Genomic DNA, 100,963 nt, shown 5'->3' on the forward strand with positions numbered 1-100,963 from the left:
GGGTCCTGCCCTGCCCGCCGGAGCAAACCCGCGACCAGCGCATCGGCAAAGGCGCGATGGGCGGGGATGGTGTAAAGGGTCGGCCCCGTCCGTTCAGCCACCGGCCAGGATCGCCTCGGTCTTCGGAATCGCGCCAGGGGTGCCAACGTCGAACCACAGGCCCTGATGGACCTGACCAAATGCCCGACCCGCAGCGATCGCACGGTCCCAGAACAGGTTCGTAGAAAACGGTCCCTCGGGCCAATCCGCGATGACGCGCGGGTGGAGGATCTGAATGCCCGTAAAAGCGAAGGGTGCGACCCGCCCCGGCTTGCGTCGTCCGGTGATCCGGCCGTCCGCTGCGAGATGGAAGTCGCCCGGCCCGCCGTGATTGTGAGCGCGGGCGAGCGGCACCATCAGCAGCAGCGCATCCATCGTCGCATCGTCCCAGCGCGACGCAAGCAGGCGGATCGCGTCGACCGGTCCGTCAATCCAGAGATTGTCGCTGTTGACCACCAGAACCGGCGCATCGCCGAGCAGGGTACGTGCCTGAACCAGCCCGCCGCCCGTCTCCATCAACCGGCGACGCTCGTCCGAAATCACGACCTCGATATCGGGGTAACGATCGGTGACATGCGCCTGCAGCGTATCGGCAAGATAGTGGACATTGACGACCGCGCGGGCGATCCCGGCACGCTGCAGTCGATCGAAGACATGGTCGATCAGCGCCTTGCCGGCTACTTCGACGAGCGGCTTGGGGCGCGTCGCGGTCAACGGGCGCATCCGCTTGCCGAGCCCGGCCGCCATCACCATCGCCGTCTCGGGCACCGTCCCGCGCGGGATCGGACGGATCATGCGCTGACCGCTCATGCCGCCAACACCAGTGGGTCGCCGCGGTGTGAGGGCGGCACATTGGCGTCGAACCAGGCCGCGACCGGCGCCATCACCGGCTGGGCCAGGTCACGCTCGAGATAGGTCCAGACCCGGGGACACAAGGTCGGGTAGCGCGGCTTGCCGTCGCGCTTCCATAGCCGCGTGAAAATGCCGAGGATCTTGGCGTTCCGCTGCGCGCCGAGCACGTGATAGGCGTTTAGGAAATCGTCACCAACGCCCGTCGCTTCGCGGTAGCGCGCGAGCATCGCTGCCTCGACCATAGGATCGACGTCGCGCCGTGCGTCCTGCAACAGCGACACGAGGTCATAGGCCGGGTGCCCGGCGAGCGCATCCTGGAAGTCGAGCAGGCCGAGCGCTCCGTCCGGCGCGAGCAGCATCAGGTTCTCCGCATGATAATCGCGCAGGACGGTGACGGGGGCGGTCGCGATCCCGTGATCGAACACCGCATCCCATGCCGCATCCCAGCCCGCCCGGTCCGGGACGATCCCGATGGCTGGGCAATACCAGTCGACGAACAGCGCGGCCTCGCGCGCCAGGACGGCACGGTCATAGGGTGCGAACGGTCCGGCCGGGTGCGCGTGAAGACGCCCGAGCAGGTCGATCGCGGGCGCATAAAGCGCCATGCCCTTGTCGGACGATGCGTCGATCGCCTCGCGCAACCGATCATCTCCAAAATCCTCGATCAGCACGAGCCCCTGCGTCAGGTCGCTCGCGAGGATCGCGGGTGCCCGGAACGTCCGCCCGACCAGCCACTGTGCGACCGCGATGAACGGGCGCGGGTCTTCATGTGGCGGCGGCGCGTCCATCAGGATCGCGTGGCGCGGCCCTGTGACGACGCGGAAATAGCGACGGAACGAGGCATCCCCCGCAACCGGCAGGAGCGTCGCCCCCGTCCAGCCCTGCGCGTCGAGAAATGCGGCGGCGCCCGCCGGGGGTGTCATATCGGCCATCGCCGCGTCCAACCCTCCGGCACTCCGGCTGTCAAGCCGCGCGTGCCGTCCGGTTCGATCGTGAGGTCGAGCCGAAGCGCGTCCGGCCAATAGTCCGGCCCCGCACGCTCTGGCCATTCGACGATCAGAACTGAATCATAGCGCGCGTCGTCAAGCGCGAGCTCGACGATCTCGTCCGGATCGTCGATCCGGTACAGATCGACGTGGAGCACGGGCAGACGCACCTCGGGGGGTGCATAGGGCTGGACGATCGCGAAACTCGGCGATGGCGCCTCGCCGACCAGACCGAGCGCCGCCAGCAGCCCGCGTGCCAGGCTCGTCTTCCCCGCGCCGAGCGTCCCCGTCAGCGCAATCACGTCACCCGCCTTGACGTGCGCTGCCAATTTCGCGCCGAACGCCTCGGTCGCGGCGGGATCCTCTAACCGCAGAGCCGTCATGCGACCGAACCCGGGCAGCGTGCGTGTCTCTTCAAAGCGATGATCATCTCCGCGGCAGTTCGACCGTGATCAGCGTGCCGTTTCCGGGTTCGGATACGAGATCGATCGTGCCGTTATGCGCCTCGACGAACTGCTTGGCGAGCGGCAGCCCGAGCCCGAGCGCACGATCGCCGATCGTCTTGGATTCGGCGAACCGGTCGAACGCATGCGCGACACCCTCCGCGCTCATCCCCGCGCCGTCATCCGACACGACGATCCGTGCATGCGTCGCATTGCCGTCGGCGTGCAGGAGGATCCGTCCCCCCTCCGGCGTACCGGCCACCGCGTGACGCAGCAGATGCTCGACGATCTCGCGCAGTCGCTTGGGATCGCCGCAGATGCGCCCTGTCGAGCGCCCGATTTCGATCGCGAAGTCGAGCTTGCGGCGCCGCGCAGTGGCCTGGATCGAGCCCGCCGCGGCGCGGGCGACCACCGCCAGCTCGACATCGGTGCGCACCATCTCGGTGCTCTCGCTCTCGGTCCGGGTCAGGTCGAGCACGTCGTCGACCAGCAGCCCGAGCCGCTCGACCGATTCGAGAATGGCCTCGAGATACCCCCCGGCCTGTTCGCTCATCGGCCCGGCATAGCCACCGTGCAGCATCTCGGCGAAACCACTGATCGACGTCAGCGGCGTCTTCAGTTCATAGCTCATGTTCGCGACGAACGCCGTCTTCACCTTGTCCGCCGCCTCGAGCGCGTTCGCGCGTTCGCGCAAGGCCTGCTCCGCACGCCGGCTGTCGGTGATGTCGAGCATCGTGAACAGCGCGTTGCCGTCGGGCAGCGGGACGCCCGCGAATTCGAAATGCCGGCCGTCGGCAAAGGCGACGCGCCCCCCACGCTGCTGCCGTCCGGCAGTCGCCGATCGCACGAGATCGGGGATCAGCGCCGACCGGTTCGGCGTCATCAATTTGCCCGCCGCCGCATCCGCAAAGACGTCGACACGCGGATGGCCCGCAAGGAATTCCTCCTCAAGGCCCCACAGCACCCTGAACCGGTTGTTCCACAATTGCAGCCGCCCATCGGCCGCGAACACGCCAAGCGCCTCGAACAGGTTGTCAAAGGTGGCGGTACGGACGCGGAGCAGCGTGTCGCGTGCGCTGGCGAGCTGGACATGCTCGGTGCGATCCTCGAAGATCAGCAACAGCCCGCCATCGGGCAAGGGCTGGGCGACGACGCGCAAATGCGTCCCGCCGCGCAGGTGCCAGATCTCCTCGCTCGCGCCGCCGTTCGGCATGGTCCCGGTCTGCATGAACCATGCGCGACGCTCGGCCTTCCAGGCCGGAAAGTCGCGGACCTCGGGGAGCCGGTCCGCTTCGCGCATCCGTTCGAGGACGCGGTCGAATTCGGGACGGTCGGCGAGCCACTCCGCCCGCATCGCGAACATGCGCCGGAACGGTTGGTTGCAGAAGACCAGGCCGCGGTCGCCACCGAACTGCGCGACTCCCGCCGACAGCCGGTCGAGCATCGCCCGCTGCGCCTCGGCAAAGCGCTTGGCACCAGAGCGCGCCTGCTCGAGATCCTCGATGTCGATTGCAAAGCCCGCCACCCCGCCGGTCGGCAGCGGCACGTCGTAGATCTGAAGCGACCGACGGGCACCATCGATCGTCGCGGGCAGGACCTGCTGGTGCGGCCGCCCCTGCTCGCGCGCCGCGGCGGCACCCGCCAGCGGCCCGCCGCGCCCCGATCCTTCGACGAGTTCGAGGCCGCGCGCGACCACGTCCTGCGCATCCTGGCCCTCGACCGCCGCGACATAGGCGGAATTGACCATCGACAGCCTGAGATCGCGCGCCCGGTACCACATCGGCAGCGGCGCCGCTTCGATCAGCCCGGTCAGCGCCTCATAGGCGGCACCAAGCCGCGCCGTCTCGGTGCCGAGGCGCTTGATCTCGGATTCGCTGTCCGTTGCATCGAACGCCCAGATCAGGATGCTGCCGGTTGCCCCCATCGCGCCGGGTGCGCGTGCGCCGCGTAACGTGATGGCCCGCGTCGAACCGACGGGGCGGACGGCACGGACGAAGGGCCGGCCCGAACGCTGTGCAGCGGTCACATCGGCGGTCAGCGCGGCAGCATCCTCGGGTGAAAGCCCGGATTCCTCACCCGCCAGATCCATCAGATAGCGTGGCGCCGGAATACCCAGCCAGTCCGCCATGCGCTGCGGCATTTCCACTCGTCCATCCGAGCGGACGACCGTCGCGACGGCCGGCGACCCATCGAGCAACGCGCGCATCGTCGCATTCTCGGCGAGGGTCGTCGCGACACCGGCGCGCGCGCGCAATCCCAGGAACAGCAGCAGCCCGCCGAGCCCGAGCAGCAGCAGCGTCGCAACGCCGGCCAGAACGGTCGCCCATGTTCCGGGGACCGTCATGTCCCGGAGACACTCTTCGCAACGGGATCGGGAAACACGGTAACCGCCATGGCTCCGTCTACGCCAACAGCGCCCCTCGGGGGAAGACGGCGATCGGGAAATCGCATGCGGCTGATCGGGTGCCTCACCTGCACGCTTGGCGGCTCCGGCGCGTCAGCCCGAGGCGCTGGAAACCCAATCCCTCCAGACTGTTGCAAGGATGAAACACATTGTTAAAAAACGATCCGATTCGTCTCAATCGGGTGGATCGGGCCGCGCCGCGCGGCCTAACGGCGGCGCATCGACGAAGGTCAGCGGCTTTGCCCCTTCGTCGGAATGTTTCAGTCGAGAGTATTAAATGACCCCAGCCTATCGTCGCAGCCTGCTCGCCACGAGCCTCCTCGTTGCGGTTTCCACGCTCCCCGCTGCCGCACAAACCGCGCCGGCGACGCCTGCGGCCACGCCCGAGGCAGCCGTTCAAGCAGAGGCTTTGGAGCCGGCAACCCCGACCCAGACCGCGACGGACCAGAACCCGCAGGGTGCTGCAGAAGCGCCGGCAGGCGAGATCGTCGTGACCGGCTCGCGCATCGCATCGCCGTCGGCCACCGCCGCCTCGCCGCTCCAGAGCGTCGGCATCGAACAGATCCAGCAGGCCGGTGCGATCAACGTGCAGGACGTCCTGCTCCAGAATCCGGCCTTCGGCACGCCGGGCGTCAGCCGCACCAACTCGAGCTTCGCGACGCAGGGCGCGGGCGTAGCGACGGTCAATCTGCGCAACCTCGGCGACGACCGCACGCTGGTCCTTGTTAACGGCCGTCGCTTCGTCGCGGGCCTGCCCGGCAGCAGCGCAGTCGATCTCAACGTCATCCCGACCCAGTTCCTCGAGCGCGTCGACGTCCTGACCGGCGGCGCGTCCGCGGTCTATGGCTCGGACGCCGTCGCGGGCGTCGTCAACATGATCTACAAGACGAAGTTCGAGGGCATCCAGCTCGACGGCCAGATGGGCATTTCGCAATATGGCGATGGCGCCGACCGCCAGGTCAACGCGCTGGTCGGCAAGAACTTCGCCGATGGCCGTGGCAACATCATGCTGTTCGGCGGCTATTCGAAGCAGGGCACCGTCCTGAAGAAGGATCGCTTCACCGAGGCGGGTTCGAGCGCGATTGATCGGTCGAGCGCGTCCTTGACCCCGAACGATCCCGAGGTCCTGCTGTCGGGCTTCGCGCCACAGGGGCGGTACATCACCGGGGCCGGCGACAACCGTCGCGGCTTTAGCTACAATCCCGACGGTTCGCTCTTCGAATGTTCGAGTGCAGCATGCCCCGACGCGCCGGGGTTTAATCGGTCGGACTTCCGTTATCTTGCGGTGCCGGTCGAGCGTTACACCGCTGCGGGTCGTGCGAACTTCGAGGTTTCGCCAGCGCTCAACCTGTTCATCGAGGGCAACTACGCCAAGACGAAGGTCAAGACGGTCATCGAGGCGTTCCCGCTGAGCTCCGACCTCGTCGATATTCCCAATGACGGCCAGATCGCGATCGAGAGCATCGTTGGTGGTGTTCAGTACCGCAATCCGTTCGTGCCGGATGCGATCTTCAACGCTGCCACCGACACGAACGGCGATGGTCTTCGCGACATCAGCTTCGATCGTCGCCTCAACGACTTCGGTCCGCGCACGAGCTCGTCGAGCCGAGAGCTGTTCCGGTTTGCGGGCGGCGCCAACGGCAAGTTCCTCGAGGACCGCTTCAACTACGAGGTTTATGGCATCTACGGCCAGACGGTCGAGAATCAGACCGGCAACGGCCAGTATAACAGCCTGAACTTCACGCAGGCGCTCAACGCCTATCGTGATCCGACGAGCGGCCAGATCGTCTGCGCCGATCCCGCCGCACGCGCAGCCGGCTGCATTCCCGCGAACATCTACGGCGCGGGCGCACTGACTCCGGCCGCCTCGTACCTAGCCGTGCCGACGACGTTGTCGACGAAGGTCACGCAGACGGTTGGTGGTGCGAACGTCTCGGGCAAGCTGTTCTCGCTGTTTGGCGCGGATCCGGTCGGCGTCAGCATCGGCACCGAATATCGTCGCGAGACGAGCAGCAACGTGTTCGATCTGCTCACGCAGCAGGGCCTGAACGGCAACAATGCGCTCCCGTCGACGCGCGGCAGCTTCGACCTGATCGAGGGTTTCGCCGAGACGATCGTGCCGTTGCTCCAGGACCGCCCGTTCTTCCATTCGCTGTCGGTGCGCGGTGCGATCCGCGTGTCGAACTATTCGACGATCGGCACGACCTACAGCTACAATTACGGCGGTGAATGGGCGCCGATCGAGGACGTCCGCTTCCGCGTGATGCAGGCGCGTTCGGTTCGCGCCCCCAACATCAACGAGCTGTTCCAGCCCAATCAGCAGGATTTCCCGAACGGCCTGGTCGATCCTTGTGCAGGCGTGACCGCGGCTGCGACCGGCACATTGGCCGTAAACTGCCGCGCGGCGCCAGGCGTTGCCGCAAATATCGCGCAGAACGGTCAGTTCACGATCGGGCAGGCGGATCGTCAGGGCATCACCAGCTTTGCTGGCGGCAATCCTGACCTGCAGGAGGAGAAGGGTGATTCGTTCACCGCCGGCGTCGTCCTCAACCCCCGGTCGATCGACGCGCTGCGCAACCTGGTCGTGACGGTCGATTACTTCAACATCCGGATCAAGGGCGCGATCACCACCACGCCGCTGCAGTTCATCCTCAACCAGTGCTACAACGCCGAGAATTCGGACTTTTGTAATCTGGTGGTCCGCCGCGCCGCCGCACAGGGTGCGAACAGCGCCGGTTCGCTCGACGAGGTCAACAGTAGCCCGCTCAACAGCGGCGGCATCAAGACGTCGGGTATCGACACGACCGTCGCCTACCGCCAGAATCTCGAGAGCCTCGGCCTTGGCGGGACGCTTGGCATGAAGGTGTCCTACACGCATCTGATCAGCGGCTTCACGGTGCCGCTGCCGGGTTCGGAGCGCGACTATTTCGCCGGGGAGATCGGCGCGTCGCGGGATCGCTTCACGACGAACGCGTCGTATGACATCGACGGCGTCGGCCTGACGATGACGGGCACATGGATCAGCCAGGCCAGCCTCGACGATCAGCTGACGGGCGCGCGCCCGGGCAGCAACCGCGACTTCCGCGTGAGGCCGCAATTCTATCTCGACTCGCAGCTCCGCTTCCAGGCTGGCGAAGGCTTCGAATTCTATGTCGGAGGGTCCAACCTGCTCAACAACAAGCCGCCGTTCATCGCCGATATCGGTGCATCGGCAGGCCAGGATACCGATGCCGGCACCTATGATCCGCTTGGCCGCCGCTATTACGCCGGTGTCCGCGTCAGCTTCTGACCGAATCACCGTCGACATAACGATAAGGGGAGCCGGCAACGGCTCCCCTTTTTTTTGTCCGCGCGGCACGGACAAAAAAAAGGCGCGGGCAGCGGGAGGATATCCCGATGCCCGCGCCCATTACGCATTAAGGACGGCGGTCACGCCGCCATGAACATCTCCGGCGGCAACGCCATCAGCGACTCCGCGCCACCCTCGATCTTGCGACGCAGCGCGCCCGCGTCGGGCAGGATCCGCTCGGCATAGAAGCGCGCGGTGATCAGCTTCGCGTCGAGGAACGCCGCCTCGCCCTCACCGGCCGCCTTCAGCTTGGTGGCGGCGACCGCCATCCGCAGCCACATGGCGCCGACCGCGACGATCCCCATCAGATGCATGTAGCTGACCGCACCGGCGCCGACATTCTCAGGGTTCTTCATGCCGTTCGCCATGAACCACATCGTCGCCGCCTGAAGCTGGCCGTTCGCCTTTTCGAGCGCTTCAGCAAAGCCCGCGGTAGCTGCGTCGCCCTTCGCGGCAGCGACGTCGTCCGCGACCAGCTTGAAGAATGCCTGGATCCCGCGACCGCCGTTTTGCGCCAGCTTGCGGCCGACCAGATCCATCGCCTGCACGCCGTTGGTGCCTTCGTAGATCATCGCGATCCGCGCATCGCGGACATATTGCTCCATGCCCCATTCGGCGATGTAGCCATGACCGCCATAGACCTGCTGCGCGTTGGTCGCGATCTCATAGCCCTTGTCGGTGCCATAGCCCTTGATGACCGGGGTCAACAGGCTGATCATGTCGCCCGCCAGCTGGCGCTCTTCCTCGGTCGCGGCGTTATGCTCGAGATCGCCCTGGAGCGCGGTCCAAAGGATCAGCGCGCGCAACCCCTCGGTCATCGCCTTGCCTTCCATCAGCATGCGGCGAACGTCAGGATGGACGAACAGCGAGTCCGCCTTTTCCTGCGGCTCCTTCGGCCCGGTCAGCGCGCGGCCCTGGCGACGGTCCTGCGCATATTGCACCGCATTCTGGTACGCGACCTCGGCCACGCCCAGCCCCTGAAGGCCGACGCCCAGACGCGCCGCGTTCATCATGATGAACATCGCGGCGAGGCCCTTCATCTCCTCGCCGACCAGCCAGCCGGTCGCCGAGTCGTAGTTCATCACGCAGGTCGAGTTGGCGTGGATCCCCATCTTGTGCTCGATCGAGCCGCAGGTGACGCCGTTGCGATCGCCGAGCGAACCGTCTTCGTTGACGAGGACCTTCGGCACCACGAATAGCGAGATGCCCTTCGAACTGTCGGGCGCGCCCGGCGTCTTGGCGAGGACGAGGTGGATGATGTTCTCGGTCAGGTCATGCTCACCGCTCGAGATGAAGATCTTCGTGCCGGTGATCGCATAGGAGCCGTCCGCCTGCGGCTCGGCCTTGGTGCGGATCAGGCCCAGATCGGTGCCGCACTGCGGCTCGGTCAGGTTCATCGTCCCGCCCCATTCGCCCGACACCATCTTCGGCACGTACATCGCCTTCTGCGCGTCCGATCCCTTGGCGACCAGCGCGGCGATCGCGCCATGCGTCAGACCGGGATACATCGCGAACGCCATGTTCGACGAGATCATGTATTCCTGGAACGCGGTCGAGACGACGTGCGGCATCCCCTGCCCGCCATATTCGGGCTGGTTGCCAAGCGTCGCCCAGCCGCTCTCGACATATTGCTTGTACGCCTCCTTGAAGCCGTCGGGCGTCGTGACCGATCCGTCCTCGTGGCGGGTGCAGCCCTGCTGATCACCCGACAGGTTGAGCGGGAACAGGACTTCGGCGACGAATTTTCCGCCCTCTTCCAGCACCGCGTCGACGACGTCGGGGGAAGCCGCGTCGAAGCCCGGCAGGTTGCTGTAGCGGTCGAGGCCGACGACCTGTTCGAGGACGAAGCGCGTGTCGCGGACGGGGGGCGTATATTGGGGCATGGTCTATCCTTGCTGGTCGTTGGCGCGGCCGACTTCGAGAAGGGCCACGAAATTGGTAAGTTCGTCGATGGCGGCGTCGATATCCCGCTTCTGCGCGGTCAGCAGCGCGATCCGCGACTGGCTGCGTTCGATCACGACCTGACGCTGCGCACGACGCCCGTCGCCGACGTCGTAGAGGTCGATCATCTCGCGGATCTCGCCCAGACTGAAGCCCACACGCTTGCCGCGCAGGATCCATGCGAGCCGTGCACGGTCACGGTGCGAGTAGATACGCTGGGTGCCCCGTCGCTCGGGTGCGATCAGCCCTTCGTCTTCGTAGAAGCGAAGCGCGCGCGCGGTCACGTCAAACTCGCTCGACAGATCCGATATCGTGAAATGGTCGCGATCATGCCGCGGTTCGATCACCGCATAGGATTCGGGAGATGCCCGTTCTGCCGGGGATGCTCTGGTCGCCATGCCGAAACATTTAGCTCTCGTTTACGTCAACGTCAATCTCGGCATAGAAATTTGCCCGCCTTCGAACGCAGCGTGGCCGCCTCGGACCGCGACTCGCTCAACCGATCGACCGTCACCGCGGCAAGCGAGGCGCGTCCCGCACACAGCGCTTCGCACGCTTCGGGCATGTCGGCGGGGAAGGTGATGCGATCCCCGTCGAACCGCGCATCGAATGCGCATTTGCCGAACGTCATCTGCAGCCGCTCGCCGGAGCGCTCGACTGTCCCCGATGCAGCGCAGCTCTGAGCTTCGCCATAATCGACGCTGACGCCGATCCGGCTGACCCGCTCGGTCCCAATGATGCAGATCCGGTCGGTATCGCGCGCCCAGGAGCCCTGAAGCGCGGCACCGGGATCACCAACGATACCCGCGCTCCGCGCCGCCGCCTCGAGCCGCGAACCGGGCGTGCTCTCGGTATTGGTGATGCTCGTCGACGCACCGTCGCATCCGGCCAGCAGCGACAGCAGGAGCATGAGCCCACCACGCCTGTGGCTCATTCGGCGGTCACCAGGCCATCACCCTCTATACGCCGGAAAAAACAGGTACGTTCGCCGGTGTGGCAGGCCGGACCCGCAGCATCGGCGATCACCCATATCGCGTCCTGGTCGCAGTCGATCCGGAGTTCGGCGACGCGCAGCACATTGCCCGACGTTTCCCCCTTTCGCCACAAGGCCTGCCGGCTCCGCGACCAGAAATGCGCTTCTCCGGTCGCCTGGGTCTGCGCCAGCGCGTCGGCATTCATGTGCGCCACCATCAAGACATCGCCCGACACGCGGTCGGTGACGACCGCCGTCAGCAAGCCGGAGGAATCGAACTTCGGATCGAGCGTCAGGCCCGTGTCGCGGCTGTGTGTCATGCCCGGGGACATACCAGAAAGCGGGCGCGAAGCGACGCGAGAGATCAAACCCATTGCGCAATGTTATTACAAGGAGGCGACAAACGCGTGAACCGCGACTATAGGGCATGCTCCGCACGACGTGAGACCCGGCATGCTGACCACAAACCCTTATGATGACGACAAACTCCGTGAAGAATGCGGGGTGTTTGGCGTCTCGGCCACCGACGGCGCGGCGGCGCTTGTCGCCCTGGGCCTCCATGCGCTGCAACATCGCGGGCAGGAAGCCGCCGGCATAACGACGTTCGATGGCGCGCATTTCCATACGCACCGCGCGATGGGGCATGTCGCCGGGAACTTCGATCGCGACGACGTGATTCGCGCGCTGCCCGGCACGGTGGCCTGCGGGCATGTCCGCTATTCGACGACTGGCGAGACCGCGCTCCGCAACGTCCAGCCGCTGTACGCCGAGCTGTCGACGGGCGGTTTCGCGATCGCGCATAACGGTAATATCTCGAACGCGATGCGGCTGCGTCGTGAACTCGTCCGTCGCGGCTCGATCTTCCAGTCGACCAGCGATACCGAGACGATCATCCACCTTGTCGCAACATCGAATTATCGCACGCTGCTCGACCGCTTCATCGATGCGCTAAAGCAGGTCGAGGGTGCCTATTCGCTCATCGTGATGACGCCCGAGGGCATGATCGCCTGCCGCGATCCACTGGGCATCAGGCCGCTCGTCATGGGCAAGCTTGGCGACGCGGTGATCTTTGCGTCCGAAACGGTCGCGCTCGACGTCGTCGGCGCGACCTTCGTCCGCGCGGTCGAGCCGGGCGAACTCGTGATCGTCCAGGGGTCCGAGATCCGCTCGATCCGCCCGTTCGCGCCGATGGCGGCGCGGCCGTGCATCTTCGAATGGGTCTATTTCTCGCGCCCCGATTCGATCGTCGACGATCATTCGGTCTATTCGGTGCGGAAAGCGATCGGCGCGCAGCTCGCTATCGAATCGCCGGTCGATGCCGATCTCGTCATCCCGGTCCCCGATTCGGGCACCCCCGCGGCGATCGGCTATGCGCAGCAGTCGGGGATTCCGTTCGAGCTCGGCATCATCCGCTCGCATTATGTCGGTCGCACCTTCATCTCGCCGGGCGACAAGGTCCGGCATCTCGGCGTGAAGCTGAAGCACAATGCCAACCGCGCGCTGATCAAGGGCAAGCGCGTCATCCTCGTCGATGATTCGATCGTCCGAGGCACGACCTCGCTCAAGATCGTGCAGATGATGCGCGAGGCGGGCGCGGCCGAAGTCCATATGCGCATCGCGAGCCCGCCGACCCGCCACTCCTGCTTCTACGGAGTCGACACGCCGGAGCGGGCCAAGCTGCTCGCAGCCAAGCTCGATCTGGGCGGCATGACGGGCTTCATCCACGCCGACAGCCTCAACTTCATCTCGATCGACGGGCTGTACAAGGCGCTCGGCGAGGCCAAGCGCGCGGATATTCGTCCGAAATATTGCGATGCCTGCTTTACCGGCGATTACCCGACCACGCTGACTGATCACGACGAAGGTGCCGAGGTCGATCAGTTCGCGATGCTCGCCGAACGCGTTATCTGACAAGTCCTGGAGCTAGAATGACCGACAAGCCTCTCGAAGGCCGGCTTGCGCTGGTCACCGGTGCAAGCCGCGGCATCGGCGCCGCTACCGCGATCGCGCTCGCTGCAAAGGGGGCGCACGTGGTTCTGACCGCGCGCACGCCGGGCGGCCTCGAAGAGGTCGAGACGGCGATCCATGACGCCGGCGGCTCTGCGACGATCGCGCCGCTCGACCTGGCCGAGAGCGAGGCGATCGGCCGGCTCGCAAGTGCGATCGGTGATCGCTGGGATGCGCTCGACATCCTCGTGTTGAATGCGGGCATGCTGGGATCGCTGTCGTCGGTCCCGGCGATCGATCCGAAGGAAATGGCGCAGGTCCTGACGCTTAACGTCAGCGCGCAGGCGGCGCTGATCGCTGCGTTCGATCCGATGCTGAAAAAGGCGAAGTCGGCGCGCGTGATCGGTGTCACGTCGAGCGTCGGCCGCAAGCCGCGCGCTTATTGGGGGCTGTACGGTGCCTCCAAGGCGGCGTTCGAGACGCTGCTCGGCGCTTACGGGGACGAGATGGCCGAGATCAGCGGCATACGCACCGCTATCGTCGATCCCGGCGCGACCCGCACCAAGATGCGCGCACGCGCCTATCCGGGCGAGGATCCGAACTCGGTCAAGGATCCGCAGGTCGTCGCTGCCCGTATCGTCGCGCTGGCTGTCGACGGGTTCGAACCCGGCCATTTTGAGCGCGTCGCCTAAATCCCTCCCCTTGCGGGGGGGACGATCAGCGTCGCTTCACCAGCGTCACCTGTGCGACGTCGATACCGCCACCGCGGAACCCGCCCTCGCAATACATCAGGTAATAGCGCCATAGCGCGACGAACTTCGCGTCAAGCCTTGCCGGCAGACGCCCTTGCGCGACGGCGGCGTCGAACGCGACCCGCCAACGCCGGCATGTCTCTGCATAGTGCAGCCCGAAGCTGCGTTGATCCTCCCACGTCAACCCGCGCGCCTCCGCCAGAGCGCGGAACCGCGGCTCGGACAGCAGCATGCCGCCGGGAAACACGTAGCGCTGGATGAAGTCGACGCTCGTCGAATAGGCTCCGAAGATTGCATCGTCGATCGTGATATATTGAAGCGCGGCGCGGCCGCCGGGTTTCAGCGCCCGCGCGACCGCGTCGAGATAGGCCGGCCAATAGGCCTCGCCCACCGCCTCGACCATTTCGATACTGGCCACCGCGTCATAAGTGCCGACGACGTCGCGGTAATCGGTCAGCGAGACCGTCACTCCGGTCAGCCCCGCCTCGGCCATGCGCGCGTCGACCTGTCGCTTCTGCTCGGTCGACAGGGTGAGGCCGTGCACGTCGACACCGGACTGCGCGGCAAGGGTCGCGAAGGACCCCCAGCCGCAGCCGATTTCGAGGATCCGGTCACCGGGCTGCGTACCCGTCCTGTCGAAAATCGCCTGGAGCTTCGTCGTCTGGGCGTGCTCGAGCGGTTCGGCCTCGCTGATCGGCTCGGCGAACAGCGCGCTCGAATAGGTCAGGCTGGGATCGAGCCACGTCTCGTAGAAGTCGTTGCCGAGATCATAGTGCGCGGCGATATTACGCCGTGATCCCGTGCGGTGATTGCGTCGCATCCAGTGCCAAGCGCGGGCCGAGAGTCGCGCAACCCCACCCGATCGCGCCGTCCGGCCCAGGGAGATACGGTTGCGCATGAACAGGTCGAACAGCGGGACCGGATCGGGACTGGACCAGTCGCCCGCGGTCCAGCCTTCATACCAGCCGACCGATCCGGCCGTCGCCAACCGCACCAGCGCCCGCCAGCGATGGACGGTGACGATCGGCATCGGGCCGAGTGCACGCCCTCCCAGCAAACGGCGGGTGCCGTCGGGCAAGCTTGCCTCGATACCGCCGCTCTCGAGTCCTGCATCGATCCGGTCGAGCAGGCGGTGAAATATCGGCGCGGTCAGGCGTGCGGCACTGGTTGCGCGCCCTGTAGCGGCGTCGTCAAAGGCATAAGCGGCGGTCATCGCGGCGCTCCATGCAACAGCGTCGCCACCTAGGAAAGAGGCGCGTGCCAAAAGGCGTCAGCGCGCGTGCCGCCCGGCCTCGAGCGCGCGCTCGCGTGCCTCGCGGTGACCGATGATCTTGGCGGGATAGTCGCGCGGCCGGCACCCGGACTCGTCCGGGTCATGGATCGCGTCGCCCGTAACCTTGGCGAGTTCCGGCACCCATTGGCGGATATAGTCGCCCGCATCGAATTTTTCCGACTGCGACAGCGGCGCCATGATCCGGCCGAACATGTTCGAATCGACCCCCGTGCCCGCGACCCATTGCCAGTTGACCGAGTTGTTGCCGTAATCCGCATCGACCAGGCAGTCCCAGAACCAGCGTTCGCCCTCGCGCCAGTCGAGCAGCAGATGTTTGACGAGGAAGCTCGCCGTGATCATCCGGACGCGATTGTGCATCCAGCCCGTCGCCCAGAGCTGCCGCATCCCTGCATCGACGATCGGATAGCCCGTCCGACCGGTCTGCCAGGCTTTCAGATCGGACGCCGCCGCCTTGCCGGTGCGCCATGGCAGCGCATCGAACGCCGGCCTTCCGTTGCGGCGGGCATAATCGGGGAGCGCCAGCACCACGCCTTGCGTGAAATCCCGCCACGCCACTTCCTTGCGGAACGTCGTGACGCCGTCGCCATGCGCTGACACGGCATGCCAGACCTGGCGGGGACTGATCTCGCCGAAATGAAGATGCGGCGACAGCCGGGACGTCCCTTCGGTCGAGGGGATGTTGCGGTCGTGGTCGTAATCGTCGGCGACGTCCGCGAACCGCGCCACCGCCTTCCGTGCGGCATCCTCGCCGGGGCGCCAGTCGGAAAAGCCATCCGACCAGTCGGGCTTGGTCGGCAACAGCTTCCAGCTGTCCAGTGCGTTCGATTCGGGCCACGTCTCCGGCGCATCGATCTTGCGCGGCATCGCCACCGGTTCCGGTGGCGGCATCATCTGCGACAGTGCTTTCCAGAACGACGAATAAACGCGAAACTGCCCGCCTGCTCCGGTCGTCACGCTCTCGACCCGGGCCAGCTGGTTGCCATCGTGGAGGCAGATTGCATCGCCGAGCGCATCCTCGGCCTTGCGCCACCACGGCTCGTACTGGCGCGTCGCGAACACCCGCTCCGCGCCCGTTTCCGTCATCAGCGACCGCAGCGTCGAGACCGCATCGCCGCGCCGCAGAACGAGGCGGGAGCCCTTCTTGTTGAGCGACTTGGCGAACGCCTCGAGACTGTGATGGAGCCACCAGCGCTGGGCACCACCGATCGCCCAGTCGCCGGGCGCGTCGTCATCGAGGATATAGACGGGGATCACCGGCCCTTCCTGCGTGGCGGCGACAAGCGCCGGGTGATCATGCAGGCGAAGGTCCTGGCGAAGCCAGAGAAGTACGGGTGTTGTCATCGCCTGCTGCTACACTTTGGAGGCCGTTGCGGTTCCCTTGGCATCCTCGAATGCCGCACCAAGTGTCATGATCGCAGTGACATGGCGCTCGGCAATGGCGAGCGCGTCGTCGCCATAGCCGCCGCCGACGGTGCTCGCCAGCGGGATGCCGCGCTCGATCGCCAGCCGCGCGATCAGGCGTTCGCGTCGTACCAGTCCGTCGAGCGTCAGCGACAGCCGGCCGAGCCGGTCTCCTGCAAAGGGATCCACCCCCGCCTGATACAGGATCAGGTCGGCGCCAAAGGAATCGAGCAGCGGGACCAGCGTCTCTTCCAGCGTCGCCAGATACTGGGCATCGTCGACGCCGTCAGGCAGCGGTACGTCGAGCGTCGACTGCGCTTTTCGAACCGGAAAGTTCTTGTCCGCATGAATCGAATAGGTGGCGATCCCCGGCCGGCCCGCGAGCAGGGCGGCGGTGCCATCGCCCTGATGGACGTCGCAATCGACCACCAGGACCCGCTCGACGCTGCCCTCCTCGACCAGGCGGACCGCGGCGACGGCGAGATCGTTGAACACGCAGTAGCCCGCGCCCGTATCGGCAAGCGCATGATGACTGCCGCCGGCGGTATTGGCGGCAAAGCCGTGGCGCAGTGCGAGGACTGCTGCGACCCAGGTGCCGTCGGGAACGATCGCGGCGCGGCGGGCAACGGCGGCGCTGACCGGAAAACCGATCCTGCGTTCCTTCAAGGGCGGCACGCGGGCTTCAAGAACCTCGGCGACATAGCCCGGCTCATGGACCGCCTCGAGCCATTCGCGCGGCGTCGCGCGCGGCTCGTGCCAGGCCACCGCGCTGCCATGCGCGCGCAGCAGATCGCGGATGAGCCCATTCTTGTTCCAGCGATAGGTCGACCGGGCGGGCGCCGGGGTCACATAATCGGGATGGTGGACGACATGGATCATCGCGACCGACCGCACGATTGATCCGCGCCGATCGTCGACGGCGCGGACAAACCCCGCCACTTCACCAAGGTCCGCCTCATCCCCCTGCTCCTATAATACCCGACCACCATGTCCTTCGCTCAACGCGGGGTCCTTTCGGAGGATGCATGATCGCGTGGCGCGGCTCGACCGTCTTCGGGCTTGCAGACGGTCAGGAAACACCCGAATGGGCAGGGATGTCCGATCCGACCACCCTGCCCTATCGTCCCTGCGCGGGCATCATGCTGATCAACGGAGCGGGCCGGGTGTTCGTGGGCCGCCGCAGCGACTCGACGCTCGACGCGTGGCAGATGCCGCAGGGCGGGATCGACCCCGGCGAGGACCCTGAGACCGCGGCCCTTCGCGAACTGGGCGAGGAAACCGGCGTTTCACCCGACAAGGTCACGCTTATCGCGCAGGCCCCGGGCGAGTTCGTCTACGATCTTCCCCCCGAACTTCTCGGCAAGGTCTGGAAGGGCCGGTGGCGCGGCCAGCGGCAGCGCTGGTTCCTCTACCGCTTCCACGGCGATGACGGGGATATCGCGATCGACACCGAGCATGCGGAATTCGATGCCTGGCGCTGGATCGACCCCGCCGAACTTCCGGCAGTGATCGTCCCGTTCAAGAAGCGCCTCTACGAGGAGGTACTTGCCGCCTTCGCGCCACATCTCGGCGCAAGCGGACCGCGCTGAACCGTTCCCAACGCGGCGTGGTGACGCTACGGAACCCTGTGTGCCGATCCAGCCCCTCCTCCTGTCGCGATTTTGACCCGATTATGCGCTGTTTCCGTCTCCCGCTTTTCGCCGGCCTCCTGGTGACGGCATTGGCCCCCGCGGCCGCCATCGCCCAGACCGTGATGATCCCGGAAAATATCCGCGCGATGCTCGATGCTGCACTCGATGCGGGTAACGAGAGCGATGTCTCGACAATCGTCAAATATGCCCGCGCGGCCGACCCGCTCAGCGGCGACGCGGTTCTGGCAATCGCGGAAAAGTGGAAGGCCGATCGCGCCGCCCAACGCACACAGGTCATCCGTCAGGCCAGCTTCCTCGACCTCTGGAGCGGCCGCGCCGAAGTCGGCGGCTATCTCACGACCGGCAATTCGGACACGGCCGGCGGTACTGCGGTTGTCGACCTGACCCGCGAAGGCCTGCGCTGGCGGCAGAAATTCCACGCCCAGGCGGATTACCAGGAAAATCAGAATGTCGCCGTGCGAGAGCATTATCTCGCCTCCTACGAACCCAACTACAAGATCGACGACCGCGCCTATATCTATGGCGCGGCGCAGTATGAAGGGGATCGGTTCCTCGGCTATAATAACCGCTATTCGGTCTCGGTCGGCGGCGGGTACAGCGTGCTCAAATCGGCACGGACCAAGCTCGATCTCGAATTGGGGCCGGCATATCGGAACACCGAGTTCACCGACGACACGAACCAGAGCGCGATCGCCGGACGCGGGACGCTGAACTTCAGCTGGCGGATCACCAACGGCCTGTCGGTCACCCAGGTCGCATCCGCCTATGTCCAGCGGTTCAACAGCACGCTCGGTGGAACCACGTCGCTGACCGCGAAACTGATCGGCCCACTATCGGCTTCCCTGTCCTATGCCGTTCAATATGAAAGCGAACCGCCGGCGGGATCGATGACGACCGACACGACCAGCCGCGCCGCGCTGGTTTACAGCTTCTGACGGTTCCCCCCCGCGCCGCGCGAGGCTAGGGTCGGGGGATGAGAGGACTTTCGCACGACGAAACAGGCGCGGTCGCCAGGCTTGATGCGGCCGCGATGCTGCAGCAGGTGGAGCGCTGGGCCACGGTCAACAGCGGCACGCGCAACCTTGAGGGGCTGGCGACGATGGCGGGGCTGCTCGCCGACGCGTTTTCGTGTCTTCCCGGCGATATCACACTCGTCGAGCCCGAACCGGCCGATAGCGTAGCGACCGATGGCACAGTAAACCCGCTGGACCACGGCCGGCATCTCCATCTTCGCGTTCGCCCGGATGCCGCGATGCGCATGCTGTTCACCGGTCACATGGACACGGTCTATCCGCGCGACCACATGTTCCAGACGTTGCGGCATCTGCCGGATGGCACGATCAACGGACCGGGCGTTGCCGATATGAAGGGCGGGCTGGCCGTGATGCTGGCCGCGCTCAAGACGATCGAGGCCAGCCCGCTGGGTCGGCGGATCGGGTATGACGTGGTGATCAATTCGGACGAGGAAACCGGCTCCTTCTCGTCCGCCGCCTTGCTCGCACGCGCGGCGCAAGGGAAGATTGCAGCGCTGACCTACGAGCCGGCGCTTGCTGACGGCACGCTGGCCGGCGCACGCGGTGGCACGGGCAATTTTTCGATCACTGTCCGCGGCCGGAGCGCACACGCCGGCCGCAATCCCGAAGAGGGCCGCAACGCGCTGGTCGCCGCCGCCGACATCGCGGTCCGGCTGTCAAAGGTCCGCAGGCCCGGCTTGTCGGTCAATCCCGCAAGGATCGATGGCGGCGGTCCCAACAACGTCGTTCCCGACGTCGCCGTCCTTCGCATCAACTTCCGCCCGGCGACGCGCGAGGACATCACCCAGGCCCGCGCGCATGTCGACGCCGTCGTTGCGGAGGTTTCGGCCCAGCATGACGTCCGGATTGCAGTCCATGGCGGGTTCAATCGTCCGCCCAAGCCGATCGATACGGGGGCCGCGGACTTGTTCGCGCTGGTCAAGGCGAGCGGCGGGGACCTTGGCCTGGACATCGCCTGGAAAGCGACCGGGGGCGTCTGCGACGGCAACAACATCGCGGCCGCCGGCGTGCCGGTCGTCGACACCATGGGGGTCCGCGGCGGCGCGATCCATTCGCCGGACGAATTCATGATCCCCGAGAGTCTGACCGAGCGCGCGGCGCTGTCCGCGGTCACCATCCTGCGAATCTGCGAGAACGGCTTATGAGGACGCATCTGTGAGTTTCCGGATCCGCGCGGCGGTCGATAGCGACCTCCAGCCCTTGTACGAGATGGCCAAGCTGACCGGCGGGGGCTTTACCAACCTGCCCCCCGATCGCCGCGCGCTGCGCGCCAAGCTCGAACGCAGCCACGCCGCTTTCGCACGGACCGCGCCCGCCGAAGACGGCGTGGTCAGCGACGAACTGTTCGTCCTCGTTCTCGAGAATTGCTTGACGGGGGAGGTCCGCGGCACATGCCAGCTGTTCACGCATGTCGGTCAGAGCTGGCCCTTCTACAGCTACCGGATCGGCACGCTGACGCAGCACAGCCGCGAGCTCTCGCGAACCTTCCGCGCCGACATGCTGAGCCTCGCCACCGATCTAGAGGGGTCGAGCGAGGTCGGCGGGTTGTTCCTGCATCCGGGCGAGCGGGCCGGCGGGCTGGGCCTGTTGCTGGCGCGCAGCCGCTATCTTTTCATCAAGGCGCATCGCGCGCGGTTTGCCGACCGAATTCTCGCCGAGCTTCGCGGGATCATCGACGAGGCGGGTGGTTCGCCGTTCTGGGACGGTCTGGCGGGGCGGTTCTTCGGGATGAATTTCCAGGACGCCGATCAGTTCAATGCGATCAACGGGCATCAGTTCATTGCCGACCTTATGCCCAAGCATCCGATCTACACCGCGATGCTGTCCGAGACCGCGCGTGCCGCGATCGGCCTGCCGCACCCCTCCGGCCGGGCGGCGATGCGGATGCTCGAGAATGAGGGGTTCGCATTCGAGAATTATGTCGACATCTTCGACGGCGGGCCGACGATGACTGCCCGCACCGACAAGGTGCGGTCGATCGCGGATGCGCGCACGGCCCAGGTCGTGACGATCGCCGATACCCCGCCCGCCAGCGACGTCACGACCGAGGCGCTGGTCGCGACGGGCACGCTCGCGGACTTCCGGTGTGCGTTCGGCGATATCCGCCCGGTGGCCGATGGCATCGCTCTCTCGCAAGGCTGTGCAGCGGCGCTGGACGTTAGCGAAGGCGCATCCGTCCTTCACGTGGCGCGCCTCTGATGCGCGGCGCCAACCTGGTCGAGATCAACTTCGACGGCCTGATCGGTCCCAGTCACAATTACGCAGGACTGAGCCCCGGCAACCTGGCCGCGACCCGCAATGCGGGCGCTATAGCACGGCCTCGCGCCGCCGCGCTGCAGGGGATTGCGAAGATGCGCGCGAACCTCGACCTCGGGCTGGTGCAGGGGATCCTCCTCCCCCACCCCCGCCCCAATCATCGCTGGCTCGATTCGCTCGCGACCCGGTATGCGGATGCACCCAGGCATCTGCAGGCGCAGGCGATGTCGGCCTCGGCGATGTGGGCGGCCAATGCCGCGACCGTATCGCCCGGCCCTGATACCGCGGACGGGCGCTGCCACCTGAGCGTCGCGAACCTCGGCGCGATGCCGCACCGCAGCCACGAATGGCCAGCAACGCTCGCGCAGCTGCGTATCGCCTTCGCCGACCCGGCCTTCGCGGTGCACCCGCCCGTCCCGCTGCCGTTCGGCGACGAGGGCGCGGCCAACCATATGCGGCTGTGCGAAACCCACGGCGCACCGGGCATCGAAATCTTCGTCTATGGCGAAGCCGGCGGCCCGTTTCCCGCGCGCCAGCACCGCGAGGCCAGCGAGGCGATCGCGCGCCGGCACGGGCTTGACCCCGCGCGGACCCTGTTCGTGCGCCAGTCGGATGCGGCGATCGCGGCAGGCGCGTTCCACAACGACGTGGTCGCCGTCGCCAACGAGACCGTGCTGTTCGCGCATGAACAGGCTTTCGCCGACGCCAACCGCTTCTATGAGGATCTGCGGCGGCTGATGCCCGCGGTCGAGATCGTCGAGGTGCCCAGCGCCCGCGTCAGCCTCGAAGATGCAATCAGCTCCTATCTGTTCAACGCGCAGCTCGTCTCGCGCGCCGCGGGCATGACATTGATCCTGCCCGAGGAAGCGCGGAGCAACGCACCGGTCTGGCGCTGGCTGAGCGAGCATGTCGCGGGCAATGGACCGATCCGCGCACTCGAAATCGTCGACGTCCGCGAATCGATGGCCAATGGCGGCGGCCCCGCCTGCCTGCGCCTGCGGGTCGTCGCCGACCCCCGGACGGTCGATCCAAGCTTCCTTGTCGATCACGCCAGCCTCGACCGTATCGCCGGCCTCGTCACCGAGCACTGGCCCGAGACGATCGACGCGAATGCGATCGGCGACGCGGCGCTCGTCGCCCGGATCGAGGCCGCGCATCGTGCCTTGCTCGAGGCCCTCGATCTTGTCGGGTTAATTGACAATTAACCAACTCCGACCCTGCGCAAACGGCGCAATTGCGCGCTTGGCACGAGCGTTGCTAGGTTGCCGGAATGTGGAAACGTTTCTGCCGCCTGTTCGTGATCAAGACCAAGTTCGAGGCGTATCTCGTCATCTACGGGCTCGGTCTCGGGGCGGTCGAACGTGGCAGCCATTATCTGGAGCAGTATCCGGGTTATGGCGGCTGGCTGCTCGCGGCGGCCTGTTCGACCGCGGTATTCATGGCGGGCGGGAGGCTGATCGACTCGGTCGACCAGTCGCTCGACTGATCGCGCTTTTGCGGCCAACAGTATAAGTTCGTCGCACACCGCGGCCGCGGGCCTATCTGGGAACGTAATGACCGGGCTCACACATCTGCAACGCCTCGAAGCCGAGAGCATCCACATCCTGCGCGAAGTCGTCGCCGAGGCCGAGCGCCCGGTGATGCTCTATTCGGTCGGCAAGGATTCCGCCGTGATGCTGCATCTGGCGAAGAAGGCGTTCTTCCCCGCGCGCCCGCCCTTCCCGCTGCTGCATGTCGACACGACGTGGAAATTCCGCGCGATGTACGATTTGCGCGATCGTGCGGCAGCGGAAGCCGGGATGGAGCTGATCGTGCACACCAATCCCGAGGCGAAAGCGCTCGGGATCAACCCGTTCGATCATGGCAGCCGCCACACCGACATGTGGAAGACCGACGGGCTGAAGCAGGCGCTGACCGCGGGCGGCTATGATGCGGCGTTTGGCGGCGCGCGGCGCGACGAGGAGAAGAGCCGCGCCAAGGAGCGCATCTTCAGCTTCCGCTCGGCAAGCCACGGCTGGGACCCGAAGGCGCAGCGCCCCGAACTCTGGCGCCTGTACAATACGCGGATCGCCAAGGGGGAAAGCATCCGCGTCTTCCCGCTGTCCAACTGGACCGAACTCGACATCTGGCAATATATCCTCGCCGAAGGGATCGAGATCGTCCCGCTCTACTTCGCCGCACCGCGGCCGACCGTCGAGCGCGACGGGATGCTGCTGATGGTCGATGACGAGCGGTTCCGCTTCCGTGAGGGGGAAGTCGCTGTCGATCGGTCGATCCGCTTCCGCACGCTCGGCTGCTACCCGCTGACCGGCGCGGTCGAAAGCGAGGCGGCGACGCTGCCCGACGTCATCCAGGAAATGCTGCTGACGACGACCAGCGAGCGTCAGGGCCGCGCGATCGATCATGATCAGGCGGCGAGCATGGAGAAGAAGAAGCGCGAGGGGTATTTCTGATGTCCGCCTATACGCCCGAGGCGCTGATCGCGTCGGATATCGACGCCTATCTCGATACGCATGCGAACAAGTCGATGCTGCGTTTCATCACCTGCGGCTCGGTCGATGACGGCAAGTCGACGCTGATCGGCCGGCTGCTCTATGATTCCAAGACGATCTTCGAGGACCAGCTCGCAGCGCTCGAGGCGGACAGCCGCCGGGTCGGCACGCAGGGGCAAAATATCGACTTCGCGCTGCTGGTCGACGGTCTTGCCGCAGAGCGGGAACAAGGCATCACGATCGACGTCGCCTATCGCTTTTTCTCGACCGAAAAGCGCAAGTTCATCGTCGCGGACACGCCGGGGCACGAGCAATATACGCGCAACATGGTCACCGGCGCGTCGACTGCAGACCTGGCCGTCATCCTGATCGATGCGCGCAAGGGCGTGCTGACCCAGACCCGCCGTCACAGCTATCTGGCGCACCTTGTCGGCATCCGCGAGATCGTGCTCGCGGTGAACAAGATGGATCTGGTCGGCCATGACGAGGCGCGGTTCGACGCGATCGTCGCGGACTATCGCGCCTTTGCCGCGTCGATCGGTATCGACCGCTTCACCGCGATCCCGCTGTCGGGGCTGACCGGCGAGAATGTCGCGACCCAAGCGGCGACGATGCCCTGGTACACCGGTCTGCCGCTGCTCGCGCATCTCGAGACCGTGCCGATCGACGTCGACGCGCGCCAGGCGCAGCCGTTCAGGCTGCCCGTGCAATGGGTGAATCGCCCCGATCTCGACTTCCGCGGCTTTGCCGGCATGATCGCCAGCGGCACCGTGCGCCCCGGCGACAGCGTCCGCGTCGTCCCGTCGGGAAAGACGACGACCGTCGCGCGGATCGTCGCGCTCGGCGGTGATCTGGCCGAGGCGGTCGCCGGCCAGTCCGTGACGATCGTGCTCGCCGACGAGGTCGATTGCTCGCGCGGCGACGTGATTGCCGCCGCCGATGCGCCGCCCGAGGCCGCCGACCAGTTCCTCGCGACCATCGTCTGGATGTCCGACACGCCGCTCGTACCGGGCCGCGGCTATCAGCTGAAGCTCGGCACCCAGGTCGTCGGCGCGACGGTCCAGCCGCCGCGTCACGTCGTCGACGTGAACACGCAGGCCGAATTGTCCGCCTCGACGCTCGCACTTAACGATATCGGGGTCGCGGAGGTCTATGCCGACCGGGCGATCGTGTTCGAGCCTTATGCCGACGGTGCCGATCTCGGCGGCTTCATCCTAATCGACCGCGCGACCAACGCGACCGTCGCGGCGGGAATGATCGGATCGGCGCTCCGCCGTGCGCAGAACGTCCACTGGCAATCGATCGACGTCACGCGCGAGGCGCATGCCGCGCAAAAGGGTCAGTCGCCCAGGATTCTCTGGTTCACCGGCCTGTCGGGCTCGGGCAAGTCGACGATCGCGAACCTGGTCGAGAAGAAGCTGTTCGCGCTCGGCCGGCACAGCTTCCTGCTCGACGGCGACAATATCCGTCACGGGCTCAACCGCGACCTCGACTTTACCGAGGCCGGCCGGATCGAGAATATCCGCCGGATCGGCGAGGTCGCACGGCTGATGGCGGATGCCGGGCTGATCGTGCTGACCGCGTTTATCTCGCCGTTCCGCGCGGAGCGGGACATGGTGCGTTCGATGGTCGCCCCGGGCGAGTTCGTCGAAATCTTCGTCGACACGCCGCTTACGTCTGCCGAGGCGCGCGACGTCAAGGGGCTCTACGCCAAGGCACGCGCCGGCGAGATCGCCGACTTCACTGGTATATCTAGCCCGTATGAGGCGCCGCAGCGTCCTGATATCCGGATCGATACGACCCGAGAGAGCCCGGAGGCCGCAGCCGAGCGCATCGTCGAACATGTCATCGGCGTCTGGAGCTACGACCTGTGACGACCGACATGACCGATGCCGGACTCGCGCGCTCGGTAGCGCTCGAGGCAGGCGCGCTCCTGCAGGAGATCCGGGCGCGAGAGACGATCGCGGGTGCGGCAATGGGGGCTGCGGGCGACCGCGAGGCCAATATGCTGATCATCGACCGGCTGCGCGCCGAACGCCCGGACGATTTCATCCTGTCCGAAGAATCGCTCGACGATCGCAGCCGCTGTGCAGCGCAGCGCGTCTGGATCGTCGACCCGCTCGACGGCACGCGCGAATATGCCGAGGGCCTGGATGATTGGGCGGTGCATATTGGCCTCGCGATCGATGGCGTCCCGCGCGTTGGAGCGGTTGCGGTGCCTGCGCGCGGCGCGATCTTCGCGACCGACGATCCGGCACGGCCCTGGGCGCCCGCAGGCGAACCGCTGCGGATCGTCGTCAGCCGCTCGCGTGCGCCGGACATCGCACGTCGCGTCGGTGTCGCGATGGGGGCGACGCTGGTGCCGATGGGATCGGCGGGAGCCAAGGCGATGGCGGTCGTCGATGGACGGGCCGACGCTTATCTGCATGACGGCGGCCAGTATGAGTGGGACAATTGCGCCCCGGCCGCGGTGGCGATCGCCGCGGGACTGCACGCGTCGCGGATCGACGGCAGCCCGCTGGTCTACAACTGTGTCGATCCGCTGCTCCCCGATCTGCTGATCTGCCGTCCCGAACTCGCCGCGTCGATCCTCGCGGCCCTGGCCGCAGCGCGCGACTAGTCGGCCTTGGACTTCACGTGGAGATAGCGGCTCGAAAAGTCCGCGACCTCGCGCAATGCGGTCCAGCTGGGAATGCTGATCCATCGCCTGGTGCGGACGATCAGCCCTTCGCTTTCGAGCAGCTTGATCGTCCGGTTGACATGGACCGCGGTCAGCCCGAGCGCATCACCGATCTGTTCCTGCGACATCGGCAGGTCATAGCCCCTGCCCCCGTCGAGACCCTGCGCCTCGAGCCGTGCGGCGAACTCGCACAGGAAATGCGCCAGCCGGGTCCGGGCGTCGCGCCGCCCGACGTTCAGCGCCCATTCGCGGAAGATCGATCCCTCGACCAGCGTATTGACGAACAGCGCGTGACCGATCGCAGGATGCGACAAGGCCAGGCTCTGTAGCGCCGCGCGCGGGATGATCGCCACCTCGGCGCGCGTCAGCGTCTGGACGTTATGATCCGCGAGGTCGAGAAACAGATGCTGGAGATCAAGCGGCTCGCCGGGAATGTGCAGCGACACGATCTGCCGCAACCCGTCGCCGGTGACCTTCTGGCGAAACGCATAGCCCGAAACCAGCACCGAGCAATGCTGGAGACTGTCGCCCTCGCGGACGAGATAGGCGGATGCATCGAACGTGCGGACATGGTGCGGCAGGGCCCGGATCGCCTCGCGATCACGTCGGTCGAGCGTCGCATGGGTTTCGAGCTTCCGCATCATCAGCGCGAGGGGCGATGTTGCAGTCTTTGCGGGGGTCGGGGACGATGGAGCGATGGCCAACGCAGTTCTCCAGTCGGTGTGACGGGAGCGCGCGCATCTCTCTGTCGTTGGCGGTCAGGAACGGACCAACGATGGTAGCGCTATAGCAGGCTGGCGCGCCACGACCAGCACTGTCAATCAGGGGTTGGTGAGAGGGCCTGGCGCTCAGCGCGGATGCAGGCGGGCCAGCGCAATCCCTGCAAGGTTGTGGGACCGACCGACATGGCGGATCTTCACCGTCTCGAACGTCGCGGCGAGCGTCTGAAAGGCGTCGCGGTGCGCGCGAAGCTCTGCCGATCGGCAGCGCGCGGTACCACGCGCCTGCCCCACCACCAGCGCGGAGTCTCCACGCAGATCGAGCGAGGACGCGCCGAGGTCGCGGGCGACTCGCAGCGCATGGATCGCCGCCAGCCACTCTGCGTCGCTGTTGGTGCCGTGACCGCAATCGTCCAGGATATGGGTCACGCCGCGAACGACTACCCCGATCTCGATGCGCCCCGGATTCGGACGACAGCCGCCGTCGAAGAATAGCTTAAGCGGAACGCTGGACATCGTCGTCACGCTCCGGGGAGGTCCGACCCGCCCAGGCGAGCGCGCCGCCGACGACCAGCAGGATCATGCCTGCCTTGCCGGACCCTCGACGCAGCGCACCGAGCCCGCCGACCGCGAGCAGAACCGACGGCATCGGCGCACGCGCGGCCCGCGATGCGGCCGCGGTCTGCGCGGTACGCACGCCACGGCGCGGTTCTGCTATCTCGGGTGTGTCTGATGGAGGGGGGGCCGTCACCGTCGCATCGGCGACGGCGGCACCGCGCGCACCGGCCGGACGTTCGGGCCCGGTGGTCGTATCGCGGGTGGTGCGATGCTCGAGTTCGGCGTTGAGCTCGGCCCCGAGGAGGAAGACATAGGCGGACAGCCACAGCCAGGTCAGCAGCACGACCACCGCGCTCAGCGAGCCGTAGGTCGCGCCGTAATTCCCGAAATTGGCGACGTAGAAACCGAAGCCGACCGTCGCAGCGAGCCAGATCAGCGTCGCTGCGAGTGAACCCGGGGTCAGCCACGCCCATTTGGCATGCGCGCGGTTCGGCCCGTACCGATACAGGCACGCCGCTGCTGTAACGGCGAGCATTGCCAGCACTGCATAGCTGGTAAGCCGCAGCAGCGTCAGGACGAAATCGGGAGCCCCCGGTATCATGCTGTCGAGCAATGCGAAGGCCGCGGTAGACAGTGCGGCGGTCAGCGCCAGAACCACCGCGCCCGCGGTGATCGAGAATGCGAGGATGTACAGCGCGAAGAACCCGCGAGTCTCGCGTTCTTCATAGGCGATGTTGAGCGCGGTGACGATCGACGATGCCCCCTTCGATGCACCATAGAGCGCGAGCGCGAGCGCGAGGATCAGTCCGAACCCCTTCTTGCCCTCCGACGTGCCGACCACGGTGGCGAGCTGGTCGCCGATGACCTTGGCGGCGTCCGCCGGCAGCACCTGGAACAGGCCGCGAATATTGGCGACGACGGTCGCCGTGTCCGCGACCAGGCCGTAGATCAGCACGATCGAGGCGAGCAGCGGCACGATCGCCGCGAATGCGTAAAAGGCGGTGCCCGCGGCGATCAGGCCGATATTATCGTCGCTCGCTTCGGCCCAGCTGCGTTTCAGCACCGACCACCAGGTGGCCATCGACATCGACCACGGGCTCGTCACGTCGACGGGCGCGTCGCCGTTTGCCACTGCATTGCTCACTCAAAGATCCCCTTGGCCGCCCATCGCGCCGTCCCGACCCCATGCAAACGCCGCGGCCGCGATTTCGTGCCGCGGCCGGAACAGGTCAGAGATCGCGCAACGCCCGGGCTGGTCTGGCGCTGAGGATCGGCCACGCCCCGATCAGCCCAATCGCCATCGTCAGCCCCGCGCCCGCCACCAGCGTCGCGACCACCGCCGGATAGCTCGGCAGCCATGCGAACGCGAAGACCTGCGTAACGACATACCACGCCCCCCCCAGCCCCAGCAGCAGCGCCACCGCGGACAGGATCACCGTCAGAAACGCATATTCGAGTGCCTGGACGCCGAGCACCTGGAGACGCGTCGCGCCGAGCGTGCGGAGGATCACGCCGTCATAGGTCCGCGCTTCGCGCGCCGCGGCGATCGCCCCGATCAGCACAGCGATACCGGCAAGGATCGCAACCGACGCCGCCGCGGTGATCGCGGTCGCCATCTGCCCCACGATCGTCCGCAACTGTCCCAGCACGTCGCGGACCTCGATCACCGAAACAGACGGAAACCGCGGCAGCAGCGCACGCATCACCGCGCCCTCCTCGCCACGGTCGAGATCGATCGTCGCCGCCAGATTATGCGGCGCGTCGGCGATCGCGTTGGGGGAAAAGACCATGACGAAGTTGAAGCCGAGCGTATCCCAGCTGATCCGCCGGAACGACGCGATCCGCGCGCTCCGCTCGACACCCAGCAGGCTGTACTGGATCGGATCGCCAATCTTCAGAGCGAGCGCCTTGGCCAGCCGCTCGTCGATCGACACCAGCGGCGGCCCGGCATAGCCGCGCGGCCACCAGCGTCCCGCGGTGATCGTGCTGCCGTCCGGCAGCGTCTCGGCATAGGTCAGGCCGCGTTCGCCACGCAGCGCCCAGGCGCCTTCGGGCAAGGTCTTGAGATCGGCGACACGCGTCGTCGCATAGCCCGTGATCGTCCCGCGCATCGCGGGCACGGTGGTCACGACCGGCTTGCGCGCAGCCTCGGCGACCGTGCGGCGGAATTCCGCTTCGCGCTGCGGCGGAACGTCGAGCGCGAACAAGGCGGGCGCGCGCTGCGGAACGGTCCGCGCGATATTCGCGTCGATGCTCGTCCGGATCGCAGCAAGCAGGACGAACAGCGTCAGCCCGAGGCCGAGGGCGACCACCAGCGTGCCGGTGCGAGCGCCAGGACGGTGCAGTGCTGCAACCGCAAGCCTGAGCAGCGGCTGGCGCGCCCGCGGCAATCGCGCAGCCGCGATCCGGATGACCCAGCCGAACCCGGCAAGGAGGAGCAGCACGGCCGCGACCGCCGCAAGGAACCCCGCGCTGAGCCCAGGCTGTTCCGCGGTCAGCAGTGCGAGCGCAACGAGCGCAAGCCCGCCACCGGCGACCCAGGGCAGCGTCCGGTGCAACGGTACGCGCCGCTGGCCGGCATTGCCACGCAACAGCACGACCGCCGGCACGCTTCCGGCTTCGACCAGTGCTGGCGCGGTAAACGCCAGCGCGATCACCATGCCATAGGCGGCGGCGAGCAGCAGCGGCACGGGCTGCACTGCAAAGCTCGGCGCGACCGGCAGCACGTCGCCCGCGAGCGCGACGATCAACGGCACCGCCGCGGCGCCGGCGATCAAACCGGCTAGAATGCCGATCCCGGCGACAACGACGATCTGGATCAGGTATACCCGGGCGATCATCCCGGACGTCGCACCAAGCACCTTGAGCGCGGCGATGCTCTGCCGCCGTGCGGCGAGATAGGACGAGACCCCATTCCCGACCCCGATACCGGCGATGACGAGCGCGGAGAGTCCGACGAGCAACAGGAACTGGCCCATCCGCTGGACGAAGCGCTCGGCACCGGGCGCGGCGCGATCGCGGGTCTTGCTTTCCCAGCCCGCGGACGGGAATGCCGCCTTGATCCGATCGACCGCGCGCGTGGGCGCGAGTCCCGACCGGAGGCGGACGCGATATTTGGTCTCGTACAGGCTGCCCGGCTGGATCAGGCCGGTCCGCGCAATCCCGGGGAGCGAAACGATCGCGACGGGCCCCAGCGTGAAGCCTTCGCCCAGCCGGTCAGGCTCCTCGGCGAGGACATGGTCGACCACGAACTCGGCCGTACCCAGCCGGATCCGGGCGCCGCGGCCGACGCCTAGCCGGTCGGCGAGCGCGGGCGCGATCCAGATCCCCGAGTCACGGGGCGGCTCCGCTGTGCCACCATCGGCGAACCGGACGGTGCCGTACAACGGATAGGCGCGGTCGACGCCCTTCAGTTCGATCGGGACGCTGGCCGAACCGCGAACCGCCGTCGCCTGCATGCGCACCGTCTCCGATACGGTGCCGAGCGCGGCCATCGCGCGGCGCTCTTCGGGTGTCGCAGCGCGTTGCGACGTGGCGAATTCGACGTCGCCACCCAGGATCGTGCTGCCGCGACTTGCCAGCTCGCCGTCGATCGCGCGGGTCAGGCTGCCGATCGCCGCCAGCGCGCCGACCCCCAGGAACAGACAGGCCAGCAGCAGTCGCAGGCCGCGGAATCGCAGATTGAGCTCGCGCCTGGCCAGACGCCAGGCGAGCCGCCAGTCGGTCATGCCCCCGCGCCCGTCACGGACCGCAACTGGTCGTGGACGATGCGCCCGTCACCGAGTTCGACGACCCGATCGCACCGCGCCGCGAGGACCGGATCATGCGTGATGATGATCAGCGTCGCGCCCGTCGCCGCACGTCGATCGAACAGCAGGTCCATCACCGCCGCACCCGTCGCGGCATCGAGGTTGCCCGTCGGCTCGTCCGCGAAGACGAGATCCGGCCGCGGTCCCAGCGCGCGGGCGATCGCGACACGCTGCTGCTCCCCGCCCGACAGCTGGGTCGGATAATGCCCGGTCCGGTGGCCGAGCCCGACCGCCTCCAGCTCGTCGGCGGCGCGTGCGAACGCATCGGCCATGCCGGCAAGCTCCATCGGGACGGCGACGTTTTCCAGCGCCGTCATCGTCGGCAACAGATGAAATGCTTGGAGCACGATGCCGATACGACCGCGCCGCGCGCGCGCCAGCGCATCCTCGTCGAGCGCGCCGAAATCGAGTCCCGCAACCTCGACCTGCCCGCCGCTCGCCTGTTCGAGCCCGGACAGCACCGCCATCAGCGACGATTTGCCCGACCCCGAAGGCCCGAGCAGTGCCACGCTGCTGCCCCGCGCAATGTCGAGATCGATGCCCTTGAGGATCGCGGTCGCCGCACTCGCGCTGCCGAGCGTCAGCGTGACATTGCGGGCCGATATCACCATATCGTCGGAGGTTGATCGGGACATGGAGCACTTTACGTTGGAGCGATACAGGCCTTCATATGTGGCAGTCGCCGCGGTTCTCCAAGCGCTGGTCCTCGCGGGGTGCGATCGGGCGGCGGATAGCCCGGCCCCTGTGGCGGCCACCCGCGGCGCGGGCAACGACACGGCGGTCGATGGTACGGCGGTCGCGATGCCTCCCGCGCCGGCCGGTCGCGAGCGCCTGATCCTGGCCTTTGGCGACAGTCTGTACGCGGGGTACGGCGTCGCGCGCGGTCACAGCCTGCCCGACGTTTTGCAGGCGACGCTCCGCCGCAAGGACGTCAACGCGACGATCGTCAATGCCGGCGTCTCGGGCGACACCAGCGCGGCCGGGCGCCAGCGGTTCGCCTTCGCGCTGGACAGCCTTCCCCGCAAACCCGATCTCATCCTGCTCGGACTGGGCGGCAACGACGTGCTGCGTCAGATCCCGCCCGCCGAGACCCGCGCCAACCTGACCGCGATGATGGACGAGGCGCGCCGCCGCAAGATCCCGGTCGTGCTGACGGGCATGCGGGCGCCTCCCAATCTCGGCCCCGAATATCAGGCGGCGTTCGACACGATCTGGCCCGATCTTGCCAAGACCTATGGTGCGGGACTCTATCCGTTCATTCTCGATGGCGTGATCGGCGACACCGCGCTGATGCAGCGCGACCATGTCCACCCGAACATACGCGGCATCGATCGGATCGCCGATCGATTTACGCCGATCATTCTGGGACAGCTCGATAAAGGCTGATACGGACCAATCGGCCTGTTGACGACCGGACGAACCGCATGGTTGAGCATGGGGTCACGAGCGGCCGTAACGGGCAGCCGAGATGGGCAGCCGACAGGGGCCGCCGACAAGGGCGAATGCAGGGGCGGAACGATGCATCGAAGTGGGTTGATCGCGCGGCTCGAACGCCATCTTGCGCTGACCGAAGAGGAACGCGCCGCGATCTCGCGCGCCGAGCAACGTGAGATCCGGCTCAAGCCCGGCGAGATCCTGATGGCGGAGGGCGGGACGAGCCATGCACTGTTCGTCGTCCATTATGGCTGGCTGCATTCGGCGGCGAGGCTCGCGGCCGGCGGCCGCCAGATCCTGCGCTTCCACTATGCCGGCGACCTGATCGGCACGTCCAGCATCGCCTGGTCGCAGGCCTCGGCGACGCTGACCGCGGTGTCGGACTGTACCGTCACCGAACTACCCAAGGCCGATCTGGGCCAGATCTTTCGCCAGCAGCCGCGGCTCGCCGGGCTGCTTTATGCCATCGCCGCGGCAGAGAATGTCGCGATGAGCGATCGGCTTACCTCGATCGGCCGAAAGGGCGCGGCGGAGCGGCTGACCACGCTCCTGCTCGATATCCTGGCGCGTCTGCGGGTCACCGCGGGTGGCGTGATCGATTCGTTCGACCTGCCCCTGACGCAGAGCGATATTGGGGATGCGCTCGGCTTGACCAAGGTGCACGTCAACCGGACGATCCGCGCGCTGGAGCGTGACGGCGTGATCGAGCGCAACGGTCGACGGGTCCGGATCCTCGACCCGGAGCTTCAAATGCGGCGGACGGGCTTTGTCGACCGCTACGGCGAGATCGAGACGGCATGGCTGCCGCCCGCGCCGTAACCACGGCGCCAGTCCGTTTGGCGGTCAGTTCGGCTCGACGACGAAGAGCGTCACGCCCTCATATTTGATGTCGTGCGGGTTGAATACGGCGTCGGGCCGGAACCCCTCGTCGATCACGACGATATCCTTCAGCCCGGCGAGCTTGAACGTGCCGAGCTTGATCTCCTTGGGCGGCTGTCCGTCGCGCTGCAGCGTGACCGCGTCGACGAACACGTCATCATGCCGCGTGAACAGGATATGCGGCGCGAGTTTGACATGCATCCGGTTGTAGACCGCGGTCACGCACTGGCGCAGCGCGATCGCTTGCAGCAGCAGCGCGTTGGCGTTGCTGGGGACGGAACCGGGTGTCGAAGAAGCAGGCATATGGTGCATCGCAGCATTGTTTAATGGTGTCGCGGCGTTCGCACGAACGCCGGCGGGGTGACAAGCGTAAACCGACGCTGCGGCGGGCTCAAGCCGCCGCGTCGACGCTGTCGGTGTGGACGTCGAAGCCCACCAGCCGCGCTGGCCCGAACGTCGTCGTGAGCGCGGCATCGGTCGCATCGCGGCCGCGCGCCATCAGGGTCCGGCCGATCCGCGGCTGGTTGTGTCGCGCGTCGAACGTATGCCAGCGCCCGCCGAGATAGACGTCGAACCAGGCCGAGAAATCCATCGGTGCGTCGACCGGGGGAATGCCGATATCGCCGAGATAGCCGGTGCAATAGCGCGCCGGAATGTTCATGCAGCGGCACAGCGTGATCGCGAGATGCGCGAAATCGCGGCACACGCCCTGCTGTTCCTGATGCGCATCCCAGGCGGTCTTGGTCGCCCGCGCATGATGATAGCCGAACTCGATATGGTCGTGCGTGAACTGCACGATCGCCTGCACGCGTGCCCAGCCTGAGGGCACATGCCCGAACAGCGACCAGGCAGTTTCGGACAGCCGGTCGGTCTCGCAATAGCGGCTGCCAAGCAGGAAGACGAGGATCTCGTCCGGCAGGTCCTCGACGGCATGCTGGATGGCATCCGGATCGGCCGGGTCGGGCTGCCCGTCATCCTCGATCGTGAAGTCGCACGACAGCGTCAGGCCGCCGGCGGGGACGGTCATCCGCGTGCAGACATTCCCGAACGCGTCGAGATAATCGTAGATCGGGACGTCGGGGCTCGCGACGATCCGGTGCGGGGTGACCAGATCGCGGTTGCGCGACGGGTGAAGGCTCAGCATCGCCATCAGCGGCGTCGGAACATCGGCCTCAAAGCGAATATCATAGCCGGCGCGGATCAGCATGCGGTCGTCTTTCTCATGCCCGGACCGGCTGCGGCGCGAGCGGGGTTGTGGCTGTAGGGGCGGCGCTCGGCTCGTCGACCGCGATGTCGACCGAAACGGTCATGTCGAGGAAACTGCCGGGGAACCCCGCCCAACTTCCCGAGATCGGCACGGCCTGATAGATATCGCGGGCGATCGCGACGCGGATCAGCCCGCGACTGCCGATGATGCCGTTGGTCGGATCGAACTCGACCCAACCCGATCCCGGCAGATAGATGCGGACCCAGGCATGCGTGTTGCCGCCCCCCGTCCGCTGCTCGCGGCTCGATGGATTATAGACATAGCCCGACACGAACCGCGCCGCGAAGCCGAGCGCGCGCGCCGCTTCGATCATCAGCATCGCATAATCGCGGCAGGTACCCTTGCGCCGGGCAAGCGTCTCGATCGGCGACTGCGTCCCCTTTTCGGGGCGCGGCACATAGGTGAAGTCGCGCCGGATCGCCGCGGTCATGTCGGACAGCATCGCCAGCGTATCGGTCCGCCCCGAGGGATCGAGGAACCGCCGCGCCCAGCGATCGATCTCGCGGTGCGGATCGTGATGCTGGCGCTCGATCGACCGCAACAGGTCGGGCATGTCCTCGGACGAATAGGTGAACGGATAGGAGCGTGCGTACTGCTCGATATCGACCGTCGCGAGTTCGGCGGGGCTGTGATCAAGCCGCACCCGGCTGTCGAACACGAGTTCGCGCGCACGGCGATCGAACGTCGCGATCGCCACCGAATTGCCGAACACGTCGTGCAGCCACCGCACCTCCGACGGTTCGGGGGTTATGGTCAGCTCGGCCGAAATCAGCTGCTGGTCATGGCTTTCGCGCGGACGGACCATGATACGGTGCTCGCCAAATGCTACCGGTTGCCGGTAAGTGTATCTCGTCACGTGAGAAAGTGTGAGAAATGGCATTCAGGATCCGTATCGCATGACCAACCGGACCGAGGGACCGCTGATCGCGGCAGGAGACAGGCCTCCGACCGTTATCGTCAACCCGAAAGGCGCATCATCGTTCCTCCTGATCGGCGATCATGCTGGAAACTCAGTGCCCGTGTCGCTCGGGTCGCTCGGTCTCGACGATGCCGAGCTGGGGCGGCACATCGGCTGGGACATCGGCGTCGGCGAGGTCGGGCGCCTGCTCGCAAACCGGCTCGACGCAGTCTTCATCCATCAGACCTATTCTCGGCTGGTCGTCGACTGCAACCGGAGCGAGACGCAACCCGATGCGATCGCCGAGACCAGCGACGGCACGCCGATCCCCGGCAATCGCGACCTGAGCGAGGCGGATCGAGCCGCGCGATATGCCGTGATCCATGCGCCCTATCATGCGGCGATCGCGGCCGAGATCGCACGCCGGGATGCCGCCGGACAACCGACGATCCTGGTTGCGCTGCACAGCTTCACCCCGGCGATGCGCGGCGCGGACGGGGCGGGATTGCGGCCCTGGCATATCGGAATCCTGCACGATGGCGGCGACACGCGCTTCGCCCTCGCGATGCTCGAGGTCCTGGCGGGCGAGCCCGACCTCGTGGTGGGTGACAACGAGCCCTATCGGATGGACTTAATCGATTATACGATCCCGCGGCACGCCTATCCGGCACGGCGCCTCTATGCGGAGATCGAGATCCGCCAGGACCTGATCGGCGCGCACGATGGCTGTGCCGCTTGGTCCGAACGGGTCGCGTCCGCTCTGACATCCGCCAGCGCGCGCGTCCGTTCCGCATGACACCAAACTTCCCGGGGATCGACCACCGCCTGTCTCGCGTTTGACGACCCGGGTCCGGTGACTCCGGCCGCATGGCCGGTCGTGTGCCGGACCCGAGTTGGTGTTCCTGCGAGTATAAAATTCGATGCCCTCGAGTCCGAACAACGTCCCCGGGAACGACTGTCAGCACGTATCGGGACATCCCGGCGAAGGCGACTATCGCGAAGTGTTCACCGCGATCGATATCGGCTTCGGGCTGGTCGATCTGATCTTCGACGGCGATCGCGTGGTCGATTGTCGGTTCCTGGAAACGAACGCGCAATTTCTCCGGCAGACGGGCTTGCGCGACCCGGTCGGACAGACCTGGCACGCGCTGCAGCCCGCACTGGATGGCGACTGGATGGGGACGTTCGGCGAGATCGCCCGGACCGGGCACGCAACCCGGTTCGAGACGCGCGTGGCGCAGCGCGATCGGCGCTATGATGCACAGGTCGCGCGGATTGGCGAGCCGGGCTCGGTCAGGATCGCCGTGCTGCTCAGCGACGTGACCGAGCGGCACAGGACAGAGACGCTCGCCCGCGAGGCCGAGGAACGGTTGCAGCTGGCGCTTTCGGCCGGGGGCGGGATCGGTACCTGGGACTGGGACATCGCCCGGGATCGCGTCACCGCCGATGCCCGGTTCGCTCTGCTGTACGGGGTGGATCCGGCAGCCGCGGCGGCGGGCGCACCGATCACGACGTTCTTTCAAGGCATTCATCCGGACGACCGCGCTCGCACCGAGCAGGCCATCGAGGCGGCCGTCCGATCGGGCGGACCCTTCGAAGCCGAATATCGCCTGCTCGAGCGCGACGGGACGATCCGCTGGGTAATCGCGCAGGGCCGCTGCGAGCGCGCGGCCGACGGGACTGCGCTACGTTTTCCCGGGATCAGCTTTGAAATCACCGCCCGCAAGCTCGCCGACGTGCGGCAAACCGCGTTGCTGGCACTCGGCGACGCGATCCGCGATCTGACGGCCCCTGCGGCAATCGCCTATGCAGCGGCCGAAATCCTCGGCCACGCTCTGCAGGTCAGCCGGGTCGGCTATGGCGTGATCGACGCCCTAGCCGAGACGATCACCGTCGAGCGGGACTGGAATGCGCCGGGGACACGCACCCTGGCGGGCATGCTGCAGTTCCGCGACTATGGGTCCTATATCGAGGATCTGAAGGCAGGGCGCACGGTCGTGATCGCCGATGTCGAGCGCGACCCGCGCACCGCTGCGGGTGCTGCCGGCCTGAAGGCGATCAGCGCATGGTCGTTCGTCAACATGCCGTTGCTCGAACAGGATGCCTTCGTCGCGCTGCTCTATGCCAATCACGATCAGCCGCGAGTCTGGGCGGACGAGGAACTCCAGCTTATGCGCGAGGTCGCGGACCGGGTTCGTGCGGCGACCGAGCGGCTGCGTGCGGAAGCAGCACTCCGCGAGAGTGAAGAACAGTTCCGCGTCTTCGCGCAAGCGGTGCCCAGCCTGATCTGGGCGGCGCGTCCCGATGGCGAGATCTACTGGGTCAACCAGCAGGTCTATGATTATGCCGGTATTTCGCCCGGCGCTCTAACTGGATCCGGCACCTGGCTGTCACTGGTTCACGCCGACGATCGCGAGGCCACTGCGACGACGTGGCAGGCCGCACGCGATACGGGCACTACCTATGCCGCCGAGTTCCGGTTGCGTAGTGCTGATGGCGGCTACCGATGGTTTCTTGCTCGCGCGGAGCCGGTACGGACCATCGTCGGCCAGATCACGCGCTGGGTCGGCACCAATACGGACATCGACGATGGCCGCCGGCATGCCGCCGAACTGCTCGCCTGGACCGAAACGCTCGAGGATCAGGTCGCCGCGCGCACCCGCGAGTTGATGGATGTCGAGGCCGCACTGCGCCAGAGCCAGAAGATGGAAGCCGTGGGCCAGCTGACCGGCGGGCTGGCGCACGACTTCAACAATCTGCTGACCGGAATCATGGGCAGCCTCGAGCTGCTCGGCATCCGCATCGCACAGGGACGGCTGGGCGATGTCGAACGCTACTCGCTTGCCGCACAGGGTGCCGCCAAGCGTGCCGCGGCGCTGACCCACCGTCTGCTGGCCTTTTCGCGGCGGCAGACGCTCGATCCCCGGCCGACCGACGTCAATCGGTTGATCGGCGGGCTGGAGGAGCTCGTGCGCCGGACAGTCGGGCCCGACGTCGCCGTCGAGGTGGTCGCCTCCGCCGGGCTGTGGTCGACGCTCGTCGATCCCAACCAGCTCGAAAACGCGATCCTCAACCTGTGCATAAACGCGCGCGATGCGATGCCCACGGGCGGACGGCTGACGATCGAGACGGCCAATCGCTGGATCGACGCGCGGATGGGTCGCGACCGCGATCTCGATCCCGGTCAATATGTCTCGCTCTGTGTGTCCGACAACGGCACCGGCATGCCGCCCGAGGTCGTCGCCAAGGCCTTTGATCCGTTCTTCACGACCAAGCCTTTGGGTCTGGGCACGGGGCTCGGCCTGTCGATGATCTACGGCTTTGCGCGCCAGTCGGGCGGACAGGTCCGGATCTATTCGGAGGTCGGCGAAGGCAGCAATATCTGCATCTATCTGCCACGGCATTTCGGTCCGTCGGACGAGGACGAACCGCAGCCCGATTTTGCCGAGGTCCCGCGCGCTATCCGTGGCGAGACCGTCCTGATCGTCGACGACGAGCCCACCGTTCGCATGCTGGTCGTAGAGGTGCTCGAGGAACTGGGCTATGCCGCGATCGAGGCCGCGGACGGGCCAGCCGGCCTGAAGATCCTCCAGTCCGACACGCGCATCGACCTGCTGGTCACGGATGTCGGCTTGCCGGGGGGGATGAACGGGCGGCAGATGGCGGATGCCGCGCGCGTAGGCCGTCCGGACCTCAAGATCCTCTTCATCACCGGCTATGCCGAAAATGCGGTGGTCGGCAACGGCCATCTCGATCCGGGCATGCACGTGATGACGAAACCCTTTGCGATCGACGCGCTGGCCGGTCGTATCCGCGATCTCATCCGCCTGCCCTAGTCCACATGCCAGCCACCCCTGCCTGGGTTGTGCCAGTCCATGACGGAAAGTTCATTTAAGGGGTTTAACGCCGTTTCGGCCACAGCTAGAGGATCTGCTCAAAGGGGAAGCTAAGGCGATGATGCGGAAGGCAAGTTTACTTTCCGTCTGGGCGTGCCTGTCGGCGCTTGGCGCCTGCAACCGGCACCAGTCGACGCTGGCTCCGTTCGGCGAACAGGCCGATCAGGTGCTGTCGATCACCATCGTGCTGGTCGTCGGCGCGGTCGTGCTTGCACTGGGTCTTGCGCTGCTGATGCGGCATGCGATCCGCGCGCCCGAGGGGCGGTTGACGCACAAGGGCGGGATGAAGATGGTCCTGTGGCTTGGCGGGATCGGCCCGTCGATCCTGTTGCTCGCGCTGCTGCTCTACGCGTTGCCCGCGATGCGCCCCCGACCGGTCGCCGATGCCGACCTGCGGATCGGCGTCGATGGCGAGCAGTTCTGGTGGCGCGTACGCTATGCTCCTCCCGGCGGCGCGGTCGTCGAAGCGGCGAACGAACTCCGCCTCCCCGTCGGCCGCACCGTCGAGCTGTCGCTGCGCAGCCCCGACGTCATCCACAGCTTCTGGGTGCCGGGGCTCGCGGGCAAGATGGACATGATCCCCGGCCGCACCAATCGCCTCGTCGTTCGCGCGACCAAGGCGGGAACATATCGCGGCGTCTGCGCCGAATTCTGCGGGCTGGGGCATGCGCTGATGGCATTCGACGTCATCGCGATGGAGCCCGCTGCATTCGAACGCTGGCTCACCGCGCAGGCGCGTCCGGCTACGGTCACCGCATCGCCCGGTGCGAGGCTGTTCGCCAGCTATGGCTGCAGCGGCTGCCACAGCGTTCGCGGTGTGGGCCCGGCGGCGAAGATCGGCCCCGACCTGACGCATTTCGGTTCGCGCCCGACGCTCGCGGCGGGGATCCTGCCGATGACCCATGCCAATATCGCGCGGTTCGTGCGTCAGCCCGGCAAGACCAAGCCCGGCGTCCGCATGCCCGCCTTCCCGCAGATGTCGGCCGCCGAAGCCGATCAGATCGCCAGCTATCTTCAGGGGCTGAAATGACGACCGACAGTCCGGCCTATGTCGCCCCCGACCAGAACGATCCCGCGGTCCGCAAGGGCCAGGAGGATCGCCTGCGCGAGGTGTGGAAGCCGCCCTCGGGCTGGTTCTTCCGCTGGACCGACGTCAACAACAACCGGATCGGCGTCTGGTACACGCTGACCGCGTTCGGCTTCATGCTGTTCGCGGGCGTGCTCGCGCTGATCATGCGCACGCAGCTGGCGGTGCCGAACAACGATCTCGTCACCGCGAACACGTTCAATCAGCTGTTCACGCTGCACGGCTCGATGATGATGTTCCTGTTCGCGGTGCCGATGTTCGAGGCGGTCTCGATTATTCTGCTGCCACAGCTGCTCGGCGCGCGTGATCTGCCGTTTCCGCGACTGTCGGGCTTTGGCTATTGGAGCTTCCTGATCGGCGGCGTGTTCGTCTCCGGATCGATCTTCTTCGATGCCGCGCCCGATGGCGGCTGGTTCATGTATCCGCCGCTGACGACGCGGACCGATCTTAGCGGGCTCGGCGCGGACATCTGGATGCTGGGCCTCAGCTTCATCGAGGTGTCGTCGGTCGCAGCCGCCGTCGAACTGATCGTCGGCGTGCTCAAATGCCGCCCGCCCGGCATGCGGCTCAACCTCATGCCGCTTTACGCTTGGTACATCCTGGTCGTCGCGGTGATGATCCTGTTCGCGTTCCCGCCGCTGATCGCGGGCGACGTGCTGTTCGAGATGGAGCGGCTACTCAACTGGCCGTTCTTCAACGCGGACAAGGGCGGCGATCCGTTGCTGTGGCAGCACCTGTTCTGGATCTTCGGCCACCCCGAAGTCTATATCGTCTTCCTGCCGTCGATCGCGCTGTTCGCGATGCTGATCCCGACCTTCGCGCAGCGGCATCTGCTGGGGTATCCGTGGATCGTGCTGGCGGCGGTCGGCACCGCGTTCCTCAGCTTCGGGCTGTGGGTCCACCACATGTTCACGACCGGGCTGCCCAAGATCAGCCTCGCCTTCTTCGCGGCAGCGTCCGAGGCGGTTGCGATCCCGACCGGCGTCCAGATATTCGTGTTCATCGCGACTCTGTGGGCGGGCAACGTCAAGAAATCGACGCCCTTGCTTTACGCGAGCGGCAGCCTTGCGGTGTTCGTGATCGGCGGTCTGACCGGCGTGATGGTCGCGGTCGCGCCTTTCGACTGGCAGGCACACGACACCTATTTCATCGTCGCGCATCTCCATTACGTGCTGATCGGCGGGACGCTGCTGCCGCTGTTCGCCGGGCTCTATTATTACTGGCCACTGGTGACCGGCAAGAAGCTGTCGGACAGGCTCGGGCGAACCGCGTTCTGGATCATGTTCGTCGGCATGAACCTGACCTTCTTCCCGATGCATCTGTCGGGCCTGCTTGGAATGCCGCGCCGCGTGTTTACCTACCCCGAGGAACTCGGCATCGGCGGGCTCAACCTCGCCTCGACCGCGGGCTCCTACATGTTCGCACTCGGCGTGCTGATCGTGTGTATCGACCTCGCGCTCTCGCCGCGCCGCCCGAAGGCGCCGCGCAATCCGTGGAATGCGGGCACGCTCGAATGGCTGGCGCTGCCCGATGACGAGGACTGGGGCATCCGCTCGGTCCCGCTGATCGAGAGCCGCTATCCGATCTGGGACCAGAAGAACTTCGTCCAGAAGGTCGACGAGGGCCGCTTTTTCCTGCCCGACGCGGAGGAGATGCGGCGCGAGTCGATCATCACCACCGTGCTCGATGCGCGGCCGTTGCAGGTCATCCGCCTCGGCACGCCCAGCGTGAAGCCGATGATGACCGCGGTCGCACTGGCAGGCGTCTTCATCCTGACGACCTATCACCTCTATCTGCTGTCAGCGCTCAGCGGCGTCGCGACGCTCGCCTGCGTGCTGTGGTGGCTGTGGACCGGTACCGCCGAGATTCCCGAAAAGCCGACCAAGCATATCGGCCACGGGATCGAGGTGCCGCTCTATACGTCGGGGCCATCGGCGCCGGGCTGGTGGGCGATGTTCATCACGATGATGGCGGATGCGACCGCGTTTTCGGGCCTGGTCTTCGGCTATTTCTTCTTCTGGACGATCCATAGCAATTTCCCGCCCACGGGCGCGGGGCTGGACGGACCGGGCGTATTCTGGCCGATGGTCGCGCTGGCGCTGACGTTGACCGGCTGGGCGGCGACCGTCGGCGCGCGCGAGGTGCATCGTCGCGGCAACGTCGCCGTGGGCCGCCTATTGCTGGTCCTCGGCATCGTCGCAACGCTGTCGAGCCTGTTCGCCGGGCTCGCCGGGCCGTGGTATTCGGGGATGGACCCTGAACTGCATGTCTATCCGGCGATCGTCTGGACGCTCGCGATCTGGACCGCAGTGCACGCCGCGATCGGCGTGATCATGCAGGCCTATACGCTCGCGCGCAGCCTCGCAGGCAAGATGACGCCGGTCTATGACGCCGACCTGCGCAACATCACCGTCTACCACCATTTCCTCGCACTGACGGGGATCGTGACGTTCTGCACGATCGGCCTGTTCCCGGGGGTCGCATGACAACACCCAAGGACAATCGGAAACACTGGGCGCGCGACCTGAAGGTCACGCTTTGGACGCTGATCGTCCCGCCGACGATCTGGGCCGTGCATTTCCTGTTCTGCTATCTGTGGGTCGCGGTGACGTGCGCCAAGTCCCCCACGCCGGCGACGGCGCTGACGGGCTTTCCCGTGGCGACCCTGATCGCGACGATCGTCGCGCTGCTTGGTATCCTCGCCGCGGGCTATATCGCGCGTGTCCAGTCGCAGACGCCCGGTGACGCCCCGCCGCATGACGAGGGGACCGCGATCGACCGGCTGCGCTTCCTTGCGCTGTCGACCCGGCTTCTCGCTGGCCTGAGCTTCGTCGCGGTGATCTTCACCGCGCTGCCCGTGATCGTCTTCGGCGATTGCCGATGAGGCGCGCGAGCCTCGCGCTCGGCGTCGCGCTGGTGCCGATCGGCTGGGCGTTCGCCGCCGCGCCGCTCGGCATGGTCGGCCACATGACCGGCCACATGATCGCGGTCGCGGTCGCGGCCCCCTTCCTCGCTTATGGTATCGCGGGCAGCCGTTTCGATCCCGCCGAGCGCTGGCCGGCGATCGTCACTCCGCTGGCCATGTCGCTGGTCGAGCTGGTCGTCGTGTGGCTCTGGCACCTCCCCGCGCTCCGGCTGCGCGGCGACATGCAGCCGGTTGCGCTGCTGCTCGAACAGGCGAGCTTCCTCGCCGCCGGCCTGCTGCTCTGGAGCGCGGTGCTCGGCACACGCACCGGCGGCGCGACCGACCGGCGTGTGTCGGGCGTCGCGGCGATGCTGCTGACGTCGATGCACATGACCCTCCTCGGCGCACTCGTTGGCCTCGCCCCCCGGCAGCTTTACGCGATGATGGCGATGCACCCGGCCGCGCACGGCCTCGACGCGCTCGAGGATCAGCAGCTCGGCGGCGTCGTCATGCTGATGGTCGGCGCGGCAAGCTATTTCCTCGGCGGGCTCGCGATGCTCGGCGGGGTATTGAAGACACGGAGCGCGACGGCATGACGATCCGCATTACCTGGGCGCGCGCGATCGCCGCGATCGTCGCGCTGGCGCTTGCCGGGCTGTTGTTCGCCTGGTCGGGCGTGTTCAACATCGCCGCCTCGTCGGGTCATTGGAAGATCACCGACTGGTTCCTTCACTGGACGATGCGCAATTCAGTGCGCACGCACGCCGCCTTTACCGCGCCGGACGATCCCAAGGCGAATGAAGGCCTCGTCAGCGCGGCGGGCCTGTTCCGGGCAAGCTGCGCCTCGTGCCACGGCGCGCCCGGCGTGCGTCCGTTGCCGGTGATGCAGGCGGCGACGCCCCCCGCCCCCGATCTCGCAGTGAATGCGCGCGAATGGACTGACAAGCAGATCTTCTGGATCCTCAAGCACGGCGTCAAATATACCGGCATGCCCGGCTGGGCGGCCAAGGATCGCGACGACGAGGTTCGTCGCATGGTCGCGTTCGTCCGCCTGTTGCCGGAGATGTCGCCTGCGACCTACCGCGCACTGACCGAAGTACCTGGCAGCGGCACCGCCGGTCCTGACGCAGCACGCATCGCCGTCTGCGCCGGCTGTCATGGCACAGACGGCCGCGGCCGTGGCCAGTCCGACATGCCCGTGCTCGGCGGCCAGAGCCCCGTCTATCTGCGTGCCGCACTCCAGGCCTATGCGACTGGCAAGCGCCAGAGCGCGGTCATGGCCAACGCCGCCGCAACGCTGGCGCCCGGAGAGATGACGCGGCTCGCGCGGCATTTCGCGGCCATGCCGGGTCTCGGCACGACCACAGCGTCGGGCAGCGTGAATGCCGCGCGGATCGTCCGCGAGGGCCTGCCTGCCAAGCAGCTTCCCGCCTGTGCCAGCTGCCATGCACCGGGCAAGCCCTATCCGGTACTTGCCGGGCAGAGCGCCAGCTACATTGCGCAGCGTCTGCGCAACTGGCGGGGCGACGAGACGGTGGTAGACGCGCGCAAGTCGCAGGCGACGATGCCGGTCATCGCGCGCCGCATCCCCGAGGACATGATCGACCCGATCGCCGCGTATCTCGCCGGTAAATAAGCTGCGTCCCGCCGCACGCGGGACGCAGCCCGGATCAATCGCTCACCGCGACGAAGACCGGTCCGTCCACGAAAAGGTCGGCTGCGCGCTCGCCGGTCGCGAGCCGCGTTTCACCCCACCATGCCGCAGGAACCGCCGCCCCCGACTGATCGAGCAGTTCCGCCGCGCAGCGTAGCGCGACCGCAACCCGCAATGTCTGCTCACTGGCGCGGCGCTCGAAGGCGAGGACATGCGCGGCGCGCGATCCGGTCACGTCGAGAGGAAAATAGTCGCCCTGGGCGAAGATCTCGGGTGCGTCCGCCCGGGTCGCGAGCAGGCGGGCGATCAGCGCGAGCTTTGCAGGCGCATCGTGCCCGAGCAGCCGCGCGCGGCAGGCATAATCCACCGGCCGGCGGTTATCAGGATCGACCAGGCTGAGATCCGCCAGCTCGGTGCCCTGATACAGATCGGCGACCCCCGGCACGGTGTAGCGCAGCGCCGTCTGAACGAGCGCATTCGCCTGCGCCGCCGCCGCGGTCGCTTCGACCAGTTCATGTAGATCGCGCAGGAACGCCGTGGAACGGCTCGGATCGAGCAACGCGCGAACGAGCGCGTGACACCGCTCCTCATAGGCCGCGTCCGGCGCCTCCCAGGACGACCGCAGCTTGGCTTCGCGCAACGACTTTTCCTGCCACCCGACGATGCGCTCAGCATAGGCGGCAAGCCCTGCGCGGTCATCGATCTGGAGCCCCTCGGGCCACGCCCCGAACAGCGTCTGCAGCAGCATATAGGCATCGCCTGGATCCACCGCGTCGTCGATAGCAGCCGCCGCTGCGACCCAGCCCGTCACGGTCTCACGCCAGCGCACCGGGATCTCGCTCAGCACGGCGAGCCGGGCACGCACGTCCTCGCCACGCTTGTGATCATGCGTCGCCGACGCCAGCATCGCACGCGGCCAACAGGCGGCACGCTCCGCCATCGCGGCATGAAACGCCTCGATGGGCAACGTGAAGGCCGCGGGGTCGAACCCGACGTCGTTGCGCGACAGCAACCGGCCATAGCGGTAGAAGGCGGTGTCCTCGACGGCCTTGGCCACGATCGGTGCCGAGAGTTGCTGGAACCGCCTCACCGCGGCCGCTGCGAGATCCGGATCGCCCGGCCCTTCACCGGCGAGCCAGTCTAGGATCAGGTCGACGACCGGTCCTTCGCCGGGTGCCAGATGCGTCGCGACCCGCTCGCGCACGATCGTCCGGATCGCGGCATCGGCGGCGGGTGCCGCGATGCCGGTGCCATAGGTGCGATAGACCGGGAAGACCCAGAGCATGCGCTCGACCGCCCGTCGGATCATCCCCGCCGTCAGCCCGTCGCCTTGCGGCGTCGACCGTGCCAGCGCGACGAACGCCGCGACGCAACGGCCAAGCTGCCCCTCGAACTGCCAGGACAGCATGTCCTGACGCGCGCGCAGATCCTCGGGCTCGAACGCGGCCGACCGCCCGCTGATATCTGCCCAGAGCTCGGCGAGCGGTGCGGCGCCGTCCTCGTCATGCAACAGCGCGGTGATCTGCGCCATGAAGTCATAGCCACTGGTGCCGTCGATCCCCCAATCGGTGGCGAGCGGTTCGCCCTCTGCGAGGATCTTCTCGACGACGATATAGGCCGGATCCGCGCCAGCTGGCGTGATCGCATCGAAGTGCGCGCGCAGCGTTCGGCAATAGCCTGCGGGGTCGGTCAGTCCGTCGACATGATCGACCCGAACACCGTCGATCAGCCCCTCGGCATAGAGGTCGAGGTACAGCCGGTGGCTCGCCTCGAACACTACAGGATCTTCCGCGCGCAGTCCGGCGAGATCGTTGATCGTGAAGAATCGCCGCCAGTTGAGATCGTCGTTTGCGGTGCGCCACGATGCCAGCCGGTAATGCTGCCGATCAAGCAACGCGATCAGGTCGTCGCTCGCCGCGGTCGCGTGATCTTCAGGACGAAGCGGCAGACGGTGCTCGCCATAGGCGACGAGCATCGGCACATCGTCGACCAATTCGACGCTGAGCGCGCCCTGCGCGATCGCCACCGACACCGGATCGCCCAGGATCGGGAGCAGGACAGGTTCGCGCCAGTCGATATCGAAGAACTGCGCATAATAGCTCGACGCACCGTTCGCGAGGACGTCGTTCCACCAGCCATTCTCGCCGCCTGCCACACCCATGTGATTGGGAACAATGTCGACGATCATACACATGCCGTGCGCCTTCAACCGGTCGACGAGCCGGCGAAACCCCGCCTCGCCACCCAGTTCGGGATTGATCCGGGTCGGATCGACGACGTCATAGCCGTGCGTCGATCCGGACCGAGCCGTCGCGATCGGCGATGCGTAGAGATGGCTGATCCCGAGCGCGGCGAGATAAGGCACCTGCGCCTCGGCGTCCGCGAAGGTGAAGTCCTTGTGGAACTGCATCCGGTAGGTCGCACGCGGCGTCATGATGCGCGCGCCGTTTCGATCAGGGCGATGCGTGCGGCAGTGTCGGGGCGCGCGAGCAGCGCGTCGGTGGTGTCTGGCATGCGTCTCCGCCAATTGGGGTGTTCATCGGTCGTGCCGGGAAGATTGGGCTGCTCGACGAGACCGACGAGGTCCTCGAGCGGGAAGATCGCCAGCCCGCAAGGCGTCCGTGCGACATGCGCCAGCGCGGCGTCGACGACCGGAGCCGTGTCGCTCGGGTCGGGCTGTGGCCCCGGCGCACCGAGCGCGGTCCACAGACGGGACCGGTCTTCGGCGCGGGCGGCATGGTCGGCCGCCTCGTCGGCGGCCTCGCTGGTCCGGCCAAGGGCCCAGTTCCAGGCGATATCACGACCCTGCCACCAGCCCGCGATCGTCGCCAGATCATGCGTCCCGCTCATCGCGACCGCTTCGACCGACCAGGAGTCGGGGGGAATGAAATCACCGTCGCCGTCGCGCTCGAACCAGAGCACGCGCATCCCCAGCATCGCCCGCGTGTCCATCGCCTCGCGAAACCCGTCAGGCACGGTCCCCAGATCCTCGCCGATGACGATCGCGCGCGCGCGGTGCGATTCCAGCGCGATGATCCGCATCATGTCGGCAAACGGCATGTCGAGATATGCTCCGTCCGCCGCCGACGCGCCGTCGGGCACGACCCATAGCCGCCGCAGGCCAAATGCGTGATCGATGCGAAGCCCGCCGGCATGCGCCAAGCCCGCGCGGATCGTCGCGATGAACGGGGCGAAGCCATTTGCCACAAGCGCCCGTGGGTCGAAGCCGGTGATGCCCCAGGCCTGCCCGTCGGGCCCCAGCGGGTCGGGTGGCGCACCGATCGACAGACCGTTCAGCAGATCACCCCGCCGCCGCCACGCATGACTGCCGCCCGGATCCATGCCGACCGCGAGATCCGCGACCAGACCGACCGCCATGCCGCCATCACGTGCCGTGCGCTGCGCCCGTTCAAGCCCGGTATCCGCCAGCCACTGAAGGAAGACATAGAAGTCGCACGTATCGCGCTGCTCCGTCATGAACGCGGCGACCGCGGCGCCATCGGGATCCTGATAGGCGGCGGGCCAGTCCTGCCATCCCCGGGCGCCCGACTGCACAAGAAAATGCGCGTGAAGCGCATCGAACGCGGCGTGGAAACGCAGATCACTGCCGCCCCTTGCCGCGAACGCCTCGACCTCGGCCCGTACGGTGTCCGGCAACGTGTCAAATTGTCGACGCAACTGGACGAGGCGATCCGGGATCGCGCCAGCCCAGTCGATCAACGCGGGCGGCGCCCCTGCGTCCGCCGGAGTCTCGCCCGCAATCATGGACGGATCGGCGAGCATGACGTTGAGGAACTGGCGGCTCGACGGGGCATAGGGGCTGAAGCGGGTCGCATCCGCCGGGAACAGCGCATGTGTCGGGCTGATCGCCACAGCATCGGCACCGCACTCCGCGAACGCGCGCACCGTGTCCGCAAGCGTGCCGAAGTCGCCGAACTCGGTGCCCCGGCCGTCGCGCAGGGCGGGAATCTGCACCGCCGGGCCCCAGAGGCGCCCACCTGCCTCGACGTCCGCGATCGTGACGCAGCGCGGTGGCGCGATCGCGAGCCGGATGTCCCGGCCGTCGATGGTGAGCATGTGGTATCCCGGCTCCGTGATGCCCGGCAGCTGCCCGTCGACGATCGTCACGGCACGCGGCGACCCGTCCTCCAACGTCAGGATGGCAGGTCCGTCGCCTGCTCCCACCGACACCCGCGCACCGATATCTGCCGAGACGAACGACGGAGGTTCGGCACGCGCCGCGCGTGCGGTAGCCAGGCTCGCGCGTATCGCTGCGTCGCTGTCGGCTGGAAGCCCGAGCGCGCTCAGGATCGCTCGCAACGCCTCGTCGGCCACCGTCTGCGCACGCCCGCCGGCATCCTGCCACCGGGGCTGCAGACCAGCGGCGGCGGCAAGGTCGTGGAGCAGGCTCATGCCGCCAGCCACACGGCGACGCTAGCGCGCCACCCCGCATCGCCCTGCGCGAACAGCGTCTCGCCGGAGGCCTCGGGAAACGCGACCGGATCCTCGCCGAGATTGAGCGCGATCGTGAGCACCGCGCCGTCGCCCAGCGTCCAGCGCGCGACGACCGCTGCCGGCCCGATTGCCTCGGCGCCCATTGCGCGCGTGCCGGACAGGCGCGGTATGATCGCGCGCTGCCGGACTGTGATCAGCGTATGATAAAGATCGCGCCACGCATCGGCGTCGGGACCGGGTGCAGCAACCGACGCCTCGAAGGTCGCGCGCGCATTCGGATCGGGGATCGCGGCGCGGGCGGATTCGTCGGCGAACGCGGCAAACTTCGCGAATTCCCGGCGCCGGCCATCGCGCACCGCATCGGCCAGCTCGTCATGGAAGTCGGTGAAGAACAGGAACGGCGTCTCGCTCCCCGTCTCGTCCCCCATGAACAGCAGCGGGATCTGCGGGCAGAGCAGCAGCAGCACTGCCGCCGCACGCAACCGCGCGTGATCGGTGAGCCGCGTCAGCCGCTCGCCAAGCGCCCGGTTGCCGATCTGGTCGTGGTTCTGGAGAAACGACACGAACGCGGTCGGTGAAAGGTGCGCGCTCGGCGTGCCGCGCGTCCGGCCGTCATGATTGGCCGACCCCTCCCCCTGATAGATGAACCCTTCGCCCAGGCACCGCGCGAGACGCTCCGCCGGCCAGTCGGCGAAGTCGGCGTAATAGGCGCTGGTCTCGCCCGTCAGCATCACGTGAAGGACATTGTGGAAGTCGTCGTTCCACTGCGCGTCATAGCCGCCCGGCCGCAGCCGATCGGCGTCGTTGCGCTCGTTCTCGAGGACGAGATGGACCGGCCGGTCGGTCACCGTCGCGCGGATCTCAGCCGCCATCGCATCGAGGAACCGGTCATTGTCGATCGCATGGACGGCATCGAACCGCAGACCGTCGATCCGGTAGTCGGTCAGCCACATCAGGGCGTTGTCGATGAAGTAGCGCGCAACGGGCTCGACATCGACCGCCACCGCCCCGCCCCAAGGCGTATCGACGTCCTTGTGAAAGAACGATCCGGCATAGGCGCCGAGATAATTCCCGTCGGGTCCGAAGTGATTATAGACGACATCGAGCAGCACCGCGACGCCCAGCGCGTGTGCGGCATCGACCATCGCCCTAAGTTCGTCGGGCGTGCCGTAGCTCTCGGCGACCGCATAGGGCAGGACTCCGTCATACCCCCAGTTGCGCGTGCCGCCGAACGCCGCGACCGGCATCAGCTCGATCGCGGTCACGCCGAGCGCGGCGATCTCGGGCAGGCGTGCGGTGACCCCGGCGAAACCACCCATGGTGCCGGCATGGACCTCCATGATCACCAGCTCCTCCCAGCGCCGCCCACGCCAGTCGGTCGATCGCCAGCGATACGCCGCGGGATCGACGGTGACGCTCCAGCCGTGCACACCACCCGATTGCTGGCGCGAGGCCGGATCGGGGACGACCAGCTCCTCGCCGATCCGGAAGCGATAGCGCACACCTGCCCCAACATCGGCGGGCGCGGTGAACCATCCGTCGGCCTGCCCGTCCATCGACGTCGCCGCGGCGCCGTCGATCTCCAGCGTCACCCGGTCGGCATCGGGCGCCCAGAGCCGGAACGCTGTGCCGCCGCTCGCCGGCGTCGCGCCCCACGCGCTCATGCCGGATCCATCGTCCAGGACAGCAGCGCCGCACCCTGCGGTGCGAGGTCATAGCTGTCGGTGATCGGCATCGGCAGCTGGTCGGGCTTGGCGCTGTCGATCAGGACCATACGCTCGACCTCGGACGGCGGTGGCATGGTGAAGGTCAGCGGACCCTCCGACGCGTTCAGCAGCAGTGACACGACCTGGATCCTGCCATCCTCACACAGCGCCGCACGACGCATCGTCAGCGCACGGCCATTGGTGTTTTCCCAGTCCTCAGGCGACAGCTGGACACCGCGCTCGTCCCACCATTCGATGTCCTTCAGACCCTCCGCCGGGGTATCCTCGCCGTAGAGGAAATTGCCCGCGCGCAGCATCGGATAGTCGCGTCGCAACGCGGCCAGCCGCGCGGTGAAGTCGATCAGCGCTTCGCCCTCTGGGGTCTTCGCCTGCGTCCAGTCGAGCCAGCTGATCTCGTTATCTTGGCAATAGGCATTGTTGTTGCCGCCCTGCGTCCGCCCGAACTCGTCGCCCGCGACGAGCATCGGCGTGCCGAGCGAGGCGAACAGCGTCGTTAGCATCGACCGCGCGACCCGCTTGCGAGTCTCCGCGATCACGGGATCGTCGGTCGGCCCCTCGACACCCCAGTTGCGCGAACAGTTATTTGAATGGCCGTCGCGATTGTCCTCGCCATTCGCCTCGTTGTGCCGTTCCTCATAGGCCGTCGTGTCGGCGAGCGTGTAGCCGTCATGCGCGCCGAGCAGATTGACGCTGGCCCAGGGGCGCCGCGCACGGCGATCAAACAGATCCGCCGATCCGGTCAGCCGCGCCGCCAGATCCGCCCGCTGCGCATGGTCACCGCGCCAAAACTTGCGGACGGTATCGCGGTACTTGTCGTTCCATTCGGCAAAGCCCGGGGGGAAATTGCCGAGCTGATAGCCGCCCGGACCGATATCCCAAGGCTCGGTGATCAGCTTCAGCTGGCCCAGCACCGGATCCTGCCGCAGCACGTCGAAGAACCCGGCGCCCGGATCGAAGCCGGTGTCCGTCCGCCCCAGCGTCAGCCCGAGATCGAAACGGAACCCGTCGATCCCGAAGCTCGTCGCCCAGTAGCGCAGCGAATCCGCCACCATCTGGATCACCCGCGCCTTGGTCAGGTTCAGCGTGTTCCCGGTCCCCGTGTCGTTGATCGAGAAGCGCGGCTGATCCTTGACCAGCCGGTAGTAACTCGCATTGTCGAGCCCGCGCCACGACAGCGTCGGCCCCTGCTCCGACCCCTCACACGTGTGATTGTAGACGACGTCGAGGATAACCTCGATCCCCGCCGCATGGAGACGGCGGATCGACCGGCGCAGTTCGTTGTGGCTGTCGGTCGCAAAGAAGGAGCGTTCGGGCGTGAAGAAGTTGAGGGTGTTGTACCCCCAGTAATTCCGCAGCCCCTTTTCCTGCAGGAACCGGTCCTGTGTATAGCTGTGGATCGGCAGCAGCTCGAGCGCGGTCACGCCGAGCCGCTTGAGATGATCGATGACCTTGGGATTGCCGAGCGCGGCGAAGGTTCCGCGTTCGGAGGGCTGCACCTCGTCGAACAGCTTGGTCAGGCCCTTGACGTGCGCCTCGTAGATGATCGTCTCGGACCAGGGCGTGTTCGGGCGGACGTCGCGCGACCAGTCGAAATGGCTGTCGGTCACGACACCCTTGGGCATGGTCAACGCATTGTCGCGCCGATCGAAGCTCAGATCCTCGCGCGCTGACTTGACCTGATAGCCGTACATCGCGTCGGTCCAGCGCAACTCGCCCGTCATCGCCTTGGCATAGGGATCGAGCAGCAGCTTGTTAGGATTGAACCGGTGGCCCTCTTCGGGTGCATACCGGCCATAGGCGCGATAGCCATAGGACAGCCCCGGCTGCGCATCGGGGAGATAGCCGTGCCACACCTCGTCGGTCCATTCGGGCAGGACGTAGCGCTTCAGTTCACGGCGGCCGCTGTCGTCATAGACGCACAGCTCGATCTTCTCGGCATTGGCCGAATAGACCGCGAAATTGACCCCGAGCCCGTCGAACGTGGCGCCGAGCGGATAGGCCGAACCGGCCTCGAGCGTATCAGGCAGAAGATGCAAAGCGAGCCCCCAGATTGACGCCAACCTCCACCATTCTAGCAGCGCGGCGGCGTGTCAGGGCGAAAACCCGCCTGCTCTCGGCAATGTTCCCGGTTCGGTTTCTTTTCCCTGCCGACGAGAAATTACCGGCGGTCTCGTGCAAAGCGGGTGACCCCGATCGGCGTCACCCGGTGCGTCGCCGCCGCTATCCAAGCTGCTCGAGTTTCGCTTCCGGTGCTGCGGCCGAGGCGCGGAACCGCGCGACGCTCGCCTCCTCGAACGACTTGGCAACGACCGTCGATACCGTCTTGAAGTCCGCGGTGGCATGCTCCGGCGTCAGCGTCAGGACGATGTACCCCTTGCGATCCTGGTCGCAGAAGCGGACCTCGTCATTGGCGTCGGCGATCAGCGTCCCGATCCCCGGGATCAGCGAGCCATAGGACGGGCTGGTAATTGCGGTCGCACCGAATTCGACTGCGACGAGCCGCCCCGATGCGTCGTGCAGATCGTTCGCCCAGCCGGCATGGCTATCGCCCGACAGCACGACCGGTCGCGACCCCGACCGCTTGAACGCGGCATAAAGCCGCTCCCGTGCTGCGGGATAGCCGTCCCAGCTGTCGAAGTTGAACGGCAGACCCGCGCGATAGGATGCCATGCTCGCCATCAGCGCGGTGCGCCATTTCTCTGGGAGCCGCGCCATCATCGCGGCGAAGCGATCGGGGCCAAGCTGCCTCTCGAGATCCGGGCCGGCCACGCGCGCCATCACCACCTGGTTGCCGAGTACCTGCCACGGCTTGCCCGCCGTGACCGACGCCGCCATCGTCCGCTCGATCCAGGCGAGCTGCGGTGCGCCCAGCATTTCGCGACCCGGCTGCGCGCGCTCCGCCATCATCGGGGCATATTCGGCAGGCGCAATCGCCTCGCCCTTCGCCGCGACCTGCCTGCTCCGCGCGAGCAGCCGCGTCTCGACCATCACCAGCGTCGCGAGATCCCCGAACTCGAAACTGCGGTTGATCGCTTCCCACGGCTCGCCGGGCCTCGGGTCGCGGATCGGCATCCATTCGAAATAGGCCTGCATCGACGCGGCCTTGCGCGCCTTCCAGTCGCCCTCGGTCGCCGGGTCATGGTTCTCGGCGCCGCCGATCCAGTCATCATTGGCGACCTCGTGATCGTCCCACACGCAGATGAACGCCGCCCGGGCATGCGCCGCCTGCATGTCGGCGTCGCGCTTCACCTGCGCGTGACGCATCCGGTAATCAGCGAGCGTCACGATCTCATGCGTGGGCTCGACCAGCCGGCCGATCTTCTTGCCGATGTCGCCGCCATAACCGTCGATGGCATATTCATAGATGTAGTCGCCGAGATGCAGCACCGCGTCGAGCCGGTCGAGTTTGGCGATCGAAGCATAGGCGTTGAAGAACCCGCCGGGGTAGAGCTGGCACGACACCACGCCCATGACGACATCCGCCACCGCGCCGCGGGGCAGCGTGCGGACCCGGCCGACGGGTGAGCGCGTACCCGCCGCGGTTTCGAACCAGTAGCGATACTCGGTTCCGGGGTTCAGCCCCGTCACCGCGACCTTGGCGGTGAAGTCGCGCGCGGCACGCGCCGCGATACGGCCCGAACGGAGGGGCGTATCGCCCTCGCGCAGTGCGACATGCCAGGTCAGCGCGATATCGCCGGCCTGTTGCGGATCCTGCGGGGTCGCGCGGGTCCACAGGATCGCGCCGTCCGGGGAGGGATCGCCGCTCGCCACGCCGTGGTCGAAGCGCGCTGCCCCCGCGCTGCCGTTCGTGCGCGCCGCGGTGGCGAGGCCGGGAAGCGCGAGCGCGGAGCCGGAGCCGAAGAGCGTGAGGGCGTCGCGGCGATTGATCGTCATAACAGTGCCTTTTGCGGTGATGCCGCCTGCTAGGGGCGCTCGGCGTCAGTCACGTTGCGGCAGCGTTACGCCGCGATGACAGGCCGTCACGCGCGGGTCATGCATTCGACGCGGAACCGTAACGACCCCGCCCTAGGTGCTCGCTCACTGACAATCGGGGGACTTCATGACGACCATTTCTACGCGCCTGGCTCTGGCCGCGCTTGCTGCATCCTGTTCGACGGGTGCGCTTGCCCAGGCGATCGTCGCACCCGATCCGGCGACCGGCCCGGCCGCCCGCGCCGACGTGACGGGCGGCGACGACATCGTCGTGACCGCGCAGAAGCGCGAACAGCGGATCGAGGACGTGCCGCTGACCGTCACCGCGCTCACCGGCGCGAAGATGGCGGATATCGGCGTCAACTCGCTGTCCGAAGTCGCCGCCTATATTCCCGGCCTGCAGATCCAGGAGCAGAGCGCGAACAACCCCGGCTTCGTGATCCGCGGCATCACCTCGGACAATGGCTCGTCGCAGCAGGGTGCGCGCGTGACGCTCTACTATAACGGCGTCGACATCAGCCGCTCGCGCGGCGCCTATCAGGACCTCTATGATCTCGAGCGGATCGAGGTCGTGAAGGGCCCGCAGGCGACGCTGTTCGGCACCGCCGCCGCGGTCGGTGCGATCAACCTCATCTCCGCCAAGCCGCAGCCCGGGACCTCGGGTGCGATCACCGGCTCCTATGGCAATTACAACCGCACGCAGGTGTCGGGCTTCCTGAACGCCGGCAACGACATGTTGTCGGGGCGGCTGGCCTTCGCCTATAAATATCGCGACGGCTATGTCCGCAACATCGCGGGCGATGCGAACATCCCCAACCAGAACCAGGGCAAGGTCGATCAGGACGATCTGAACGGGCAGGACCAGCGCGGCATACGCGGCTCGTTGCGCTTCCAGCCGAACGACGCGGTCACCGCCGATCTCGTCCTGACCTATGATGGTCAGCGCAATCCCGGCACCGCGTTCAAGAGCCGCGCGCATGCCCCGACCGGCGGCCAGACCGGCGATTACGGCAATGCCGAGCTCTCGGGTTCGCCGTTCAGCGCGACGGCGCTCGGTGCGCGCAAGCTCGGGCTCGACCGCAACGTCTATGACGCCAACCTGACGGTGTCGGTCGATCTGTCGCCCGGCATCACCTTCACCACCGTCAACGGCTATCGCCGCTTCGATGCGCTCGAGATCTTCGACGCGGATGGCGGCCCGGCCTGGTATCTCGAATTCGCCGAGGATGCGAAGGGCGACCAGTGGAGCCATGAGAGCCGCTTCGCGTTCGACGGCCCGAAATATCGCGCGTCGTTCGGGTGGAACGCCTTCTTCGAGAACGGGTCGCAGCGCGTCCCCTTCTCGACCGAGGAGGGCACCTATATCGCCTGCTCGATCGCTGCGGCCTATCAGCCGTTCCGCACCGCGCTGAACGGCGCGGGGATCCCGACCGGCCCGGGCTGTGTCGCCGCCAACGGGACGATCCCGGCAGCGACCCGCGCCACCGCGATTCTCACCGGCGGCCGCTCGACGCAGATCCCGTACTCATCCGAGTTCACCAATTACGGCAACAACGACACCTATTCGGTATTCGCCGACGCGACCTATATCCCGATCCCGGCGCTCGAGCTGACCGCCGGCGCACGCATCCAGATCGAGGATCGTCAGTCGGGCTATTCGTCGATCCAGCCAAATTCGCAGATCCTCGCTGCGCTGGGCGTCCGCACCAGCCTGCTCGGCACCGCAAACACCAATGGCGTGAAGTTCGAGGCGGACCAGAGCTTCGCCGCGATCCTCCCGCGGTTCAATGCGCTGTTGAAGCTCGACGACGATGTCAGCCTCTACGGCACGATCAGCAAGGGCCGGCGCTCGCCGGTCGTCCAGTTGGCCGCACTCAACGCCGTCAACGGCGTACGCCCCAATCTTCAGATCGTGCCTGAGGAAAATGTCTGGAACTACGAAGGCGGTATCAAGGGGCGCGTCGGACCCTTCACCGGCGCAGCATCGGTCTTCTATCAGACCTATGACGGGTTCCAGGTCTCGGTGAACGAGGTCAATCCCGCCAATGGTGCGGTCGTCGCGGTCACGCGCAGCGCGGGCTCGGCAAAGAATGTCGGCGTCGAGCTCGAGGGCAATCTGGCGCTTGGCCAGTATCTGTCGGTGTTCGGGACCTTCGCCTATCTCGACGGCGGGATCGCGGACCAGCCTGCAGGCACCTTTGCCGGCAACCGCTTCCGCCTCCAGCCGAGCACCACGGCATCGGGCGGCGCGACGCTCCGCCTCCCCCTCGGCGGCGCGGTCTTCTATGCGACGCCCAGCGCCAACTACCGGTCGAAGGTGTTCTTCGAACTGCCCAACAGCGCCGCAATCAGCCAGCGCGGCTATACGCTGGTCAACCTGCGTGCGGGTATCGAGCTCGCGGACGGGCGCTACCGCGTCGGCGGCTTTGCGCGCAACCTGACCAACAAACGCTACCTGATCGACGCGGGCAACACGGGCGGCGGGTTCGGCATCCCCACCTATATCGCCGGCGAACCGCGCTTCTACGGCGTGGAGCTCGGCGCCAAGTTCTAAGCAGCCCTGTCCCACCCTGTCGTTCCGGCACGCGCCGGGACGGCGGGGACCATTCGCAAAGACCAGTCGGGCGGCTGCAAGTTGGCGCGCCCGGCACTCGTCCGCCGGCTCCTATCCCGGCCCGGTGCGTTGACGCGCATTCCCCATCGCACGAGGTTCTCACGATGCGCGCCATCCCCATCGATACGGCCGTTTCCGCATGAGCGGTCCGCAGCTCTTCACGCAGTTCAAGGTCGGCAAGCTCGATCTCGCCAACCGGATCGTCATCGCGCCGATGTGCCAATATTCGGCGGTCGACGGCTGCATGACCGACTGGCACCTGATCCATCTCGGGCATCTTGCGCTGTCGGGCGCGGCCCTGATGATGCTCGAAGCCGCCGCGGTGACGCCCGAGGGGCGGATCACCTACGGCGATGTCGGGCTGTATGACGATGCGAGCGAGGCGGCGATCGCGCGGACACTCGAGAGCGTGCGCCGCTGGTCGGACATGCCGATCGGCATCCAGCTGTCGCATGCCGGACGCAAGGCGTCGTGCGAAGTCCCATGGAAGGGCGGCGGGCAGATCGCGCCGGGCGCCGACAAGGGATGGCAGACCGAAGCCCCCTCCCCGGCCGGTTTCCTGCCCGACGATACGCCGCCGACGGCGCTCGATCTCGAGGGGCTGGCGCGACTGCGCGACGCGTTTGCCGCCGCGGCGACGCGCGCGGCACGGCTCGGGATCGATGCGATCCAGCTGCACGCCGCGCACGGCTATCTGCTCCACCAGTTCCTCTCGCCCTTGGCCAACCATCGCGACGACGATTATGGCGGCAGCCTCGAAAACCGGATGCGCTTCCCGCTCGAAGTCTATGACGCGGTCCGCGCCGCTTTCCCGGCGGATCGCCCGGTGACGATGCGCGTATCGGGCACCGACTGGGTCGAGGGTGGCTGGGACGGCGAACAAACCGTCGCCTTCGCAAAGGCGCTCGAGGCTCGCGGGTGCGACGCGATCCACGTCTCGAGCGGGGGCCTCAGCCCGGACCAGCAGATCCCGGTCGGGCCAAGCTATCAGGTCCCGCTGGCGCGTCAGGTCAAGCAGGCGGTCGGGATCCCCGTCGTCGCGGTCGGGCTGATCACCGACTATGAACAGGCCGAGGCGATCATCGGGACCGGTGACGCCGATCTCGTCGCGCTCGCCCGGACCCTTCTCTACGATCCACGCTGGCCGTGGCACGCCGCCGCACATCTCGGCGGCCATGTGAAGGCGCCCAACCAGTATCTCCGCTCACAGCCACGCCAGTACAAGGACCTGTTCCAGGCCTGACGCGAGCCGCGACCCTCGCGGGTCGCGGCAATGTCTCCAGCGCGGTCAGCCGTTGTCGCGGAAACCGGGATACAGGCTCATCCCGCCGTCGACGGTCAGCGTCGATCCGATGATATAGTCCGCGGCATCGGACACCAGGAACAGCGCCGCACGCGCGACATCGTCGGGTTCGCCGATCCGTCCATAGGGGATGAGTTCAAGCAGCGCGTCGGCGGCATCGCCCTTGGTCGCATCGGCGTTGATGTCGGTCGCGATCGCGCCGGGCGCCAGCGCATTGACCCGGATCCGCTCCTGCGCGACCTCCTGTGCCAGCGTGCGCATCAGCATCCCGCTGCCGCCCTTCGACGCTGCATAGTTAGCATGCCCCGCCCAGGGGATCGTCTCGTGCACCGAACTCATGAACAGGATCTTGCCGATCGCCCGGCCAAAGCCGCGATCACCCTGCGCGCGGAAGCGGCGTACCGCCTCGCGCGAAACGAGGAACTGACCGGTCAGGTTGACGTCGATGACGCGGCTCCAGTCCGCGAGCGTCATGTCCGCATAGCCCGCGTCCTTCTGCATGCCGGCATTGGCGAACACGACATCGACGCCGCCGAACCGCGACACGGTCTCGTCGAACAGCCGAAGGACGGCATCCTCGTCCGCGGTATCGGCCTGGCAGGAGAATGCCTCGCCCCCGCCTGCAACGATCCGCGCGACCACGTCGTCCGCCGCCTCGCGATTGCTGTTGTAATTGACCGCGACGCGCGCGCCGGCCTGCGCGAAGAGCAGAGCGGCGGCGCGTCCGAGGCCGGAGCTTGCGCCGGTGACGATAGCGGTCTGTCCGGAGAGATCGATGTGCATGGGGCTCGCTTTCGCTAGACTGTCAGGAGTTGCGTCCCCAACGCCCGCCCTGCCAAAGCTATCCGTCTGCCCCCACGGGGCGGCTAGTCGTCCAGCGTGTCCGCCGTCCGGAGCGCGCGGACATAGGCCTGCGCAGCCTGTTGCTCGGCCGCGCTCTTGAACGCGTCACGCGGGTCGGGCGCATCGCCGAGCGTCGCCAGCACGGCCCACAGCGCAAACCGCCGGCCGGTCTCGCGCTCGGTCCCGAACGCGATCCGGACGCGCTCGAGACCGTCATCGATCGCGATCGTATCCAGCGTATCGAGATCGGTCGTGCCGAAATAATGGGTGAGCATCGCGTCGAGATCCATGACGCAGCGCTGCCCGAGCCGTGCGATCGTGGCAAGCCATGTCGAACGGTCGGCCCCCTCCGTGCGAAAGAGTTGCGCAACGCTCCACCCCGACCTAGATGCCGGTCGCACACGCCCCTCCGCCATTGCGGCGGCGCGGATGCGGTGCGGAAGAGTGTCCGAGTGGTTTAAGGAACTGGTCTTGAAAACCAGCGTAGGGGTAACTCTACCGTGGGTTCGAATCCCACCTCTTCCGCCAATGCTACGTTTCATCTTGCCTCACACGGGTACCTAACGACGCCCAAGTCCGGTTTCCGGCGTGTTCGCATCCCCGGAGACCCCAATCGGCTCATAAACGGCTTAATCAAATCGGAGCCACTTTCGGGGCACCGCGTGATCCCGAAGGTCCAGAATGGGGTGAGAAGCAGACATTCTTACAGACGGCGCCTGAAGGTCGTCTGTAGCTATACCCTGGTCTCGGAATGACTTGATTTCGGGTTCGATCAGGAGCTTCATGTACATCCGAATGCTTTGAGGTAATGCGGGGCTTCAGACAAATGAAGCGGTGGTTGCTCTTCATCCTGGGTGTGGCCGTCAGCGTCCCGGCGCAGGCGCAGCTTGCGGCACCGGTGAAGAATGGCGACTCGACCATCGTCGTCACGGGCAACCGAAGCCGCGAGTCGAAGGTGGAGTTGAGCGAGTGGCGAATGGCGGAAACGCCGCACGTCGTCGTTTTCAGTCAGGGCGACGAAACGGCATTGCGACGCACCGCGCACAATCTCGAAAAGCTCCACTTCCTGCTCTCGGTCCTGCATGGCCGGGTGGATCAGCCTGACGAGACGATCAAGATCGCCGTGACGATGATCGGCGATGTCGCATCGTTCGAACGGCTTCGACTGACCGACCTGCGCTGGCAATATGGTCCCTTCCCGCAGGCGTTCGAAAAGACGATCTTCTATGATCCGCGTGATGAAGGGTCGGTGCTCGCAACGACCGAGGAGGGCGTAAACCTGGTTCTTCAGCCCTCCGTCGGCCGCAAGACGAGCCGCAATTGCACGCGCGGGCGGGACAGAAACCCTCCAATCGTTGATTACTACATAAGCCCCAGGGTGACAGCGACCGGACAGCCGACGTACGACGTGAACCAGATTCTCGAACAGCTTCCAGTGAACGAGATCGCCTTTTGCCAATGGGCCGAATCCCGCGTCTATGCAGCCTTTGCCCAGAACTACCTGATGACCTATTTTCCGGCAGCGTATCCGCGCTGGTATCTTCAGGGGTTCGGAGAATTGTTCGCGACGATGGAAGCCGGCGACGACTTCGTCGAATATGGCCACCTTCCGCCTGGCTACGCGAAGGTCATGCATCATTACGGTCTGTATCCGGTCACGCACATCCTCGATGGGCGCTATCTCTCGGGCAAGGGTCGGGCCTGGACGCCCTATCACGCATGGCGGCTGGTCCACCTTCTGTATTTCTCCGAGGAGTGGAAGCCGCGGCTTCACGGCTATCTGAACGCCCTGGCACGGGGTGACGACTTGCAGACCGCCGCGAGCGCCCTTGGCGATCCGAGCCAGTTCCAAAGCGCCGTGACCGCCTACCGAGGCCGCAAATTACAGGCTGAGAAGATGGCCTTCCCGGCCGATCGCGCGCCGGAACCCAGCATCCGACGTCTGACCCGGGCGGAGGCCGGGCTGATCCGTGGCCGGCTTGAACTCGGCGCGCGGATCGAGGTGCCCGACGCTGGCCCCGATCGCGAGAAGGCGCTCGCGCGACGTTCCGCGTGGATCGACCGGCTTCGCGACAACGCGACACGCTTCCCCGCCCTGACCGAAAACCATCTGCTCCTGGCCGAGGCCGAATGCCGCACCGGCAATCCCGAAGCCTGTCTTGATGCCGCCGAACGGGCGATTGCACAGTCACCGACGGAAACACGCGCGCTGGTGTGGAAAGGCACGGCGCTGACGCAGCTGGCTGTGCGCGCTCCCGCCGTCGAACGTCGGCAGCGGCTTGCAGACGCGAGACGTTTCATCGTCAGGGCCAACCGCCTGGACCCGGAGAGCAGCCTCGCGCTGATCGCGTATCACGACAGCTTTGCAACGGCGGGCCAGCAGGCCCCGGATGTCGCGGTGGAGGGGCTGTACAAGATCGTTCAGTCTGCGCCCGCCGCGCCCGGTCCGAGACTGAAACTCGGTGAGGAGCTGATCGCCCGCGACCTTCGGGGTGAAGCGCGCAAAATGCTGCTGCCGGTCGCCAAAGGGCCGTTCTCAACGCCCGAACAACCCGCCGCCGCCGCTTTGCTGTCGCCAGCGGGAGCGACGGAGCCGGGGCGTTAGCGGCTGCTAAAATCTGGCGTTCGCAGACCGTAGCGCATTTCGAAAAATCGCCGGGGTCCCGATCCGGACCTCGGCGATCACATCAGTCGGTCGCGTTACAGCCGCAGCGAGACACCCGCCACGAGCTGCCGGCCGAGCAGGTCATACCCCATCACGGTATTGCCGCGCAGCAGACCGATCCGCGAACGGCTGTCCGGAATGAGCGGCGGATCGCGGTCGAAGATATTGTTGGCGGCCAGCCGGAACGTCATCTGCTTGTTGATGTCGAAGCTGAGCGCGACGTCGATCCAGTTGTACGAACCGACACCCGGATATTGATCGCGCCGGGCGCTCGCGTCCTGGGCGGGGATGCCGGTGTCCTCGGGCGCATAGATGTCGAGCGGCATCGCGCCGCGGTGGCGCCAGTTGACCGACAGGCTGGTCGTGCTGTCAGGCGCGGTCCAGGTGGTGCGGAGCTGGTGCTTCCAGCGCGGCATGCTCTCGCCGCAGAGATTGCCGAAATACCCCACGCAGTCGCGCGGTTCGATCGTCGGCGACGATTGCGAGCCGACGCGGGTCATCAGCGTCCCGTTGAAGCTCATGTCGAGCCGGCCGACGCCGCCCAGGCCGACATTATACTGCCCCTGGAAATCCCAGCCATGCGACTGCGACTTGTAGCCATTGGCCGAGCCGCGGGCCACCCAACCTGTCGACGGACTGGTCGCAGGCGAGCTCGAGAGCGTGCCGGTGCCAGGATTGCGGACGATGCCGCGGCAGAAGTATTCGTTCCCGGTCGCGAGACACTCGCCGATGATGTTCTGCGGCTGGAGAAAGTCGAGCTGGTCCTTCAGATCGATCAGCCAGCGGTCAATCGACACCGTCAGGCCGGGTATGAAGCGTGGGCGCAGCACGACGCCGAACGTCTTGGTAAAAGCGCTTTCGGGCGTCAGATTGAACCCGCCCTCGCGCACGGTGCACCGATCGTCAGGGCAGATCAGCGAGGCACTGCCATAGAGATTGTCGGCAAGGCCGGTGTTACGGCATTGCTGCAACGTCGCGGACGGCGCCAGTCGCGCGCCGTTGGGGTTCGACGGATCGATCCGCGGTGCGCAGGGATCGGCATAGAAGCCTTGGTTCCAGAAGATGTTGGCGGCCCCCTGCGCGGTGCTGACACCCGGTGCGGCCTGGGACTTGTTGTACGAGGCGCGCAGCGTGATGTCCGCCACCGGCGACCAGAGCCCCTCGACCTTCCAGGTATCGAACTTGCCGGCGAGCCGGTTGTACTGCGACACGCGGTAGCCGGCGTTGACCTGCAACAGCTCGGCGAAGCGGCGATGTTCGATCAGCGGTGCCTGCACCTCGGCATTCGCTTCGAGGATGCTTTGCGTGAAGCGCTGGTTCTCGCCGCCATTGTTCTGCTGGAAGATCTCGTTGACGATGGTGCGTTCCATTTCCTCGCGATATTCCGCGCCCAGCGCGATCGCGATGCCCTGGTCCGCGAGTGGCGAGGTAATGCCGTATCGGCCCAGATCGCCGCTGACGGTGCCGACGAACTGCAACAGGCGCGGAATGCGCGTGCTGATCCCGCCGGTCGCGCCACCGTAGAGATACTGGTTGAGCGCCGCATCCTGGTTGAACGGCGCGAACGCGTTGAAGGGCACGCAGGACGGATCGGTCCCGTTGACGACCGCACGACAGGTCGGCGTGCCGTTGACCCGAACGACGTCGAGCGAACGATTGATGTTCTCGAAGCGCGCGAACGGCACGTCGATGGTGTCGAGGCGCGCGCGCGAGATCATGCCCGCGACATCGTACGACCACACGTCGTCAAAGCCGCGCCCGCGCAGCCCTGCGACGATACGATAGCCCTCATTGGTGAAGCGCTGCCGCACCAGTGGCAGCCCGTCGAAGCGATAGCGGACGTCGATCGGCGCATATTGTCCGGCAACACCGGCGTTGGCGCCGCACAGATCCTGTGCCTGCGAGGACGACAGGAACGCGTTGTCGCAATTCACGCGGAACGGGTCCGAGCCGTACGCACCGAAGTTGAAGGTGCGGTTGAGCTGGGTGTTGTAGGATTTGTCGCGGTAGAACAGCCCGTTGCCGTACAACTCGATGTCGTCGGTGATCTTGGCAGTCAGGAAACCGCCAAGGTTGACGCGGTTGAACGCGCGCTGGACCGCCCAATTGTCATAGGGGTTGGCAGACGAGCCCTGCGGCCCGCTGTTGATCGGGATGAAGGTCCCGTTGCCGTTGGGATTGTTGACCAGGATCTGCCCGGCGCGCGGCCCCGACTGCGGAATGATCGTACCGGCGGGCGTGAAGCTTGCACGCGAACAACCGAGCGGCGAGGTGTTGGTCGGCTGGACCGCCTCGCAGACCGAATAGGAGCGATCGACCAGCTCGATCGGATTGGACTGGCGGTAGTTGATGAACCCGGTGAGGTTCACCCGGTCGTTAAACAAATTGGTACCCGCCGCCAGGCTGACATCCGAACGACCACCGTCATTGGTCAATCCGCGCTTGGCGGCGAAACCCGCGCGACCTGCCGCCTCGGTGACCGCGTTGCTGCCATTGTCGTGATTGTAGAAGCTGTAGTTCGCGTCGAGCCGGATGCCTTCGAAATTCTTCTTCAGCACGAAGTTGACGACGCCCGACACCGCGTCGGATCCGTAAACGGACGAGGCACCGCCGGTGAGCACGTCGATTCGCTCGACCAGCGCGTTGGGGATGATGCCGACGTCGACCGTGTTGGCCAGTCCCATGCGGAGGCCGTCGATCAGCGTCAGCGTGCGCTCATAGCCCAGGCTGCGTAGCTTGATGCGCTGACGACCTTCGGAATCGCTGAAATTCTGTTCCGAGTTCACCTGCACCTGCGGCAGGCGGTTCAGCACCTCCTCGATCGTCGTCGCGCCCTGTGCCGCGATTTCCGCGGCGGTCGTCGTCACGATCGGTGCGGCGGACCGGTTGTTCGGCCGCGCGATGCGCGTGCCGGTCACGACGATATCCGACGCTTCCCGCCGATCGCCGGTGCGTTCGGCATCTGCGGCGAGCTTGGCGGAGGCGACGGGATCGCCGATCGCCGTCTGGCTTTCCTGCGCAGCATCGCCCGCGCCTGTATCCGACGCCTGGGCCGGCATCGCAAACAACGCCGCGACGCAACATGTCGTAGTCAGAAACCCTTTGAACAGCACCATTCTATCACCCCCCATGTTGCCGATCGGGTCACATGGATGGTGATGCATCGTATCGATTGCTGCCGACCCTGTTCGGAAGCGTTCGATGAACAACAGGACGCGCTTTCATCGGGATCTGTCGCCCCGTGACCTTGCTGACCTTGTTCGGCATTACCATCCGGACCCTCGGACAGGCACATGCTGTCACGTCCCAAATATCAAAACAATACCAATAATTTCAGAAATGACACGCGGTATGGATTTTGTGTCGTAACGGTCTCAATCGGTATCAATGACAGGACTTTGCGTTCCTCAGACCGCACCATTCCGCTTCCGTTGCGAGTCCGTCCGCCATGGAATAGTATCCGCTGGGGTCATTGCTATCGGTCGTCGGTCAACGCGCCAAAAGCGCAAGCAAAGCGGAGAAACTTGCTTGTGACGCGACGCTCTAGACCCGGCGTGACGTGCTCTCGCCTTCCATCCACTCGCGACCGGCGAAGATCACGTCCGAGACCGGTACAAAGCGGAGCGGCGACGACAGGACAAGAAGCGACCCGATAAAAGAGATTTGCGAGTGACGATCGCGATCAATCGGTTAGACCCTGCCGCACAAGGGGAGATCTCTACACCATGAAGCACCGCGCACTGACCGCCATCGCACTCTGCCTCGTCGCCACCGAACTGTCCGCACAGACCACGCCGCCACCAGCCACCAAGCCCGTCGAACGGACCCAGGCGCCCGAGAATCAGGCGACGGCGCCCACCCCCGCGACGACCCGCGCCGACCCCAATCCGTCGCCCCAGCCCGTCGCCGCAGCCCCGGTCACTGCCGCCGTGCCCGCCAATGCGTCGGCTGCCACATCGAAATCGTCCGCCAAGCCGCCGGTCTGGGACGTCATGCAGCCGCGCGGACTGAAGACGCGCGAGGTCGCCCTGCATGTCGACGAGGGCAGCTGGATGAACGTCGACGTCTCGCCCGACGGCCAGCTGATCGCCTTCGATCTGCTCGGCGACCTCTACACCATGCCGATCACGGGCGGCACGCCGCGACGCATCGCCGAGGGGCTGGCGTTCGAGCATCAGCCGCGCTTCTCACCCGACGGCCGCCGCATCGCCTTCACGTCGGACCGCGGCGGTGGCGACAATATCTGGGTGATGAACGTCGACGGCAGCGACAAGCGCCAGGTGACGAACGAGGATTTCCGCCTGCTCAACCAGCCGAGCTGGAGCCCGGACGGCCGGTTCATCGCCGCGAAGAAGCATTTCACGACCGGCCGCTCGCTCGGCACGGGCGAGATCTGGCTCTATCACGTCTCGGGCGGCGGCGGCGTCCAGCTGGTCAAACGCGCGAGCGAGGTTCTGCAGAAGGAACTGGGCGAGCCGATCTACGCGCCCGATGGCAAGAGCATCTTCTACACGCGCAACATCTCGCCCGGCCCGATCTTCGAATATGCGCAGAATTCGCGCACCGACCTGTTCGACATCGAACGCTATGACGTCGACAGCGGGGAGGTCAGCACCGCGGTCTCCGGGGTCGGCGGCTCGGTCCGGCCGACCCCGTCGCGTGACGGCAAGCGGATCGCCTTTGTCCGGCGCGAGAACAACGTCACCAAATTATGGGTGAAGGACTTCGCGACCGGGGTCGAACGGATGATCTATGGTCCGCTCGACCGCGACGTGCAGGAGACATGGGCGGTGACGGGCGTCTATCCCGACATGGCCTGGACGCCGGGCGACACGGCGATCGTCTTCTGGGCGGGGGGCAAGCTGCGCCGGGTGGCCCCCGACGGCTCGGGCGCGGCGGTCATCCCGTTCCGCATCGACGATACGCGCGTCATCGTCGATGCGGTCCATCCGCAGGTCGCGGTCGCACCCGACCGGTTCGCGACGAAGATGCCGCGCTGGGCCAGTGTGTCGCCCGATGGCCGCACCGTCGTGTTCGAGACGCTCGGCAAGCTCTGGACCAAGCCCGTTGCGGGCGGCACCGCGACCCGGCTGACGCGCGGCGCGGACGAATTCGAACTGTTCCCAAGCTGGTCGCGCGACGGTCGTCAGATCGTGTTCGTCGGCTGGACGGATGCCGGACTCGGCCAGATCCGGACGATCGCGGCAGGCGGCGGCTCGCCCCGCACCGTCACGACCGTCGCCGGCCATTATCGCCGCCCGCGCTTTTCACCCGACGCGCGCTCGATCGTGTTCGAACAGGGCCCCGGCGGCGGGCTGACCGCGGCGCGGGGCAATCCCGACGCCGGGGCCTACCGCGTCGCCGCCAGCGGCGGTGCGCCGGTGCGGATCGCCAAGGAGGCGAGCGGCCCGCAATTCGGGGCGGCGAACGACCGCGTCTTCCTGATGGCGACCGAGAAGGACAAGCGCCAGCTGATCAGCACCGACCTCAACGGACAGGACCGCCGCGTCCATGCCTCGGGCGAGCTGGTCAATGACTATCAGATCTCACCACAGGGCGATTACGTCGCCTTCCGTCAGAATTACGAGGCGTTCGTGATGCCGCTGATGCCGGGACGCCAGGCGGTCGAGACCGATGCCAAGGGCGGCCCCCTGCCCGTCACCCGCGTCAGTGGCGACGGTGCGGACTTCATCAACTGGTCGAACGACGGCCGGCAGATCCACTGGAGCGCGGGCCCGACGCTCTACACGGCCGAGACCGCGGCGCTGTTCCGCGCGGTGCCGACGCCGAAGGGTGAGGACGCGCCGAAGTTCGTCGCGCCGCGCACCGGCACCTCGCTGTCGATGGACATCGCCGCCGCCAAGCCTGACGCGACGGTGGCGCTGACCGGCGCACGCGTCGTGACGATGGCGAAGGCCGATGGCGGGATCATCGACGATGCGACGATCCTGATCCGCGGCGACCGCATCGTCGCGGTCGGGCCACGAGCCACGGTCGCCATTCCCGCAGGCGCGAAGACCGTCGATCTGGCGGGCAAGACGGTCATCCCCGGGCTGGTCGACGCGCATGCGCATGGTCCGCAGGGTGAGGACGAGATCGTCCCCCAGCAGAACTGGTCGGCGATGGCGAACCTCGCGCTCGGCACCACGACGATCCACGATCCGTCGTCGCGCTCCGCCGAAATCTTCCCGGCGGCCGAGATGCAGCAGGCCGGCATGCTGCTCGCACCGCGCACCTTCTCGACCGGCGAGATCGTCTATGGCGCCAAGGCGCCCGACGTCTATGCGCAGATCGACACCTATGAGGACGCGCTCGCCGTCGTCCGCCGCCTCAAGGCGCAGGGCGCACGCAGCGTGAAGAACTATAACCAGCCACGCCGCGAGCAGCGCCAGATGGTCGTGGCGGCAGCGCAGGCGGAAGGCATGGAGGTCGTGCCCGAGGGCGGCTCGCTCTTCACGCTCGACATGAGCCTGGTGCAGGACGGCAATTCCACGGTCGAGCACAATGTTCCGCTCGAGCATTTCTACGCAGATGTGGTCGATCTCTGGTCACAGACGACGGTCGGCTACACGCCGACGCTCGTGGTTGCCTATGGCGGGCCGGCGGGCGATCCCTATTGGCGCGCGCACAGCGACGTGTGGCGGCATCCGCTGCTCGCCCGCCATGCGCCGCCGGCACTGCTCGCGGCGCAGAATGCGCGGCGCGAGATCGCGCCCGAGGAGGATTATGTCGATGGCGCGACCGCACGCGAGGCGCGCAAGCTCGCGGTCAAGGGCGTACCCGTGGCGATCGGCGCGCACGGCCAGCAGCCGGGGCTTGGCGCGCATTGGGAGCTGTGGAGCTTCGTCCGGGGCGGGTTCAGCCCAATCGAGGCGCTGCGTGCGGGTACGATCGAATCGGCACGATCGCTGGGATACGCCAAGGACGTCGGCTCGCTCGAACCCGGCAAGCTCGCCGATCTGGTCGTGCTGACCGCCGACCCGACAAGCGACATCCGCAACAGCGACAAGGTCGCGCAGGTGATGCTCGGCGGCCGCCTTTATGATGCGGCGACGCTGAACGAGACGATCACCGGCACGCGCAAGCGCCAGGCCTATTGGTGGGAGGGCGGCAGCGCGGGCGCCGATACGGGCGCACGCATCACCGTCGGCCACGGACACGGGGATGTCGACTGACATCCCCAATCGGAACCGGCGCTGAGGTCGACAGCGATTAGTAGATGTCGCGGCGGTACAGCCCGGCCTCGCTCATCGCCTCGACCCGGTCGTCGCCGAGGATGATCCGAAGTTCGGCATCGACCGCGCCGGCCATTCCGACGAGACTGCCGCAGACATAGATCGCCGCCCCGCGGTTCGCCCAGTCGAGCATCCGGTCGGCCTGTTCCGCGACCAGCGCCTGGACATAACGTTCGCATCCGGCATCGCGCGAGAAGGCTCGGTCGATCCGCTCGAGTGTACCCACAATGTGCAGCGCTTCGAGCTCGGCCGCGAGGGGACGATCGGATGCGCTGCTGCGTTCGCCATAGAGCAGCCAGGCGGGCGCGCCGCCGGTCCGCGCCCGCTCGCGAAGATGCGCCATCAGCCCGGCGAGGCCGGTGCCGTTGCCGATCAGCACGAGCGGGGTCGCCGGATCCATCGGTGTCGCAAACCCCGGATTGGCACGAAGCCGTATGGCGATAGGATCACCGATCGACGCCACTTCCGTCAGCCACCCCGAGCCGATGCCGAGCCCGCCATCGGCTGCGGGACATTGCCGCACAAGCAGTTCGACGCGGCCCGACTCTGGTAGCGACGCGACCGAATATTCGCGATGCGCAAGCGGCGGTAGCGCCAACGGATCCCGCCCCCCGGCCTCGAACGTCGCCGGATCGGGCAGCGTCGCCCTGGCGAGTGCGACCGCGACCCGGCCGTCGTCGACGATCCCGCAATCGGCTAGGAACCGCGCGACGCGGGCCGGATCGTGACGCGGCTCGATCTCGGCGATCGCGCCCGGTGCCCAGCGCGTGCCCGCGGGAATGCCGAGTTCGACCCGGTACATCGGCGCGCCCGGGCTGTCGGGATTGAGCCATGTTCGTGCGACCAGCGGCCAGGCGGCATAGTCCGCCGGCTGCCAGTCAGCCTGCGCCGGATCCGCGCCGATCGCGTGAAGCTGTTGCTGCCACTGGCGTTCGCCGTCCGCATCGGCCGCATCGAGCTCGATCCGGTCGAACAGGCGCTGCGCCCCACTGGCATGCAGCCATGCGTCGACGCGCTGACCAAAGGCGCAATAGTCGGGATATTCGCGGTCGCCCAGCGCCAGCACCGCGTAGCGGACCCCGTCGAGATCGGCCGGCGCGGCCATGACGCGGCGCTCGAACGCCCGCGCGGTGTCCGGCGCATCGCCCTCGCCATAGGTCGCCACGACGAACAGGACGGTGCCGGCATCGCGCAGATCGGCCGGCGACACCGTCGCCAGCGGTCGGATCGCAGCACCCGGGAACGCCGCAGCGCTGAGGCGTGCGAGACGCTCGGCGGTGCCGGTCTGCGACGCGTGGACGACCAGCACGCCGGGTCGGTCCGCCCCCCCGTTGTCGGCCGAGGCCGTTACCACGACCGCCGCGAGCGCCCGCTTGGTCCGCCGTCGGCCCAGATACAGCAGCAGGCCGGTGACCGTGAACAGCGGCATCGTCAGGCTCGTCAGGAACAGCGCGATCCGCCCGGGCAGACCGAAGAATGCCCCCGTGTGGAGCGGATAGATACTGGTCGCGATCGTCTCGCCGACGCCGCGCTCGGCGTAGCGCTCCGCCTTGGTCAGCGCGCCGCTGCGCGCGTCGAAGCGGAGCTCGTCGGTCATACGGTCGAACCGCGCGCCGATCGGCACCATCCGCATCGTCACGGGCGCCGGGCCCTGCGGGACCGTTATCGTCACCCGGTCGAAACGCGAACCCTCGCTACGCCGGAACCCCGCCCAGGCCGGGGCGATCGGTCGCGACTCTTCCGTCACCTCACCCCGGTCGCCGCGACGGCCACCCGGCGCGCGCCCCTCGCGCCCGCCACGTTCGGGCCGCTCGGTCGTACCGGTCAGCATGTACCGCGCGCCCCGCTGATACCAGTCATAGGACCACCAGAGGCCGGTCGCCGCACTCAGCAGGTAGAAGACGAGCACCCAGCCGCCGATCACCGCATGAAGCGCGCGGTACAGGTTGCGTCCGGTCTTGCGCAGGTCGAGCACGAACCAGGCGCGCCAGTCGAGCGGGTGGCGCGGCCAGCGCAGATACAGCCCCGACACCGCAAAGAAGACGAGCGCCAGCGCGGACAGGCCGGTCAGCTGACTGCCGATGCCGTTGCGTCCGCCCGGCAGCGCGAGCCAGCGATGCAGGTTCTCGATCGTGCGGAACACCCCCGCGCCGGTGGCGGTGCCGAGCAACCGGCCGGTTCGCGGGTCGATATAGCTGCGCTCGCCACCGCGCTGGCCCTTCTTCGCGGCGAAGCGCACCTGCGCCGCGAGGGTTGGATCGCGCGCGATCGTCAGATCCTGCACCCGCTTGCCCCCGCGCTGCGCGGATGCGGCCCGGACCAGAGCATCAGGTGACAGCCTTGCCACATCGCCCGCCCCACTTGGCAGCGGTGCGAGGGTCACCACGCCCGGGCTGAGCGCCGCCATGATCTCGTCCTCGAACGCCATCGCGGCGCCGGTCACGCCCATCAGTGCGAGCACGAAACCCGCGGTAATCCCCAGAAACCAGTGCATCTGGAACAGCACGCGGCGCAGCGTCATTGCGCGCAGTCTCGAACGATCATCATCTGTCTTCAGCCCCCCAAATCACAGATGCCGCACTATCACGTATTGCTATTGGTTCTCAAGTGCAGCTTTGAGCGGGTGTTGGCGGACGGTTGTCGTCACGCATCGACGCTTGCCCGGAGGTCGCGGATCGGCAAGCATGGACCAAAGGGGAGAGACACATGAAGACCGCGATACTGGTCGCGCTGGCTGCGGCGACCACAATTCCGGCCGACGCACAAACGGCGCCACCAGCTGTGACCTATATCCAGGCCGGCACACTGCTCGATCGTCCGGGCCAGGCGCCGCGCGGCGCGACCACGATCATCGTCCGCGACGGCAAGATCGTCGCGCTACGCGACGGGTTCGTGGCGCCGGAGGCGGGCGCGACACTCGTCGACCTGCGCACCGCGTTCGTCATGCCGGGCATGGTCGACATGCACGTCCATCTCTGGGGCATCGGCGGCGACCCGATGCGCGCGCGGCTCGAGGCGATGACCCGCGACCGGTTCGATGACGAGATGACAGCGGTCGCCAATGCACGGCAGACGCTCGCCGCAGGTTTCACCTCGGTCCGCGATCTTGGCGGCGATCCGCGCGGCATCCGTGCTTTGCGTGACGCGATCGACGCGGGCGCGATCGAAGGGCCGAGCATCACCAATGCCGGCGAGATGATCTCCGTCACCGGCGGGCACGGCGATGGCGGCAACGGCCTCGCCGAGGAATTCGCCGATATGGTCCATGGTCGCGAGGTCAATGTCTGCAACGGGCCCGACGACTGCCGCCGCGCGGTCCGGGCGCAGGTTGCGCTCGGTGCGCGTGTCATCAAGTTCGCGGCGACCGGCGGCGTGCTGTCGAACGTCAGCGGCGGCCTTGGCCGGGCGATGACCCCGGACGAAATGCGCGCGATCATCGACACTGCGCACATGCTCGGCCGCAAGGTCGCGGCGCACAGCCACGCGACCGAAGGAACCCGCGCCGCGCTCGAGGCGGGGGTCGATTCGATCGAACACGGCACGTTTCTCGACGACGAGACGATCCGTCTCTTCAAGACCAGGGGCGCCTATCTGGTGCCGACCGAGATCGCACCGGTCGCGGCACTCGCCCAGGCACGCGGCGGCGCCCTGCCCCCGGCCACCATCGTCAAGGCGGAGTCCGCCGCCGCAGCCATGGCCGCCAGCCATCGCCGTGCCTATGCGGCCGGCGTCAAGGTCGCCTTCGGAACGGATACCGGCGTGTCGAAGCACGGCGACAATGCGACCGAATTCGCGCTGCTCGTGCAAAACGGCCTTACCCCGGCACAAGCCATCGCCGCAGCGACGAGCGGCGCGGCGGATCTGCTTGGGCGGGACGATATTGGCACGCTCGCGCCCGGCAAGACCGCGGACATCATCGCGGTGCGGGGGTCCCCGCTCGACGACGTGAACCGGCTCACGCATGTCGATTTCGTCATGCACCGCGGAGTCGTGGCGAAGGCGGTCGCGGCGAAGTGATCGTCACGCGGCGGCGGCCCTTGTGCATCGAGCGCACCGCCGCCGCAGCGGCTCAGGCGGTCAGTTGACGACGCCGGATCTCGCCGAGCAGCGCTTCGGCGGCGGGGTCGCCGACCTCGCCCTCCGTCGCGCGATAGGCCGCGATCACATCCGCATCCGACGCATCGGCCAGCAGCCCACGGACCTCGGCGTCGAACGCATCGACCTCACCCGCTGCAGCATCGGCGGCGTCGTCGCTGCTGATCGCCGGTGCGTCGGCAGGCGACGGTTCATGCGCCATGATCGCGTCCTGCTTGAACACGTCAAAGGCGTCTGCGGCCTCGTCACGCTCGACAAAGGCGATCTTGAGCGAGGTGAGCAGATCGAGCTGCGATGCGATATTTTCCATATGCTCACGGTAGGCACAGGCCCGCGAATGGCAAGCGCGATCGCGTCTCAACGGGACAAGTCCGTCGCTCGCTGGCCACGGCGCGCCGCTCGTCCCGAAGCGGGGCAGCCTATTGTACGATCAATCTCGTCCGCGTCTCTTGACGATCGGGCAATGGCCTATACGATAGCGGTAACATGAGTGGAGAGGGAAATTGATGTCGCATATCGCCGCGCCGGTCCTGTCGGCGTTGCCTGCGGACTGGCGCAACGCGCTGCTGCTTGGCCGGGTTGATCTCGGCGAAGGTCCCACGCCGATATTGGTCAGCCGCGGTGAAGTCTTCGACATGTCCCGCGTCGCACCGACCGTGTCCGCGCTCGTCGCGGGCGGCACGTTCGACACGGCAGCCGGCCAGTCGCTGGGCACGCTCGAATCGCTCGACCTGTCCGCGGCGGTCGATGCCCCTGCGCGCCTGCTGAGCCCGATCGACCTGCAATGCGTCAAGGCCGCCGGCGTGACGTTCGCGGTGTCCGCGATCGAGCGCGTCATCGAGGAGCGTGCGCGGGGCGATGCCTCCAAGGCCGTTGAAGTGCGTGGCCGGCTCGAAGCCCGGATCGGCGGCAGCGTCCGTTCGGTCGTGCCGGGCTCCGCCGAGGCGGCGGCGCTCAAGGCGGCGCTGATCGAGGACGGGATGTGGTCGCAATATCTCGAGGTCGCGATCGGCCCCGATGCGGAGATCTTCACCAAGAGCCCGACGCTCTCGACCGTCGGCTGGGGTGGCCCGATCGGGATCCGGTCCGATTCGACGTGGAACAACCCCGAACCCGAAGTCGTGCTGCTAGTCGATGCAGACGGCGCGATCGTCGGCGCGACGCTCGGCAACGACGTCAACCTGCGCGATTTCGAGGGCCGCTCCGCACTGCTGCTGAGCAAGGCCAAGGATAATAACGCCTCCTGCTCGATCGGGCCGTTCATCCGCCTGTTCGACGAAGGCTTCTCGCTCGACGACGTCCGCGCGAGCGACGTGACGCTCAAGATCGAGGGCGAGGACGGCTATGTGCTCGACGGGCATAGCTCGATGCGCGAGATCAGCCGCGACCCGACCGATCTCGTCACGCAGGCGATGAGCGAGCATCATTATCCGGACGGCTTCGTCCTGTTCCTCGGCACGCTGTTCGCGCCCACCAAGGACCGCGACGAGCCCGGCCGCGGCTTCACGCACAAGATGGGCGACGTCGTCACCATCTCGAACCCGAAGCTCGGCGCTTTGGTGAACCGTGTCACCACCTCGCGCGATGCGCCCGCATGGACGCTGGGCATCGGCGGCCTGATGGCCAATCTCGCGCATCGCAAACTTCTCGACGCATGACCTACGATCAGACGGAGACTCCCGTGTTGCAGCAGACCAGCGCCGGTGAAGGCCGCGCCATCTATCCCAGTCTTGCCGGCAAGCGGGTCCTCGTGACCGGCGGAGGCTCGGGCATCGGCGCGGGTCTGGTCGAGGCGTTTGTCACCCAGGGTGCGCGCGTCGCGTTCGTCGACGTCGCCGACGAACCCAGCCAGGCGCTGCTCGAACGCCTCGCGGTCGATGCGGCCCATGTGCCGATCTATCATCGCTGCGACCTGACCGACATCGATCAGCTTAAGGACGTTTTCGGTAAGCTCGAGCAGGCGCTCGGCGGGATCGACATCCTGATTAACAATGCGGGCAATGACGACCGGCACGGCGTCGACGAGGTCACGCCCGCTTATTGGGACGAGCGGCTGAACGTCAATCTTCGGCACCAGTTCTTTGCAGCCCAGGCCGTCGTCCCTGCGATGAAGCGCGCCGGCGGCGGCACGATCCTCAACTTCGGTTCGATCAGCTGGCATCTCGCGCTGCCCGACCTGGTCCTGTACCAGACGTGCAAGGCAGCGATCGAGGGCCTGACGCGCGGCCTCGCACGCGACCTCGGCCGCGACGGCATCCGCGTCAACACGATCGTCCCGGGCAATGTCCAGACGCCGCGCCAGGAGAAATGGTACACGCCCGAGGGGGAGGCGGAGATCGTCGCCGCCCAGTGCCTCGACGGCCGGATCCAGCCGATCGACGTCGCAGCACTCGTGCTGTTCCTCGCGTCGGACGATGCGCGGATGTGCACCGGGCACGATTATTTCATCGATGCGGGCTGGCGCTGAACCATGGATAGCGAAGCCCGTCTGCTCGCCTCGGTCGGCGCCGAGCTTGGTGAAGGCCCGGTCTGGTCGGCGCGCGACAAGGCGCTGTGGTTCGTCGATATCAAGGCGCCCTGCGTCTATCGATATGATCCCGCGTCGCATGCGCTCGATCGCTTCGACGCGCCATCGCATGTCGGCTGGATCCTTCCCGCACAGGACGGCCTGTGGGTCGCCGGGCTCGCCAAGGGCCTCCACCGCTTCGATCCGCGCGACGGCAGCTTCACGCTGATGAACGGCATCGAGGCGGACCTGCCCGACAACCGCCTCAACGACGCCGCGGTCGATCCCGCCGGCAGGATCTGGTTCGGGTCGATGGACAACAAGGAAGTCCACCCGACCGGGCATATCTATCAGTGGCACCGCGGCGCCGTCAGCAGGACCACCGTGTCGCCCGTCGTGATCACCAACGGCCCCGCTATCTCGCCCGACGGGCGCACCGCCTATCTGGTTGATACGCTGGGCCTGTCGATCGCCGCGCACCCGATCGGTCTCGACGGCACGATCGGCGCGGGTCGCCCCTTCCTCAAGTTCGACGCGTGCAAGGGCTATCCCGACGGTGCGATCTGCGATGCCGGCGGTGGCGTGTGGGTCGGCTTTTACGGCGGCTGGGCGGCGCGACGGTTCGCGCCCGATGGCACGATGACCGACGAAGTGCGCTTTCCCGTCTCGAACGTCACCAAGATCGCGCTGGGCGGCGACGATGGTCGCACCGCCTTTGCGACGACCGCGCGACAGGGACTGTCGGCAGAGCGCCTCGCCTCGCAACCGCTCGCGGGCGACATCTTCACGTTCCGGACCGACATTGGCGGCATTCCCGTCATGCCGGTCAGCTTGGACCTTTAATCTCTAGACCTTGAACGCGCCAACAGAGCGTGCACCATCAGGAAGGACGTCACTAATGAACGGCACGGCTACAGCCAGGGCCACGGGCTCACCCACCGATGCGGGGGGCGTCAACAGCGCGCTGATCGCCCTCATCGTCGCGGTGGCGACGATCGGGGGCTTCATGTTCGGATATGATTCGGGCGTGATCAACGGCACGCAAAAGGGGATCGAGGCGGCGTTCGACCTCGGCAGACTGGGCATCGGCATCAATGTCGGCGCGATCCTAGTCGGATCGTCGGTCGGCGCATTCGCGGCGGGCCGGCTGTCCGACGTGATCGGCCGTCGCAACACGATGATGCTGGCCGCAATCCTGTTCATCGTCAGTGCGCTCGCAGCGGGGGCGGCGAATTCGTCGCTGCTGTTCATCATCGCGCGGATCATCGGCGGGTTCGGGGTCGGCGCCGCCAGCGTCACCTCGCCGGTCTATATCTCCGAAGTCGCACCGGCCAATATCCGCGGACGACTGACCAGCATCCAGCAGGTGATGATCATCTCGGGCCTGACCGGCGCGTTCGTCGCCAATTTCGCGCTCGCCCGCTTCGCCGGCGGCTCGACCGCCGAGTTCTGGCTCGGGTATCAGGCCTGGCGCTGGATGTTCTGGCTCCAGGTGATCCCCGCGACGATCTATTTCGTCGCGCTGTTCTTCATCCCGGAAAGCCCGCGTTACCTCGTCGTGAAGGGGCATGACGCCCGCGCCGAAGTGGTGCTGACCCGCCTGTTCGGCGCGGCCGAGGCCCGCCGCAAGGTGGCCGAGATCCGCTCTTCGCTCGCGGTCGATCATCACAAGCCGCGGCTGTCCGATCTGGTCGACAAGACCACCGGCAAGATCCGTCCGATCCTCTGGGCGGGTATCGGTCTGGCGGTGTTCCAGCAGCTCGTCGGCATCAACGTCGTGTTCTATTACGGCGCGACGCTTTGGGAAGCGGTCGGCTTCACCGAGGACAATGCGCTCCAGATCAACATCCTGTCGGGCGTCCTGTCGATCGGTGCCTGCCTCCTGACGATCGCGTTGATCGACCGGATCGGGCGCAAGCCGCTGCTGCTGGTCGGGTCGGCCGGCATGACGGTCACGCTCGGTATCGTTGCCTGGGCCTTCTCGAATGCCGTGCCCGCCGCCTCGGGCGTCGGCGTCACGCTGCCCGGCAATACCGGGCTGATCGCCCTGGTCGCCGCCAATCTCTACGTGATCTTCTTCAACGTCAGTTGGGGGCCGGTGATGTGGGTGATGCTGGGCGAGATGTTCCCGACGCAGATCCGCGGCTCGGCGCTTGCCGTCGCGGGGTTCGCGCAGTGGATCGCCAATGCGCTGATCTCGGTCAGCTTCCCGTCGCTCGTCCTCTCGCCGGGGCTGGCCTTCACCTATCTCGGCTATGCGATCGCCGCGCTCGTCTCGTTCTTCTTCGTCCGCGCCGCGGTCACCGAGACCCGGGGTCGCGAACTCGAAGACATGACCGGCTGAGCCGGACCATGAAAAAGGGCGGGCGGGAGGTGTTCCTCCCGCCCGCCCCATTTCGGCCTGTTGATGGCGCGCTCGGCGCCTAGTGATTGTGCCGCGGCGTCTTCGCGGCAATCCCGCGATACTTCACCGCGAAGTCCAGCACCCCGCCCTGCGCCAGCTGCCCCGTCTTTTCACGGTACAGTTCCTCCCAGGGCGAGTTGCTCGGCGGGATCGGCGGCGCGGGCTCGGTCTTGCGACGGGCGATCTCGTCTGCATCCACCAGCGCGTCGCAGGTCCCCGCGACCAGATCGATCCGGATCATATCGCCGTCGCGCAGCCAGGCGAGTCCGCCACCGACCGCGCTTTCGGGCGACACGTTGAGGATCGACGGGCTGTCCGACGTGCCCGACTGGCGTCCGTCGCCCAACGTCGGCAACGTCAGGATCCCCTGCTGGATCAGGGCGTCTGGCGGCTGCATGTTGACCACCTCGGCCGATCCGGGCCAGCCTATCGGACCGGATCCGCGGATCACCAGGATGCACCGCTCGTCGATCCCCAGCGCGGGGTCGTTGATGCGGTGGTGATAATCGTCCGACCCGTCGAACACGACCGCGCGGGCCTCGAACCGGTTCTCGGCGCCTGGCGTCGACAGATAACGCGCGCGGAAGGAGTCGGAGATCACCGACGTCTTCATGATCGCATGATCGAACAGATTGCCCTTGAGCACCAGGAACCCGGCATGCTCCATCAACGGGGCGTCGAGGGTGCGGATCATCTCCCGGTCCCGCGTCACCCGCCCCGTCAGATTGTCGCCCAGGCTCTGCCCCGTGATCGTCAGGCAGCTCGTGTCGAGCAGTTCCGACTCCGCCAGTTCGTGCATCACCGCAGGCACCCCGCCCGCGCGGTGAAAGCGCTCGCCGAGATACTTGCCCGCCGGCTGCATGTTGACGATCAGCGGCACGTCATAGCCGTGCGTCGACCAGTCGCTCATGTCGAGCGCGACCCCCGCATGCTGCGCCATCGCCATGATGTGCGGCTGCGCATTGCTCGATCCGCCGATCGCGCTGACGACGCGGATCGCGTTCAGAAAGGCTTCGCGCGTCAGGATCTTCGACGGGCGAAGATCCTCATACGCCATGTCGACGATCCGGCGTCCGGTCTCGAACGCCATCTGGCCGCGTTCGCGGTACGGCGCGGGGATCGCGGCGCATCCGGTCAGCGACATGCCGAGCGCCTCGGCGACGGCATTCATCGTCGAGGCCGTCCCCATCGTGTTGCAATGTCCGGCGGATGGCGCGCTGTCGGTGGCGCGGGCCAAGAACTCCTCCTCGTCGATCTCGCCCGCGGCCAGCTTGCGCCGGCTGCGCCAGATCACCGTGCCCGAGCCGACCAGCTCGCCGTCATGCCATCCGTCGAGCATCGGCCCGCCCGACAGGACGATCGCGGGAATGTCGACGGTCGACACCGCCATGATCCCCGCGGGGGTCGTCTTGTCGCATCCGGTGGTCAGCACGACCGCGTCGATCGGATAGCCGTACAGCGTCTCGACCAGCGTCATATAGGCGAGGTTACGATCGAGCGCGGCGGTCGGGCGACGGCAATTTTCGAAGATCGGGATCGTCGGAAATTCCATCGGGATCCCGCCCGCCGCAATGATGCCGTCGCGCGTTCGCTTGGCGAGCTCGACATGGATGCGGTTGCAGGGCGACAGGTCGCTGCCGGTCTGCGCAATCCCGATGATCGGCTTGCCACAGCGCAGCTCGGCGGGCGTGAGCCCGTAGTTCATGAAGCGTTCGAGATAGAGCGCCGTCATGTCCGAGCGGGCGGGGTCGGCGAACCAGTCGCGCGAACGAAACGGCCGAGCCGGTACGCGATCCAAAGCTTCTCTCCTCCAAGTCAATCCGATAGCGCTACCTTTACCTGCCGAACAGTCAAGCTCGGCGCGACACTTGGCGACGAAACAGCCGCCGCACCGGGATCGCCGTACGACGATTTGAGGTTCGCGCCGATTGTAACACGCGTGCAACATGGCGGATTGACGCTCGATCGTGAAGCTGTTGAAACCGGTACATAATCGTGCGGGTCGGGAGAGCCGGAATGCGACAGGTCACAGGCATGTATGCCATATCGCCACGATCGCCGTCGGGCGAGCCGTGTGTCGGACGCTCCATCCTAGGGCCACGCCGGTCGGCCGGCATCCTGGTGAACCTCGTCCGGTGACACCGCGGCAGATCGATCTCGTCCGCGACAGCTTCGTCCATATCCTGTTCGCGGCGGACGAAGCCTCGACGATCTTCTACGACCGAGTGTTCGCGCTCGCCCCGGAATCCCGCGCGCTGTTCACGAACGACCGCATTGTCCAGGGCAGGCTCTTCATGCAGACGCTCGCCAAGATCGTCACCGGGCTGACCGCGTTCGAGGCGATGCGTCCTGAACTGAGGGCGCTGGGCCGACGCCATGTCGCGTATGGCGCCAAGGATCATCACTACGCCATCATCGGCGACTCGTTGCGCCATGTCGTCGCGCATTTCGCCGGCGCGGACTTCGATCCTGATACCGACCGGGCCTGGCAGGACGCCTATGATCTGGTCGCGCGGGTGATGATCGAAGCGAGCCACGAGCACCACGTCTAGCGGGTCCGGACGGGCCGCGAAGCACGCGCCGCCGGCATCACCCCAAGCGGTCCGGGGGCACCGGCGCATAGCGCGGCACGACGAGGTGGATGACGGCGAGCGCGACGAGATAGGCGCAGGCCGCGACGATGAAGATCGGTTGATAGCTGCCGACGGTCTCGAGGATGCGACCCGCGAACTTCGCCATCAGCATGCCTCCGATCGCGCCCGAAAGGCCCCCCAGCCCCACCACCGACCCCGTCGCCCAGCGCGGCAGCAGGTCGCCCGGCAGGGCGTAGAGATTCGCCGAGAACCCCTGGTGCCCGGCACAGGCCACGCCGATCATCAGCACCGCCCACCACATGCTCGGTACCTGGGTTGCGAACGCGATCGGCACCGCACACAGGGCGCAGGCGAACATCGCGGTCTTGCGCGCGCGATTGACGCTGTAGCCGCGCCCGATCAGCCGCGACGAGAACCAGCCGCCCGCCACCGACCCGACATCGGCGAGCAGATAGACCGCGATCAGCGGCGGACCGAAGGCGAGCATCGTCACGCCATATTGCCGGTTGAAGAAGTCCGGCAGCCAGAACAGGAACGTCCACCACACCGGGTCGATGAGGAATCGCCCGAGGATATAGGCCCAGGTCTGGCGTTGCCGCAGCAGCGTCCGCCACGCGACGGGCCGACCGGGTTCGACCGGCTCGCTCTCGATATAGGCGAGCTCCTCGGCCGTGACCCGGGGATGCTCGCGGGGGCGGCGGTAGAAGCCGAGCCAGACGATCAGCCATATGAGCGTGAGCAGCCCGGTCAGGATGAACGCCCAGCGCCAGCCCATCGTCACCGCGATGATCGGCACCAGCAACGGCGTGAGGATCGCGCCGACGTTCGACCCTGCGTTGAAGATGCCGATCGCAAGCGCCCGCTCGCGCCGCGGAAACCATTCGTTGGTCGCGGCGATCGCGGCGGGGAAGGTCCCGGCCTCGCCGAGCGCGAGCGGAATCCGCGCGAGGATCATCCCGCTGGTCGAGGTGAAGAAGACGTGGCCGACATGGCCAAGCGTCCACAGCGCCACCGCGAGCGCATACCCGATCCGCGCGCCGAGCCGGTCGATCAGCCGGCCGAAGACGAGATAGCTCAGCCCGTACGCCGCCTGAAACCAGATGGCGAGATCAGCATAGCCCGTCTCGCTCCAGCCATAGCGTTGCTGCAGATCAGGCTTGAGCGTCGGCAGGACGAGCCGGTCGACATAGCTCAGCACCACCGCCGCGAACAGCAGCGCGCAGACGACCCACCGGACCCGGCCCCGCGGTTTCTCGACCTCGGCGGGGCTCGATCCGTCGGCGCTCACCAGTTGCACAGCGTGCCGTCTTCCAGCCGCGCGACCAGATCATAGGCGCGTCGATAGTCATGGGTTTCGGCCAGCGCCTCGTCGATGTCGACGCCGAGGCCCGGCGCCTCCCCCGGATGCATCATGCCTGCATCGAAGCGATAGGCATGCGGAAAGACCGCGTCGGTCTCGTCCGTGTGCGGCATATGCTCCTGGATCCCAAAATTGGGGACGGAGAGCCCGAAGTGCAGCGCCGCCGCCATCGCCACGGGAGAAAGGTCGGTCGCGCCGTGGCACCCGGTCCGGATATGATAGAGGTCGGCGAGCGCGGCGATCCGGCGCAGATGCGTGATACCGCCCGCATGCACGACGGTGGCGCGGATATAGTCGATCAGCTGGTGCTCGATCAGGTCCTTGGCGTCCCAAATCGAATTGAACACCTCGCCCACCGCGATCGGCGTCGTCGTGTGATGCCGGATCAGCTTGAACGCCTCCTGGTTCTCGGCAGGCGTCGGGTCCTCCATCCAGAACAGGTTATAGGGTTCGAGCGCCTTGCCGAGACGCGCCGCCTCGATCGGGGTGAGCCGGTGATGGATATCGTGGAGCAGGTGGACGTCCCAGCCCATCGCCTCGCGCGCCGCCTTGAACAGCTCGGGGACGACGCGGAGGTATTTCTCGGTCGACCACACGCTCTCGCTCGGCAGATCCGCATCGGCGGGTTCGTAGCGTGCGCCGTGCTTGGCGACGCCATAGGTCGAGGCGAGCCCGGGCACGCCGCATTGCAGCCGGATCGCCTTGTAGCCCTTGGCCTGTTCCGCCTTCGCGACCGCGATCGTGTCGTCGATCGTCGTGCCATTGGCGTGCGCATAGACCATGCACGCGTCGCGCGCGGCGCCGCCGAGCAGCTGATAGACGGGCATTCCCGCCAGCTTGCCCTTGATGTCCCACAGAGCCGTGTCGACCGCGGCGATCGCCGCCATCGTCACCGGGCCACGCCGCCAATAGGCGCCCTTGTAGAGAAACTGCCAGACGTCCTCGATCCGATGCGCGTCGCGACCGATCAGGCAGGGCACGACATGATCGCTGAGATAGCTCGCGACGCTGAGTTCGCGACCGTTGAGCGTCGCGTCGCCGAGCCCGGTGGTGCCGTCGTCGCACTCGATCTTGAGGGTGACGAAATTGCGCCCGGGGCATGTCACGATGACGCGGGCATTGACGATCCTGGGCATGACGATCCTTCAGGCGATTTCGAGAGTAACGGTCTTGAGGCGCGTCGAGTCGGCACCAACGGAAATGTCGAACAGACCCGGCTCGACCACCTCGCGCATCGTGATGTCGAAGAACCGGAACGCGTCCGGGCCGAGCGTGAACTGGACCGTCCGGCGCTCGCCGGGGGCCAGCGTCACGCGTTCGAAGCCCTTGAGCTCGAGGATTGGCCGCGCGACGGACGATACCTGATCGCGCACATAGAGCTGGACGACCTCGTCGCCCGCGCGCGCACCGACATTGGTGATGTCGACCGAGACGGTGACACTAGCCGCGATCCCGATCTTCGCCGACGACAGGCGCGGCGCACCGATCTCGAACTTGGTGTAGCTGAGCCCGAAGCCGAACGGGAACAGCGGCGCGGTCGTGTCGAACAGATAGCCGCGACGCGCCGAAGGCTTGGCGTCGTAGAAGACCGGCAGCTGCCCCGTCGACCGCGCGACCGTCACCGGAAGCTTCGCACCTGGGTTGATGTCCCCGAACAGCGCCTCCGCGATCGCGGTGCCCCCCTCCTGCCCGACATACCAGCATTCGAGCACCGCATTGGCCTGCGCCGTCACGCTCGGCCAGGATGGCGGGCGCCCGTTGATCGCGACCACGATGACGGGCTTCCCCGTCGCCTTCATCGCCGCGAACAGCGCATTCTGCTCGCCGAGCAGGTCGAGACTGGTGCGATCGCCGAGATGCGTCTTGGCATAGCCCTCCCGGCTCGTCTGTTCGGTGTCGCCGACCGCGAGCAGGATAACGTCCGCGGTGCTGGCGACGGTTACCGCCTCGGCGATTAGGTCTCGGTTGCGCGCAGGATCGGCCAGCAGCACTTCGTTGGCGGAGCGGTCCTCGCTCTGCGTGATGAAGACGCCCTGCGCGTGCACGACGTCGGCCTTGCCCTTCAACCGCGCACGAACCCCCTCGAGCAGCGAAACGGTCGCCTTGGGGATCGACGAATAGCCACCGAGCCGCGCGACGGCCGCGTTCGGACCGATGACCGCGACGCGCTTGTGCGCCCCCGGGCTGAGCGGCAGGACACCGTCGTTGACGAGCAGCGCGATCGACCGCCGCGCCGCCTCGAGCGCCAGCGCGCGCGCCTCCGCATTGCCGGTCATCCGCGCCGCCGCTTGCGGATCGACGATCGCCTGTTCGAACATCCCCGACCGCATCTTCAGCGTCAGCATCCGCCGGCACGCGGCATCGACCGCCTCGATCGCTACCCGACCGCCGCGGACCTGATCGGCGAGCGAGCGATAGGCCTCGCCGTCCGGCAGGTCCGAATCGACCCCTGCCGCCAGTGCGAGGCGCGCCGCTTCGGCCTTGTCCGCGGCGATGTGATGCAGCGATGCGAGTTCGCCGATCGCCGCATAGTCACTGACGATCGCGCCGTCGAAGCCCCATTCGCCGCGCAGCACGTCGTTCAGCAGCCAGCGATTGGCATGGCTCGGGACACCGTCGATCTCGTTATACGACGGCATCACCGCGCCGATCCCGGTCCGCGCGACGACCGCGCGAAACGGCGGGAAGAAATTCTCGCGCAGTTCGCGTTCGGCGATTGGCGCGGGGGCGACATTCTCGCCGCTTTCGGGCTGGCCGTGCCCGGTCATGTGCTTGAGCGTCGCGAACACCTTGCCGGGTGCCAGCGTCTTGCCCTCGCCCTGCAGGCCGATCACCGAGGCGACGCCCATTTCCCCGCACAGATAGGGATCTTCGCCGAACGTCTCCTCGATCCGGCCCCAGCGCGGGTCGCGGGCGATGTCGACGACCGGCGACAGCGCAAGGACGGTGCCGTGCGCCCGCACCTCGCGCGCGATCACCGCGTTGACCCGGCGGACGAGGTCGCGATCGAACGATCCCGCCAGCGCGATCGCCTGCGGGAAGCTGGTCGCTTCCGGCGCCATGAAACCGTGCAGCGCCTCCTCGTGGAACAGGATCGGAATGCCCAGCCGCGTGCGGGTCGTCGCCCAGCGCTGCGCCGCGTTGACGAACGCGATCGTATCCGCCGGAGCGCGCCATCGCCCGGTAACGGCGGCCCCTGTATTGGCCGCGGTGGCAGCCCCGCCCCGGTCGGACGGCCGCGCGATCTGGCCGATGCCATTGGGATAGGCCGTATCGGCGCGCGCCGGGTCGAAGCGCAGCGCGTCGTCCATCACCTGCCGCTTCGTCGTCGACAGCGTGATCAGCTGCGCCACCTTCTCGTCGAGCGTCATCCGCGCCATGAGATCGCGGACCCGCAGGTCGACGGGCGCGCGGGGATCGCGGTAGACGGGCGACTCCTTCGCGGCGCCGGCCAGTCCGGGGGCCAGACCGGACGTCAAAGTTGCGAGCGATGCCGAACCCAGCCAGCGGAGCATGCCGCGGCGACTGGTCGCGATTGTCCTGAAACTCGTGCCGGTCACCCATCGTCTCCTGTCTTCAAACGCGGCATTGCTGTCGATGCCGTCATCGTGATAGCGATAACATGTTCGACAAGCAGACCCGTTGTCAATGCGGGAGGCTGTGCCGGGAGAGGAAAGAATGATGCGAGTGCGTTGGCTTTGCGTGGCGGTCGCGGTTGCGATGGCGAGTACGACCGGGGCGCAGGCAGAGGACGGCTACGACCTCTGGATGCGCTACCGCCCCCTGGCGAAAGAGGCGGCGACGGCGCTCGACCGGGATGCCGAATCGGTCGAAGTACGCGGCCAGTCGGCGACGTTGCGCGCCGCCGCGGACGAGCTTCGCCGCGGTCTCGCGGGGCTGACCGGGCACGCTTTTGCCATGGGTCCGAGCCCGCATCCGATCCTGCTGGCGACCTCGGCGGACGGAGACGTCGGCCGCCTCGGCCTGCCGCTGAACGACCTCGGCGACGAAGGCTACATCGTGCGGCAGGTGCGTCTCGGCGGCCGCGACGTCACGCTGGTGACGGGGCGTACCGACCGCGGCGTGCTCTACGGCAGCTTCGCGCTGCTGCGCCACATCCAGACCGGCGGGCGGATCGACCGGATCGCGCTCGCCTCGGCACCGCGAGTGAAGCTGCGCGTGCTGAACCACTGGGACAATCTCGATGGCGTGGTCGAGCGCGGCTATGCGGGCCAGTCGCTCTGGGACTGGTGGACGCTCCCCGACTTCAAGGATCCCCGCTACACCGACTATGCGCGCGCCAATGCGTCGATCGGCATCAACGGCACGGTCCTCAACAACGTCAACGCCAAGCCCGACAGCCTGTCTGCCAGCTATATCGCCAAGGCCGCCGCACTCGCCGATGTCTTCCGCCCCTATGGCATCAAGGTCTATCTGTCGGCCCGGTTCTCCGCGCCGATCGAGCTTGGCAAGCTGAAGACGGCAGACCCGCTCGACCCCCAGGTCGCGGCCTGGTGGAAGGCGAAGAGCGACGAAATCTATCGCGCCATTCCCGATTTCGGCGGCTTCCTCGTCAAGGCCAATAGCGAGGGGCAGCCTGGGCCGCGCGATTATCACCGCAGCCATGCGGAAGGCGCGAACATGCTCGCAGCGGCCGTCGCACCGCATGGCGGCATCGTGATGTGGCGGGCGTTCGTCTATGCCGACACCGACCCTGACGACCGCGCGAAACAGGCCTATACCGAGTTCAAGCCGCTCGACGGCAAGTTCGCCGCAAACGTCATCGTCCAGGTCAAGAACGGCGCGATCGACTTCCAGCCGCGCGAGCCGTTCCATCCGCTGTTCGGGGCAATGCCCAGGACACCGCTGATGCTGGAGTTCCAGATCACGAAGGAATATCTCGGCTTTGCGACGCATCTCGCCTATCTTGGGCCGCTCTTCGCCGAGACGCTGGGCAGCGAGACCTTCGCCGGCGGCAAGCGTGCGACGGTCGCCCAGATCGTCGAGGGCGGCGTCAATCGCCACGCGCTGACCGGCATGGCGGGAGTCGCCAATATCGGCCGCGACCGCGACTGGGCCGGATCGACGTTCAATCAGGCGAACTGGTTCGCGTTCGGGCGGATGGCCTGGGATCCGACGATCGGTGCACAGCCGGTTGCGCGCGAATGGGCGGCGATGACCTTCGGGCCGAACCCCACGATCGTCGCACCGGTGACGGACATGATGATGGGCTCGCGCGAGGCGGTGGTCGACTATATGACGCCGCTCGGCCTCGCGCACGTCATGGCCACGGGCCATCATTATGGCCCCGGCCCGTGGGTCGCCGACTTGAAGCGTCCGGAATGGAATCCGGTCTATTATCACCGCGCGGACAAGGCCGGGATCGGGTTCGACCGGACGCGCACCGGCAGCAACGCCGTCGCGCAATATGCGCCAGAGCTTGCCCGCAGTCTCGCCGATCCCGCAACGACGCCAGAACGTGACCTGCTGTGGTTCCATCACGTGTCATGGGACCGGCCGATGGCATCGGGACGCAGCCTCTGGGCCGAGATAGTCCATGATTATGACCGCGGCGTCGGCTATGTCGCGGACATGCGCCAGCGCTGGGACGGACTGCGCGGCCAGGTCGATGCCGAACGCTGGGCCAAGACCGCGACCTATCTGGGCATCCAGGAGCGCGAGGCGCGGTGGTGGCGCGACGCCAGCCTCGCCTATTGGATGTCGGTGAACGGCCGGTCGCTGCCGGCCGGCGCCGCTGCCCCCGCGCATGATCTCGACTGGTACAAGACGCAGCGCCCCGCCTTTGCCCCGGGCAATCCGCAATGAGCGGCCTTCGCAACCGAATGGAGAGCGCGATGACGGTAGGATCTTCGGTCGCTAGGCCGACGGCGTGGCTGTTGGCAGCATTGCTCGCGACCGGCGCGGATGCCCAGCGCGCCGCGCCGGCTCAGCGGTGGACCGGGAGCTGGGGCTCTGCGCAGATGATCGCGACCGGCGACAATGCGCTGCCGGCCGATCGGGCCGGCGCGATCACGCTCCGACAGGTCGTCCGTCTGTCGGCTGGCGGCACGCAGGTCCGCGTGCGGCTGTCCAACGCGTTCGGCACGCAGCCGCTCCGGATCGGCGCGGCGCATATTGCCCGGCCGACCGCTCTCGGCGCCGCGCGTATCGCGGGCGGCACGACGCTTCGCTTTGCCGGACAGGTGACCGCGGTCATCCCGGCGGGTGGGGAGATCTACTCGGATCCGGTCACGCTCGCGCTCGCACCCGGGGCCGACCTCGCCGTCAGCCTCTATCTGCCCGATCCCGCCACGCCCCAGACCGGGCATCCCGGTGCGCGGGCCACCAGCTTCACGGTCGCGGGCAATCACGTCGCCGACCCGCTTCTCGCAGGCGCGACCGCGACGCCACACTGGTATGCGCTCGCCGATGTCGAGGTGGCGGGGCCCCGCATCGCCCAGGTCACCGGCGCGGCACGCCCGACGACGATCGTCACGATCGGCGATTCGATCACCGATGGCTATGGCGTCGCCCCGGAACGCAACACCCGCTGGCCCGACATCCTCGCCGAACGGCTGCGCGCGGCACCGGCGACACGCCCGCTCGGCGTCGTCAATGCCGGCATCGGCGGCAACCGGATATTGCTCGACGGGCTCGGTCCCAACCTTGTCGCCCGGTTCGACCGCGACGTGATCGCGCGCAGCGGCGTCGGCTGGGCGATCCTGCTCGAAGGGGTGAACGATCTCGGCGTCTTGACGCGCGACGCTCCGGCATCGCCCGAAGACCATGCGGCGCTCGTCGCGCAACTGACCGCCGGCTTCCGCCAGCTGGCCGACCGCGCGCATGCACATGGTATCAAGATCATCGGCGGCACGGTGATGCCGTTCGGCGGCAATGACTATTATCACCCGGACGCCGCGCTCGAGGCCGATCGCCAGGCGGTCAACAGCTTCATCCGCAACTCGGGCGTCTTCGATGCGGTGATCGACTTCGACCGGGTGATGCGCGATCCGCGCCGTCCCGACCGTCTCGCGCCGGCGTTCGACTCAGGCGATCATCTTCACCCGTCCGAAGCGGGCTATCGGGCGATGGGTGCCGCGGTGCCGCTCGCGCTGTTCACCACGCCGCAGCGCTGAGCACGCGCCCGGCATGACGGTCGCGCCGGTCCCCCGCCTGTGCCGCCGGACCGGGTGATCAGTTCGCCCGTTCCTGCGGTTGGTCCGAACCTGCCTGAACAGGCCCCGCCCCGCTTTCCAATGACGGGGCAGGTCTCTCCCTGTCTCAAGTATTAAATAATCATATTTAAGTTATTTTATCGGCTATGGCTTTACTGCCACTGTGTCTAAAATACGCGACACAGAATACAGATTACCGTTGACAGTATTCGTGCCCATGGTAGCCCTATCACACACCGCCAATAAGAGCGGTTTCGGAAGGGCTGCGGTCATGCCGCAAAGGGGGAGAGAATGATGAGGGGTTCGTCCATACTCAATGCACTCGTGCGTTCGAGTTCGATTGCCACAGTTGCCGTTTGCCTGCTGAATCCGGCACAGGCCTTCGCGCAAATGGCGCCAGGCACCGAGACAGGGTCGCCTGCGACTGCCGCGCAGCCAGCGCTTCCAGCGACATCCACCGTGCAAGACGCAGGGCAGACCGCGAGCCAGGATCCGCAATCGGCCCCCGGGGACGAGATCGTCATCACCGGCATTCGCGCCAGCCTTGGTCGCGCTATCGACATCAAGCGCAACTCGGCAGGCGTCGTCGACGCCATCTCGGCCGAGGATATCGGCAAGTTCCCCGACACCAACCTCGCGGAATCGCTGCAGCGCGTCACCGGCGTCTCGATCAGCCGCGCCAATGGCGAAGGCTCGCAGGTTGCCGTCCGCGGCTTCAGCGGCGGCTTCAACCTCGTCACCCTGAACGGCCGCCAGCTTCCGGCGACCAGCATCGACACGAGCACCGGCAACGCGTTTGCGACCGGTACGGGTCGTTCGTTCGATTTCCAGAACCTCGCATCCGAGGGTGTCGCCACGCTCGAGGTCTACAAGACCGGCCGCGCCAACATCCCGTCGGGCGGCATCGGTGCGGCGATCAACGTCGTCACCCGCCGACCGCTGTCGTCGAACGAGAGCGGCCTTTCGGGGTCGATCGGTGCCAAGGGGCTGTATGACAGCTCGGTCGAGAAGGCTGAGGGCGATCTGAGCAAGATCACGCCAGAGCTGTCCGGCCTCATCAACTACAAGAACCCGAACGAAACCTTCGGCGTCAATGTGTTCGGCAGCTATCAGCTGCGCGAATCCGCTTCGGTTCAGTCCAACCCCAATTACTGGAACATCGTGCCGCTGGCCGATTTCCTCAACACGGCGGGCGCCTATATCCGGCCGACGACGGTGATCACCAATCGCCCGACGACCGAATATGTCCAGATACCGAACGACAGCCGGTACCAGTTCTCCGAGAACCGCCGCGAGCGTCTGAACGGCCAGGCCAACATCCAGTTCAAGCCGTCCGACCGGTTCGAAATCTCGATCGACGGCATGTATGCCCGCAACAAGCTGAGCGAAGAGCGCAGCGAGCAGACCAACTGGTTCCAGCGCCCGTTCACCGAAGTCACCTTCGACGACAACAAGCAGATGCAGAGCGCCGTGATCCTCGCCGAGTCGATCCAGGCGGACAAGGGTTACGAGCAGCAGCGGTTCGCGACCAAGACCGAGCTCTATTCGGTCGGTGGCAATGTGAAGTGGGACTTCACCGACAATCTGCGGCTGACGCTCGACGCCAACCACGCCAAGTCGAAGACCAATCCGGACAACGCGAACGGAACCTCGGCGACGACGATCTCGATCGGTGCGCCGGTACGCTCCTCGCACAAGGTCGACTTCACCACCGGCTTCCCGCAGCAGTCCGAAACGATCAACGACTGCACGGCAACCAACGGTGGTCGCGGCGGCAACTGCAACAACACGCTCGACATCGCGGATCTGGGCAGCCAGGTCGCGCGGAAGATCACGTCGACCCAGGAAGCCCGGATCAACCAGTTCGGCGGCGACGTCGCCTGGGACCTGGGCGGGGGCAGCAAGTTCAACGTCGGCGGCAACTATATCGACGCGAACATGCGCTCGACCACGGTCAACACGATCCAGACGCTCGGCGACTGGGGCATCACGGATACCGGCCGCGTCGCGGAACTCGCCGGCGATCTCGTCGACACCTTCTGCCTGACCTGCAAGTTCGACAAATATGATCCGAAGTCGACAGGCTCGTCACTGGTCGCCTTCCGCGCCAACGCGGTCGATCTACTCAACGTTTTCGAGCCTTATTATGCCGGTCGCGGCAACGCAGTTTCGCCGAGCCCGTCCTCGGACGATACCGTCGGTGAGAAGACCTGGGCGGCCTATGGCCAGATCACTTGGGCAGGCGAACTCGGCGGACGTCGCGCCAATGCGCTGATCGGCGCCCGCTATGAAAAGACGCGGGTCAAGTCGATCGGTATCCAGTCGGTGCCGAGCGGCATTCGCTGGTCGCAGGACAATGACTTCGCGGTCGATGGCGGGCCGCCCAGCGGCGCCGTCACGGTCAAAGCGAGCTACGACAATGTGTTGCCATCGCTCGATTTCAACATCGAACCGATCGACAACGTCATGGCGCGCGCCTCGTTCAGCCGCACGCTCGCCCGTCCCGACTATGGCAATCTGTTCGCCTCCGTCAGCGCCGGGGCACCGAACCGCCCGACCGCGCTCGGCGCAGCCCCTGCGGGCGCAACGCGCCAGGATCCGGCGCTGTTACCGCTGGTTTCGGACAATTTCGACGTGTCGCTCGAATGGTATTACAAGCCGACGAGCTTCGTGTCGGTCGGCTTCTTCAACAAGGACGTCCGCAACTTCATCGGCAACCAGGTCACCAGCGGCAATCTGTTCGGGCTGCGTGACCCGGGTTCGGGCGCTGCCGGTTCGCGCTCGGGTACCGCGCTGGCCTATCTCCAGGCCAACGGCCTCCCGCTCAGCGATATCAACCTGTTCTCCTACACCGCGTTGCTGACGCAGAACAACGGCAACCAGGCGGCCGCATCCGCCGCGTTCCAGAACAACATCGATCCCGCGACGGGTGGCCTGAGGACGCAGTTCGTCGTCGATCTGGCCAATGCGGTCGATATCGTCGCCGATCCCAACGATCCCCTGTTCGAGTTCGCGATCAGCGGACCGGTCAACAACCGCGAGGGCAACATCCACGGGTTCGAGGTCGCCTGGACCAACTTCTTCGGTCAGACCGGCTTCGGCTTTGCGGTGTCGTACACCAAGGTCAATGGCGACGTGAACGTCGATCCCTATGCCGATCCCAACGTCAACATCTTCGCACTGACCGGCCTCGGCGACAGCGCGAACCTGACCGGCATCTATGACAAGAACGGGCTTTCGGCGCGTGTCTCGTACAACTGGCGCGACAAATATCTGTCGGGCACCAACCAGGGCGGCAACCGCAACCCGCTCTTCACCGCAGCCTTCGGGACGCTCGACGCGAGCATCAGCTACGACATCGCGCAGAGCTTCTCGATCTCGCTCGAGGCGGTCAATCTGACGAGCGAACCGTTCCGCCAATATGCCCGTACCGAGACCAATCTGGTCTATGTGCAGGAACTGAAGCCGCGCTTCTATCTGGGCGCGCGCTACCGCTTCTGAGCACAGGCCGGCGTGCGCCTCGGCGCGCGCCGGACACCGCATCGGGCAATGGAGGGGCCGCAGCACCGTGCCGCGGCCTTTTCCTGTTGTCCGACGCCGCCTGGCTGATAGACCCGGACAAAAAGGGACCGGAGCGGATGAACCCCGTACAGATCAACAATATCGATCATGCCGACCTGCGCGTCAGCCCGCGCGCCGGCGCCGCATTCAATGACGCGGCCAATCAGGCGCTGGTCTTCCCCGCCGAATTCGAGGAACTGCAACGCGAATTCGCGATCGTGTTTCGCCGCCGCGACGAAGGTCTTCAGGCCTATGCGCTGTTCGGGCTCGACCGCGACGAGAATCTCTTCCTCACCGACGACCGCTGGACCAGCCGCTACGTCCCCGCCAGCCACCGACGCGGTCCGTTCTCGATCGGCATGACCCGGTCCGCACCGGACGATGTCGGCGGGGCGATGCTGCAGGTCGATCTCGACGATCCGCGCGTCGGTGACCCGGCGGGTCTGCCGCTGTTCCTCGAGCATGGCGGCAACACGCCCTATCTCGATCATGTCACCGGTGTATTACGGCTGCTGTACGAGGGGATGGAATCCGCGCCCGCCGCCTATGCCGCGCTCGACGCCGCCGGGCTGCTCGCGCCGGTCACGCTCACGATCGATGTCAGCGACGAACGCCGCTACACCGTACCCGACGTGCTCGTCGTCGACCTCGAGCAGCTCGCGGCGCTCAGCGGCCCGCCGCTCGAACAATTGCACCGCTCGGGTATCCTGCGGCTCGCCATTCTTGCCGCGTCATCGCTCGGCAATATTCAGCAGCTGATTGCACACAAGCAACAGCGGCTCGCGGCAGTCGGTTGACCCCGGTGCCCGCCATCACCCGCCGGACACGCGTGATCGAAGGGGCGGACGCGCGGACCCTGCCCGTCGCCGATCTTATCGCGGAGGGCCGCCCGACGATCCTGCGAGGGCTCGCGCGCGACGTGCCGCTCGTCGCCGCGGCGCGTCAGGGCCCCGCGGCCGCGGTCGCCTGGCTCAAGCGGTTCGATGGCGGCCAGCCGGTGACGGCCTATATCGGCGACGCCGCGATCGGCGGCCGCTTCGGATACACGGCCGACTGCACCGCGCTCAACTTCACCCGCGAGCGCGGATCGCTGTCCGCCTATCTCGATCAGCTTCTCGCCCGCATCGACGATGCCGCAGCGCCCAGCATCTATATCGGCTCGACCGACATCGATCAGTATCTCCCCGGCCTCCGGGGCCAGGCGGTGCTCCCCTTCGGCGACCCCGAACTCATCGCGCATCCGCCGCTGGTCAGTATCTGGATCGGCAACCGGACGACCGCCTCGGCGCATCACGACATGTCGAACAACATTGCGGTCACGTTGGTCGGGCGGCGGCGCTTCACGCTCTTCCCGCCCGAGCAGGTAGCCAACCTCTATCCGGGGCCGCTCGAACCGACGCCCGCGGGCCAGGTCGTCTCGATGGTCAATTTCGATGCGCCCGACTTCACCCGCCATCCCGGCTTTGCCGATGCGCTGGCGGTGGCCGAAGTCGCGGAGATGGAGCCCGGCGACGCGCTCATCTACCCGGCCTTGTGGTGGCACCAGGTCGAGGCGCTCGATCCGTTCAACGCGATGATCAACTATTGGTGGAACCCGACGCCGCGCTTCATGGACACGCCGCAGAACACGTTGCTGCACGGCCTGCTCAGCCTGCGCGACCGGCCCGAGCATGAGAAGCGCGGGTGGCAGGCGTTGTTCGACTATTATGTCTTCGGCGATGCGGCCCGCGCCGGCGCGCATCTCCCGGCAGACGCACGGGGCGCACTCGCGCCGCTGGATGCGATGGCCGCGCGAAGGCTGCGCGCCACGCTGTTGCAACGGCTCAATCGATGAAGGGATATGCGATGGATACCCCGCCGAAAACCCGCGTGATCATCGCCGGCGGCGGCACCGCCGGCTGGCTCGCCGCGGCGCTGCTGACGCGACAGCTCGGCGCGCTGATCGACGTCACGCTGATCGAGTCGGACGAGATCGGCACCGTCGGCGTCGGCGAAGCGACCATCCCCACGGTCCAGGCCTTTCACGCACTGCTCGGCCTCGACGAGCGCGCGTTCATGGCCGCCACCGGCGCAACCTTCAAACTCGGCATCGCGTTCGAAGGCTGGGCGCGCCCGGACGATCGCTATGTCCATTCGTTCGGCGATGTCGGGCGGTCCACCTGGATGGGCGACTTCCAGCATTTCTGGCTCGAAGCGCGCGCCAACGGTCTGGCCGGCGACTTTGGCGACTATTGCCTCGAACTCCAGGCCGCAGAGGCGCGCCGCTTTACCATCGGTCAGCAGGGTCCGCAGCTCAACTATGCCTATCATTTCGACGCGGGCCGCTATGCCCGCTTCCTGCGCGAGCGCTGCGAGACCGCGGGGCTGACCCGGATCGAGGGACGGATCGCCGGGATCGATCGCTCGGCCGAGACCGGCCATATCGATGCGGTCGTCCTCGCCGACGGATCGCGCGTCGCAGGCGATCTGTTTCTCGACTGCAGCGGGTTTCGCGGGCTGCTGATCGGCGATGCGCTCGGTGTCGGCTATGAAGACTGGAGCCACTGGCTCCCCGCCAACCGCGCACTCGCGGTGCAGACGACGTCGGTCGAGCCCGCCCGGCCCTATACCCGTGCGATCGCGCACGATGCCGGCTGGCAGTGGCGGATCCCGCTGCAGCACCGCGTCGGCAACGGTATCGTCTATTCGAGCGAGTACCTCTCCGATGATGCGGCCCAGGACCGTCTGCTGGCGTCGGTCCAGGGTCGCCCGCTGACCGACCCGCGTCTGCTGCGCTTCACGACCGGGCGCCGCCTGTGCGCGTGGGAGGGCAATTGCATCGCGCTGAGCCTCGCCGGCGGGTTCGTCGAACCGCTCGAATCGACCAGCATCCATCTCGTCATGACCGCGCTCACCCGGCTGCTCCGCGCCTTCCCCTTCGACGGGATCAGCCCTGCGGTCGTTGCGCAGTTCAACGCGCAGACGCGGCGCGAGATCGAAGGCGTCCGCGATTTCGTCATCCTCCACTATCATTTGAACCAGCGCAGCGAACCGTTCTGGAAGGCCTGTGCCGCAATGCCGATCCCCGACACGCTGGCGGAACGCATCGCGCTGTTCGCCGACGCCGCACAGGCCTATCAGTCGCCGGACGACCTGTTCCGCGTCAGTTCCTGGACCCAGGTCATGCTGGGCCAGCGGCTCGAGCCGCGCGACTGGCATCGCCTCGCGCGGATGATGCCGCCTGAACGGCTCGGATCGTCGCTCGCGGAGCTGAAGGCGGGGATCGCACAACAGGTCGAACGGCTGCCCACGCATCAGGCGTTCGTCGATCGCTATTGTGCCCAGGACGCGCCCGGAGTGGCGGCATGAGCCTGAGCAAATCCTGACCCGACGCGTCGCCTCAGCTCAGAGATTGGCCTGTTCGTCGGTCGGCAGCTCCGCGTCCGGGCCATAATAAAGCACGGCGCATTCGGCCTTAAGACATCCACCTTCGATGACGATGTCGTCGCGATAGGCGTCGTTGATGAAGGCGAGCGTGTCGACGTGCTTCGCCTCGAAATACATCGGATGCACGTCGTCGCGGCCGGCGCCATAGACGACGCGCCCGACTTTCGACCAGATCGACGCCATCGTGCACATCCCGCAGGGTTGCAGCGTCGAGTAGAGCGTCGCCCCGCGCAGTTCGAGTTCGCCCGTATCCTCGCAGGCGCGCCGGATCGCCATCATCTCGGCGTGCGCGGTCGCGTCCGGAAGCTCATGCGTCTGGTTGCGTTCGCCCGCGATCATCTTGCCGTCGAGCACGATCACGCAGCCCAGCGGTGAGGTCGACGGATCCGATCCCTTCGACCGTGCGATCGCGATCGCCTCGCGCATCCAGCGTTCATCATCCTGCATCATGGCGTCACCTCCCGGAATCACCGTGTAACGCACGGAAGCAGGTCTTGTTCGCCCGGTCCGGCAGAGCGAGCCCTAAATCGGCGATCGGCCTTTGCCGCCGGGTCAAATTCTTCGAAACGGCTGGGCGAAATCCGCCGATGCGCGTTGTCATCACGCGTTGCAGGACGGCCGATAGCCCGTCGTGCAGGACCTTTCGCATCCCGAGGAGCCATTGATGCCGACCACTCTCAAAGCCAAGTTCGACACGCGCCGCGAAGCCGAGATGACGGTGGAACGTCTCGTCCAGGAAATGCAGGTCGAGCGGACCGACATCTTCATCACGACCGACGGCGCAGACAACAGCGCTGGCGACGAAAGCGCGGGCGCCGACACTGCAGGCGATAATCCCACGCCCGCGTCGCGCGCCGATGCCGCGCTCGAGGGCAAGATCATCGTTTCGGTCGATATCGCGGACGCCGGGCGCGCAAGCGACATCAAGGCCGCATTCGCCGAGTTCGACGCCTCCGAGGTGGCAGAGCGTTAAACGCCGTGAGGGCGGGGCGGACGACAAGGTGTCCGCCCGCCCCTGCGACCGTCTTTACTCCCTCCCCGACACCATGGAATCCGACATGACCGACACCACCGCCATCATGGCCCGCCAGCGCGAGATCGCGTCCGAACATCTGCTGTTCAAACTGATGGAATATGTCGAGGCACAGCACCCGGGGCTGCTCGACTTCATGGAAGCCAGCCTCGACCATCTCGGCGACCCGGCGACCGACGAAACCAAGGATGATGCCGGCGTGCGTCAGATCGCCGCGCGCATGATCACCGGCGCGCGCAAACAGGGCGTCGACGCGGGCTGAATAGTCCGGCGACAGGCTGACGGCGGAGCGGCGAAACGCCGCCCCGCCCCACCGCTAGCAGGCGTCCTGTCCGCCAAGCACGTCGAGCGCCATGACGTGCGCAAGGTGCGACAGACCCTGCGGCAGGTTGCCTAGAAACATGCCCGTCTTCGGATCGGCCATTTCCGTCATGATCCCGACACCGCGATTAAGCGCCTCGGAAATGCCCGCAAGCGCCGCCTCCGCCCGATCACGCTGGCCGAGTAGCGCACGGGCCTCGATCATCCAGAAGGTGCACGCCAGGAAACAGCCTTCCTCGGCCAACACGTCGCTGTAGCGATAGTGATAGGGCCCTGCCCCGAGTTCGCGGTCGATCGCGTCGAGCGTCTTTTCCAGCCGCTCGCGCCCGTCGAAGCCGAACCGCACCGCCAGCGCGAGCGACGCGTCGAGCTTGTCGCTGCCGGGGTAGAAGACGAACGCCTGCTTGGTCTCGGACCAGCATTCGTCCTCGATCCACTGCGCGATCCGGTCGCGTTCGCGCGACCAGCGATCGCGGCACGTGGTCGGCAACTGCCCCTGGTCCGCCAGTTCGACCGCACGCGCCAGCGCCTGCCAGCAACTGATCTTCGACATGGTGTAATGCTGCGACTCCTCGAGCTCCCAGATGCCGGCATCCTTCTGCCGCCACGCGTCCGCGCACCGGTCCGCCAGGTGCGACAGCAGCTCGGCGCTCGACGCATCGAGGATATTGCCGCAGCTGACGAAGCGGGCGGCGGTCTCGAATATGTCGCCATAGACGCCGTGCTGGTTCTGGTCGGTCGCAGTGTTGCCGACCTGCACGGGTTTCGACCGCCGATATCCCGGCACGTCGATTTCGCTCAGATCGGGGACCAGCGCGCCGTCGAGTGTGTAGCAGACGCGCGGCCCGTGTTCGGCCAGCCGCTTCAACAGCCAGGTGAACGCCGCCTTGGCCTCCATCTGCGCCCCCGCGGCGAGAAACGCCTTGATCGTATAGCCGGCGTCGCGGATCCAGGCGTAGCGATAGTCGTAATTCTTCTTGCCGCCGATCCCTTCGGGTACCGAGGTGGTCGCGGCGGCCGCGATCGCACCGGTCGGTGAATAGAGCAGCAGCTTCAGCGCGAGGACGCTGCGGATGAACGCGGGGCGCCGTTCGCCGTCATAGTCGATCCGGTGCGACCATTGCCGCCATTCCGCGTCAGAAATATCGATCCGCTCGTCGATGTCGGCGATCGTCGGCACGACCAGCGGCTCGTCCTCACCCGCGACGATCGCGACGACCTCGCGCTGGCCCTGCGCGACCGTCAGCACGCCCGTCACCGCCTCGTCAGCGCGCTCCACGACGACGCCATCGCTGTGCAGGAACAGCCCCAGCACGCGGTCGACATGGAAGACCGGATATTCGCCGATCTTCGACTGATAGGGGCTCGCCCCGCTGGCCCTGCGTCCCGGGCGCATCTCGATGCTGAACCGGACCGCTCCGTCGAGCCCGTCGATCCGCCGTGCAAGTTCGGTCCAGGGCAACCGGCCCGCGGTACCGCTGTTCATCGACTCGGTCAGGCGCGCGCGGCCGCCGTCCGTGATGAAGAGCGTCTCGAGCACGTTGCTGCCGGGCAGATAGCGGCGCTCGACGGTGAACGGCTCGGTCGGGGTGATGCTGAACCGTCCCCCCTCCTCCGGATCGAGCAGCCGGTCGAACAGCGGCTGCGAATCGAGATTGGGCACGCACCACCAGTCGATCGACCCGTCCGCCCCCGACAGCGCGACCGACCGCCCGTCGCCGAGCGCGCCATAATCCTCCAGCCGCAGATAGCCGTCCTCACGCACCCCCTCGCGTACATCGCTGCGCGCGGGTCGGGTGGTGGCGCGCAGCACGTCGCTGGCCAATGCGGCAAGGGTCTTGGCCATGGAAGTGTCTGTCCGATCGCGTCTTTGCCCCCCACCAGGCCGGGTATTCGGCGCTGGGGAAGCCGTGGTCGGACATGAACGTCGCGGCGTGCGCCAATATCCCGCCCCGACGCTATTTTCCTGGCAGCAGCCCGCAACGCGCCGACCGGGTCCGCCCGCCGCTCAGAGCGGGGACACGTCCGGCATGAAGATATAGCCGTTGCCACGTACCGTCCGGATCAGTTCGGTGCGATCGTGCCGCTGCACCTTGCGCCGCAGCCGGCTGA

General features: G+C 66.7%; 75 protein-coding genes and 1 tRNA gene (1 of these 76 running past the window's edge). 40 read left to right on the forward strand and 36 right to left on the reverse strand.

Features of this window, described 5'->3' with window-relative positions; translation table 11 throughout:
* The 5 genes in view from addB to sphst_RS16435 are tightly spaced (at most 43 nt apart) and all read right to left on the reverse strand, a layout consistent with a single transcriptional unit that may run on beyond the window.
* A protein-coding gene (gene addB, locus sphst_RS16415; RefSeq protein ID WP_107045838.1) for a double-strand break repair protein AddB crosses the window boundary here: on the reverse strand, positions 1 to 101 show its 5' end (the start). 2,842 nt of this gene lie to the left of the window's left edge; 101 of the gene's 2,943 nt are visible here — the first part of the coding sequence; the start codon lies at positions 99 to 101; its stop codon lies off the left edge, out of view.
* Positions 94 to 849 carry a nucleotidyltransferase family protein gene (locus tag sphst_RS16420; RefSeq protein ID WP_031439047.1) on the reverse strand — a complete coding sequence of 252 codons (756 nt, stop codon included), beginning with the start codon at positions 847 to 849 and terminating at the stop codon, positions 94 to 96. Before sphst_RS16420 ends, addB begins: the two co-directional genes overlap by 8 nt.
* Complete coding sequence (locus sphst_RS16425) at positions 846 to 1,814, reverse strand: aminoglycoside phosphotransferase family protein (RefSeq protein WP_199849021.1); 969 nt, start codon at positions 1,812 to 1,814, stop codon at positions 846 to 848. The genes sphst_RS16420 and sphst_RS16425 overlap by 4 nt, the downstream gene beginning before the upstream one ends.
* Complete coding sequence (gene tsaE, locus sphst_RS16430) at positions 1,811 to 2,260, reverse strand: tRNA (adenosine(37)-N6)-threonylcarbamoyltransferase complex ATPase subunit type 1 TsaE (RefSeq protein WP_107045840.1); 450 nt, start codon at positions 2,258 to 2,260, stop codon at positions 1,811 to 1,813. The genes sphst_RS16425 and tsaE overlap by 4 nt, the downstream gene beginning before the upstream one ends.
* 43 nt (positions 2,261 to 2,303) lie before the next feature.
* Positions 2,304 to 4,664, reverse strand: a complete 2,361-nt coding sequence (locus tag sphst_RS16435) for a PAS domain-containing sensor histidine kinase (RefSeq protein WP_107045841.1) — start codon at positions 4,662 to 4,664, stop codon at positions 2,304 to 2,306.
* Between the two features lie 337 nt (positions 4,665 to 5,001).
* Between sphst_RS16435 and sphst_RS16440 the strand changes: the two genes are divergently transcribed.
* Positions 5,002 to 8,013: a TonB-dependent receptor plug domain-containing protein gene (locus tag sphst_RS16440; protein WP_051916702.1), complete on the forward strand. Its 3,012-nt coding sequence runs from the start codon at positions 5,002 to 5,004 to the stop codon at positions 8,011 to 8,013.
* Positions 8,014 to 8,153: 140 nt separating this feature from the next.
* Here the strand turns inward: sphst_RS16440 and sphst_RS16445 are convergent, their stop codons facing one another.
* The 4 genes from sphst_RS16445 to hisI are packed head-to-tail and all read right to left on the reverse strand — an operon-like array spanning position 8,154 to position 11,307.
* Positions 8,154 to 9,956, reverse strand: coding sequence for an acyl-CoA dehydrogenase C-terminal domain-containing protein (locus sphst_RS16445; protein WP_107045842.1), 1,803 nt, complete (start codon positions 9,954 to 9,956; stop codon positions 8,154 to 8,156).
* A 3-nt stretch (positions 9,957 to 9,959) separates the two neighbouring features.
* The gene (locus tag sphst_RS16450) at positions 9,960 to 10,412 is read right to left on the reverse strand and encodes a MerR family transcriptional regulator (protein ID WP_031396539.1); all 453 of its coding nucleotides are present in this window, start codon (positions 10,410 to 10,412) and stop codon (positions 9,960 to 9,962) included.
* Between the two features lie 32 nt (positions 10,413 to 10,444).
* Positions 10,445 to 10,924 carry a hypothetical protein gene (locus sphst_RS16455; RefSeq protein ID WP_031396540.1) on the reverse strand — a complete coding sequence of 160 codons (480 nt, stop codon included), beginning with the start codon at positions 10,922 to 10,924 and terminating at the stop codon, positions 10,445 to 10,447.
* Positions 10,925 to 10,944: 20 nt separating this feature from the next.
* A complete protein-coding gene (gene hisI / locus sphst_RS16460) occupies positions 10,945 to 11,307 on the reverse strand; it encodes a phosphoribosyl-AMP cyclohydrolase (RefSeq protein ID WP_031396541.1) in 363 nt (120 codons plus the stop codon).
* 133 nt (positions 11,308 to 11,440) lie between these two features.
* Here hisI and purF point away from each other — a divergent pair, with 133 nt between their 5' ends.
* Together purF and sphst_RS16470 are read left to right on the forward strand one after the other, a co-directional pair.
* Positions 11,441 to 12,898 (forward strand): amidophosphoribosyltransferase, encoded by a 1,458-nt coding sequence (gene purF, locus sphst_RS16465; RefSeq protein ID WP_037527979.1) that lies wholly within the window; start codon positions 11,441 to 11,443, stop codon positions 12,896 to 12,898.
* A gap of 17 nt (positions 12,899 to 12,915) precedes the next feature.
* The gene (locus tag sphst_RS16470) at positions 12,916 to 13,626 is read left to right on the forward strand and encodes an SDR family NAD(P)-dependent oxidoreductase (protein ID WP_031396542.1); all 711 of its coding nucleotides are present in this window, start codon (positions 12,916 to 12,918) and stop codon (positions 13,624 to 13,626) included.
* A 25-nt stretch (positions 13,627 to 13,651) separates the two neighbouring features.
* Here the strand turns inward: sphst_RS16470 and sphst_RS16475 are convergent, their stop codons facing one another.
* From sphst_RS16475 to sphst_RS16485, 3 genes are read right to left on the reverse strand one after another with little or no spacing between them, the layout of a single operon-like run.
* A complete protein-coding gene (locus sphst_RS16475; RefSeq protein WP_081877810.1) occupies positions 13,652 to 14,899 on the reverse strand; it encodes an SAM-dependent methyltransferase in 1,248 nt (415 codons plus the stop codon).
* Positions 14,900 to 14,956: 57 nt separating this feature from the next.
* Complete coding sequence (locus sphst_RS16480; RefSeq protein ID WP_107045843.1) at positions 14,957 to 16,321, reverse strand: cryptochrome/photolyase family protein; 1,365 nt, start codon at positions 16,319 to 16,321, stop codon at positions 14,957 to 14,959.
* A gap of 9 nt (positions 16,322 to 16,330) precedes the next feature.
* Positions 16,331 to 17,260: a histone deacetylase family protein gene (locus sphst_RS16485; protein ID WP_031396546.1), complete on the reverse strand. Its 930-nt coding sequence runs from the start codon at positions 17,258 to 17,260 to the stop codon at positions 16,331 to 16,333.
* A 215-nt stretch (positions 17,261 to 17,475) separates the two neighbouring features.
* Here sphst_RS16485 and sphst_RS16490 point away from each other — a divergent pair, with 215 nt between their 5' ends.
* The 9 genes from sphst_RS16490 (at position 17,476) to sphst_RS16530 (ending at position 26,435) form a co-directional block, all read left to right on the forward strand.
* Complete coding sequence (locus tag sphst_RS16490; protein ID WP_031396547.1) at positions 17,476 to 17,970, forward strand: RNA pyrophosphohydrolase; 495 nt, start codon at positions 17,476 to 17,478, stop codon at positions 17,968 to 17,970.
* Positions 17,971 to 18,092: 122 nt separating this feature from the next.
* Positions 18,093 to 18,968 carry a DUF481 domain-containing protein gene (locus sphst_RS16495; RefSeq protein WP_234387715.1) on the forward strand — a complete coding sequence of 292 codons (876 nt, stop codon included), beginning with the start codon at positions 18,093 to 18,095 and terminating at the stop codon, positions 18,966 to 18,968.
* Positions 18,969 to 19,006: 38 nt separating this feature from the next.
* Positions 19,007 to 20,212, forward strand: a complete 1,206-nt coding sequence (locus tag sphst_RS16500; RefSeq protein WP_107045844.1) for a hydrolase — start codon at positions 19,007 to 19,009, stop codon at positions 20,210 to 20,212.
* 10 nt (positions 20,213 to 20,222) lie between these two features.
* Complete coding sequence (locus sphst_RS16505; protein ID WP_107045845.1) at positions 20,223 to 21,266, forward strand: arginine N-succinyltransferase; 1,044 nt, start codon at positions 20,223 to 20,225, stop codon at positions 21,264 to 21,266.
* A complete protein-coding gene (locus sphst_RS16510; RefSeq protein ID WP_107045846.1) occupies positions 21,266 to 22,528 on the forward strand; it encodes an N-succinylarginine dihydrolase in 1,263 nt (420 codons plus the stop codon). Before sphst_RS16505 ends, sphst_RS16510 begins: the two co-directional genes overlap by 1 nt.
* 65 nt (positions 22,529 to 22,593) lie before the next feature.
* Positions 22,594 to 22,809, forward strand: coding sequence for a hypothetical protein (locus sphst_RS16515; protein WP_031396555.1), 216 nt, complete (start codon positions 22,594 to 22,596; stop codon positions 22,807 to 22,809).
* A 22-nt stretch (positions 22,810 to 22,831) separates the two neighbouring features.
* Complete coding sequence (gene cysD / locus sphst_RS16520; protein WP_199849022.1) at positions 22,832 to 23,776, forward strand: sulfate adenylyltransferase subunit CysD; 945 nt, start codon at positions 22,832 to 22,834, stop codon at positions 23,774 to 23,776.
* On the forward strand, positions 23,776 to 25,689 hold the full coding sequence (cysN, locus tag sphst_RS16525) for a sulfate adenylyltransferase subunit CysN (RefSeq protein WP_031396557.1): 1,914 nt from the start codon (positions 23,776 to 23,778) through the stop codon (positions 25,687 to 25,689). The genes cysD and cysN overlap by 1 nt, the downstream gene beginning before the upstream one ends.
* 8 nt (positions 25,690 to 25,697) lie before the next feature.
* Positions 25,698 to 26,435 (forward strand): 3'(2'),5'-bisphosphate nucleotidase CysQ, encoded by a 738-nt coding sequence (locus sphst_RS16530; protein WP_031396558.1) that lies wholly within the window; start codon positions 25,698 to 25,700, stop codon positions 26,433 to 26,435.
* Here the strand turns inward: sphst_RS16530 and sphst_RS16535 are convergent.
* The 5 genes from sphst_RS16535 to sphst_RS16555 form a co-directional block, all read right to left on the reverse strand.
* A complete protein-coding gene (locus tag sphst_RS16535; protein WP_234387716.1) occupies positions 26,432 to 27,136 on the reverse strand; it encodes a Crp/Fnr family transcriptional regulator in 705 nt (234 codons plus the stop codon). The two genes, sphst_RS16530 and sphst_RS16535, sit on opposite strands and share 4 nt — an antisense overlap.
* A gap of 207 nt (positions 27,137 to 27,343) precedes the next feature.
* Positions 27,344 to 27,730: a ribonuclease HI family protein gene (locus tag sphst_RS16540; protein ID WP_107045936.1), complete on the reverse strand. Its 387-nt coding sequence runs from the start codon at positions 27,728 to 27,730 to the stop codon at positions 27,344 to 27,346.
* Positions 27,711 to 28,916, reverse strand: a complete 1,206-nt coding sequence (locus tag sphst_RS16545; protein WP_234387717.1) for a YihY/virulence factor BrkB family protein — start codon at positions 28,914 to 28,916, stop codon at positions 27,711 to 27,713. The genes sphst_RS16540 and sphst_RS16545 overlap by 20 nt, the downstream gene beginning before the upstream one ends.
* Before the next feature lie 85 nt (positions 28,917 to 29,001).
* Positions 29,002 to 31,500 (reverse strand): ABC transporter permease, encoded by a 2,499-nt coding sequence (locus sphst_RS16550; RefSeq protein WP_107045847.1) that lies wholly within the window; start codon positions 31,498 to 31,500, stop codon positions 29,002 to 29,004.
* Complete coding sequence (locus tag sphst_RS16555) at positions 31,497 to 32,216, reverse strand: ABC transporter ATP-binding protein (RefSeq protein ID WP_031395207.1); 720 nt, start codon at positions 32,214 to 32,216, stop codon at positions 31,497 to 31,499. Before sphst_RS16555 ends, sphst_RS16550 begins: the two co-directional genes overlap by 4 nt.
* Positions 32,217 to 32,325: 109 nt before the next feature.
* Here sphst_RS16555 and sphst_RS16560 point away from each other — a divergent pair, with 109 nt between their 5' ends.
* Both sphst_RS16560 and sphst_RS16565 read left to right on the forward strand, forming a co-directional pair.
* On the forward strand, positions 32,326 to 32,967 hold the full coding sequence (locus tag sphst_RS16560; protein WP_234387718.1) for an arylesterase: 642 nt from the start codon (positions 32,326 to 32,328) through the stop codon (positions 32,965 to 32,967).
* Between the two features lie 132 nt (positions 32,968 to 33,099).
* Positions 33,100 to 33,834, forward strand: coding sequence for a Crp/Fnr family transcriptional regulator (locus sphst_RS16565; protein ID WP_031395205.1), 735 nt, complete (start codon positions 33,100 to 33,102; stop codon positions 33,832 to 33,834).
* Between the two features lie 24 nt (positions 33,835 to 33,858).
* Here sphst_RS16565 and sphst_RS16570 read toward each other — a convergent pair whose 3' ends face one another.
* The 3 genes from sphst_RS16570 to sphst_RS16580 all read right to left on the reverse strand — a co-directional run bounded on the left by sphst_RS16570 (position 33,859) and on the right by sphst_RS16580 (position 36,041).
* Complete coding sequence (locus tag sphst_RS16570) at positions 33,859 to 34,197, reverse strand: hypothetical protein (RefSeq protein ID WP_042467360.1); 339 nt, start codon at positions 34,195 to 34,197, stop codon at positions 33,859 to 33,861.
* 88 nt (positions 34,198 to 34,285) lie between these two features.
* Complete coding sequence (locus sphst_RS16575) at positions 34,286 to 35,101, reverse strand: transglutaminase-like domain-containing protein (protein ID WP_031395203.1); 816 nt, start codon at positions 35,099 to 35,101, stop codon at positions 34,286 to 34,288.
* Between the two features lie 13 nt (positions 35,102 to 35,114).
* Positions 35,115 to 36,041 (reverse strand): transglutaminase family protein, encoded by a 927-nt coding sequence (locus sphst_RS16580; protein WP_056675681.1) that lies wholly within the window; start codon positions 36,039 to 36,041, stop codon positions 35,115 to 35,117.
* Between the two features lie 16 nt (positions 36,042 to 36,057).
* Between sphst_RS16580 and sphst_RS16585 the strand changes: the two genes are divergently transcribed.
* From sphst_RS16585 to sphst_RS16615, 7 genes are all read left to right on the forward strand, one after another.
* A complete protein-coding gene (locus sphst_RS16585) occupies positions 36,058 to 36,855 on the forward strand; it encodes an N-formylglutamate amidohydrolase (RefSeq protein WP_031395610.1) in 798 nt (265 codons plus the stop codon).
* A 124-nt stretch (positions 36,856 to 36,979) separates the two neighbouring features.
* Entirely contained in the window at positions 36,980 to 39,895 is a 2,916-nt protein-coding gene (locus sphst_RS16590) for a PAS domain-containing protein (RefSeq protein WP_056408043.1), read from the forward strand.
* A 121-nt stretch (positions 39,896 to 40,016) separates the two neighbouring features.
* Positions 40,017 to 40,985, forward strand: coding sequence for a c-type cytochrome (locus sphst_RS16595; RefSeq protein WP_056408734.1), 969 nt, complete (start codon positions 40,017 to 40,019; stop codon positions 40,983 to 40,985).
* Entirely contained in the window at positions 40,982 to 43,528 is a 2,547-nt protein-coding gene (ctaD, locus tag sphst_RS16600; protein WP_056408040.1) for a cytochrome c oxidase subunit I, read from the forward strand. Before sphst_RS16595 ends, ctaD begins: the two co-directional genes overlap by 4 nt.
* Complete coding sequence (locus sphst_RS16605) at positions 43,525 to 43,926, forward strand: hypothetical protein (protein ID WP_042467339.1); 402 nt, start codon at positions 43,525 to 43,527, stop codon at positions 43,924 to 43,926. Before ctaD ends, sphst_RS16605 begins: the two co-directional genes overlap by 4 nt.
* The gene (locus sphst_RS16610) at positions 43,923 to 44,543 is read left to right on the forward strand and encodes a cytochrome c oxidase assembly protein (RefSeq protein WP_031395604.1); all 621 of its coding nucleotides are present in this window, start codon (positions 43,923 to 43,925) and stop codon (positions 44,541 to 44,543) included. The genes sphst_RS16605 and sphst_RS16610 overlap by 4 nt, the downstream gene beginning before the upstream one ends.
* Positions 44,540 to 45,583, forward strand: coding sequence for a c-type cytochrome (locus sphst_RS16615; RefSeq protein ID WP_107045848.1), 1,044 nt, complete (start codon positions 44,540 to 44,542; stop codon positions 45,581 to 45,583). The genes sphst_RS16610 and sphst_RS16615 overlap by 4 nt, the downstream gene beginning before the upstream one ends.
* 34 nt (positions 45,584 to 45,617) lie before the next feature.
* Here sphst_RS16615 and treY read toward each other — a convergent pair whose 3' ends face one another.
* From treY to sphst_RS16640, 5 genes are all read right to left on the reverse strand, one after another.
* Positions 45,618 to 48,035, reverse strand: a complete 2,418-nt coding sequence (treY, locus tag sphst_RS16620) for a malto-oligosyltrehalose synthase (RefSeq protein ID WP_043157321.1) — start codon at positions 48,033 to 48,035, stop codon at positions 45,618 to 45,620.
* Positions 48,032 to 50,014, reverse strand: coding sequence for a 4-alpha-glucanotransferase (gene malQ / locus sphst_RS16625; RefSeq protein ID WP_107045938.1), 1,983 nt, complete (start codon positions 50,012 to 50,014; stop codon positions 48,032 to 48,034). The genes treY and malQ overlap by 4 nt, the downstream gene beginning before the upstream one ends.
* Positions 50,011 to 51,720: a malto-oligosyltrehalose trehalohydrolase gene (gene treZ, locus sphst_RS16630; protein WP_107045849.1), complete on the reverse strand. Its 1,710-nt coding sequence runs from the start codon at positions 51,718 to 51,720 to the stop codon at positions 50,011 to 50,013. The genes malQ and treZ overlap by 4 nt, the downstream gene beginning before the upstream one ends.
* A complete protein-coding gene (gene glgX, locus sphst_RS16635; RefSeq protein ID WP_031394166.1) occupies positions 51,717 to 53,819 on the reverse strand; it encodes a glycogen debranching protein GlgX in 2,103 nt (700 codons plus the stop codon). Before glgX ends, treZ begins: the two co-directional genes overlap by 4 nt.
* A gap of 184 nt (positions 53,820 to 54,003) precedes the next feature.
* Positions 54,004 to 55,677 (reverse strand): alkaline phosphatase D family protein, encoded by a 1,674-nt coding sequence (locus tag sphst_RS16640; RefSeq protein ID WP_031394167.1) that lies wholly within the window; start codon positions 55,675 to 55,677, stop codon positions 54,004 to 54,006.
* Positions 55,678 to 55,843: 166 nt separating this feature from the next.
* Here sphst_RS16640 and sphst_RS16645 point away from each other — a divergent pair, with 166 nt between their 5' ends.
* Together sphst_RS16645 and sphst_RS16650 are read left to right on the forward strand one after the other, a co-directional pair.
* Positions 55,844 to 58,270: a TonB-dependent receptor gene (locus sphst_RS16645; RefSeq protein WP_031394168.1), complete on the forward strand. Its 2,427-nt coding sequence runs from the start codon at positions 55,844 to 55,846 to the stop codon at positions 58,268 to 58,270.
* Positions 58,271 to 58,469: 199 nt separating this feature from the next.
* A complete protein-coding gene (locus sphst_RS16650) occupies positions 58,470 to 59,573 on the forward strand; it encodes an NADH:flavin oxidoreductase/NADH oxidase (RefSeq protein WP_107045850.1) in 1,104 nt (367 codons plus the stop codon).
* 45 nt (positions 59,574 to 59,618) lie between these two features.
* Here the strand turns inward: sphst_RS16650 and sphst_RS16655 are convergent, their stop codons facing one another.
* Positions 59,619 to 60,416: a glucose 1-dehydrogenase gene (locus sphst_RS16655; protein WP_031394847.1), complete on the reverse strand. Its 798-nt coding sequence runs from the start codon at positions 60,414 to 60,416 to the stop codon at positions 59,619 to 59,621.
* Positions 60,417 to 60,499: 83 nt separating this feature from the next.
* Positions 60,500 to 60,766, reverse strand: coding sequence for a hypothetical protein (locus sphst_RS16660; protein WP_031394846.1), 267 nt, complete (start codon positions 60,764 to 60,766; stop codon positions 60,500 to 60,502).
* A 148-nt stretch (positions 60,767 to 60,914) separates the two neighbouring features.
* Here sphst_RS16660 and sphst_RS16665 point away from each other — a divergent pair.
* Positions 60,915 to 61,004 (forward strand) — tRNA-Ser (locus sphst_RS16665).
* 310 nt (positions 61,005 to 61,314) lie between these two features.
* Positions 61,315 to 63,081 (forward strand): tetratricopeptide repeat protein, encoded by a 1,767-nt coding sequence (locus sphst_RS16670; RefSeq protein WP_159043689.1) that lies wholly within the window; start codon positions 61,315 to 61,317, stop codon positions 63,079 to 63,081.
* 95 nt (positions 63,082 to 63,176) lie between these two features.
* On the opposite strand, the gene sphst_RS16675 is transcribed toward sphst_RS16670, so the two are convergent.
* Positions 63,177 to 66,257, reverse strand: a complete 3,081-nt coding sequence (locus tag sphst_RS16675) for a TonB-dependent receptor plug domain-containing protein (protein WP_234387719.1) — start codon at positions 66,255 to 66,257, stop codon at positions 63,177 to 63,179.
* A gap of 609 nt (positions 66,258 to 66,866) precedes the next feature.
* Between sphst_RS16675 and sphst_RS16680 the strand changes: the two genes are divergently transcribed.
* Positions 66,867 to 70,316 carry an amidohydrolase family protein gene (locus tag sphst_RS16680; protein WP_107045852.1) on the forward strand — a complete coding sequence of 1,150 codons (3,450 nt, stop codon included), beginning with the start codon at positions 66,867 to 66,869 and terminating at the stop codon, positions 70,314 to 70,316.
* Between the two features lie 37 nt (positions 70,317 to 70,353).
* On the opposite strand, the gene sphst_RS16685 is transcribed toward sphst_RS16680, so the two are convergent.
* Positions 70,354 to 72,897, reverse strand: a complete 2,544-nt coding sequence (locus sphst_RS16685; protein ID WP_107045853.1) for a PepSY domain-containing protein — start codon at positions 72,895 to 72,897, stop codon at positions 70,354 to 70,356.
* A gap of 185 nt (positions 72,898 to 73,082) precedes the next feature.
* Between sphst_RS16685 and sphst_RS16690 the strand changes: the two genes are divergently transcribed.
* On the forward strand, positions 73,083 to 74,393 hold the full coding sequence (locus tag sphst_RS16690; protein ID WP_031394589.1) for a metal-dependent hydrolase family protein: 1,311 nt from the start codon (positions 73,083 to 73,085) through the stop codon (positions 74,391 to 74,393).
* A gap of 52 nt (positions 74,394 to 74,445) precedes the next feature.
* On the opposite strand, the gene sphst_RS16695 is transcribed toward sphst_RS16690, so the two are convergent.
* Positions 74,446 to 74,781, reverse strand: a complete 336-nt coding sequence (locus tag sphst_RS16695) for a hypothetical protein (protein ID WP_031394590.1) — start codon at positions 74,779 to 74,781, stop codon at positions 74,446 to 74,448.
* 196 nt (positions 74,782 to 74,977) lie between these two features.
* Here sphst_RS16695 and sphst_RS16700 point away from each other — a divergent pair, with 196 nt between their 5' ends.
* The 4 genes from sphst_RS16700 to sphst_RS16715 are packed head-to-tail and all read left to right on the forward strand — an operon-like array spanning position 74,978 to position 79,321.
* On the forward strand, positions 74,978 to 76,129 hold the full coding sequence (locus sphst_RS16700) for a fumarylacetoacetate hydrolase family protein (protein WP_031394591.1): 1,152 nt from the start codon (positions 74,978 to 74,980) through the stop codon (positions 76,127 to 76,129).
* Positions 76,126 to 76,938, forward strand: coding sequence for an SDR family NAD(P)-dependent oxidoreductase (locus sphst_RS16705; protein ID WP_051916430.1), 813 nt, complete (start codon positions 76,126 to 76,128; stop codon positions 76,936 to 76,938). Before sphst_RS16700 ends, sphst_RS16705 begins: the two co-directional genes overlap by 4 nt.
* 3 nt (positions 76,939 to 76,941) lie before the next feature.
* Entirely contained in the window at positions 76,942 to 77,820 is an 879-nt protein-coding gene (locus sphst_RS16710; RefSeq protein WP_031394593.1) for an SMP-30/gluconolactonase/LRE family protein, read from the forward strand.
* A gap of 55 nt (positions 77,821 to 77,875) precedes the next feature.
* The gene (locus tag sphst_RS16715; RefSeq protein WP_031394594.1) at positions 77,876 to 79,321 is read left to right on the forward strand and encodes a sugar porter family MFS transporter; all 1,446 of its coding nucleotides are present in this window, start codon (positions 77,876 to 77,878) and stop codon (positions 79,319 to 79,321) included.
* Positions 79,322 to 79,400: 79 nt separating this feature from the next.
* Here sphst_RS16715 and sphst_RS16720 read toward each other — a convergent pair whose 3' ends face one another.
* The gene (locus tag sphst_RS16720; RefSeq protein WP_031394595.1) at positions 79,401 to 81,179 is read right to left on the reverse strand and encodes an IlvD/Edd family dehydratase; all 1,779 of its coding nucleotides are present in this window, start codon (positions 81,177 to 81,179) and stop codon (positions 79,401 to 79,403) included.
* Between the two features lie 337 nt (positions 81,180 to 81,516).
* Between sphst_RS16720 and sphst_RS16725 the strand changes: the two genes are divergently transcribed.
* Positions 81,517 to 81,933 carry a globin domain-containing protein gene (locus sphst_RS16725; protein ID WP_031394596.1) on the forward strand — a complete coding sequence of 139 codons (417 nt, stop codon included), beginning with the start codon at positions 81,517 to 81,519 and terminating at the stop codon, positions 81,931 to 81,933.
* 37 nt (positions 81,934 to 81,970) lie between these two features.
* Here the strand turns inward: sphst_RS16725 and sphst_RS16730 are convergent, their stop codons facing one another.
* From sphst_RS16730 to sphst_RS16740, 3 genes are read right to left on the reverse strand one after another with little or no spacing between them, the layout of a single operon-like run.
* Complete coding sequence (locus sphst_RS16730; protein ID WP_234387720.1) at positions 81,971 to 83,272, reverse strand: MFS transporter; 1,302 nt, start codon at positions 83,270 to 83,272, stop codon at positions 81,971 to 81,973.
* Positions 83,260 to 84,471 carry a D-mannonate dehydratase ManD gene (manD, locus tag sphst_RS16735; RefSeq protein ID WP_107045854.1) on the reverse strand — a complete coding sequence of 404 codons (1,212 nt, stop codon included), beginning with the start codon at positions 84,469 to 84,471 and terminating at the stop codon, positions 83,260 to 83,262. Before manD ends, sphst_RS16730 begins: the two co-directional genes overlap by 13 nt.
* Before the next feature lie 9 nt (positions 84,472 to 84,480).
* Positions 84,481 to 86,850, reverse strand: coding sequence for a glycoside hydrolase family 3 N-terminal domain-containing protein (locus tag sphst_RS16740; protein ID WP_107045855.1), 2,370 nt, complete (start codon positions 86,848 to 86,850; stop codon positions 84,481 to 84,483).
* A 166-nt stretch (positions 86,851 to 87,016) separates the two neighbouring features.
* Between sphst_RS16740 and sphst_RS16745 the strand changes: the two genes are divergently transcribed.
* From sphst_RS16745 to sphst_RS16770, 6 genes are all read left to right on the forward strand, one after another.
* The gene (locus sphst_RS16745) at positions 87,017 to 89,161 is read left to right on the forward strand and encodes an alpha-glucuronidase family glycosyl hydrolase (protein WP_234387721.1); all 2,145 of its coding nucleotides are present in this window, start codon (positions 87,017 to 87,019) and stop codon (positions 89,159 to 89,161) included.
* Between the two features lie 29 nt (positions 89,162 to 89,190).
* Positions 89,191 to 90,471 carry an SGNH/GDSL hydrolase family protein gene (locus tag sphst_RS16750; protein ID WP_051916619.1) on the forward strand — a complete coding sequence of 427 codons (1,281 nt, stop codon included), beginning with the start codon at positions 89,191 to 89,193 and terminating at the stop codon, positions 90,469 to 90,471.
* A 498-nt stretch (positions 90,472 to 90,969) separates the two neighbouring features.
* Entirely contained in the window at positions 90,970 to 94,011 is a 3,042-nt protein-coding gene (locus tag sphst_RS16755; protein ID WP_051916618.1) for a TonB-dependent receptor, read from the forward strand.
* Between the two features lie 137 nt (positions 94,012 to 94,148).
* A complete protein-coding gene (locus tag sphst_RS16760) occupies positions 94,149 to 94,868 on the forward strand; it encodes a SapC family protein (protein WP_056407972.1) in 720 nt (239 codons plus the stop codon).
* A gap of 5 nt (positions 94,869 to 94,873) precedes the next feature.
* Complete coding sequence (locus tag sphst_RS16765) at positions 94,874 to 95,905, forward strand: cupin-like domain-containing protein (RefSeq protein ID WP_082447015.1); 1,032 nt, start codon at positions 94,874 to 94,876, stop codon at positions 95,903 to 95,905.
* Between the two features lie 11 nt (positions 95,906 to 95,916).
* The gene (locus sphst_RS16770) at positions 95,917 to 97,419 is read left to right on the forward strand and encodes a tryptophan halogenase family protein (RefSeq protein ID WP_107045940.1); all 1,503 of its coding nucleotides are present in this window, start codon (positions 95,917 to 95,919) and stop codon (positions 97,417 to 97,419) included.
* A 36-nt stretch (positions 97,420 to 97,455) separates the two neighbouring features.
* On the opposite strand, the gene sphst_RS16775 is transcribed toward sphst_RS16770, so the two are convergent.
* Positions 97,456 to 97,947: a nucleoside deaminase gene (locus sphst_RS16775; RefSeq protein WP_031395601.1), complete on the reverse strand. Its 492-nt coding sequence runs from the start codon at positions 97,945 to 97,947 to the stop codon at positions 97,456 to 97,458.
* Between the two features lie 214 nt (positions 97,948 to 98,161).
* Between sphst_RS16775 and sphst_RS16780 the strand changes: the two genes are divergently transcribed.
* Positions 98,162 to 98,470 carry a hypothetical protein gene (locus sphst_RS16780; RefSeq protein WP_031395600.1) on the forward strand — a complete coding sequence of 103 codons (309 nt, stop codon included), beginning with the start codon at positions 98,162 to 98,164 and terminating at the stop codon, positions 98,468 to 98,470.
* 85 nt (positions 98,471 to 98,555) lie between these two features.
* On the forward strand, positions 98,556 to 98,792 hold the full coding sequence (locus sphst_RS16785) for a hypothetical protein (RefSeq protein ID WP_037528414.1): 237 nt from the start codon (positions 98,556 to 98,558) through the stop codon (positions 98,790 to 98,792).
* A 54-nt stretch (positions 98,793 to 98,846) separates the two neighbouring features.
* On the opposite strand, the gene sphst_RS16790 is transcribed toward sphst_RS16785, so the two are convergent.
* Positions 98,847 to 100,697, reverse strand: a complete 1,851-nt coding sequence (locus sphst_RS16790) for a glycoside hydrolase family 15 protein (protein WP_107045856.1) — start codon at positions 100,695 to 100,697, stop codon at positions 98,847 to 98,849.
* Between the last annotated feature and the right edge of the window lie 266 nt (positions 100,698 to 100,963).

This window comes from Sphingomonas sp. STIS6.2, assembly GCF_000732685.2.
Classification (GTDB): Bacteria; Pseudomonadota; Alphaproteobacteria; order Sphingomonadales; family Sphingomonadaceae; genus Sphingomonas; species Sphingomonas aerolata.

Bases quoted from the DNA above. Each gene is read 5' to 3' on its own strand.
- sphst_RS16485 (WP_031396546.1), bottom strand. From the start codon at position 17,260: ATGATCCATGTCGTCCACCATCCCGATTATGTGACCCCGGCGCCCGCC.
- sphst_RS16445 (WP_107045842.1), bottom strand. From the start codon at position 9,956: ATGCCCCAATATACGCCCCCCGTCCGCGACACGCGCTTCGTCCTCGAA.
- sphst_RS16455 (WP_031396540.1), bottom strand. From the start codon at position 10,924: ATGCTCCTGCTGTCGCTGCTGGCCGGATGCGACGGTGCGTCGACGAGC.
- manD (WP_107045854.1), bottom strand. From the start codon at position 84,471: ATGCCCAGGATCGTCAATGCCCGCGTCATCGTGACATGCCCCGGGCGC.
- sphst_RS16780 (WP_031395600.1), top strand. From the start codon at position 98,162: ATGCCGACCACTCTCAAAGCCAAGTTCGACACGCGCCGCGAAGCCGAG.
- sphst_RS16685 (WP_107045853.1), bottom strand. From the start codon at position 72,897: ATGACGCTGCGCCGCGTGCTGTTCCAGATGCACTGGTTTCTGGGGATT.
- sphst_RS16760 (WP_056407972.1), top strand. From the start codon at position 94,149: ATGAACCCCGTACAGATCAACAATATCGATCATGCCGACCTGCGCGTC.
- purF (WP_037527979.1), top strand. From the start codon at position 11,441: ATGCTGACCACAAACCCTTATGATGACGACAAACTCCGTGAAGAATGC.
- sphst_RS16590 (WP_056408043.1), top strand. From the start codon at position 36,980: ATGCCCTCGAGTCCGAACAACGTCCCCGGGAACGACTGTCAGCACGTA.
- sphst_RS16480 (WP_107045843.1), bottom strand. From the start codon at position 16,321: ATGACAACACCCGTACTTCTCTGGCTTCGCCAGGACCTTCGCCTGCAT.
- sphst_RS16675 (WP_234387719.1), bottom strand. From the start codon at position 66,257: ATGGTGCTGTTCAAAGGGTTTCTGACTACGACATGTTGCGTCGCGGCG.
- sphst_RS16490 (WP_031396547.1), top strand. From the start codon at position 17,476: ATGTCCGATCCGACCACCCTGCCCTATCGTCCCTGCGCGGGCATCATG.
- sphst_RS16500 (WP_107045844.1), top strand. From the start codon at position 19,007: ATGAGAGGACTTTCGCACGACGAAACAGGCGCGGTCGCCAGGCTTGAT.
- sphst_RS16510 (WP_107045846.1), top strand. From the start codon at position 21,266: ATGCGCGGCGCCAACCTGGTCGAGATCAACTTCGACGGCCTGATCGGT.
- sphst_RS16475 (WP_081877810.1), bottom strand. From the start codon at position 14,899: ATGACCGCCGCTTATGCCTTTGACGACGCCGCTACAGGGCGCGCAACC.
- sphst_RS16710 (WP_031394593.1), top strand. From the start codon at position 76,942: ATGGATAGCGAAGCCCGTCTGCTCGCCTCGGTCGGCGCCGAGCTTGGT.
- sphst_RS16575 (WP_031395203.1), bottom strand. From the start codon at position 35,101: ATGCTGATCCGCGCCGGCTATGATATTCGCTTTGAGGCCGATGTTCCG.
- sphst_RS16775 (WP_031395601.1), bottom strand. From the start codon at position 97,947: ATGATGCAGGATGATGAACGCTGGATGCGCGAGGCGATCGCGATCGCA.
- sphst_RS16580 (WP_056675681.1), bottom strand. From the start codon at position 36,041: ATGCCATTTCTCACACTTTCTCACGTGACGAGATACACTTACCGGCAA.
- sphst_RS16650 (WP_107045850.1), top strand. From the start codon at position 58,470: ATGAGCGGTCCGCAGCTCTTCACGCAGTTCAAGGTCGGCAAGCTCGAT.
- sphst_RS16705 (WP_051916430.1), top strand. From the start codon at position 76,126: ATGACCTACGATCAGACGGAGACTCCCGTGTTGCAGCAGACCAGCGCC.
- sphst_RS16770 (WP_107045940.1), top strand. From the start codon at position 95,917: ATGGATACCCCGCCGAAAACCCGCGTGATCATCGCCGGCGGCGGCACC.
- sphst_RS16540 (WP_107045936.1), bottom strand. From the start codon at position 27,730: ATGTCCAGCGTTCCGCTTAAGCTATTCTTCGACGGCGGCTGTCGTCCG.
- sphst_RS16645 (WP_031394168.1), top strand. From the start codon at position 55,844: ATGACGACCATTTCTACGCGCCTGGCTCTGGCCGCGCTTGCTGCATCC.
- sphst_RS16550 (WP_107045847.1), bottom strand. From the start codon at position 31,500: ATGACCGACTGGCGGCTCGCCTGGCGTCTGGCCAGGCGCGAGCTCAAT.
- sphst_RS16605 (WP_042467339.1), top strand. From the start codon at position 43,525: ATGACAACACCCAAGGACAATCGGAAACACTGGGCGCGCGACCTGAAG.
- sphst_RS16515 (WP_031396555.1), top strand. From the start codon at position 22,594: ATGTGGAAACGTTTCTGCCGCCTGTTCGTGATCAAGACCAAGTTCGAG.
- sphst_RS16535 (WP_234387716.1), bottom strand. From the start codon at position 27,136: ATGCGGAAGCTCGAAACCCATGCGACGCTCGACCGACGTGATCGCGAG.
- sphst_RS16745 (WP_234387721.1), top strand. From the start codon at position 87,017: ATGCGAGTGCGTTGGCTTTGCGTGGCGGTCGCGGTTGCGATGGCGAGT.
- cysN (WP_031396557.1), top strand. From the start codon at position 23,776: ATGTCCGCCTATACGCCCGAGGCGCTGATCGCGTCGGATATCGACGCC.
- sphst_RS16555 (WP_031395207.1), bottom strand. From the start codon at position 32,216: ATGTCCCGATCAACCTCCGACGATATGGTGATATCGGCCCGCAATGTC.
- sphst_RS16450 (WP_031396539.1), bottom strand. From the start codon at position 10,412: ATGGCGACCAGAGCATCCCCGGCAGAACGGGCATCTCCCGAATCCTAT.
- sphst_RS16785 (WP_037528414.1), top strand. From the start codon at position 98,556: ATGACCGACACCACCGCCATCATGGCCCGCCAGCGCGAGATCGCGTCC.
- sphst_RS16695 (WP_031394590.1), bottom strand. From the start codon at position 74,781: ATGGAAAATATCGCATCGCAGCTCGATCTGCTCACCTCGCTCAAGATC.
- sphst_RS16610 (WP_031395604.1), top strand. From the start codon at position 43,923: ATGAGGCGCGCGAGCCTCGCGCTCGGCGTCGCGCTGGTGCCGATCGGC.
- sphst_RS16565 (WP_031395205.1), top strand. From the start codon at position 33,100: ATGCATCGAAGTGGGTTGATCGCGCGGCTCGAACGCCATCTTGCGCTG.
- sphst_RS16435 (WP_107045841.1), bottom strand. From the start codon at position 4,664: ATGACGGTCCCCGGAACATGGGCGACCGTTCTGGCCGGCGTTGCGACG.
- sphst_RS16700 (WP_031394591.1), top strand. From the start codon at position 74,978: ATGTCGCATATCGCCGCGCCGGTCCTGTCGGCGTTGCCTGCGGACTGG.
- sphst_RS16660 (WP_031394846.1), bottom strand. From the start codon at position 60,766: ATGGATCTCGACGCGATGCTCACCCATTATTTCGGCACGACCGATCTC.
- sphst_RS16750 (WP_051916619.1), top strand. From the start codon at position 89,191: ATGACGGTAGGATCTTCGGTCGCTAGGCCGACGGCGTGGCTGTTGGCA.
- sphst_RS16530 (WP_031396558.1), top strand. From the start codon at position 25,698: ATGACCGATGCCGGACTCGCGCGCTCGGTAGCGCTCGAGGCAGGCGCG.
- sphst_RS16470 (WP_031396542.1), top strand. From the start codon at position 12,916: ATGACCGACAAGCCTCTCGAAGGCCGGCTTGCGCTGGTCACCGGTGCA.
- ctaD (WP_056408040.1), top strand. From the start codon at position 40,982: ATGACGACCGACAGTCCGGCCTATGTCGCCCCCGACCAGAACGATCCC.
- sphst_RS16640 (WP_031394167.1), bottom strand. From the start codon at position 55,677: ATGACGATCAATCGCCGCGACGCCCTCACGCTCTTCGGCTCCGGCTCC.
- sphst_RS16615 (WP_107045848.1), top strand. From the start codon at position 44,540: ATGACGATCCGCATTACCTGGGCGCGCGCGATCGCCGCGATCGTCGCG.
- sphst_RS16715 (WP_031394594.1), top strand. From the start codon at position 77,876: ATGAACGGCACGGCTACAGCCAGGGCCACGGGCTCACCCACCGATGCG.
- treZ (WP_107045849.1), bottom strand. From the start codon at position 51,720: ATGAGCGCGTGGGGCGCGACGCCGGCGAGCGGCGGCACAGCGTTCCGG.
- hisI (WP_031396541.1), bottom strand. From the start codon at position 11,307: ATGACACACAGCCGCGACACGGGCCTGACGCTCGATCCGAAGTTCGAT.
- sphst_RS16585 (WP_031395610.1), top strand. From the start codon at position 36,058: ATGACCAACCGGACCGAGGGACCGCTGATCGCGGCAGGAGACAGGCCT.
- sphst_RS16740 (WP_107045855.1), bottom strand. From the start codon at position 86,850: ATGCTCCGCTGGCTGGGTTCGGCATCGCTCGCAACTTTGACGTCCGGT.
- sphst_RS16680 (WP_107045852.1), top strand. From the start codon at position 66,867: ATGAAGCACCGCGCACTGACCGCCATCGCACTCTGCCTCGTCGCCACC.
- tsaE (WP_107045840.1), bottom strand. From the start codon at position 2,260: ATGACGGCTCTGCGGTTAGAGGATCCCGCCGCGACCGAGGCGTTCGGC.
- sphst_RS16690 (WP_031394589.1), top strand. From the start codon at position 73,083: ATGAAGACCGCGATACTGGTCGCGCTGGCTGCGGCGACCACAATTCCG.
- treY (WP_043157321.1), bottom strand. From the start codon at position 48,035: ATGACGCCGCGTGCGACCTACCGGATGCAGTTCCACAAGGACTTCACC.
- sphst_RS16595 (WP_056408734.1), top strand. From the start codon at position 40,017: ATGCGGAAGGCAAGTTTACTTTCCGTCTGGGCGTGCCTGTCGGCGCTT.
- sphst_RS16440 (WP_051916702.1), top strand. From the start codon at position 5,002: ATGACCCCAGCCTATCGTCGCAGCCTGCTCGCCACGAGCCTCCTCGTT.
- sphst_RS16420 (WP_031439047.1), bottom strand. From the start codon at position 849: ATGAGCGGTCAGCGCATGATCCGTCCGATCCCGCGCGGGACGGTGCCC.
- sphst_RS16790 (WP_107045856.1), bottom strand. From the start codon at position 100,697: ATGGCCAAGACCCTTGCCGCATTGGCCAGCGACGTGCTGCGCGCCACC.
- malQ (WP_107045938.1), bottom strand. From the start codon at position 50,014: ATGAGCCTGCTCCACGACCTTGCCGCCGCCGCTGGTCTGCAGCCCCGG.
- sphst_RS16425 (WP_199849021.1), bottom strand. From the start codon at position 1,814: ATGACACCCCCGGCGGGCGCCGCCGCATTTCTCGACGCGCAGGGCTGG.
- sphst_RS16655 (WP_031394847.1), bottom strand. From the start codon at position 60,416: ATGCACATCGATCTCTCCGGACAGACCGCTATCGTCACCGGCGCAAGC.
- sphst_RS16570 (WP_042467360.1), bottom strand. From the start codon at position 34,197: ATGCCTGCTTCTTCGACACCCGGTTCCGTCCCCAGCAACGCCAACGCG.